The organism is Candidatus Binatia bacterium (assembly GCA_023150935.1).
GTDB lineage: Bacteria > Desulfobacterota > Binatia > HRBIN30 > HRBIN30 > JAKLJW01.
Genome location: JAKLJW010000022.1, coordinates 1 through 88,525, shown reverse-complemented (window position 1 = coordinate 88,525; position 88,525 = coordinate 1). Strand labels below are relative to the sequence as shown.

Annotated in this window: 80 protein-coding genes and 2 tRNA genes; 39 read left to right on the top strand and 43 right to left on the bottom strand. The window is 67.8% G+C overall.

Features of this window, described 5'->3' with window-relative positions:
- The 3 genes from L6Q96_14090 to L6Q96_14080 all read right to left on the bottom strand — a co-directional run.
- Positions 1–183: hypothetical protein (locus L6Q96_14090; protein MCK6555690.1), on the bottom strand; the 183-nt coding region annotated here is incomplete at its 3' end.
- 533 nt (positions 184–716) lie between these two features.
- Positions 717–1,751, bottom strand: a complete 1,035-nt coding sequence (locus tag L6Q96_14085; GenBank protein MCK6555689.1) for a sulfotransferase — start codon at positions 1,749–1,751, stop codon at positions 717–719.
- A gap of 24 nt (positions 1,752–1,775) precedes the next feature.
- On the bottom strand, positions 1,776–2,108 hold the full coding sequence (locus tag L6Q96_14080; GenBank protein MCK6555688.1) for a YajD family HNH nuclease: 333 nt from the start codon (positions 2,106–2,108) through the stop codon (positions 1,776–1,778).
- Positions 2,109–2,383: 275 nt separating this feature from the next.
- Between L6Q96_14080 and L6Q96_14075 the strand changes: the two genes are divergently transcribed.
- From L6Q96_14075 to L6Q96_14060, 4 genes are all read left to right on the top strand, one after another.
- Positions 2,384–3,175, top strand: coding sequence for a class I SAM-dependent methyltransferase (locus L6Q96_14075; GenBank protein ID MCK6555687.1), 792 nt, complete (start codon positions 2,384–2,386; stop codon positions 3,173–3,175).
- A 191-nt stretch (positions 3,176–3,366) separates the two neighbouring features.
- On the top strand, positions 3,367–3,630 hold the full coding sequence (locus L6Q96_14070) for a hypothetical protein (protein ID MCK6555686.1): 264 nt from the start codon (positions 3,367–3,369) through the stop codon (positions 3,628–3,630).
- Positions 3,627–4,061 carry a PIN domain-containing protein gene (locus tag L6Q96_14065; GenBank protein ID MCK6555685.1) on the top strand — a complete coding sequence of 145 codons (435 nt, stop codon included), beginning with the start codon at positions 3,627–3,629 and terminating at the stop codon, positions 4,059–4,061. The genes L6Q96_14070 and L6Q96_14065 overlap by 4 nt, the downstream gene beginning before the upstream one ends.
- Before the next feature lie 187 nt (positions 4,062–4,248).
- Positions 4,249–6,096: a glycosyl hydrolase family 8 gene (locus L6Q96_14060; protein ID MCK6555684.1), complete on the top strand. Its 1,848-nt coding sequence runs from the start codon at positions 4,249–4,251 to the stop codon at positions 6,094–6,096.
- A gap of 74 nt (positions 6,097–6,170) precedes the next feature.
- Here L6Q96_14060 and L6Q96_14055 read toward each other — a convergent pair whose 3' ends face one another.
- Both L6Q96_14055 and L6Q96_14050 read right to left on the bottom strand, forming a co-directional pair.
- Positions 6,171–8,492, bottom strand: coding sequence for a penicillin acylase family protein (locus tag L6Q96_14055; GenBank protein ID MCK6555683.1), 2,322 nt, complete (start codon positions 8,490–8,492; stop codon positions 6,171–6,173).
- Positions 8,493–8,495: 3 nt separating this feature from the next.
- The gene (locus tag L6Q96_14050; protein ID MCK6555682.1) at positions 8,496–10,472 is read right to left on the bottom strand and encodes a S9 family peptidase; all 1,977 of its coding nucleotides are present in this window, start codon (positions 10,470–10,472) and stop codon (positions 8,496–8,498) included.
- Between the two features lie 145 nt (positions 10,473–10,617).
- On the opposite strand from L6Q96_14050, the gene L6Q96_14045 reads away from it, so the two are divergent.
- Complete coding sequence (locus L6Q96_14045; GenBank protein MCK6555681.1) at positions 10,618–11,874, top strand: L,D-transpeptidase family protein; 1,257 nt, start codon at positions 10,618–10,620, stop codon at positions 11,872–11,874.
- Here L6Q96_14045 and L6Q96_14040 read toward each other — a convergent pair.
- Complete coding sequence (locus L6Q96_14040) at positions 11,871–12,710, bottom strand: hypothetical protein (GenBank protein ID MCK6555680.1); 840 nt, start codon at positions 12,708–12,710, stop codon at positions 11,871–11,873. The two genes, L6Q96_14045 and L6Q96_14040, sit on opposite strands and share 4 nt — an antisense overlap.
- A 200-nt stretch (positions 12,711–12,910) precedes the next feature.
- On the opposite strand from L6Q96_14040, the gene L6Q96_14035 reads away from it, so the two are divergent.
- From L6Q96_14035 to L6Q96_13990, 10 genes are all read left to right on the top strand, one after another.
- On the top strand, positions 12,911–13,945 hold the full coding sequence (locus L6Q96_14035; GenBank protein MCK6555679.1) for a rod shape-determining protein: 1,035 nt from the start codon (positions 12,911–12,913) through the stop codon (positions 13,943–13,945).
- 75 nt (positions 13,946–14,020) lie between these two features.
- Entirely contained in the window at positions 14,021–14,860 is an 840-nt protein-coding gene (gene mreC, locus L6Q96_14030) for a rod shape-determining protein MreC (protein ID MCK6555678.1), read from the top strand.
- Between the two features lie 89 nt (positions 14,861–14,949).
- Positions 14,950–15,447: a rod shape-determining protein MreD gene (mreD, locus tag L6Q96_14025; GenBank protein ID MCK6555677.1), complete on the top strand. Its 498-nt coding sequence runs from the start codon at positions 14,950–14,952 to the stop codon at positions 15,445–15,447.
- 1 nt (position 15,448) lies between these two features.
- A complete protein-coding gene (mrdA, locus tag L6Q96_14020) occupies positions 15,449–17,311 on the top strand; it encodes a penicillin-binding protein 2 (protein ID MCK6555676.1) in 1,863 nt (620 codons plus the stop codon).
- On the top strand, positions 17,274–18,377 hold the full coding sequence (gene rodA / locus L6Q96_14015; GenBank protein MCK6555675.1) for a rod shape-determining protein RodA: 1,104 nt from the start codon (positions 17,274–17,276) through the stop codon (positions 18,375–18,377). The genes mrdA and rodA overlap by 38 nt, the downstream gene beginning before the upstream one ends.
- Before the next feature lie 391 nt (positions 18,378–18,768).
- A complete protein-coding gene (locus L6Q96_14010) occupies positions 18,769–19,770 on the top strand; it encodes an LOG family protein (protein MCK6555674.1) in 1,002 nt (333 codons plus the stop codon).
- Between the two features lie 50 nt (positions 19,771–19,820).
- Positions 19,821–20,639, top strand: a complete 819-nt coding sequence (locus L6Q96_14005) for a hypothetical protein (protein MCK6555673.1) — start codon at positions 19,821–19,823, stop codon at positions 20,637–20,639.
- Positions 20,640–20,718: 79 nt separating this feature from the next.
- Complete coding sequence (hflK, locus tag L6Q96_14000; GenBank protein ID MCK6555672.1) at positions 20,719–21,807, top strand: FtsH protease activity modulator HflK; 1,089 nt, start codon at positions 20,719–20,721, stop codon at positions 21,805–21,807.
- 5 nt (positions 21,808–21,812) lie between these two features.
- The gene (gene hflC / locus L6Q96_13995; GenBank protein MCK6555671.1) at positions 21,813–22,715 is read left to right on the top strand and encodes a protease modulator HflC; all 903 of its coding nucleotides are present in this window, start codon (positions 21,813–21,815) and stop codon (positions 22,713–22,715) included.
- Positions 22,712–23,137 carry a J domain-containing protein gene (locus tag L6Q96_13990; GenBank protein MCK6555670.1) on the top strand — a complete coding sequence of 142 codons (426 nt, stop codon included), beginning with the start codon at positions 22,712–22,714 and terminating at the stop codon, positions 23,135–23,137. The genes hflC and L6Q96_13990 overlap by 4 nt, the downstream gene beginning before the upstream one ends.
- Positions 23,138–23,310: 173 nt before the next feature.
- On the opposite strand, the gene L6Q96_13985 is transcribed toward L6Q96_13990, so the two are convergent.
- The gene (locus tag L6Q96_13985) at positions 23,311–23,997 is read right to left on the bottom strand and encodes a VOC family protein (protein ID MCK6555669.1); all 687 of its coding nucleotides are present in this window, start codon (positions 23,995–23,997) and stop codon (positions 23,311–23,313) included.
- 355 nt (positions 23,998–24,352) lie between these two features.
- On the opposite strand from L6Q96_13985, the gene L6Q96_13980 reads away from it, so the two are divergent.
- The 5 genes from L6Q96_13980 (at position 24,353) to L6Q96_13960 (ending at position 29,730) form a co-directional block, all read left to right on the top strand.
- Positions 24,353–24,676, top strand: coding sequence for a type II toxin-antitoxin system PrlF family antitoxin (locus L6Q96_13980; protein MCK6555668.1), 324 nt, complete (start codon positions 24,353–24,355; stop codon positions 24,674–24,676).
- 3 nt (positions 24,677–24,679) lie between these two features.
- The gene (locus tag L6Q96_13975; protein ID MCK6555667.1) at positions 24,680–25,195 is read left to right on the top strand and encodes a type II toxin-antitoxin system YhaV family toxin; all 516 of its coding nucleotides are present in this window, start codon (positions 24,680–24,682) and stop codon (positions 25,193–25,195) included.
- A gap of 392 nt (positions 25,196–25,587) precedes the next feature.
- Positions 25,588–27,030, top strand: coding sequence for an amidase (locus tag L6Q96_13970; GenBank protein MCK6555666.1), 1,443 nt, complete (start codon positions 25,588–25,590; stop codon positions 27,028–27,030).
- Positions 26,997–27,956, top strand: a complete 960-nt coding sequence (locus tag L6Q96_13965) for a DMT family transporter (GenBank protein ID MCK6555665.1) — start codon at positions 26,997–26,999, stop codon at positions 27,954–27,956. The genes L6Q96_13970 and L6Q96_13965 overlap by 34 nt, the downstream gene beginning before the upstream one ends.
- Before the next feature lie 103 nt (positions 27,957–28,059).
- Complete coding sequence (locus L6Q96_13960) at positions 28,060–29,730, top strand: formate--tetrahydrofolate ligase (GenBank protein MCK6555664.1); 1,671 nt, start codon at positions 28,060–28,062, stop codon at positions 29,728–29,730.
- A 94-nt stretch (positions 29,731–29,824) separates the two neighbouring features.
- Here the strand turns inward: L6Q96_13960 and L6Q96_13955 are convergent, their stop codons facing one another.
- From L6Q96_13955 to L6Q96_13915, 9 genes are all read right to left on the bottom strand, one after another.
- Positions 29,825–31,894, bottom strand: a complete 2,070-nt coding sequence (locus L6Q96_13955; protein ID MCK6555663.1) for a hypothetical protein — start codon at positions 31,892–31,894, stop codon at positions 29,825–29,827.
- A gap of 132 nt (positions 31,895–32,026) precedes the next feature.
- Positions 32,027–34,621: a hypothetical protein gene (locus L6Q96_13950; GenBank protein ID MCK6555662.1), complete on the bottom strand. Its 2,595-nt coding sequence runs from the start codon at positions 34,619–34,621 to the stop codon at positions 32,027–32,029.
- Positions 34,622–34,924: 303 nt separating this feature from the next.
- Positions 34,925–37,027 carry a TonB-dependent receptor gene (locus L6Q96_13945; GenBank protein ID MCK6555661.1) on the bottom strand — a complete coding sequence of 701 codons (2,103 nt, stop codon included), beginning with the start codon at positions 37,025–37,027 and terminating at the stop codon, positions 34,925–34,927.
- A gap of 82 nt (positions 37,028–37,109) precedes the next feature.
- The gene (locus L6Q96_13940; protein MCK6555660.1) at positions 37,110–39,083 is read right to left on the bottom strand and encodes a pyrroloquinoline quinone-dependent dehydrogenase; all 1,974 of its coding nucleotides are present in this window, start codon (positions 39,081–39,083) and stop codon (positions 37,110–37,112) included.
- A complete protein-coding gene (locus L6Q96_13935; GenBank protein MCK6555659.1) occupies positions 39,080–39,826 on the bottom strand; it encodes a TetR/AcrR family transcriptional regulator in 747 nt (248 codons plus the stop codon). The genes L6Q96_13940 and L6Q96_13935 overlap by 4 nt, the downstream gene beginning before the upstream one ends.
- Before the next feature lie 27 nt (positions 39,827–39,853).
- Positions 39,854–40,414: a hypothetical protein gene (locus L6Q96_13930; protein MCK6555658.1), complete on the bottom strand. Its 561-nt coding sequence runs from the start codon at positions 40,412–40,414 to the stop codon at positions 39,854–39,856.
- A gap of 46 nt (positions 40,415–40,460) precedes the next feature.
- Positions 40,461–42,041, bottom strand: coding sequence for a glycerol-3-phosphate dehydrogenase/oxidase (locus L6Q96_13925; GenBank protein MCK6555657.1), 1,581 nt, complete (start codon positions 42,039–42,041; stop codon positions 40,461–40,463).
- A gap of 8 nt (positions 42,042–42,049) precedes the next feature.
- Complete coding sequence (locus L6Q96_13920) at positions 42,050–42,472, bottom strand: hypothetical protein (protein MCK6555656.1); 423 nt, start codon at positions 42,470–42,472, stop codon at positions 42,050–42,052.
- Positions 42,473–42,777: 305 nt separating this feature from the next.
- Positions 42,778–43,212: a hypothetical protein gene (locus L6Q96_13915; GenBank protein MCK6555655.1), complete on the bottom strand. Its 435-nt coding sequence runs from the start codon at positions 43,210–43,212 to the stop codon at positions 42,778–42,780.
- A 72-nt stretch (positions 43,213–43,284) separates the two neighbouring features.
- Here L6Q96_13915 and L6Q96_13910 point away from each other — a divergent pair, with 72 nt between their 5' ends.
- Together L6Q96_13910 and L6Q96_13905 are read left to right on the top strand one after the other, a co-directional pair.
- Complete coding sequence (locus L6Q96_13910) at positions 43,285–43,704, top strand: hypothetical protein (GenBank protein MCK6555654.1); 420 nt, start codon at positions 43,285–43,287, stop codon at positions 43,702–43,704.
- 11 nt (positions 43,705–43,715) lie between these two features.
- Positions 43,716–44,438 carry an HAD family hydrolase gene (locus L6Q96_13905; GenBank protein MCK6555653.1) on the top strand — a complete coding sequence of 241 codons (723 nt, stop codon included), beginning with the start codon at positions 43,716–43,718 and terminating at the stop codon, positions 44,436–44,438.
- Here L6Q96_13905 and L6Q96_13900 read toward each other — a convergent pair.
- The gene (locus L6Q96_13900) at positions 44,435–44,857 is read right to left on the bottom strand and encodes a protease inhibitor I42 family protein (protein ID MCK6555652.1); all 423 of its coding nucleotides are present in this window, start codon (positions 44,855–44,857) and stop codon (positions 44,435–44,437) included. The two genes, L6Q96_13905 and L6Q96_13900, sit on opposite strands and share 4 nt — an antisense overlap.
- Positions 44,858–45,044: 187 nt before the next feature.
- On the opposite strand from L6Q96_13900, the gene L6Q96_13895 reads away from it, so the two are divergent.
- Entirely contained in the window at positions 45,045–46,022 is a 978-nt protein-coding gene (locus L6Q96_13895) for a pyridoxal-phosphate dependent enzyme (GenBank protein MCK6555651.1), read from the top strand.
- A gap of 381 nt (positions 46,023–46,403) precedes the next feature.
- Positions 46,404–46,733 (top strand): hypothetical protein, encoded by a 330-nt coding sequence (locus L6Q96_13890; protein MCK6555650.1) that lies wholly within the window; start codon positions 46,404–46,406, stop codon positions 46,731–46,733.
- A 114-nt stretch (positions 46,734–46,847) separates the two neighbouring features.
- Here the strand turns inward: L6Q96_13890 and L6Q96_13885 are convergent, their stop codons facing one another.
- The 4 genes from L6Q96_13885 to L6Q96_13870 form a co-directional block, all read right to left on the bottom strand.
- Positions 46,848–47,192: a hypothetical protein gene (locus L6Q96_13885; GenBank protein ID MCK6555649.1), complete on the bottom strand. Its 345-nt coding sequence runs from the start codon at positions 47,190–47,192 to the stop codon at positions 46,848–46,850.
- Positions 47,189–47,488 (bottom strand): type II toxin-antitoxin system RelE/ParE family toxin, encoded by a 300-nt coding sequence (locus L6Q96_13880; protein ID MCK6555648.1) that lies wholly within the window; start codon positions 47,486–47,488, stop codon positions 47,189–47,191. The genes L6Q96_13885 and L6Q96_13880 overlap by 4 nt, the downstream gene beginning before the upstream one ends.
- A gap of 294 nt (positions 47,489–47,782) precedes the next feature.
- On the bottom strand, positions 47,783–48,493 hold the full coding sequence (locus L6Q96_13875) for an MT-A70 family methyltransferase (GenBank protein MCK6555647.1): 711 nt from the start codon (positions 48,491–48,493) through the stop codon (positions 47,783–47,785).
- Between the two features lie 45 nt (positions 48,494–48,538).
- Entirely contained in the window at positions 48,539–48,649 is a 111-nt protein-coding gene (locus tag L6Q96_13870) for a GIY-YIG nuclease family protein (protein ID MCK6555646.1), read from the bottom strand.
- Between the two features lie 540 nt (positions 48,650–49,189).
- Here L6Q96_13870 and L6Q96_13865 point away from each other — a divergent pair.
- Positions 49,190–49,384 carry a hypothetical protein gene (locus L6Q96_13865; GenBank protein MCK6555645.1) on the top strand — a complete coding sequence of 65 codons (195 nt, stop codon included), beginning with the start codon at positions 49,190–49,192 and terminating at the stop codon, positions 49,382–49,384.
- Positions 49,385–49,602: 218 nt separating this feature from the next.
- On the opposite strand, the gene L6Q96_13860 is transcribed toward L6Q96_13865, so the two are convergent.
- From L6Q96_13860 to nth, 8 genes are all read right to left on the bottom strand, one after another.
- Complete coding sequence (locus tag L6Q96_13860; GenBank protein ID MCK6555644.1) at positions 49,603–50,973, bottom strand: outer membrane lipoprotein-sorting protein; 1,371 nt, start codon at positions 50,971–50,973, stop codon at positions 49,603–49,605.
- Entirely contained in the window at positions 50,970–53,363 is a 2,394-nt protein-coding gene (locus L6Q96_13855) for an MMPL family transporter (protein ID MCK6555643.1), read from the bottom strand. The genes L6Q96_13860 and L6Q96_13855 overlap by 4 nt, the downstream gene beginning before the upstream one ends.
- The gene (locus L6Q96_13850; GenBank protein MCK6555642.1) at positions 53,341–54,405 is read right to left on the bottom strand and encodes a YCF48-related protein; all 1,065 of its coding nucleotides are present in this window, start codon (positions 54,403–54,405) and stop codon (positions 53,341–53,343) included. Before L6Q96_13850 ends, L6Q96_13855 begins: the two co-directional genes overlap by 23 nt.
- A 53-nt stretch (positions 54,406–54,458) precedes the next feature.
- The gene (locus L6Q96_13845) at positions 54,459–55,253 is read right to left on the bottom strand and encodes a hypothetical protein (GenBank protein MCK6555641.1); all 795 of its coding nucleotides are present in this window, start codon (positions 55,251–55,253) and stop codon (positions 54,459–54,461) included.
- Between the two features lie 16 nt (positions 55,254–55,269).
- A tRNA-Leu gene (locus L6Q96_13840) sits at positions 55,270–55,353 on the bottom strand.
- 36 nt (positions 55,354–55,389) lie between these two features.
- Positions 55,390–56,037 carry a HEAT repeat domain-containing protein gene (locus L6Q96_13835; GenBank protein MCK6555640.1) on the bottom strand — a complete coding sequence of 216 codons (648 nt, stop codon included), beginning with the start codon at positions 56,035–56,037 and terminating at the stop codon, positions 55,390–55,392.
- A gap of 82 nt (positions 56,038–56,119) precedes the next feature.
- Positions 56,120–56,620 (bottom strand): hypothetical protein, encoded by a 501-nt coding sequence (locus tag L6Q96_13830; protein ID MCK6555639.1) that lies wholly within the window; start codon positions 56,618–56,620, stop codon positions 56,120–56,122.
- Positions 56,621–56,861: 241 nt separating this feature from the next.
- Positions 56,862–57,593, bottom strand: a complete 732-nt coding sequence (gene nth / locus L6Q96_13825; GenBank protein ID MCK6555638.1) for an endonuclease III — start codon at positions 57,591–57,593, stop codon at positions 56,862–56,864.
- Positions 57,594–57,808: 215 nt separating this feature from the next.
- On the opposite strand from nth, the gene L6Q96_13820 reads away from it, so the two are divergent.
- The 3 genes from L6Q96_13820 to L6Q96_13810 all read left to right on the top strand — a co-directional run bounded on the left by L6Q96_13820 (position 57,809) and on the right by L6Q96_13810 (position 59,657).
- Positions 57,809–58,219, top strand: coding sequence for a hypothetical protein (locus L6Q96_13820; protein MCK6555637.1), 411 nt, complete (start codon positions 57,809–57,811; stop codon positions 58,217–58,219).
- A gap of 407 nt (positions 58,220–58,626) precedes the next feature.
- Positions 58,627–58,887: a hypothetical protein gene (locus L6Q96_13815; GenBank protein MCK6555636.1), complete on the top strand. Its 261-nt coding sequence runs from the start codon at positions 58,627–58,629 to the stop codon at positions 58,885–58,887.
- Positions 58,888–58,970: 83 nt separating this feature from the next.
- Entirely contained in the window at positions 58,971–59,657 is a 687-nt protein-coding gene (locus tag L6Q96_13810) for a uracil-DNA glycosylase (protein MCK6555635.1), read from the top strand.
- Between the two features lie 30 nt (positions 59,658–59,687).
- Here the strand turns inward: L6Q96_13810 and L6Q96_13805 are convergent, their stop codons facing one another.
- Together L6Q96_13805 and L6Q96_13800 are read right to left on the bottom strand one after the other, a co-directional pair.
- Positions 59,688–60,467, bottom strand: a complete 780-nt coding sequence (locus tag L6Q96_13805) for a glutathione S-transferase family protein (protein ID MCK6555634.1) — start codon at positions 60,465–60,467, stop codon at positions 59,688–59,690.
- Between the two features lie 48 nt (positions 60,468–60,515).
- Complete coding sequence (locus L6Q96_13800; GenBank protein ID MCK6555633.1) at positions 60,516–62,723, bottom strand: dockerin type I domain-containing protein; 2,208 nt, start codon at positions 62,721–62,723, stop codon at positions 60,516–60,518.
- Positions 62,724–62,984: 261 nt separating this feature from the next.
- On the opposite strand from L6Q96_13800, the gene L6Q96_13795 reads away from it, so the two are divergent.
- Positions 62,985–64,352, top strand: coding sequence for an APC family permease (locus L6Q96_13795; GenBank protein MCK6555632.1), 1,368 nt, complete (start codon positions 62,985–62,987; stop codon positions 64,350–64,352).
- A gap of 73 nt (positions 64,353–64,425) precedes the next feature.
- Here the strand turns inward: L6Q96_13795 and L6Q96_13790 are convergent, their stop codons facing one another.
- Complete coding sequence (locus L6Q96_13790; protein MCK6555631.1) at positions 64,426–68,799, bottom strand: putative glycoside hydrolase; 4,374 nt, start codon at positions 68,797–68,799, stop codon at positions 64,426–64,428.
- Positions 68,800–69,008: 209 nt separating this feature from the next.
- Here L6Q96_13790 and L6Q96_13785 point away from each other — a divergent pair, with 209 nt between their 5' ends.
- Positions 69,009–69,761: a hypothetical protein gene (locus L6Q96_13785; GenBank protein MCK6555630.1), complete on the top strand. Its 753-nt coding sequence runs from the start codon at positions 69,009–69,011 to the stop codon at positions 69,759–69,761.
- A 54-nt stretch (positions 69,762–69,815) separates the two neighbouring features.
- Positions 69,816–70,220 (top strand): hypothetical protein, encoded by a 405-nt coding sequence (locus L6Q96_13780; GenBank protein ID MCK6555629.1) that lies wholly within the window; start codon positions 69,816–69,818, stop codon positions 70,218–70,220.
- A 91-nt stretch (positions 70,221–70,311) separates the two neighbouring features.
- Here L6Q96_13780 and L6Q96_13775 read toward each other — a convergent pair whose 3' ends face one another.
- Positions 70,312–70,740, bottom strand: coding sequence for a DUF86 domain-containing protein (locus L6Q96_13775; protein ID MCK6555628.1), 429 nt, complete (start codon positions 70,738–70,740; stop codon positions 70,312–70,314).
- The gene (locus tag L6Q96_13770; protein ID MCK6555627.1) at positions 70,737–71,171 is read right to left on the bottom strand and encodes a nucleotidyltransferase domain-containing protein; all 435 of its coding nucleotides are present in this window, start codon (positions 71,169–71,171) and stop codon (positions 70,737–70,739) included. The genes L6Q96_13775 and L6Q96_13770 overlap by 4 nt, the downstream gene beginning before the upstream one ends.
- 363 nt (positions 71,172–71,534) lie before the next feature.
- Here L6Q96_13770 and L6Q96_13765 point away from each other — a divergent pair, with 363 nt between their 5' ends.
- Complete coding sequence (locus tag L6Q96_13765) at positions 71,535–72,794, top strand: FAD-dependent oxidoreductase (GenBank protein ID MCK6555626.1); 1,260 nt, start codon at positions 71,535–71,537, stop codon at positions 72,792–72,794.
- 50 nt (positions 72,795–72,844) lie between these two features.
- On the opposite strand, the gene L6Q96_13760 is transcribed toward L6Q96_13765, so the two are convergent.
- Complete coding sequence (locus L6Q96_13760) at positions 72,845–73,426, bottom strand: TIGR00730 family Rossman fold protein (GenBank protein MCK6555625.1); 582 nt, start codon at positions 73,424–73,426, stop codon at positions 72,845–72,847.
- Between the two features lie 177 nt (positions 73,427–73,603).
- Here L6Q96_13760 and L6Q96_13755 point away from each other — a divergent pair, with 177 nt between their 5' ends.
- Positions 73,604–75,322: a dynamin family protein gene (locus tag L6Q96_13755; protein MCK6555624.1), complete on the top strand. Its 1,719-nt coding sequence runs from the start codon at positions 73,604–73,606 to the stop codon at positions 75,320–75,322.
- 115 nt (positions 75,323–75,437) lie between these two features.
- Here L6Q96_13755 and L6Q96_13750 read toward each other — a convergent pair whose 3' ends face one another.
- Positions 75,438–75,590: a hypothetical protein gene (locus L6Q96_13750; GenBank protein ID MCK6555623.1), complete on the bottom strand. Its 153-nt coding sequence runs from the start codon at positions 75,588–75,590 to the stop codon at positions 75,438–75,440.
- A gap of 427 nt (positions 75,591–76,017) precedes the next feature.
- Complete coding sequence (locus L6Q96_13745) at positions 76,018–77,163, bottom strand: aminotransferase class V-fold PLP-dependent enzyme (protein ID MCK6555622.1); 1,146 nt, start codon at positions 77,161–77,163, stop codon at positions 76,018–76,020.
- Between the two features lie 139 nt (positions 77,164–77,302).
- Between L6Q96_13745 and L6Q96_13740 the strand changes: the two genes are divergently transcribed.
- Complete coding sequence (locus tag L6Q96_13740; protein ID MCK6555621.1) at positions 77,303–78,178, top strand: RluA family pseudouridine synthase; 876 nt, start codon at positions 77,303–77,305, stop codon at positions 78,176–78,178.
- An 88-nt stretch (positions 78,179–78,266) separates the two neighbouring features.
- On the opposite strand, the gene L6Q96_13735 is transcribed toward L6Q96_13740, so the two are convergent.
- Together L6Q96_13735 and L6Q96_13730 are read right to left on the bottom strand one after the other, a co-directional pair.
- Positions 78,267–78,611, bottom strand: coding sequence for a hypothetical protein (locus tag L6Q96_13735; protein ID MCK6555620.1), 345 nt, complete (start codon positions 78,609–78,611; stop codon positions 78,267–78,269).
- A gap of 12 nt (positions 78,612–78,623) precedes the next feature.
- Entirely contained in the window at positions 78,624–78,794 is a 171-nt protein-coding gene (locus L6Q96_13730) for a hypothetical protein (GenBank protein ID MCK6555619.1), read from the bottom strand.
- Between the two features lie 303 nt (positions 78,795–79,097).
- Here L6Q96_13730 and L6Q96_13725 point away from each other — a divergent pair.
- A tRNA-Phe gene (locus L6Q96_13725) sits at positions 79,098–79,170 on the top strand.
- A 543-nt stretch (positions 79,171–79,713) separates the two neighbouring features.
- Here L6Q96_13725 and L6Q96_13720 read toward each other — a convergent pair.
- The 3 genes from L6Q96_13720 to L6Q96_13710 are packed head-to-tail and all read right to left on the bottom strand — an operon-like array spanning position 79,714 to position 84,532.
- Positions 79,714–82,770, bottom strand: a complete 3,057-nt coding sequence (locus tag L6Q96_13720; protein MCK6555618.1) for an efflux RND transporter permease subunit — start codon at positions 82,768–82,770, stop codon at positions 79,714–79,716.
- Positions 82,767–83,849: an efflux RND transporter periplasmic adaptor subunit gene (locus tag L6Q96_13715; protein MCK6555617.1), complete on the bottom strand. Its 1,083-nt coding sequence runs from the start codon at positions 83,847–83,849 to the stop codon at positions 82,767–82,769. Before L6Q96_13715 ends, L6Q96_13720 begins: the two co-directional genes overlap by 4 nt.
- Positions 83,846–84,532, bottom strand: coding sequence for a TetR/AcrR family transcriptional regulator (locus L6Q96_13710; protein MCK6555616.1), 687 nt, complete (start codon positions 84,530–84,532; stop codon positions 83,846–83,848). The genes L6Q96_13715 and L6Q96_13710 overlap by 4 nt, the downstream gene beginning before the upstream one ends.
- Before the next feature lie 394 nt (positions 84,533–84,926).
- On the opposite strand from L6Q96_13710, the gene L6Q96_13705 reads away from it, so the two are divergent.
- From L6Q96_13705 to L6Q96_13690, 4 genes are all read left to right on the top strand, one after another.
- The gene (locus L6Q96_13705) at positions 84,927–86,456 is read left to right on the top strand and encodes an alanine racemase (protein ID MCK6555615.1); all 1,530 of its coding nucleotides are present in this window, start codon (positions 84,927–84,929) and stop codon (positions 86,454–86,456) included.
- 23 nt (positions 86,457–86,479) lie between these two features.
- Positions 86,480–86,866, top strand: a complete 387-nt coding sequence (locus L6Q96_13700) for a hypothetical protein (GenBank protein ID MCK6555614.1) — start codon at positions 86,480–86,482, stop codon at positions 86,864–86,866.
- A 26-nt stretch (positions 86,867–86,892) separates the two neighbouring features.
- Positions 86,893–87,186 (top strand): type II toxin-antitoxin system Phd/YefM family antitoxin, encoded by a 294-nt coding sequence (locus L6Q96_13695; GenBank protein MCK6555613.1) that lies wholly within the window; start codon positions 86,893–86,895, stop codon positions 87,184–87,186.
- A 282-nt stretch (positions 87,187–87,468) separates the two neighbouring features.
- A complete protein-coding gene (locus L6Q96_13690; GenBank protein MCK6555612.1) occupies positions 87,469–88,029 on the top strand; it encodes a hypothetical protein in 561 nt (186 codons plus the stop codon).
- 79 nt (positions 88,030–88,108) lie between these two features.
- Here L6Q96_13690 and L6Q96_13685 read toward each other — a convergent pair whose 3' ends face one another.
- A complete protein-coding gene (locus tag L6Q96_13685; GenBank protein MCK6555611.1) occupies positions 88,109–88,321 on the bottom strand; it encodes a hypothetical protein in 213 nt (70 codons plus the stop codon).
- Positions 88,322–88,525: the final 204 nt, after the last annotated feature.

The window sequence follows — 88,525 nt, the reverse complement described above, 5'->3', positions numbered from 1 at the left end:
CACCCGCTGCACCACGGCAACAGCACCCCGCCGCGGAGTCAGGTCCCTCTCCCGCAGGGAGAGGTCAGGTGAGGGGGTGCGACCGAACCGCGCAGCGCCGGCCAGGACAATGACCCGATCGCGCCACGAACTGCCCGAGATCGTCGGCGCCGACACACATACCGGCCAACGGCTTCGTTTCATCCCCTCACCTGACCTCTCCCGTTGGGAGGAACCTGACCCCGCCGCGGGCTGCTGTCGTGACGCTCTTGCCTCATTCGATCTTATCCCCTCACCTGTCCTCTCCCGCTGGGAGAGGAACCTGACTCCGCCGCGGGGTGCTGTTGCCGTGCTGCGACGGCGCCGTGGCCCAGTAACGTGCTCGGAGATCGCGTTCCACCCGATTGCGCGAAGAAGATCGGATGGGGATGGCGAGCCGCGCTTACCGCACCCGGCGATGAATCGCCGCGCTCAACCGAGCCGCCCCGTAAACGGGGCGGTCGCCCGCGGACCAGCGCCCGGTTCACCGGGCGCCTCGACCGAGCCCGGGCATTCATGCCCGGAGCTTCGCGGAACACGGTGGAACGCGCTCGGAGATCGCGTTCCACGTGATTGCGCGAAGAAATCGGAGGGGAGGGTGAGGCTCCTGCCGAGCCGTCGTCAAACCGTCGCGGCTCGGCGGAGCCTCGCCCTCCCGAAGGATGGGTGGTCAGGCCATGGATTGCGGGCGGCGGCCCTCACCCGCGCAGCAACACGTCGCAGAACGTGCGCAGCGAACGGAGCCCTCGGCTCGCCCACGCGTGCCGCCGAACCACCCCGCGCAGGACGCGCAACACCTTGCGCTCGAGCCGGAAGCGGTCGAGCTTCGGGGCCGCCGGCGCCGCGGTCGGGCCGGACTGCCGCGCACGCGCCACGGCGTCGAACAGGGTGGCGCGCGGGAAGCCCCACGTCTCCAGATCGCCGTCCTCGAGCCCGTCGATCATGGCGCGCACCAGCGCGAGTCTGGCCGGGTCGCCGGCCAGTTCGCTCGCCCAGCGATCCACCGAGTCGGTCACCGGCCGGGTCTGACGATTCACGGTCACCGGATCGCCGAGCCCGCCGGCTTCGAATCGCTGTTCGCCGTAATCGATCATTTTCGGCTCGAACTCGACGCCGAGGAATTCGCACACCCGTCGCAGCTCCGCTTCGGGCTGCTGCACGAGCCTCTCGTACCCCACCTGCACCAGAGGCACCGTCCGCGCGCGCAGGAAGCGGGCCATCGCCGGCACGTAACGATCGAGGATGGGGTTGAACCGGCGCGCCGCGTCGTAGTCGCCGTCGAAGAACGAGTTGGCGTAAGAGCCGAACACGGCAGCCGGATGGCGGGTTAGAACGACGTAGCGGGCAGTCGGATAGACCTTGCCAATGAAGGGGAGAACGAGCGCGTTGGCGGGCGTCTTGTCGACGAAGAACCGCTTGCCGCCACCGCGCGCCGCCAGCATCCGCCCGTAAAGCGTGTCCATGTAAGCGCGACAGGCATCGAGGTAATCCGACTCGCCGCCGGGCAGATCGGCGACGAATTCGCGTACCGACTGCGCCGCCTGCAGGTGATCGTACGGGGCCGCGTCGACCGTGTCGTAGTAACCGAGGTGCGCCAGCGGCGTCAGCAGGTGCGGCTCGGCCCGGCTGTAGATCTGCGAATGCGCCGCCAGCATACGCATGAGCAAAGTCGTTCCCGACCGCGGCGGCCCGATGACCAGGATCAACCGGGTGCCGGAGAATTCAACCGCCATGGTCTCGTCCACTGCTCCCCGACCCTATCGCGGCTTCCCCGACAGGTAATCCGCCAGTACCTCGCGGCTGTGCTCGTCCTCATGGCAATAGGCACAGAGATTTTCCCAGTTGCTGCCGTCGGGCGGGTTGTTGTCGTGGTTGCCGTCGCGGTGGTGAACGGTCAGCAGGTGCAGGTTGGAAGCGTCAAACTCACGCGCGCACTTGGCGCAAATCCATCCATGGATGGCCAGCGACCGCTCGCGGTACCCATGCTGGCGAGCGCGCAGCGACGCCCGCGCTTCGGCGAGCACGGCATCCGCGGCTCCGGGCTGCGCGGGAGGCTGCCAGCCGCGACGGGGTTTGAAGCTGCGAGCCATGGCCACGAAGTATAGTGAGCCAGCGCACGCACCGAAAGCGGCCGTTTGCGACGTTTGCGAGACACCCTCCCGGATCCCGCTACAGCGACGCGGGGGTACACCGGACAACCGATCGATACCGATACCGACCCCGACCCCGGGGGGATACGGTGGCTGTCCCGCGTGTTCCCGCCTCGCACGTAGACAAGAGGTCGATCGTATCGCTACATTCGCTCGCCGTGTGTCCCTTTTGCTCGCAACCGCTACGCCCCCTGCAAGCTCTGGATCGAGCCACGGTGGCGTATTGCGACGCCTGCGAGGTCGGCCGCCTCGATCCGCCTCCCGGCGCCGCGGCGAACAGCCAGCAGCGGGGGTCGCAAGCCGGCGCTGAAGACCCTGACGAGGCCGAGCAACTCGCCCGCACGTTCCGGCGCAAGTTAGGACGGTTGCTGCGCTACGGGTCGATACGTGACCTGCTCCAGATCGGCAGTGGAGCCGGCGCGTTCCTGCGCGAAGCCGGGCTCATGGGGATACCCCGTGTGGTCGGCGTCGAAACCGATTCCGACGCCGCCGACGCCGCGCGGAGTGCGGGTCTGGAGGTACACCCGGGACCGATCGTTGCGTTACCGCCGACACAGCAGTTCGACGCTATCGTGCTGCTGGACGCTCTCGAACAAGTCCGCGAACCGATCCCTTTCCTGAGCAGTCTACGACCGCACCTCCGCAGCGGCGGCCACCTGTTCGTCATGACGCCGAACATCCGCTCGCTGGTGGCGCGCATGTACGGGGCAAGGTGGCGTCCGTTCGCGCAATCCGACCGCGTCTATCACTACGGTCCCCGCGGCATCCGGTTGCTGCTCGAACGCACCGGCTTCGACCCGGTCTGGGTCCGCGGCACCGGTCAGTACGTCACGCTGGGTTCGCTGTTCCGCCGATTGGCACCGCTGGCGCCACGGCTCGCCCCCATCGCCGGCAGCGCAGCCCGCCTGCTGCACCTCGACGGCCGCGTCGTCTACGCGCCGAACGGAGCGATGGATGTAGTAGCGCGGGCAAGGAGGAGCCCGGGGCTCGAGGGGCAGGCCGTCTGAACGCTCGCCGTCATGGTTCGGCGGGAGGCCTTCGACTTCGTCGTCCGGACCGCAGGACCGGGCGGCCACCTCGTCGGCAGCCGCTTCACCGTTGCCGACCTCGCCCCGCAAGCGGAACTGCATAGGACTTCCGTACCTCGCTCGTTCTTCTCGACCTTGACGGCTCTCGCCCACGTGGGTATTACCCCGGCATGATCGCCACCAACAGCGACGAACGGCGCCGCGTGACGTTTCCCGCCGACCTGCCGCCCCGCTCCCCGATCGTGATCGACACTCTGGTGCCGGGGCGCGAGTGGATCGTTCGCGTGCCCACGGCGCCACGCCGCGCGGTGTACTCGCGCGGGCGGGTCGTCCGGGACAAGAACGGCATTCAGGTTTGGTCAGGCGACGTAGGCGAGGAACCGGCGGACGCCGTCGCCCGCCACCGGGCCGAAGACGACCGCGCCCGTGAATGAAGACCTACCTGGACTCGACGGTTCTGGTTTCGCTTCTCCACGCGCAATCCCGCTTCAAGGCAGCGGCAGACGCTGCCGTCACCGACGCGAATGGCCGCGCCTTCACCTCCACACATGCGCTGGTCGAAACCTACCGGGCGCTCACTACCCTCAGGTTACCGATTCCGCCCCGCGCCGCCCGCCAGCTCGTGGCCGGGTTGGAGCAGGCGATCCGTATCGTGGCGATTCCGCGAACCGTGTACACCGCCGCATTGACAGAGGTTTCACGGCAAGGCCTGGCCGGTCCGATTGTCTATGATGCCGTCCATTGCCTGGCTGCCCGCGCGGGCAAGGCTCGACGGATCGTCACGCGCAACGCGAGCCATTTCCGGCTGTTCTCTCGATCGATCGAAGTGGTCGAACTGACAGAACTTGAGAACGGCACGGCGTAGCGCTCGTCCCGCTCACTCTTCCCGCAACGCCACCGCCGGATCGAGGCGAGAAGCGCGCAGGGCCGGGGCAATGCCGGCGAGCAGGCCGACGGCAGCACCGATTCTTCTTGCCTGTCGGAGCGCCCTCGGGGCATAGGTGTTTCATCGCCTCTCGGAACGAAGTCGGGCCATCCCGGGGGAACGAACGATGACGACGACGGGAAAACGGATGCGCGCATGGTGGGCCGGAGTCGCTGCCGGAATCCTGCTCGCCGCGGCGCTCGCCGCGCCGGCGGCGGGAGTCAATCACCCGTTCGGCTCACGCCCTTTTTCCTACGCCCCGGGCACGATCGTCCCCAATCACCTTGCGCCGGCCGCGCTCGATCAAGCGGTGCGGGATTTCTACGATGCATGGAAGGCGCGCTACCTGCTGCAAACCTGCGGTGCCGGCCGTTACGTCGTCGTCGCCAGCGTCAAGGGCGGCAACCTGACCGTGTCGGAAGCGCACGGCTACGGCATGGTGCTCGCCGCCCTCATGGCCGGGCACGATCCCGATGCGCGCGCCATCTTCGACGGCATGCTCGCCTATTTCCACGAGCATCCGTCGGTGCTCACCCCCGGCCTCATGTCCTGGTACCAGCGCCGGACTTGCACCGACGCCGAAGACGGAGACAGCGCCTCCGACGGCGATCTCGATATCGCCTTCGCGCTGCTCCTTGCCGAGAAGCAGTGGGGCAACTGCGGCACGTTCGACTACGGCGCCGAGGCACAACAGATCCTCGCCGCCATCCGGACCGGCGAACTGGACTCGAGCGGCCGATACGTGCGACTCGGCGATTGGACCGTCCCGTCCGAGCCGGACTATTACTACGCGACGCGCTCGTCCGACTTCATGCCCGATCACCTGCGGGTCTTCGCCGCGGCCACCGGCGATAGCATCTGGACCGACGTCCTCGATCATACCTACACCGTCTTCGACGCCGTGCAGACGACCCACAGTCCGACCACCGGCCTGCTCCCCGATTTCATCGCCGACCCCCTCGGTACGCCTGACCCGGTCGGGCCGCACTACCTCGAAGGCCCCAACGACGGCGCCTACGACTACAACGCCTGCCGGGACCCGTGGCGCCTCGGCACCGACTACGTGGTCGCCGGCGACGCGCGCGCCAAGACCGCCGTGCAGCGCATCACGAACTGGTTCCGCTCCGCCACCGGCAACGACCCCAACGGCATCCAGGCCGGGTACCAGCTCAACGGCACCCTGAGCGCGGGGGCGAACTACCGCTCGATGGCCTTCGTCGCTCCGCTCGGCGTCGCGGCTATGGCCGACGCCGGCAACCAGGCCTGGCTGAACGATATCTGGGATCTGGTGGATGGGACGTCGATCGACGACGAAGCCTACTACGAAAACACACTGAAGCTGCTGGCGATGATCGTTATGTCGGGGAATTGGTGGACCCCGCCGAGCGTCTCGGGCGGCTGCGTGCCGGCACCGAGCACGCCGATCTGCACCGGCGGCGGCTATCTCTCCGGGCTCGACATCAAGATCGGCGCGGTCACCGCAGGTCCGGCGCGCCAGAGTCTGCGGCTCAAGGGCGGTGTCTTCTTCCCGCTCGGTATTCCGGCGACCACACCGTACACGAACGGCGCCCAGCTTCTCATCGAGGATCTCGGCAACGGCAACAGCGCCGTGTTCGACATCAGCCGCTTCACCACGCCGATTCCGCCAGCGTCCGCCGGACCGTGCGGGTCCGGCGACGGCTGGAAGGTCGCGACCACCCGCACCACTTATCGCAACCGCTCGACGGCGCTCGACCCGCCTGTTTGCACGGCCGGCTCGTCGGGAGGGTTGAGCGAGCTCCGCTACCGGCCGTACGACACGACCGAGCTGGAAGTGCAGGCCAAAGCGCGCCGGGCCACGATCGCCGCGCCGCTCGGCCCCCTGCGCGCATCGCTGGTTCTCGGCAACACGCAGGCAGCGGGCGACAACGGGGTGTGCGCCATCAGTACCGTGGTGCCGTGTACGCCGTCGGGCAACAGCGTGCGCTGCCGGTAGGAGAGATCCGCTCGCAAGCGGGGCGGACCGTCGTACGGTGCAGGCGCGGCGCGCGTCTTAACCGAAGGCGGCGCCTACGGCGTCGGCTCCAGGCGCAGGGTCGCCTCGGTTTTGCGCGCAAGTTCCTCCCAGTCGATCTCGAACGGCAGCAACGCTCCCTCGACCCACGCCGCCTGCTGATCGGTGTAGTGCGGACTTCCCGGATGTCCGGAGGCGCCGTGCGGCACCACCCATCCGCCGCCGGCACGATCGGCCAGGTCGAAAACGTATCGCGCGGTCGACGCCAACACGACATGATCGAATAAGCCGATCGGCCCGATCGCCGCCCGCACGCAATCGAGATCGCCCGACAACTCCGGCAGCGACACCGCGACGGCAGCGTCGAGATCGCCCGAGACGCCGGCCAGCGGATGTTGCGGCAGCGCCCGGTGCCGCGCGCCCCACTTCGCCCCGGCGGTCGCCTCCGGCACGGCGGCCTCCAGTGCCGCCGCCAGCAAAGCGCCCCAATCGACGCCGGGCCCGAAGATCGTCGCCGCCGGCGGCACCATCAACGATCCCAGACACATCGCAATGCGCATCTCCAGCGGCACCACGGGCAACGGTTCGTCGGCGAACCCGGATGCCCGCAACGGCGCCAGACGTGGCTGATTGGCAATGGCGCGGACAAGCTGCTGCCGCACCTCGGCATACATCGCCGCCTCGGCGCTGTCTGCCGCCATGGTGCCGTCCCAGCGGAGCAGCCGCATTCGTACCGCCTGCGCCGCCTCCGACAGGCGCGCCGGGTCGAGACCCGCAACGCGGTCCCGCAACGCCTGCGCACTCAGGCTCACCTCGTCACGATGAATCGCCGCAAAGTCGTTGCACCCGGCCGCCCGGAGCGGTGCCAGGCACGCCGCAATGCGCCGGGCGCGATGGTCGTTGAAATAATCGACCCCGAGCGCGTATCGATAGCCTTCCGGCACGACCCGGTTGTTCGCCGTAACGATCTGTCCGCTTTCGGGGTTGCGGCTGCGCGGCAGGTCGGCGTCGGGTACCATCCCCACCCACTCGTGACCGCCATCCCAACCCGGCACCGGAATCCACGCGTTCACAACCGGACGCACCGGGATCCGTCCCGCGGTTCGGTACAGAATCGTCCCGGCCGTATCGCCTAGGACGAAGTTGTTGGCCGGCTCGACCCAATCGGCCAACGCCGTGTCGACCGCGTCCGCCGTGCGGGCCCGCAACTGCGGCAACACCAGGCGCAACGACCCGCCGGCTTCGAGCAGGCCCGCCGACCTTAGCGCCAGCGCCCTGCCCGAACGCGGATCGCCGATGACAACCGGTCCGTGCGGTGTCACCACGGTCTCGACGACGTGTGCGGCCCCATCGCGAACCGCGATCGTCTCCGGCACCACCTTCGCATCCGCCCAGCCCGACACCGTCTCGACCTGCAGCCCGCCGCCGCCGTCCCGGAAGCGCTCGATGAACAGGTCCTGATAGTCCGCCTGAGCGTTGGTGACGCACCACGCGACGTGTTCGCTCTGCCCGAAGTGAACCATGCCCGGCACGCCCGGGAACGCCAGGCCGACGGCATCGAACGACGGACACGCCAGATGCACCTGCGCGTACACGTTGGGCAGTTCCAGCACCCGATGCGGATCGCCACCGAGGAGCGGCTTGCCGCCGGCGGTGCGCGTCCCCGCCAGCACCCAGGCATTGCTCCCCGCGAGACCCATCGCGCCGCGCAGGCCATCGAGCGCCGCCACCTCCGCCTCCCACGCCGCCAGCGGCAAGGCGCGCACGGTGTCCGTGGTTCCCGGCGGGACGATAACGTCGGTGCGCTCGCCCTTCCCTCCTTCGTGACGAAACCAGTTCAGTGCCTCCGGACCGAGGGCGACCACCGCACGGGCCCGGAAGAGCTTCATCGCCAGGGAGCCGAAAAGCACATGACGAGCCACGAAGACCGCCACGGCGTCGCACGCCTCCCACGGCTCCGGTTCGTGCTCCAGCGCCTGCAACTCGACCGGCCGCGCCGCGGTGCTCCCAAGAAACGCGTTGACCCCGGCGGCATAAGCGGCGAGGACGTCGCGGGTAGCTGCGTCGAGGGCCGCGTATCCCGCCCGCACGGCGTCCCCGAGGCGGGCGCGACGCGCAAAGACGTCGCTCGCCAACTTCGTCGTCCCCACCACGGAAGCCAGCCGCCCGTACGCCCGCAACCGGTCGTACTCCATCTGGAACAATCGATCCTGCGCGGCTGCGAACCCCTGCCCGAAAAAGACATCCGCCTCCGACGCCGCTCTAACGTGGGGAATCCCCCAGCGGTCCCGGTGTATGGCGACTGTGGCGCCCGGGCCACGCACCACCGCCGTACCGCCGACCGGCGGGAGCGCCGCCCCGACATCGATAGAACCCATCACTTACTCCCCGCTGCGGCCCCGGCCGGCGGCCGCAGGCTCCAGATTGTCGATCGGCACCGGCGGCACCCCACCGGCCGGCACGAACCCCATCACCCGTCCGTAGAAGTACAACTCGGCTTCGAGGGCCCGGGCGACGTTCTCGGTGCGCCTGAACCCGTGACCTTCGCCCGCAAAACAAAGATAAGCCACGGGCAACCCCCGCGACCGCAGCGCCTCCGCCAGCCGCTCCGACTGAACCCGCGGCACGACAACATCGTCACTGCCCTGAAAGAGGATCACCGGCCGCGCCAGCCGTTCCACCGCGTGGATCGGCGACCGGGCACGGTAGACGTCGCGCCGCTCGGGGTAAGGTCCGACCAGGCGATCGAGGTAACGCGATTCGAACTTGTGCGTGTCCACCGTCAGCGCCTCCAGGTCGCTGATGCCGTAGTACACCGCGCCGGCCGCGAAGGTATCGTGGAAGGTCAAGGCACACAGCGCGGTGAAGCCGCCGGCACTGCCGCCACGAATCGCCAACCGCCCGCCGTCGACGTCGCCGCGGTCCACGAGGTAGCTCGCCCCGGCCACGCAATCCTCGACGTCGGCCACGCCCCACTGGCCGTCGAGCAAACGCCGGTACGCCCTGCCGTAGCCCGTGCTGCCCCGGTAATTGACGTCGAGCACCGCAAAGCCACGACTGGTCCAGAACTGAATCCGCCAATCGAGCGCCGTCGATGCACTTGCCGTCGGTCCGCCGTGAAGCAGCACCAGCAACGGCGGCCGTTCGCCGGGCAACCCCGCGAAACCTCCGTTCACCGGCGGGTAGAAAAAACCGTGGGCGCGGTGGCCGCCGCCGGTGGGGAAATCGACGACCTCGGGGACGGACAGCGCTTCCGGAGCCGCGCCGGCAACTTGCGAAGATCGCAGCACCGTCACCGCACGGCTACGCAGATCGAGCCGCACGAGCGACAATGCCAGGTTCGGGGAGCCGGCACAGAAGACCGCCGCCTCCGGTCCAACGCACAGGCCCGAGATTTCCGTGTACGGCGTGGGCACCGACTCGATGGTTCCCGTTCGCAGATCGATGCGCCCGAGACGCCAACTACCCCCGCTCGCGTATGCGCAGAGCAGCGCAACCGCGGATTCGAAGCCGAAGGTCGTCGCCGCGAACACCCACGGCGGCACGGCAAATTCGGCGTTCATCGGACATAACGGTTCCGCCGTGCCGTCACGGTCGCGGTAGAGATTCCACCAACCGGAGCGGTCGGACGAATAATAGAGATCCCCGTCGGGCGACCAGGTCGGCTGGATCACGGACTCGTCCGCGGCCCCGGCGACCCGGCGCGCCGCCACGATTCCCCCACCCGCATCGAAGCGCCCGACGTGAAGTTCCGTCCCGTCCCACGGCATATTCGGGTGATTCCACTGCAGCCAGGCCAGGGAGCGACCGTCGGGACCGGGACGAGGCGCGGCGTAAAAGTCGCTGCCCGCGGCGAGCACACGGGGTTGACCGGGCGCCTCGAGGTCGATGGCCACCAGGGTCAGAACCGGTTCGCCGCCGGCGGTGCCGTCCTCACGCACCGCCAGCACGCGCCGGCGGTGCGCGTCGGCGGTCAGGTCGGCGTAGGACCACCGGCCGGCGGGAGTGAGCGGCACGGGCAGACCGCCGGGGTCGACCCGGTATACGCGCTGGTCGGACTCGTTCACGAAGATCACCGTGCCTCCGGTCACGGCATACGCACCGCCGCCGTACTCGTTGACACGGCTGCGCGCACTGAAGCCGGGCGGAAGCACGTCCTCGGATACCCCGGCCGTCCATCTAACTACGACCTGTCGACCGCCGTCGCGCGGACGGCCTTCGATCCAGTACAACGCGCCGCCGTCGAAGTGCGCCTGTCCCAGGGGCGAACGCAGATCGACTCCGCCACGCGCCGCCACGGCGGCGGCAGAGATCGCCGACGGCCACGACCCGCAGGGGGCACAGCGGCGGTCAGCCACGGCCGCCGGCTCCGTCGCGGATTACCCGGGGCCGCCTTCGTTGCGAATTCATGTTCGTCATGTACATTCCTACTTAATGGAAGAACAGTTCACACGTCGCCGGGCGAACGGGCCCGCGGTCCGCCGCTCGAGCGCCGCGTCGAGGTTGTTCGGTCTCGCAGCCCTGGTGTGCCTGATGGCGGTGGCGGCAACGTATCCCCCCGCGCTGAGCCAGGCGGCGGCTCGCGAATGGACCGAAGACGTCTTCGAAAACAAGAACTCGGGCCGACCGTACGTCGCGTTGGCCAGCCCCGATCCGGTTCAGGCGCACACGGTTATCGGTTCGACGCGCTACTACCAGGTTCAGAAGAAGGACACGTTCTTCGATATCGCCCGTTACTACAGCCTCGGTTACAACGAACTGCTCGAAGCCAACCCCGGCGTCGATCCCTGGGTGCCGCCGGCCGGACAGCCGATCATGCTGCCGACGGAATGGGTGCTGCCGAACGCGGCGCTCAGCGGTATCGTCGTGAACGTCCCCGAGATGCGGCTGTACTACTTCCACCCCGGGCGGAGCACGAACCTCGTCAGCACTTACCCGGTCGGTCTCGGCCGCGACGATTGGCGAACGCCGAGCGGTGCGTTCAAGATTTCGGGCAAGACCAAGAATCCCACCTGGGTTCTGCCCGAATCCATCAAGCGCGAGCACATCAAGGACGGCAAACCGGCGCCGGATTTCATCGCCGGCGGGGATCCCGAGAATCCCCTCGGCAAGTACCGTTTCGAGCTGTCGATGCCCATGTACAGGATTCACGGCACCAATATACCGTGGGGCGTCGGCATGCAGGTCAGTCACGGCTGCGTCCGCCTGTACCCGGAGGAAATCGAGCATCTGTTTCCCCTGGTGCCGGTCGGCACTCCCGGCCAGTTCGTCTACCAGCCGATCAAGGTGGGTGCCCGCGAGGGCCGCATCTACATTGAAGTCCACCAGGACATCTACGACAAGATCCCGGACATGCAGACCGAGGCCCTCCGGCTCCTGCGGCAGCAGGGATGGGCCGAATACGTCGATATGGACCTGGTGGGGCAGACGGTGGAGGAACAGAACGGGGTCGCGGTCGATGTGACCCGTGAGGGCGTGCGCTACCGCCCCGTCGATCCGGCAGCACCGCCGCCCGCTGCCCCGAGCAACGTGAAAGCGCCGCCGGCGCCGGCGTCCAGTACGGCAACCGGCACGGCCAAGACCAAGTCCGCCAAGTCCGCCAAGTCGGCAAAGTCAGCAAAGTCGGCCAGGTCGACCACTTCGACCAAGGCCGCGACGTCCACGAAGTCCACCAGGGCCACCAAGAAACCGCCGGCCGTCAAGGCCAAGTCCACAACCGGCAAGGCGGCGACGCGGACCGCTTCGGCCGGGTCGCGTTAACCCCAGGGGGTGCCGACGCAGAAGCAGACGGAAGTTGCCGTCGGGTCGGCGCGTCGCATCCTCTCGCAGGGCGGCTGGAAGCGAAAGATCTGGCCCTGCACGTCGCTGACCACGAGGAGGCGGCGCGGACTCGTGGCGGAACGCGAGTAACCGTAGTACCCCCAGACACTGCACGGCAGGACGCTCGACAGGCGCAGGCGCAGGGCGGCGTTCTCCTCGGCGAGCACGCGTGCTTCGTCCTGAATCTGCGCCAGGCGGCGCTCGACCTCCGCAACGTCGGCGGCGGTATTCTCCTGCGAGGCGAAGCTCGTCTCGAGCTGTTTGGCGAGCCGGGCGCTCTCGTCGCGCAAGGCCGAGTTCTCCTCGGTAAGAAATCGGGCCCTTTGCTGCGCACGGTCGCGCGCGGCCCGGGCCGTGCCCAAAGCACGTGCCAAATCGGCCCCGTTTCGAGGTGGCTCTTCCGTCATCGGCGTCGGTTCGGCCACTACCTTCGCGGCATGGATCTGAAACCGGCGGGTGGCGGCAATCCAGCCGCCGAGCCCCGCCGCTTCGAGCTCGAGTACGTACCCACCTTCGCGCTGGAACTGATCCGCACCGATCTCGAAGGGCGACGACCGCACCCCGAGTTCGCGTGGCGCTTCGCCGGCCGCCGCCAGCCGTACCCGCATGTCCGGCGGCCCTTCCCAACGCACGACGACCGGGGGTTCGAGGATGCCCTGATCGGGCGGAGACAGGACGGTCGGGCGAACGTACTCGAGGAGGCTGATACGGAACACCGTATCGGCGGCCAGCACGGCCGCGGCGCACAGCAAAGCAGTCCCGAGGGCACGAATCATGGCGTCGGCCGCGCGCCGCGTATCGGAACTCCTTCGGTGAACGCAGTCGCGGTGGGGCGCATTATAAGCAAAAACCCAACCCGCGGGATATCCCGACGGCACGGGTTTTCGGAACGAGGGTCAGCGCCGCGCCAGCGGCGCCGACGGAGCGCGAATCATTGTTGCCCTGCCCGTCCGATTCTTGTACATCCCCCCGCACAATGATTCTCGATTTTCTCCTCGGTATGTTTTCGAACGACCTGGCCATCGACCTCGGGACGGCCAACACCCTGATCTACGTCAAAGGCGAAGGGATAGTCTGCAACGAGCCTTCCGTGGTTGCGGTTCAGAAGGACGGGCGCGGAGCGCGCCGCGTGCTGGCGGTGGGGGCCGACGCGAAGAAGATGCTCGGCCGCACCCCGGGCTCGATCGTGGCCATTCGCCCGCTGAAAGACGGCGTGATCGCCGACTTCGAGATTACCGAGGCGATGTTGCGCTACTTCATTCAGAAGATTCACAACCGCAAGGCGCTGGTGCGTCCCCGCATCATTATCGGCGTGCCGTTCGGCATCACCGAGGTGGAGAAGCGGGCGGTGCGCGAATCGGCCGAGTCCGCCGGCGCCCGCGAGGTCTACCTGATCGAGGAACCGATGGCCGCGGCGATCGGCGCCGGCCTGCCGGTGACGGAACCGACAGGCAGCATGATCATCGATATCGGCGGCGGGACGACCGAGGTGGCGGTGATCTCGCTCAAGGGCATCGTGTTCTCCAAGTCGGCGCGCGTCGGCGGCGACAAGATGGACGAAGCGATCGTCCAGTACATTAAACGCAAGTACAACTTGCTGGTCGGCGAGCGTACCGCCGAACTCATCAAGATCACCATCGGATCGGCGTATCCCGGAAACGAGATCCAGACGATGGAGATTCGGGGGCGCGATCTCGTAGCGGGGGTACCGAAGACCGTCGAGGTGTCCGACGAGGAAATTCGCGACTCCCTGCTCGAACCGATCAACCAGATCGTCGACGCGGTGCGTATTGCCCTCGAGCGAACGCCGCCGGAGTTGGCGTCGGATATCGTCGAGCGGGGCATCGTGCTCGCCGGCGGCGGCGCTCTGCTCCGCAATCTGGACGTGCTCCTGCGCGAGGAAACCGGCCTGCCCATTACCCTGGCGGACGACCCGCTCACGGCGGTCGCCATGGGGGCCGGCAAGGTACTCGACGAGCTTTCGCTCCTCAGAGACGTGACGTTGCAGTAACGCACCAGCCGGCGGAGATCTCCTCATTCCTCCACCGGCTGGTCCTGGCCCGAAACCACCGGCTAACCGCTGGCGATGTTGGAGTTCCTTCACGACCACCGCATCGTTGTGACCGTAGCGGCGCTCTCGCTGCTGTCGCTGCTGCTCCTGTCGTCGACGGCGCAGCGGCCCGGTCGTCCGGACCCGCTCGCACGGGTCGTGCTCGAGGTCATGCGGCCGCTGCAGGCAGCGGTAACCGCCGGAATCGACGTCGCCGGCGACGGCTGGACGACTTACGTGGGTCTGGTCGGCGTGCGCCGCGAGAACGAGCGGCTGGCCAGACGGGTTCTCGAACTCGAGCAGCAACTGGTGCGGCTCAACGAGGTGGAGCAGGCCGAGAAACGTCTTGCCGGCCTGCTCGGCTTTCGGAGCAGTCTCGACCTGCCGCTGCTGGCGGCCCTCGTGGTCGGCCGCGACCCGCTCCCGGTGTTCGGCACGCTGACCGTCAACCGCGGCGAGGCCGACGGCATCCGCCGCAACATGGCGGTGCTGTCCGCCCAGGGCGTCGTCGGCCGGACCATCGATACCAGCCCGAATGCCGCCCGCGTACTGCTCATCACCGATCACAACAGCGGCGTGGATGCGGTCGTGCAACGCACCCGCGCCCGCGGCATCGTCGAAGGCGCCCTCGACGGCCGGTGCGTGATGAAGTACCTCAAGCGGGAGGAAGATGTCGAAGTGGGCGACGCGATCGTCACCTCGGGGTTGGACGGCATCTTTCCCAAGGGCGTTTCGATCGGCACGGTAACGCACGTCACGCGCGGCACGCGGGGCCTGTTGCAGGTCGCCGAAGTTCAGCCCAGTGCTCCGCTCGACCGCGTCGAAGAAGTGGTCATCGTGCCGGCACCCGCAACCGGGAAGGACAAACCGTCGTGATCCGCCGCCACCCGTCCGGGCCGTTCCCGGTCCGCGCTCCGCGCACCGCGTCCGGCAAAATGGCACGGCGCCCGGGAGGGACACCGTAGGTGCGCACCGCGGTGGTGTTCGCCCTTTTCGCTTTGATGGCTTTGCTGCTGCAAACGACGTTGCTGCCGCGGGTGGCCATTGGCCGTGCGACCCCCGACCTGTTGCTGATTCTCACCGTCTACCTCGGTTTGCATTACCACTCGGCACGCGCCGCGGCGGGGGCGTTTCTGCTCGGTTATCTTCAGGACGTCTCCTCGGCCAGCGCCGCCGGACTCAACGCCTTTTCCGCCTGTCTCGTGTACGCGATGGTCTATCTCACCTCGCGTCAGTTGTGGGTCGACAATGCCATCTCGAAAATCGTCGTCGTCTTCCTCGCGTCGATCGTGAAGACCCTGGCCATCCTCGTTCTGGCGCTGTTGTTCGTGTCCCCGGAAGGACTGGGACGGCCGCCGGTGATCACCGTGTTTGTCCAGGGATGCCTGGCCGCCCTGCTGAGCCCGCTGGTCTTTGCGCTGCTCGCCCAGTCGCTCAGCCCGCCGGCAGCGGACGAGGAGTAGCATGGTACCGCTGGCGCAACGCGAGGTGCCCGCCGCGCTCCGGCGCCGCGTATTCGTCGCCCTCGTCGCGGCGCTGCTCGGCTTCGGCGTTCTGCTCGCGCAACTGTGGAACCTGCAGGTCTTGCAGGGGGACGAACTGCGCGCCTCCTCGGACGGCAACCGCATTCGTCTGCGCCGCCTCCAGGCGACCCGGGGCACCGTGCTCGACCGGCACGGCAAGGTGCTGGTCGACAGCCGGCCGTCATTCGATGCGGTCCTCGTAGCCGAGGATACGCGCGACCTCGAGCTGACGCTGGAGACGCTGGGACAGTTGCTCGGCCAGAGCACCGCGGAGATGCGCAACCTGCTCAGCCACACCGGCGCGCGTCCCCCGTTCGACGAGGTGATCGTGAAACGCGACCTGAACTGGGACGAGGTCGTGGCCATCGAGACCCACCAGCTCGATCTGCCCGGCGTGAGCCTGCAGATCACGCCTCGCCGGCAATATCCGCTCGGCACCGAGCTGGCCCACGTGCTCGGCTACGTCGGCGAGGTCAGCCCGGAAGACATCGCCGCCGACCCGCGCTACCACCTGGGCGATCTCGTCGGCAAGGCGGGCATCGAGAAGCATTGGGAGCGCTACCTTCGCGGCGTAAACGGCGGCCAACAGATCGAGGTCGACGCGGTCGGGCGCAAGCTAAAGGTCCTCCGTGAAGTCGAAGAAGAGCCCGGGAACGCAATTACCCTGACCATCGATCTCGATCTGCAGCAGGCGGCCAGTGCGGCCCTGGGCGACCGCGCCGGGAGCATTGTCGCGCTCGACCCCACCAATGGCGAGATTCTGGCGATGGTAACCTCGCCGTCGTTCGACCCGAACGCCTTCGCCCGCGGTATTCGCCGCAACGAATGGCGCGCCCTCGTCGGCGACCAGAATCGGCCGCTGAGCAACCGCTCCATCCAGGGGCAGTACCCCCCGGGCTCGACGTTCAAGTTCGTCGTGGCGACCGCGGCCCTCGAGGAAGGCGTCATCAATCCGTTCACCCGCATCCGCTGCGGGGGCGGACTGCAGTTCGGCAACCATTACTTCCGCTGTTGGAAGAAGCGCGGCCACGGCAGCGTGAACGTCCACGAAGCGCTGGTCCACTCCTGCGACGTGTTCTTCTATCAGGTCGCGCAACGCCTGGGGGTGGACGTCATCGCCCGATACGCGCGGGTATTCGGCCTCGGAGCGCCCACCGGCATCGGGCTCGATCACGAACAGGCGGGCACGATTCCCGATACGGCCTGGAAGCGGAAGCGCCTCAAACAACCCTGGTACGCCGGCGAGACGCTCTCGGTAGCGATCGGTCAGGGTTACGTCACCACCACGCCCCTGCAAATGGCGACCGCCATCGCCACCGCCGCCACCGGCAAGCAGTACCGGCCGCACCTCGTCGCTCGGATCGAGACGCCCGACGGCGAGACGGTACATACCGAGACGCCCGAGTTGGTCGGCCAATTGCAAGTCAGGGAGACGACGCTCCGGCAGGTGCGCGACGCACTGCGCGACGTCGTCGGAAAAGGAACCGGCAAGAAGGCCCGTCTCGACGGTATCGAGGTCGCCGGCAAGACCGGGACCTCTCAGGTCGTCGCCCTCGGCCGCCAGCGCCCCAAGGCCAGCCAACTCCCGCGCCAGCACCGCGACCATGCGTGGTTCGTCGCCTACGCACCGGCGGACGAACCGACCATCGCCGTCGCCGCCCTGGTGGAACATGCCGACGGCGGCGGCGGGGCTGTCGCGGCCCCGATCGTGCGCGAGGTCATGGCGAAGTTCTTCGAACTGCAAACGACTCGGCAAGGCCACACCTATGCTCAGAATCGATCGACGTCTCATCGCGCATTTTGACTGGCCGCTGCTGCTCTGCGTTCTCGTGCTGCTGGGGGCCGGCCTGACCACCGTCCTCAGTGCCACCCACGGCCCGAGCCATTCGGCGTCCCCCCTGGCCGTGCGGCAACTGATCTTCGCGCTGGGGGGACTCGCCGCCATGGTGGCGGCACTATGCTTCGACTACCGATGGCTCGAACGCTACGGCTACGTCCCTTATGCGGCGGCACTGCTGCTCCTCGTGCTCACGGCCGCGATCGGCACCTCCGGCGGCGGGGCGCGCCGCTGGATCCCGATCGGACCGTTCATGTTGCAGCCGTCCGAATTCGCGAAACTGGCACTGATCGTCGCGTTGGCCCGCTATCTCCATCGCCAGACGGGCGAAGGGCCGCTGTCGCTGCGGGCGGTCGGGGTCCCGCTGCTGCTGTTCGCGCCGGTTGCCCTGCTCATCCTCAAGCAACCCGACCTCGGAACCGCCGTTGCTATCGGTTTGACCGTCGGCGTCATCCTCCTGATCGGCGGTATGCAACTGCGGCTGGTAGTGCTCGTGGCCGCCATCGTCGGGCCGGCGTTACCGTTCGTCTGGACCCATCTGAAGCCCTATCAGCAACGGCGCGTCCTGACTTTCATCGACCCGCAGGCCGACCCCCTCGGCGCCGGCTATCACATCATCCAGTCGAAGATCGCCATCGGCTCCGGCCTGCTCCACGGCAAAGGCTTCATGCAGGGCACGCAGAACCAGCTCAATTTTCTGCCGGAACAGCACACCGACTTCATCTTTGCCGTGTTCGCGGAGGAGTGGGGATTTCTCGGCTCGGCGGCCCTGTTGGGAGCCTACGTCGTCTTGCTGCTGCGCTGTATTGTGGTGGCCAGCCGAGCCCGAGATGCCTTCGGGACGCTGCTGGCGTTCGGGTTGAGCGCCGGCATCTTCTGTCAGGTGTTCATCAACATGGCGATGGCCATGGGCGTCCTGCCCGTGGTCGGCGTTACCCTGCCGTTCTTCAGTTACGGCGGCTCCTCCCTGCTCGCCACCATGATTGCCATCGGCCTGCTCATGAACATCAGCATGCGGAGGTTTACGTTCTGATTCGCGATTTACGCGGATGCGCGCACGGCGCGAAGGAATCTTCAGGCCATGGAACGGCTGTGCCCGGCCGTTCGTCCCGAGTAGCAGCCGTCTCGATGACCCGATCGCCCTGAGTAGCCGATGTCTTCTCAATCGGCGTATCGAAGGGCTCAGGCGGCGTATCGAGGGATAGGTTCGGCACGGGCGCGCCCCTCGATACGGAGCCCAGGGGAAGGGCTCCTACTCGGGGCGAACGGGCTGGTTGTTCGCTTTGGGTTGCGGGCGGAGCCCAGGGGAAGGGCTCCTACTCGGGGCGAACGGGCTGGTTGTTCGCTTTGGGTTGCGGGCGAAGCCCGCGCTCTGCCTCTAACGGTCGCTGGCCCGTCCCGGCCGCGTGTCTTATGCTCGGGGCATGACGGCAAGGACCGAGCACACCAACGAGCAACGGCGCTACCTCAATGACATAGCCGAGACCGCCAACCGGCTGGCCGAGGATCACACCAGCGTCGGCGACTTGAAGATCGTCGCCGGTGCCCTGCGCGAAATGGCCACCGCTTTCGGCGTCTTCGCGCCCTATCGGCAGGTTCGCAAAGTCAGCACGTTCGGCTCGGCCCGTACGAAGCCCGGCGACCGGATCTTCGATCTCGCCGAACGGTTTGCACGCCAGATAGCCGACGCCGGCTTCATGGTGATCACGGGGGCCGGGCCGGGCATCATGGAAGCCTGTCAGCGCGGTGCGGGCCGTGAACGGAGCTTCGGGGTCAACATCCGTCTGCCCTTCGAACAGACAGCCAACGCCGTTATCGAAGGCGACACGAAGCTGCTCACCTTTCGCTACTTCTTCACGCGCAAACTCTTCTTCCTGAAGGAAGCGCACGCCGTGGTTCTGTTTCCAGGAGGTTTCGGCACCCACGACGAGGGCTTCGAAACCCTCACCCTGCTGCAGACCGGGAAAACGCGGCCCATGCCCCTGGTGCTGTTGGACGAACCCCAGGGGACGTACTGGAAGACGTGGCAACGCTACGTCGAGGATCACATCCTGCGCCGCGGCATGATCGGCCGCGACGACCTCGCGCTGTACAAGGTAACCGACGACGTCGCGACCGCGGTCGGCGAGATCACCGCCTTCTACCGTGTCTACCACTCCTCCCGCTTTGTCCGCGACCACTTTGTCCTGCGCCTGACAAGACAGCTTCCCGCCGAGTTCGTGCAACAGCTTACCGACGAATTTCGCGACATCGTCACCGACGGTATCATCGAACAACGCGCAGCCTTCTCCGCCGAGGGCAACGAGCCGGAAATCTTCCACCTGCCGCGCCTGGTCTTCCGCTTCGACCGTGTACACTACGGCCGCCTGCGGCAGTTGATCGATCGTCTGAACCTGACGGAGTGTCGATTGCCCGGCCCGTCTTGACACGCCCCCCCCTGCCCTCGAAGCTGGTGCGGTCGCCGAAAGGAGGCTTCATGCAGCGTTCGCAGCCCCCGGCATCGGAGTGGAGCCACACCGGCCTGCTCTTCTGCGTCCTTGTCGCGCTCGTCGTGTCGCCAACGACAAGCTCGGCCAGGTCGACTGGCATCGGGACCGCCGAGCTCATCGATCCTGCCACCACGGGCTGCAATTTCTGCCATGGTGGCGGCAGTCAACCGCGAGTTACCCTCGAAGGGCCCACGCCGGTCATGCCGGGGACAACCAATACCTACGTGTTCCGCGTGTTCTCCACCGGAAACCAGGGTGCCGCCGGGTTCAACGTCTCCGCACCCGCCGGTACGCTCGCTACCGGCGGTCCGGACAGCACGCTGACGAGGGCTCTGCCGGGCACCGGCGACCGGACCGAGATAACTCACGCCGCTCCCAAAGGCGCCGAAGGAGACGCGGCCCGCTTCAGCTTTCAGTGGACCGCCCCGGCAGAGGCGGGCACCGTTACGCTGCGGCTGTGGGGCAACGCCGTAAATGGCAACGGCCAACCCACCGGCGACCGGGCCTCGACGCTGCTCGTCCCGATCGCCGTGCTGGCTGCGGAGCCTCTCACTCCGACCCCGACGCCGACCGAAACGGCCGCCCCAACGGCCACCGCAACGCCCGGCGAGGCGCCTCCTTGTCCGGGCAACTGCAACGGCGACGACGCCGTAACCGTCGACGAGATCCTCACCGGCGTCGGTATCGCCCAGGGGTTTCAGGCGCTCGATGTCTGTCCGGCCTTCGACGCCAACGGCGATTCCCAGGTGACGATCGACGACATCCTTGCCGCAGTTGGCGCAGCTCTCACCGGGTGCCCGGGTTGAGCGGCGAACCGGGGTTGAATGGTGTCGGTACGATTAGGTGCTACGCTCCATCCGAGACGGCGATTAGAGGGAGGTCGTCATGCCCGAGCGTTTTCCTGACTGGGATCGCCGCAGTGGCGCCCAGGATCCGTTCAATGAGCTTTACGACCTGTGGCAGCGCCTGCGCGCGCGCTGGGGCCAGTCGTCCGGCCCGTCACGGATCGGTCCCTGGCCCATTCTCCTCCTCCTGCTCCTCCTATGGGCGGCCAGCGGCGTTTTCATCGTCGCGCCGGACGAGCGCGGCATCGTTCTGCGCTTCGGTCAGTTCGTGCGCGAGGTCGAGCCGGGACCCAACTACCATCTACCGTGGCCGATCGAGCAGGTGGTCAAGCCCTCGGTAACCCAGATCCGCAAGGACGAGTTCGGCTTTCGCACCGTCTCGGCGGGCCCGCCGACCCGCTATCAGGACGTCGATGTGGAGGCCCTCATGCTCACCGGCGACGAGAATATCGTCAAACTCCAGTTCATCGTGCAGTACCGAATCAAACCCGAACCGGGCGGACCCCGCGCCTTCTTGTTCAACCTGCGCAACGGACAGAAGAGCTTACGCGACGCCGCCGAGGCAGCGATGCGCGAGGTCATCGGCCGCACCCAGATCGACGATGCCCTGACCGAGGGCCGGCAACAGGTCGAAGAGAATGCCCAGGTCGTTCTGCAACAGATCCTCGACCGCTACGACTCGGGCATCGAGGTCGTCGCCGTCAAGCTGCAGGACGTCGACCCGCCGGACCAGGTATCGGACGCCTTCAAGGACGTCATCAGTGCGCAGCAGGATCGGGAACGCATGATCAACGAGGCCCTCGGGTACGCCAACGACGTCGTCCCCAAGGCCCGCGGTCAGGCGGCACAGCTTCTCAACGAAGCCGAAGGTTACCGCGAGGCCAAGGTGCGCGACGCCACCGGGCAGGCCGAGCGCTTCGTGGCATTGCAGAAGGCGTATGCAGAGGCCGCCGGCGTCACCCGGAAGCGCCTGTATCTCGAAACCATGGAAACGATCCTGCCACAAACCAATATCGTCCTCGTCGATGAAGAGGTGGGCCAACGGGTGGTGCCCTACCTGCCGCTCGGGGCAACCACACTGCGAGCGCCAGGATCCGGTTCGACGGATACCGGCCTGACCGGGAGGTAACAGCCATGGATCGTCGCTGGATCGTCGCCCTCGGCGCCATCGCCGCCGTAGTCCTCGTCTGGAACCTCGCCACCTTCACCGTGCCGCAGTGGATGCAGGCGGTGGTCGTCCAACTCGGCGACCCGGTGCGCACCGTGCGCGAGCCGGGCCTCTACTTCAAGATCCCGTTCATCCAGAACGTCATCTACTTCGATCGCCGCCTGCTGGAATACGACGCCTCGCCCAAGGAGCTGCTGACGCGCGATAAGCAGCAACTCGTTGTCGACAACTACACCCGCTGGCGCATCGTCGACCCGCTGCAGTTCTTCCGGACCGTGCGCAGCGAGGTCGGGGCGCAGTCCAGGCTCGACGACATCGTCTACTCCAACCTCCGGGAAACCCTCGGCAAGACCACGCTGCGCGATGTGGTCAGCGATCGCCGCTCGGAACTGCTCGCCGAAGTGACCGGGCAGAGCGCTCGCGCCGCCCGCGAGTTCGGGATCGAAATCGTCGACGTCCGCATCAAGCGCGCCGACCTGCCCGAAAAGAACGAGTTGAACGTCTTCAACCGCATGCGTACCGAACGCGAACGACTCGCAAAGAAGTTCCGCGCCGAGGGCGACGAGGAGGCCCGCAAGATTCGCTCGCAAGCCGACAAGGAAGTGCAAATCCTCCTCGCCGATGCGCGGCAGCAGTCCGAAATCCAACGCGGCGAGGGCGATGCCAGGGCGGTGAAGATCTTCGCCGACGCCTACGGTCGCGACCCCGAGTTCTACAATCTCGTCCGCACCCTGGAAGCGTACCGCAACACCATCGGCCCGGGCACGACGGTCGTCCTGTCGCCGAACAGCGAATTTTTCCGCCTCCTGCAGGGCCCGGCGACGCTGCCGCCAGCCGCGGCGGAGACTGGAGGTGCGGCGCCGCGATGAACCTGCCGCGCTTGCTGGCGCTTGCCTTCCTGCTCCTCGTTTACCTGCGTTCGCCGATCGATCTCCTGCCCGAAGGGGCGCTGGGTGCAATCGGCCTGCTCGACGACCTGCTGCTGATCGCGATCGCCGTGTATTGGGTCAGAGGACAGCTCCGTCGTGCCGCCGCCACGCACCGCCAACGCACCGCCGCACCGCCGCCACCGCATCCGCCGCGGCACGAGAGCCCGGCGCCGTGGGATCCGTACGCCGTCCTCGGTGTCGCCCGCAATGCCAGTAGCGAGGAGATCGCCCACGCCTACCGCGAGCGCACGAAGGAGTATCACCCGGACCGCGTCGCCCATCTCGGCAGAGACCTGCAGCGGCTGGCTCACGAGCGGACGTTGGAGATCCAGCAAGCATACGGCGAGTTGCGGCGACGTTGAGGAGGGCGTTGCACCTTCGCGTGCACACGGTGGAGCGGGCGCTCCGCGCACGCTTTCTTCTTGTTGTCACACGGTGGAGCGGGCGCTCCGCGCACGCTTTCTTCTTGTTGTCACGGACGTCGCGTGCGCCTCGCCCTCCCGACTTGCCGCCGAAGCCACCGCCGCACGGCTGCTCACCGGCCTTCAGCCCCTTCAAACTGCTGTATCAGCAGCGTCGGCACTCCCGCCGTATGCGAACGCACGGTAGCCACACGCGTTCCCGGCTTGTTCCCGGCCCGGATGCCGCTCACCTCGACGCCGGCCGCCGCGAGCCGCGCGCGGCACCCGTCGATATCGACGACGCGATAGGCAAGGCCGAAGAAACGATCCGGCCCCGGGTCGCCGGGCGGCGGCGCCAGCGGACTGACGAATTCCAGCGTGACTCCCGCGCTGCGAAAGAAGAGCATCCCGACGCCGCGCGCCGGGAAGTCGCGTTCGAGGGCGAGCCGCAGGCCGAGCCGGTCGCGCCACAGGGCTCTCGCGCGCTCGCGATCGTTGGTGTTGATGACCACGTGGTCTATGCCGACGATACCGCCGTCCGCCGGCGCCGGCTCCGGGCGTGGGCCGGTCCGCACGTCGAGACCATGAAATGCCGCGGGTTGCGCAGGCCACGCCGGGGACCGACTCGCCGCCTCCGGGACGAAGCGCATCGCGTGCACGCCCTCCGGCAGCGCCGTTTCGAGTTCGACGGCGCCGCGGGCGAACGCGAAGCGCACCGCCTCACCCGCGGGCAGCGGGACCGCGCAACCGAAGAGCACGGCATAATCGCAGCTCGCCGCCGCGAGGTCTTTCACGCCAATCTGAACGCTATCGAGTTGCATGCCACTCCTTAACCCCGATCGGGGAACGATGGCCACCGATGAACCCGGCGCGGGCTCGCGCACAAGCCCGGAAGGCAAGTACTCGGTGAACCCGTCGTCGTGGGCGATGCATAGAGATATCCACTCAGCCCCAAAGAGGACGTGACGGAAGCCGAAGGTCGCGGCAGCGAATCCAGGGCAGGATCGGGAAACTGGAGTTGTTGACGAGCAAGCGCAGCCGCGCCGGGCGGCAAGCGGGCGGCTTTCCCAGTCACGGTTCGAGGAGATCGCTTCCAGTTGAAGCCGCAACCCGGGAACCCCAATTCGGGTTGACCGGGTAAGGAATGTTCCTTACTCTGGGTCGCTGGAGGTTCCGATGGCCATCATCGAAGAGCGGAGCACGATCACAGCCAAGGGTCAGACGACGGTGCCCAAGGTTGTTCGCCAGGTCCTCGGCATCAAGGAGGGCGACGAGATCGCCTTCCGCGTGGAGGGCCAGCGCGTGACGGTGGTTCCCCTCGGGGCGGCTCGCGAGGACCCTGTCCTCGGGAAGTTTCTCGCGTTCCTCGCCCGGAACATCGAGAAGCACCCTGAGACTCTCAAGCCCCTGTCGAAGGATTTCGCGGTACGCATGGCAGCCCTGGTGAAGGGCGAGAAGGTCGACCTTGACGCCCCCATCGACGGCGACGTGGATCTCTGAACGATGCAGGTCAACGGCTGGGAGCTCTTCGCTCACCCACTCCTTCTCGACCAACTCGAAAAGCTGATCGCGACGGTCGAGAAGGCGAAGGCCAAGGCGAAGAACCCGGACGACCACAAGAGCACCGCCAACTTCAAGCTGCTCGCGGCGCTGTACGAGCTGATGTTCGTTACGGTTCCAGCGGACCCTGCGCGGCCCGAGCATCGCCAGGGCAACGCGCTGGGCGACGACTACAAGCACTGGTTTCGAGCGAAGTTCGGTGGCCAGAGGTTTCGGCTCTTCTTTCGGTACCACTCCAGGGCCAAGGTCATCGTCTACGCTTGGGTCAACGACGAAGACTCGAAGCGGACCTACGGGTCCAAGACGGACGCGTACGCGGTCTTCCGGAAGATGCTTGAGAAGGGGAACCCTCCCGACGATTGGCAGGCGCTCTCGAAGGCGGCGAAGGAGCCGGCGGCTGTCGCGAGACTGAAGAAAGCGAGACGGCCACAAGCCAAGGAAGATCCGCAGCCCAAATGAGCGGCGCTCCGTTCCCCGGTCTCGATCCTTGTTTGGAGGCGATCTTCGGAAACAACGGCGGTGCGATCGCCTCCGGCGCGGCGGGACCCTCGTCATTCCCGCGGAAAGCGAGAATCCAGGCGGGCTTTGGCTTTCTGTACCCCCGCTCCCGGCTTTCGCCGGGACAAGCTTCGCGGGGGTGACGGCTTACGGGCATGCGGACATCTATTGTTGCCGGATTCGAGTGGCGCCGCCCCGCTGGACATACCCTCGCGCGTCGCGCTACGTAGTCGACCGCACGGCGGTCACGACCCGCTTCCATCTCGTGAGGCTCGGCGCCGTAGACTCGCGAACCGAAACCCAAAGCGGACCGGCGGGCGACCGCCCGGCCACCGCGTCACAGGAGGATCGACATGGCGTTCAAGGAGTATGCACGGTTCGACGGCCTCGGACTCGCCGAGCTGGTCGCGAAGCGCGACGTCACACCGACGGAACTGGTGGACGAGGCGATTGCGCGCATCGAGAAACACAATCCGTCGATCAACGCGGTGATTTACAAGATCTACGACCAGGCCCGGCAGACGGCGGGGCGACTGGCCGGCGGCGGCGCCGCCCCGGGCGCATTCCATGGCGTGCCCTTTCTGTTGAAGGACATCCTCGGCGACTACGAGGGCGTGCCGACGACTTCGGCCTGTAAGTTCATGACCGGCACTCCGGCGCACCGCGACCACACGCTGGTCGCCCGCTACAAAGCCGCCGGACTCGTCGTTCTCGGCAAGACCAACGCGCCCGAGTGCGGCATCCTGCCGACCACCGAGCCGGTGCTCTATGGCCCGGCGCGCAACCCATGGAACTTGGCGCACTCGACCGGGGGATCGAGCGGCGGGTCGGCGGCCGCCGTCGCGGCCGGTATCGTGCCGCTGGCCCATGCCAACGACGGGGGCGGCTCGATACGCATCCCGGCGGCCTGCTGCGGGCTGGTCGGCCTGAAGCCGACCCGCGGTCGCAACCCCCTCGGACCCGACATCGGCGACATGGCGAGCGGGCTGATTGCCGAGCACGTCGTCAGCCGCACCGTGCGCGACACGGCCGCGGCACTCGACTGCACCCAGGGCCCGGAGATCGGCGACCCGTACTGCGCACCGCCGGTAACGCGGCCGTTCCTCGAAGAGGCGCGCACGCCGCCGGGCAAGCTGCGCATCGCCTTCTCGACGAAATCGATGAACGGTCTGCCGCTCCACCCCGACTGCGTCGCCGCGGTCGAGTCGACGGCCAAGCTGCTCGCCGACCTCGGCCATATCGTCGAAGAGGCCGCTCCGGACATCGATTTCAACCTGCTCAGCAGCGCGTTCGTGGCCGTTTTCACGTCCGCACATGCGGCCAACATCGACGGCTACGCGCTGCTCAACGGCAAGACTCCCGTCGAAAGCGACTTCGAGGGCCTCACCTGGGGTATCTACCAGCAGGGCAAGCAGCTCCCCGCGACGCAGTACCACATCTCGGTGGCGATGCTGCAGATGGCAACCCGGCAGATCGCCCGCTGGCACCAGAATTACGACTGCTGGCTGACCACCACTCTGGGCTCGCCGCCGATCGAGAACGGCACTATAGACCTGCAACAACGCGACCCGCTACTCGGCCTCGGCCAGGTGCTCGATTACGTGCCGTTCACCCCGATCCAGAACGCCACCGGTCAGCCGGCGATTTCGTTGCCGCTGCACTGGAGCGCGGATGGCCTGCCGGTGGGGCTTATGTTCGCGGGCCGATTTGGCGAGGAGGGCCTGCTCCTGCGCCTGGCCGGCCAGCTCGAACAAGCCCGCCCATGGAAGGATCGGCACCCGCCGCTGTGGGATTGAGCGCCGCCGGCCGGCCGGTACGGGCGCTGGCCGTCACCGCCGTGGCGGGGTCGGCGCTGGTATGGGGCTGCAGCTCGGTGATCATCAAGCTGATTTCCACGACCGGGCTCGTGGCTTCGTTCTATCGGCTGTGGATCCCGCTGCCGCTCCTGTGGTTCCTGCCCCTGGCGATGCCGCGCCTGCGCGCGCGTCTGACCCGCGCGTGGCTGGTCGCCGCGGTGGCCGGTGGGGCGCTGTTCGCGCTGCACCAGATCCTGTTTTTTACGAGCCTCAAGCTGACGAGCGTCACCAACGTTTCGATCATCGGCGCGCTGCAACCGGCGTTGGTGCTGATCGTAGCCGGCCCGTGGTTCGGGGAGCGGGTCACGGCGCGGGCGCTGTTCTGGTCGTTCGTCGCGGTGGCCGGCACGGTTGTCGTCGTCGTCGGGTCGGCGGGCACGCCGGGATGGAGTTTGCGCGGCGACGTCCTTGCCGTTGCCAATCTGTTTGCCTTCACCGCCTATTTCCTGGTCTCGAAGCATGTGCGCGCCGGCGTCGACACTGCCGAATACCTGATCGGCATGTCGACTGTCGCCGCTCTTCTGATGACGGTTGTCGCCGTCGCCGCCGGAGAGCATCTCGATTCCCCGCGCGGGAACGACTGGGCGCTCCTGATCTTTCTCGCTCTGGTCCCGGGAACTCTCGGCCACTTTCTTGTGAACTGGGCGCACCCGCACGTCGCCGCCCTGGTCGTCTCGGTCATGCTGCTCGCGGTACCGGTCTTCGCCGCCGTCGGCGCCGCCACGTTCCTCGACGAGCCGCTCAACCTCACGCAGATCGCCGGCGGCACGATCGTGCTCGTCGCCATCGGCACGATCGTCTACGAGCGGCCGGCAGCCGACGCGGAGGAACTGGCGGCCAGCGCCGCCGAGACCGACACGGTGTAGCGCCGCGGAGGCGGCATCCTCGGCCTGGCTCCGCTCGCCACGGCGCCTGCCTTGAAATCCGCGGGGGAATCCCGCATCTCCGGTGCGAGGTGTCCTTCGTATGATGCCCAGCAACGCCGAGATCGCGGCCTCCGTGCCGCTTCGCCCGATCCGGGAAGTTGCCGCCGAGCTCGGACTGACGGCGACGCACCTGTTTCCCGTCGGCCACGACGTCGCCAAGGTGGAGCTGAACGTCCTCGACGAACCGCCCCGGCATCGGGGCGAGTCGCGGCTGATCCTGGTTTCGGCGATTACGCCCACCCCGGCGGGCGAGGGCAAGACGACGACGAGTATCGGTCTCGGCGATGCGATCCGGAGGCTTGGCCATTCCGTCTGCATCGCGTTGCGCGAGCCGTCGATGGGGCCGTGCATGGGCATCAAGGGAGGGGCGACCGGCGGCGGCCACAGTCAGGTGATGCCGGCCGACCGCATCAACCTCCATTTCACCGGCGACTTCCACGCCATCACCGCGGCCAACAACCTGCTGGCCGCGCTGCTCGACAATCACATCTATTTCGGCAACCGCCTGGGCATCGATCCGCGACGCATCGTCTGGCGCCGGGCGATGGACATGAACGACCGGGCGCTGCGCAATATCATCGTCGGCCTCGGCGGCCATCAGCAAGGCGTGCCACGCGAGACCGGTTTCGACATCACCGCGGCGTCCGAGGTCATGGCCATGCTCTGCCTGGCGAATTCGATCGACGACCTGCGCGCCCGCCTCGACCGTACCCTGGTTGCTTTCACTTACGGAGGCGAACCCGTTACCGCCGGCAGGCTCGCGGCCTCCGGCGCAATGCTCGCCCTGCTGCGCGATGCCCTGAAGCCGAACCTGGTCCAGACCCTCGAGGGCACGCCGGTGCTCATCCACGGCGGACCGTTTGCGAACATCGCCCATGGCTGCAACAGCGTGCTGGCGACGCGCATGGCGCTGCACCTGACCGACTGGGCCGTCACCGAGGCGGGGTTTGCCTTCGACCTCGGAGCGGAGAAGTTCTTCGACATCAAGTGCGTGAGCGCCGGGCTGGACACCGCCGCCGTGGTCCTGGTCGCCACCCTCCGTGCGCTCAAGATGCACGGCGGTGTCCGGCTGGCCGACGTGGCCCATAGCGATCCGGGTGCGGTGGCCCGCGGCCTACCCAACCTGGACAAGCACATCGACAGCATTCGCCAGTTCGGCGAACCGCCCGTCGTTGCACTCAATCGCTTCGACGGCGACCGGGACGAAGAAATCGAAGTCGTGCGGCGCCGCTGCGCCTATCTCGGCGTGCCGTTCGCGGTCGCCGACCACTTCGCCCGCGGCGGCGAGGGGGCGGTCGAACTGGCGCGCACGGTCATGGCGCACGCCGAGAAGCGCAGCAAGCCGTTTCGCGCGTTGTACGACTGGACCGCGCCAATTCCCGACAAGATTCTTGCCGTGGCGCAGAAGATGTACGGCGCACGCAGTGTCGTGTTTACGAAGACGGCGGAGCGCGATCTCGAAGACGTGCGCCGTCTCGGGTACGAGAATCTGCCGGTGTGTATCGCCAAGACGCAGAATTCGCTGTCGGACGACCCGAAGCTCACCGGCCGCCCGACCGACTTCGACGTCACCGTGCGTGGCATTCAGATCAACGCCGGCGCGGGGTTTCTGGTCGTGCTGACCGGGGACATCTTACGCATGCCCGGCCTGCCGAAAGTGCCGCTGGCCGGGTCCCTCGATCTGCAGGGCGACAAGATCGTCGGTCTGGCGTGAACGACAGGCGTCCGGAACCACTGAATACCTGCCGACGGGGATAAGGCCGCTTCCGCGCTCGGCGGGTGCCGGCCCGCGAACACCGAAGGAGGCGCTACGCGACCCCGGGCCGTTCGCACCCCGTCAAGCCGGCGGCTACCGCGGCGAGGATCTCGTCGACGGTTATTTCGCGATCGCCGTTGAGGTCTCCCTGCAGGCACTGCGAGACGGAACCGGAGCCCGTGGTGATGTTGACCATGATCAGCAGCTCGTCGACGGTAACCTCGACGTCGCCGTTACAGTCGCCGTCGCAGGGCAGGACCTGACCGAAGACGAACACGCCGCCCCCGGCAGTGCCGGCGTACAGGGTTCTGGGCCGCAACGGATTGACGGCCAGCGCTTCGACGTTGCCGTTGATCAAGCCGTCGTTGATAGCCTCCCAGTCCTTGCCACCGTCCTCGCTCGCAAACACGCCGTCGCCCGGGGTACCGGCGTACAGTGTCGTCGGGTGCGCCGGGTTGACGGTCAGCGCCGCAACGGAACGACCCTCCAGCAGTTCCGCACTCCAGGTCGCACCGTCGTCCTCGCTCATGAACAGCCCCGCCGAGGTTCCCGCGTAGACAACTCCCCGCCCTTGCGAATGCGTGGCGATGGCCTGCACGTCGATCCGTTGCGTCGCCGTCTGCGGTATCGGCAAGACCTCCCACATCGAGCCGCCGTCGAGACTGCGGAAGGCGCTGCCGTAAAAGCTCTTCTGGGTACCGATGAACAGTACGGGGGTAGTGGCCGGACCGATCGCTATTGCGTTGACGAACGTCCCTTCGGTCATCGAGCTGTTCGTGCGGCTCCAGCGGTTGCCGCCATCGGTGCTCTTCACCAAACCCTGATCCGCTGTGCCGGCGTAAATGAGGTTGCGGGTCGTGACACTCGCGGTCAGCGCAGTAATGAAGCGAGTGGGCCCGGCTCTCGACCACCGCACGCCTTCATCGGTGCTCCGATACACACCAAGGCCGGTACCGGCATAGACGGTTCTGGGTTCGGCGGGATCCACTGCCAGAGCGGTAACGAAGCCCGGCAGCTCGGCCTGCAATGCACGCCAACTACCGCCGCCGTCGACGCTCTTGAAGACGTCGTTGCCGCCGGCATACAGGATCGACGGCGTGCGCGGATTGACGGCTACGGCGCTTATGATGCTATCGGCCAGGCCACGGTTCGATCTCCGCCATGTCGCTCCCCCGTCGCGGCTTCTGAGCACCCCGTCGCCGCCGGCAAACAACGTGGCGGGGGCCAGGGGGTGGATGGCAAGCGCGGTGCCGGAACCGAGCGGGCCGCTGCGCCTCCACGAGTTTCCGCCGTCGGTGCTCTTGAAGATACCGTCGGACCAGGCGTACAGCGTCGCCGGTGTAAGCGGATCTTGCGCGAGCGCCTTGGCGTCGGTCGAGGTCAGCCCGTTGTTCGCAGGGAAGAACGTCAAGCCGGCGTTCGTGCTTCGAAATACTCCGCGCTCCGAGCAGGCGTACAGCGTCGACGGACTCAGCGGATCGATCAGCAGACTACGGAACTCGTTCGCCGTGATGCCGTCGAATCCGGGATGATTCCAACTCGTACCGCCGTCCGTACTCCTGAACACGCGGCCCCGGTCGAGGCCGGCGTAAACGGTGGACGGCGTCCGAGGATCCACGGCAACTGCGGTCACGGCCCGATTCGCCACGAGGCCGGCGACCTTCGCCCATGAACCGCCGCCATCGCTGCTCTTGTAGAGCGCACCTTCGTCGCTGCCGGCATACAGGATTGCCGGCACGGCAGGATCGATCGCCAGTGCGTGCACATTGAGATCCCCCAGGCGCGTTGGCGCCCAGGTACGACCGCCGTCGACACTCTTGAAGACCCCGGCTGAAGTCCCGGCGTAGACCAGTGCCGGCGCGATCGGATCGACCACCAGCGCACGCACTTCCGCCAGGACGCCCGTGAACGGCAGGCTGGATAGCATCCAGGTTTCGCCGCCGTCCGTGCTGCGAAAGATGCTGCCGCGGGCACTCCCCGCGTAAACCCTTAGCGGATCGGTGGGATCGGCGACCAGGGCCAGAATCGCACCGCTGGTCGGTCCGTAGCTGCGCCAGACGTACGGCTCGTTCCCCGCCTTTGCGCCATGCCCGATGGCGACCAGGCTCAACCCGACGATCAACGCACCGACCCGGGGCGAACGGCATCTTCCGCCGGGATGAGGATCCTTCCCGTTCGTTCTCGCGAGCGCCGCGTTCTCGGGTGCGTATCGAGGCACTGCCGAATTCAAGTGCGCGCCCCCGGGGGCCAAAGCTCACGGGGTTGGGGTTTCAGTAGGCGTCTCCGTCGGGGTTTCCGTCGGGATCTCAGTCGGGGTTTCGGTTGGGACCTCCGTGGGGGTTTCCGTGGCGGCTTCAGTGGGTGTCTCGGTCGGAGTTCCCGTGGGAACCTCGGTCGGCGTCTCCGTGGACGTCTCCGTGGGTGTCTCCGTCGGCGTTTCCGTCGGCGTTTCGGTCGGAGTGTCGGATGCAGCCGCGGTTGGCGTCTCGGTCGGCGTGTCCGTCGGCGCTTCGGTAGGTGTCTCCGTCGGCGTCTCCGTGGAGGCCCCCGTGGGCGTCTCCGTCGGCGTTTCGGTCGGAGTGTCGGATGCAGCCGCGGTCGGCGTCTCGGTCGGCGTGTCCGTCGGCACTTCGGTGGGTGTCTCGGTCGGAGTCTCCGTCGGGGTGTCGGTCGGGCTGGTGGGTGTCTCGGTCGGAGTCTCCGTCGGGGTTTCCGTCGGGTTGGTGGGTGTCTCGGTCGGGGTCTCCGTCGGGGTGTCAGTCGGGTTGGTGGGTGTCTCGGTCGGAGTCTCCGTCGGGGTGTCCGTCGGGTTGGTGGGTGTCTCGGTCGGAGTCTCCGTCGGGGTGTCGGTCGGCCCGGTCGGAGTCTCGGTGGGAGTCTCGGTCGGCGTGTCTGGCGGACCGGTCGGGGTCTCCGTTGGGGTTTCCGCAGGAGTGTCCGTGGCGCCAACGCCGGGGGTGGGCGTTACCGTCGGGGTGTCGGTCGGCGCCGGCGTGGATGTCGGCGGAGCCGGCGTAGCCGTCGGTGTGGCCGTCGGTACGCACGGCTGGATCTCGCAGCTATTGCTGCAGCAATCCGTACCGATACGATTTCCGTCGTCGCACGCCTCGCCGCCGTCGATCAATCCATTACCACAGAGGATGGTGACCGAGCCGGGGTTGAGCGGCACCGCCTGAACAAACGCGGCGATCTCGGTCCCCGTGCCGAGGACTGCCATGGCAGCGCCCTCGGGGGCACGCACCGCCGTATCAAAAAAGCGATTGCTGGCGACGTCGTTGTCTTCGGCGCCGGGAAAGTTGCCGAGGGGCGGGTTGTCGACATCGCCAAGGCCGCGAGTCACCCCACCGAACGGATCGCGCACCGCGGTGAGGTTCATCGTGAAGCCGGTGAGGTCGCCACTTTCGAAGCGGCCGATCGGCAGGGCAGCACCGGTCGCACGGTTGCGCAGTACGATGTCGTCGATCAGGACCGCGGTCGCGCCACGCGAGTCGCCAACGTCTTCGACGGAAAAGGCGACCTGAACCGGGGTTCCCGTTCCCGCCAGCGCACGCACGTCGAGGCTGGCGAGTTGAAACACGGCGGTCGAATAGGCAGCACCGGTCAGCGGCGTCAGCGCCGGCGTCAACTCGGCGTTGGTGTCGACGATGCGGATGATCTGTTGGGTGGATGGACTGATCAGGTAGGCCGTGAACGTGTCATTATGTGAAGGGTTCGGGGCCAGCTCGTTAGTGAGGAAGAGGTACTGGAACCGCAACTCGTCTATTCCCGCCGGCACGACAAATGAGTCGCTAACCAGCTCGGCAGTGTCTTGCGGACCCGCGGGGGGCATGCCCAGCGCCACCATCTCCGGCGCATCGAGGTCGATCAGACTTGCCGGGGTTCCGGACAACGGCTCGCGGAATGCCAGCTTGACGTCGGAACGGAAGTCCCCAGGCGCCGACGCTTCGATCACACTACCGGAGAGATCGAGGGTTCCCGCCGCTCGCAAATCGATCTCACCGCGCTGGTAGGTTCTGACCTGCGCGCCGGCAAGATTGATCCCCTGGTCGACCTGACGCAACCCGCTGACGCGCACGCTACGGTCCGCGCTCACCAGCGCGCCCGTGAAGTCACCACTGCCGCCGGTCATTTCGATACCGATTTCGCCCCGCGGACCACGCGCCTGCAAGGTACTGGCGTTAGCCCCGATGCCGAGGGCGGTATGCACGTCGATCAACCGGTTAGCGAGCACGACGCTACCGCTGACGTCGATTGCGCCCTGAGCCGCTTCCATCCTCACCGCACGACCGCTCTCATAGTTGCCGGTGGCGGCGACGATATTGCCGCCGGTCGAGATCACCTTGAGCTCGGTGCCGGCCAGCAGGGCCATACCGCTGAGATCGATATCGCCCGCAGCCTGCACCGTAATGCGCGCCACCAGACGGTGCCCGCGGCTCTCACCCTGTATAGCGGTCGTTCCATCGGCGACCACGTCGTCGGCCGAGTCGATGACGAGCTTGCCCTTAACCGTGATGTTGGCGCCGCGCAGATCGATAGAGCCGGTATCCGAAGTAAGGACCACTCCGTTCGCCCGGATTCTGCCGGCAATGGTTAGTTGCCGCGCCGTCAACGCAATCACGCGACAGTCGAGTTCCGCACCCGCCGGACAAACGATCGGGAAGTCGGTTTCCACCAGCAAACGTCCCGTGCACGTCAGCGGATCATCCGCACCGGCACACGCACCGTCGGCGTCACGATCGACGCAGCACGTCTGGGCCTGCGCCGGAGCCGGAAGGCAGACCGCCGCCGCCACGGCGAGAACGAATGCGGGCAGTATTAGACTGGCGAATCCCAACCGTCTGCATGACATCTACGAGTACTCCCTTGTGCTCCCCGTCGGAGAATAGCCGACCTCGCCCAGAAGCTGCTCCCGCCCCGAGCACCTCGCATCGACGACGACGCCAACCGTTCCCGGGTCGTTCGACCCTACCAACGGCTTTTGGCGTAATGCAAGAAAATTTGCCGACTCTCACCGATTTGTCCCGTCTTGCCGAGAAGTCCAGAACCGCCGTCTATCCCGCCGGTTCGCTCGCCCCCCGGGCCGCGGATCACGATGCCCCAACCCACCTTCGGAACCGGCAACCGGTGACCCGGGGCTGGGAACTCCGTTCCGTCACAACGTCGCGCTGACGCCGAGCCCGCCGTAGACGTTGAATCCGGCGGCCGGCTCGAAGTAGCGGTTCCCGGTCGCATTGACGCGCACCGTGCCGTCGTAGTTCTGGTCGAGCAGGTTATCGAAGCCGACGAACGGACCGCAGCGCCAGCGCCCGATCTGGATGTCGTACCCGCCACGAAGCGTCATCCGAACGTAGCCCGGGGCGCGCGCCGTATTGGCGTCGTTCACCGGGTACCCCTCGACGACCAACGCCTCCAGGCCCGCGTACGCGCCGCTCGGGTGCCGGTAGAAGAGTTCCTGGTACACGACCGCGTCGGGAATGCCCGGCTCCGAGTTGCCGTCGAAAGTTCCCTGCGGGGTCGCATACCGCTCGTACTCGGCCTGCATCAGCGTCACCGCCCCGCTCCACCGCAGACCGGACAGCAGGTACGTCTGCCAGTCGAGCTCCAGGCCGTAACGCCGCGAGCGGCCGGCGTTGCGGAAGAAGTCGCGTTCGGGTTGCGACGGCACCTCGTAGGGCACCAGCTCGTCGTCGATAGTGGTCCAGAATCCGACCGCGTTACCAACCAGCCACAGCGTCTCGTACCGCAGCCCCACCTCGTAGTTAAGGGCGGTCTGCGGCTCGACGTCGGGATTGAATCCGGCTCCGGCAGGGTTGGCGAGTTCGGTAGTCGTCGGCACCTGAAAGGCGGTACCGACATTGAGAAACGCGGCCAACCACGGCCACGGCGAGTAGCGCACTCCGCCCCCGGGGCTCCAGTGTTCGAACGTGCGGGAGCCGGAATCGCCGCTTCCGGATGGCACGGCAACGTCGACGGCGAAGCGCAGGTTGTCGTAACGCAGCCCGGCCATCACCTCGAAGTCGTCCAACGGCATGACGATCGCCTGCAGGTACGGACCGACGCCGGTGACGCTCTCGCGCTGCTGCAAGCCGAGTTGACCGCGCGTGCCGAAGTCGTTGCCGAACCGCCGCCGGTTGTCGTCCTGATACTGCACGTCGACCCCGACAGAGAACCGATGTTCGCGGCCCCCGGCTCGCACCGGCACCAGGTAGCGGAGGCCGCCACCGGGACTGAACCTGTAGAACGTCACGATGCCGCCCTGCACGGGCGGGGTCGTCGGGGGCACAGGGAGGCGGTTTTCGAAATCGCGATAGAGCCCGTACGCGTACCCGGATAGCCGGCCGAGCGGCAGGCGCCGCTCGACGACGGCGCCGAGACGTCCCTGCAACACCGCCTCGCCGGCGTCGAGCGCGACATTGAGCGCCCGTGCCCGGCGCGGATCGGCATCCGCCTCCGCCCGCGTCAGTGCGCCCGGATCGTCGGCAACCGGCGCGTCGACGCCGTTGACCAGCACGGTCAACTTCGTGTCCGCATCGACGTCCCAGCGCAACTTGGCGTTCACGATGCCGCTCCGGGTCGCGCTGTGCTGCCGATAACCGTCGGACCGCAAGAAGGATCCCTGCACAAAGAGCCGCACGGGACCCGCGGGCCCACCACCTTCGAGGACGTACTTACCGAGGCCGTAAGAGCCCCCGACCAGCCGCAGCTCGGCACCCGGGGTCGACGGTCCGTCTTCGGTAAAGAACTGGATCACGCCACCGGAGGCGTTACCGTACAGCGCCGAGGCGGGGCCGCGCACCACTTCGATGCGGGCCATCGCCGCCGGGTCGACATCGTCGAACTGCGTCTGCCCGTCCGGCAGCGTGAGCGGCAGGCCGTCGACCAGCACTTTGATTTCGCGCGTGCCGAAACCGGCGCGCGTGCCGAAACCGCGAATCTGCACGCGCACGTCCTGAGCGAAGTTGCCACTATTCTGCACGAAGACACCCGGGACTCGATCGAGGGATTCGTCGATATTCACGGTCGGCCTGGCATCCCGGATATCGGCCGCCTCGACCACGCTGATCGCCGCCGGCACGTCGGCGAGCAACTCCGGCAGGCGGGTTGCCGTGACCGTAACCGAATCGAGCAGCAACGGAGTGCGCGGTTCGCCGCCGCGTTCGGCATCCTGCGCGAAGGCCGGCACTGCCAGCGCCAGGAACAGGGCGCAGCGCGCAACGACGGCGCACAGCGCCGGGACACAATCCGGTGAGATCAAGGGATCGGTCCGTGCCCGAGTTTCGGGTTTAGCGCTCCGTGGTTCGCGCCCCGGACTCCGTGCTCGGTGCCGCCGTTACGCCCTACGGCAACGCGAAGGCAACGATGCTGTCGCCGAGCGTCGTCCCGAGACGGCCGTGTCCGCCGGCGGCAATCACGACGTACTGCTTGCCGTCCGGCCGGAGCTGATAGGTCATCGGTGTCGCCTGTCCGCCGGCAGGGAGGCGGCCTTTCCACAGCTCCTTGCCGGTATCGATGTCGAAGGCACGCAAGTAGTTGTCCATGGCACCGCCGATGAACACCAGACCGGCGGCGGTAATCATCGGCCCGCCCATGCTCGGTGTCCCCAGCTCCCACGGAATCGGGACCGGCGCGATGTCGCGCACGGTGCCGAGGGGGACCTCCCAGCGCACCTCGCCGCTGCCGAGGTCGACGGCGGCCAGGGTGCCCCAGGGTGGCGGGTTGCAAGGCAGGCCGAGGGGCGACAACAGGGCATCGAAGTCGCGCCGCATCGCGTAGGGCGTACCCTCCTGCGGCGAGACCTCGCGTCCGGGGTTGGCAGCTTTCTCGGCCGGATAGTCCGCCCGCGGTATCAGGCGCACGACGGTCGGAAAGCGCGAGGTGTTGACAATGACGAAACCGCGCTGCGGCTCGAAGGCCACGCTGCCCCAATTGGTCCCACCGGCGTTGCCGGGATAGATGATCGTCGGTTCGAGCCCGGGCGGCGTGAAGATCTCGCGGCCGCGCATGGCCGCAATGCGTTTGCGGCAGGCGGCGCGGTCCAGCGGAGTGAGGCCCCAGGCATCTTCCGGCCGCAGCGCATGGGGCACCAGCGGGCGGGGTAGGACCGGGAAGGGCTGGGTCGGATATGCCTGCTCGCCCGGCACGTCGCTCGGCGGCACCGGCCGTTCCTCGACCGGAAACAGGGGCGCACCGGTCTCTCGGTCGAGCACGAAGAGGTGCCCGACCTTGGTCGCCTGGGCGACGGCGGGCACCTCCCGGCCGTCGCGGCGAACCGTCACCAGTGTCGGTTGCGCCGGTACGTCGTAGTCCCAGAGGTCGTGGTGGACGGTCTGAAAACCCCAGACCAGCTCGCCGGTCGACGCCCGCAGGGCCACGACCGAGTCCGCCCAGCGGTTCGCCCCGCGGCGCTCGCCGCCGTAGAAGTCGGGACTGGCACTGCCGACGGGAACGAAAACCAGGTTTCGGTCGGGGTCGGCCGAGAGGATCGACCAGGCGTTGGCCGCCCCGGTACGATCGGCGCTGTCGCCCTCCCAGGTCGCCCGCGCCGGGTCGTCGCGACGCCGCGGGATCGGATCCCAGCGCCAGCGCTCCCGTCCCGTTCGGACGTCAATGGCGCGCACGGTGCCGCGGGCCTCTTCGACCCGCTGGTTGTCGCCGATCGCCGAACCGACCACGAGCACATCGCCGACGACGGCCGGAGGAGAGGTCACACCGAAGATGCGCGCCTCCACCGGACCGACGCCCTGCGTCAGGTCGACCTGCCCACCGGCGCCGAAATCGGCGCACGGCGCTCCCGTCGCGGCGTCAAGGGCATAGAGCCGCCCGGTCACCGCGGCGTAAAAGATACGTCGCGCACAGAGCCCGGCAAACGCCGGATCCGATTCGCGCCACGTCGAGACGCCGCGGCAGGCAAGCTCGGCCCGCGCCGCCGCCGGATCGATGCGGGCATCGAAACGCCAGCGTTCGACGCCGGTTTCCGGATCGAGCGCGATCACCTTGCCGAAGACGGAACAGATGTACATGGTGCCGTCGACCAGGATCGGGGTGACCTGAAGCGCGTAGTTCTTCCAGGCCGGCAGCCGGGCCACGTCGAACTCGCCCGTGCGATATGTCCACGCGACCTCGAGACGGCCGACGTTATCCTTGTCGATCTGGGTCGGCGGCGCGTAGCGCGTTCCCCCCGGGTCACGCCCGTAAGCCGGCCACTCGGCCGGCGACCCGGCCGGCGCCGCCAGAGCGGTGCGCCCTGCCGCCAGCGCAACGGCGAGCAGAAGCAGGACACGAACCGGCGTCGGCAGCATTGCGCAAGTCATCGGGTCGGCCTCCTCTTGCGGGTTAGGCGTTCGCTCGTCGCGGCAGAGCGCGGTGGCGATTTCGCGAGCGCGCTTACGAGGGTGTGGACCACCGTCTCTTCGGCGAGGCGGTCGTCGAGACCGGCGGAGTGCGGATCGGCGTAGCGGTGCATCGCGAACCACGCGACGCTTTCGTTGACGAGTCGCGCCATGCCGGCAACGTCCGGCACGGCGCGAAACCGCCCCGCCTCGATCCGCGTGCGCAGGTACGCTTCGAGCGCCGCAAACAAACTCGCGCGGGCGTCGCCGTAGAGAATGCCGGCCAGCTCGGGCCAATCGAGCGCCGAGCGCTCGAGCAGTCGAATGCCGACCCGGTAGCGCGCCACCATGTCGTACAACTCGCGCACGATGCCGGCGAGTTCCGCCGTCGCGTCGCGCGGGACCGGCCCTCGCAATGCCGCCTCGAGTCGCGGCAGGCGCATCGCCGTCGCCAGCCGATCGCGCAGCAGACCCAGAGTCGCCGCCGCCGGCTGAGTGCGAATGGGCAACTCGGGAGCGACCAGCTCGTCCGTCCAGCCGCGCTCCACCAGAAAGTGGAACAGCGCCTCCTTGCTTTCGACGTACAGGTAGAGAGTCCCCGGCGCCACGCCCATCGCCGCCGCCACGTCGGCCATCTGCGTGCGCCGATAGCCGCGCACGGTAAACACCCGCGCCGCACTCTCGACGAGTTCGGCCAAACGGCTGTCCGGTCGGCGGCGCACCATGCCGCCTTTTAGAACTGAATGATTCGTTCAGTCAAGCAAATTTGTGCCGCCCTCGCTCGCGGGCCGCGGGGTTACGCCCATCGCGGCCAGGGCGTCGCCGTGGAAGCGCCGCGCGGTGGCGTTGCCCGGATCGAGTTCCAGAGCGCGACGCAGCAGCCGTTCCGCCGCGCGCGGGTCGCCGCCGAGCAGGCGCGGCAGGTTCAGTACGAACGCTCCCTTGGCGGTCAGCGCGTCGGCGTAGTCGGGGGCGAGTTCGAGCGTGCGGTCGATCTCGCGGTGCAACCGGAACACCGCCATCAGCGCCTCGGGACGCAAGCCGCGGACGTGGGTGAGCTTGGCGAGATTGCAGAATAACGCGAAGTGGGCCTTGGCGTCGCGGTCGTCGGCTGCGATCGCCTCCTCCGCCAGACGCACGCCGCGTTCCAACCGCTCGCGGTACTCCGCCGCCGGCCGCTCCGGGGTGTCCTCGCACAAATCGAGCGCCGCGTTCGCAGCCGGCGATCCGGCCGGCTCGAGTGCCGGCGGCGCAGGGGTCGCGGCACCCGCGAGCGTTACGAGCAGGACGGCACTGGCAAGCGCGTTCGGCATGTCGGGTCGGGGTGCGGAGGCGTGGCAACGTCGCGCGAGCGGGTGCTCAGGCACGCGGCTGTATCGGGAGGTAGCCTTCCGCCAGACGGGTGTAGGCGGCGACCTGTTCGCTTTCCCATTCGGCACCGCGGCCGAGTTGGGCGGCCATCAGGCGGGCAACCGTGGGCGCGGCCTCCATCGCGGCGCGCGCATCGAGCAGGAGCGCGCGGGTGCGCCGCGCCAGCACATCCTCGACGGTCCGTGCCATCTCGCGATGCACGGCCCACGCCACCTGTCCGGCAACATACGGCAGCCGCGGGTGCAGCGGCGCGCGGCGCGCCGGGTCGGCGTCCAGGAACGCGGCAAGGGCCGCGGCGTCCGTACCGTAACCGCTGAGATGCGCCGCGGGCGGGAAGGCCGCGTCCTCGCGCCGCATCCAACCGTGCAGGCGCAGCGTCTCGGTGATGCAGGGTCGCTCGGGCAGGCCGCCCACCGAGGCCGCGTCGTTGACCGTGTCCTCCGCCATCTTGCGGTATGTCGTCCACTTGCCGCCGACGATGGTCACCAGTCCGGAGTTCGATACCAGCACGGCGTGCTCTCGCGAGATCGACTTCGTCGGCGCGTTGGCGCCGTCGGCCTGGACCAGCGGACGCTGCCCCGCAAATACGCTCAACACATCGGCCGCGGTCGGGTCGCGAGCCAGATAGCGCGCGGCGTTGCGCAGGATGAACGCGATCTCCTCCGGCAGGGCGCGCGGCTCGATCTCGGGGCGCGGCACCGGCGTATCCGTCGTGCCCACCAGAACTCGATCGTGCCAGGGAATCACGAACAGCACCCGGCCGTCGTCGGTACGCGGTACCATGATCGCCGTGTCGCTGGGTTGAAAGCTGCGATCGAGAACGAGATGCACCCCCTGGCTGGGCGTCAGAATGGGGTCGAGAGTGGGATCGTCCATCAGACGCACGCCGTCGGCGAAGATGCCCGTGGCGTTGACCACCACGCGCGCCGGCACCCGGTAGTCGCGACCCGTCTCTTCGTCGACCGCGACGACGCCCGCCACCGCCCCCTCCGTCTTAAGGAGACCGGCCACCCGCACGTAGTTGAGCGCCGTGGCGCCATGGTCGGTCGCGGTCTGCGCCAGCGCCAGCGCGAGACGGGCGTCGTCGAACTGCGCGTCGTAGTACACGGCCCCGCCGATCAGATTCTCGCGCTCGACATTGGGGATGCGGCGCAACGTCTCGCGCCTGTCCAATAACCGCGACGGCGCCAGGTTCAGCTTGCCGGCGAGCCGATCGTAGAGCTTCAACCCGATGCCGTAGAAAGGCCCCTCCCACCAGCGATAGCGCGGCACCACGAAGGCCAGATCGAAAACCAGATGGGGAGCGTTGCGGCAGAGCAGACCGCGTTCGCGCAGCGCTTCGAGAACCAGCGCGACGTTGCCCTGTTTAAGGTAGCGCACGCCACCGTGCACGAGCTTGGTGCTGCGACTCGAGGTGGCCTTGGCGAAGTCGTACTGCTCGAGCAACAGCGTACGATAGCCCCGCGTCTGCGCATCCACCGCGATCCCGAGGCCGCTCGCGCCGCCGCCGACGACGACGACATCCCACGTGCGGCCGTCGAGGTTGCCGAGCATATCCTCGCGGCGCATGGCTTCGATCAGCGAACGAAGCTCTGCCGGCGGGTAAAGGTGGCGCGGCACACCGCCAGCAGACAGAGGGTCACGACCGCGTTGATCAAGAGCGCCCCGAGCGGAGCTTCCGCAAACTGGTTACCGTAACGTGCCGTCCACACCCACATCGACAGGGCAAGGTAAACGCAGTACCCGATCGTCACCCACACCATGATCGGCCGGCGCGTAAAGCAGCCCCAGCTCAACCACGCGAAAAAGAGAATGTGCACGACGGTGGCCGCCTGCGCCGCGGGCCCGAAGAACATCGTCCCGAACAGTAACTGCTCCGCGCTGGCCCGCGGCGTGATCAGCAGGTCGATGAGGTTCATCAGCAGGAGCGCCAGCGCCACCGCGCCGAGGACACGCGGATACCACGCCCCCTCCGCCCGATTGTCGGTCGTCGTCGTCATGTCAACCTCCCGCGCCCGTCACTTCAAGCGGCGCCGTCAGTTCTGGTAAACGATGCCGCGAAAAAAGGAAAGCGCGCGCGCCCGGCGGAAAGACCGGTGAGCCGAGAAAGTCGCCAGGTCGGAGAGTTCAGAGGCCGCGGAATCGACGAGTTCGGAGGTCGAACGATCGTCGCGTTACGGGCCCGAGCCCGCCGGCGCCGCGGCGCGAAATTGACTCCCCGACAAGCCTCCGATAGCTTCCCGCCGGTGTTGCCCATGGTCACGATCGCGCCGGCGGCGGCATCGCGCCAGGCCGGACGGCCCGGTCAGAAGGCAAACGGACCGAAGGGGTCGGTCAGCGGATCCATCTCGTTTTCCGGCGATAGATCGTCCGCCATCATGCCGGTGTACTCCTCGCTCCGGATCGTGTCCCCGGAAATGGCGTCGTCCGCAAACAGGTTCTTCAGGTCGCGCCGCGCCTGCGCGTCGCCGACATACATGCACTTGCACAGGTACGGGTCGGCGAACCAGTACTGCTCGACGCCGTCCTTCACGACCTTACGGAGTTCGAGCGGCGGCAACTGCGCCAGGTGCGCAACTTTCTCCGGAGTGTCTGCCGCCAGGGGACGAAAGCCCGCGGCGGCCAGCAGCGAGTCCATGCGTTCGGCGCGCTGCGCCGGCGTCAAGCGCGACGGGGCGCATCCGATCGCGAGGCCAACGAGGGCAATCGCCGTCAGAACGGCGGTCATTCGTGCGTGCATGGGCGGCCGTATCTATCGCACCGGGCGGGTTGTCAAGCCGGCCCGCGCGCCGGGCAGGGAGGAAAACCGACGATGAAAGTGCCCCGCGCCGCAGGCGCCCTGGCGGCCGGAGGACTGCTCCTCGGAGCGTGCTCGCTGCTCGGACCGAGCCCCCAGCAGCAGGCCCAGGCCATCGAGCCACTGCTGGCCGCCGCCGGCTTCGATATGGCGGTGGCCGACACCCCGGAGAAACTCGAGCATCTGCAACAGCTTCCGGCCATGCGCCTCGTTCCCCATCGCAGGAACGGCAAGCTGTACTACGGCTTCGCCGATCCGGAGGTCTGCAAGTGCCTCTACGTCGGCAACGCCGAGGACTATGCGCGCTATCAGAAGCTCAAGGGGCAACAAGAGCTGGCCGATACGGAACGGCGCGCCCATCTGCTCGATGCCGACGCCGAGACCGACTACGACCTGCCTTACGCGTACTGGGGTCCGTTCGGTCCTTTCGAGTGAGCGGGGCGGTCATGCCGATGGAGCCGGCTGGCGCGGTGCGCACCTCCCTCGTCTTTCTCCTCGACGTCGACAACACGCTGCTCGACAACGACCGGGTCATCGGCGACCTGCGCCGGCACCTCGAACGCACCGTCGGGGCGGAGTTCCAGGCCGAGTACTGGACCTATTTCGAAGAGCTGCGCGCGAGTCTCGGCTATACCGATTATCTGGGCGCGCTCCAGCGCTTTCGCCTCGCCCACCCACACGACCCGCACCTGCTCGCCGTGTCGTCGTTTCTGATCGACTACCCGTTCGCGGTGCGCCTGTTGCCGGAATCCCTCGACGTGGTGGAGTGGTGCAAGCGGCAGGCACCAACGGTGATCCTGACCGACGGAGACGTCGTATTCCAGCCCCACAAGATCGAGCGATCGGGCCTGTACGACGTCGTCGACGGCCACGTGCTGCTTTACGTGCACAAGGAAAACGAACTGGCGGACGTCGAGCGGCGCTATCCCGCCGACCACTACGTGCTGGTAGACGACAAGCTGCGCATCCTCACTGCCGTCAAGGCGGCGTGGGGCAAGCGAGTGACCACCGTCTTCCCGCGCCAGGGTTCGTATGCCCACGACGTCGCCGCCCTGCGCGATCTGCCCCCGGCCGATATCGCCATCGAACGCATCGGCGAGCTGATGCGCTTCGACCTGAACGCACTGGTACGCGCGAGCAAGGACAGGGCCAAGCCGGTCAGCGGTTAGCGGGACTCGACGGTCACGGTGACTTCGTCACGGCGGGCCGGCGCGACGCCCGTTTCCCAGGGACGGGCGTATTCGAGGATCAGCGTCGCCGTACCGGGACCGACCGCTTTGAAGGTCCATAGCTGCACACCCGGAGCCCCGAGGCGGGACTCGGGACCGGGCTGGTACTCGTCGCGCACCAGCTCAATTACCCGGGCATCGAGCGGCGCGGCAAGGCGCCACTTGTATCCGGTGCTGGGACTCGAATCGCGCGAGACGACAAACTCGCGTCCTGCCGGCACCGTAACCTTCGCCGTCCCGCCAGCCGCGATCTCCCCGGTCCCACCGGCCGCACAGCCGGCCGCCACCGCGGCGACCAGGAACCACCGCGGCCATCCCCTCTCCCTGCGCAACGGCAATCGCTTCCATCCACACGCCATCGAATCGCCTCCCATCGGGACTCTACACCACGAGAAGCCCGATCATAGCGCACTCGTTTCGACCGCGGGGGCCGGCGCGTCAACCCCGGGGGCCGCGCTCCTGGCGCCGGGCCGACCGCGCGACGAGCGCGGTCGGGAACGGCTGAGACAGTAGCGTCGCGGCCACGGCGGATGCTATCGACACCGGGTGTCGACGTATGCCGTCTCGATCGAGGACGTGCGCGCCGCGGCGCTGCGCATCGCCCCGTTTGCGCATCGCACGCCGGTCGCCACCTGCGCCACGCTCGATCGCCTCGCGGGCCGCCGTCTTTTCTTCAAGTGCGAGCACCTGCAGAAAACCGGGGCCTTCAAGTTCCGCGGCGCGTGCAACGCGCTGCAACAGCTTTCCGACGCCGACGCCGCACGCGGGGTGGTCACGCACAGCTCGGGAAATCACGCCCAGGCTCTGGCGCTTGCCGCTCGCTTGCGCGGCATCCCCGCACACATCGTCATGCCGAGCAACGCCGCCGCCGTGAAGCGGCGCGCGGTCGAGGAGTACGGCGGGAGGGTAGTCGTCTGCGAGCCGACGCTGTCCGCGCGCGAAGCCACCGCCGCCGCCGTGCTCGCCGAGACCGGGGGCACGTTCATCGCCCCCTACGACGATGCCCGGGTTATCGCCGGGCAGGGCACCACGGCCGTCGAACTGATCGAACAGGTCGACGACCTCGATGCCATCGTCGCCCCGATCGGCGGCGGGGGGCTGGTCTCGGGTATCTGCATCGCGGCCGGCGACCATCCGCGCATTCGGGTGTTTGCGGCGGAACCTGCGGGCGCCGACGACGCCGCACGTTCGATGGCCGTCGGACGCCGCCTACCACAAGTCGCGCCACACACTGTTGCCGACGGCCTGTTGACCGGCCTCGGCGAGTTGACCTGGCCGATCGTTCGCGACCGTGTCGAGGCGGTCGTCACGGTCTCGGAAGCGGCGATCCTGACCGCCCTGCGCCTGTGTTGGGAACGCGCCAAGCTGCTGATCGAACCCAGCGCCGCCGTCGCGTTTGCGGCGGTGTGCACACCGGCGTTCCGAGCGCTCCCCGGCCTGACCAGAGTGGGAGTGGTGCTCAGCGGGGGGAATGTAGCGGTGGGCCTGGGGGCGTCCTGGGGTCCTGGGGTCTTGGGGTCTTGAGGTCTGGGGGTCTTGGGGTCTTGGGGTCTTGGGGGGGGCACGGGCTTCGAGACGGCCTCGGCTGCGCCGAGCCCTCCTCGGCCCAAACGGTGTCGGGACCGTCTCCCCCATAAGATGACCAGGCGAAGACCAACTTCCCCCCCAAAGCCTCGATACCCCCAGGACCTCAAGACCCCAGGACCTCAAGACCCCAGGACCCCAGGCCCTCCCCAAACCACCGTCATGCCACGTAACGCTCCGTCATCGAACTACCGGTACGCACACCATATGATGGGGATTACCTGCCAGTTTGCAGGCGCGTTGCCGTTGGTTTTGCCTCGTCACCCGCAGGGCATTGCTCTTGCTGGGGCAAACCCCACGTCTTCCGACATGAGGTGACCAATGGCAGGCATGGTCCACGGAGTCGCGCACGTATCGTATCCCGGCGGGGGCGCCTTCCTCCCCGCCCGAAGTGCGGAGGATTGGCAGGACCTGATCTCGCACGTGATGGACCGTGTACGCACGGCCGGTCGAGTTCAGGTGCTGACGGCGGGGCATAGGTGGATACTGCGGCGCACGGTTGAGCAGGCAAGTATCCGGTGCACCAGTTGCGGGACGACGAGCGATTCCGGCTGTTTCGACGGCGGGCTCGCCTTCTGCGTATCCTGCGCACTGGCCGCACCGGACGACAACCGGCAGCATCTCGAAATAACCGGCTGGGACGAGACCTGAGGCGACGTCGCCGGGGGCGCGCTCGTTACCGCGCGCCCCCGGGTGGAGCGTCTTGTTCCGCAATTCCCGGGCAGCGAGTTCCCCTCGGGGTCGGTATCGGAATCGATCCGTTGCTCAGCCGCTGCGGCCAGAACGCGACGCCGCGGTCTTCCCGGAACGGCTCCGCGGCCGCGGGCGGGTGGAGCGCTTTGTTCGGCCGCGCTTTGACGGTAGCCCGAGGCGTTCTCGTACCTCGTCGGTCGAGATACCTCCTTCCGTCTCCAGGCGTTTCCGTGATCGTTCCAGGATGGCTTGGAACTTCGGATTGATGCTGAGCAGCATGCTCTCAGCGTCCTGCTCGTCGGCCGGTACGATGGTGGCGACGACATGCCCGTGATCGGTGAGGAGCAGCGGTTCATCCGCGCCGCGTCCCAAGTAGGGGGCTAAGGCTGAGACGTCGGACAACTCGATGGCTTTCATAAGTCGATCTTCTCCCTGCCGATCCACAACTCATTATGGTGCTTGATGCCGACCGCTGCAATCTTGACAAGGGATTCCGGCCCTTCCTCGATAGCGTAAAAGACCCGGATATCACCCAATCGAAGTTCCCACGGAGCGATCGGATTAGGGCGAAGAAGCTTGCGCCTCCGGGTCGGCAGCGCCGGTTCGTGCGTGAGGTGCTCTTCTACTTGGTCGACCACGAGTACCTGCGTGGCTTTCGGGAGCACCGCAAGGTGCTCAACTGCTTCTGGCGAGTAGATGATCGTGAAGGCCATGCACCGGGTCGCCGACGCGGTGCCTCGTAGCACGGTCTGGGTCACCTGCCGAACGCTCCCGTTCACCAGCCGGCACCGGACCGGAACGCGGCCAGCCTGGCCGCGTGGCGCCGGTCTGGTGGAGCGTCTTGTTCGGCATTTCCCTGGCGGCGAGTTCCCCTCGGGGTCGGTATCGGAATCGGTATCGGAATCGATCCGTTGCCCGGCGTACCCAGAGTCGCTCGTGGCCGAAGCTCGGGTCGTCCTCGATTCCGATCCCGATCCCGATTCCGACCCCGATTGGTTCACGCCGAACTACAGGTCGACCCCCGAAGGGAACTGCAACAAGCACTTGCGGGACACCTGACGAAACCTCAGTCGGGGGGTAACCGGTGCCGGGCCGACGCTTGGAACTGACGCGCCGGTACGGCGACGCGGAATGGGCAGGTGCCGATGGGGTGCTTGTTCGAGTTCGTCGCCCCACTGCTCCCAGCCGTCGCGGCAGTGACGAGCGAACAGTTCGAGGAAAGGACCGGGGGAGCAGTCTTCGATGATATCGTATAGTTGGTCCGGTTTGCACGAGTGCTCACGCTTACGGGAAGCAAACAGGTTCACTTGACGGCGCCCCGGCGCTTTCGTGCGGAGATTGCCGCGCACGCCGAAGAGCACCAGTTCGGTTACGTTCCGGAAGTAGAACCCGACGCCGCGACCGTCAGGGCCTCCATCGTAGCGCACCTTGTACCAAACCAGATTGCCCTTGTACGTGAACCCCCACGCACTCATCGTATCCAGCCCCCATTGAAGGAGTGCGTTGGGTGTCCAGAGGTACAGGTGGGAGCGAGGTGCGGCGAGTTCCGACACAGGTAGCGCCTTGATGTCCTGGATACTCATCGTCTCGTAGCGGCGCAGTCGGCGGTGTTCGGGGGCCATCTTCCCAGTGCGGTTTTCAAACCGCCACGGGGGGTCGGCGAGGATAGTGCCGAAGCTGCCCTGCAGGTTAGCGCGGAGATCGTCCGAAACGTTCATCTTACGTACTCGTCGGCAGAAGTATGGCAACGCATCCGCACCCGCTCACCCTGAGCCTGTCGAAGCGTGCTGTTCCATTCGTTGCTCGAGGTTATCGGTATGCCCAACCTGGAATGAACCATCGGCACATCGTAGGAGATAAACCCAGAACGACATCTTGCGCTTCTTCTACACCGACGCGGGAGCGATGGCCATGTCGACCGGTTAGCTCACCCTATCGACAGGCTCACCCTTCGACAGGCTTAGGGTGAGCGGGTCGCAACCTGTAGAAAGGGTGAGCTGGTAGCATAAGGGTGAGCGGGTCGCGTCATGTAGAATACGTTGGCGAATTTATGAACCAGAGTGTTTAGCAATCGTTGCGGGCCGGATGTGAGTGCGGCGTGGGGCCGGGGCGTGGCCAATGCGCGTATACCCGCCGCCATCCCGAGGGCACCGTGTTGCACCGGCTGGCGCACGAACACCTGGCGACCTTTTTCGCCGAGGCCCGCCGTCGCGGACCTGATCGTCGCTCATCCGCACGCCGTCAATCGCGACGCGGCGCGTTGGCTCTTCGCTCGGTCGGCAGTGCCCAACCTCGGCCGCGAGTCCCATCTGCGGGCGCAGGTGACCGGGCACTGGTGCGACCCCCAAATCGCGTACTGCGCTTGCCGTCCACGGCATTTGCCGTTAGGCAGGAGGTACCGGCGGAGGGGTCATATGAACGCCCAGTTCTTGATCGATTCGGAAGGGCACAAGACGGCGGTTGTTCTGCCCATTGACGAGTTTCGCGCCCTGGTTGAGCGACTCGAGGAACTGGAGGACCTGCAACTGATCGAGGAGCGGAAGTCGGAGCCCCGGATCGCCATTGCGTCACTCGAGGATCTGCTTGCCCGCGTGGACGCTGCAGATTAGCAGAAGCGTCGTGAAGGATCTGCGCGCCCTCCCCAGGGACCTCCGCGGAAATGCGGCCGTATCGATCCTGGAACTGACCACCGAGCCGCGCCCGCACGGAAGCGAGAAGCTTTCCGGCTACTCCGTCGCCTCACCGCCAAACGCGCGCGGAGCGCGCGTTCCACCGTGAGCGTGGTGGAGCGGGCGCTCCGCGCACGCTCTCCGGGTACGCAGCTTTCCTACTTGCCCAGCCGGTGCAGGGTCTGCGACTCGAAGAGCCCCGGCTCGAAGGTCACCCGCCGGTCGTTCGGCACCTCCGACCCGCGGGGGACCAGGCCGGCGACCGTGGCTCGATTCTGCTTCAGGTTCTCCGCCGCCTGGTAGGAAAAGTTCGAATCCCAAATCCAGTCCTTGACCCCATCCGGCCGTTCGAAGGGTTGCTTCTGATACACCACCACCTGCACGGTGTTCAGGAGTTCGCCCGACCACGAGAACTTGCGGTTCCAGGCGCCCTGATACGTTTCCTTGTCGATGTAAAGCTGCACCCGGCCGTAAAGATAGTAGCGGTCCCGCGGCGTCCCCTCGACGATCCAACACCGCCGGCGCGCCAATCCGGCCGGCAACGGAGCCCACGCCACGCCCCGCCATTGCGAGTCCTGAAATCCGGCCACCGGCATGCGGGGCCAGACCGCGCGCCACCCCCCCGTCGTCAGCCACTTCTGCGATCCCGGCCCGCCCCCGTTGAAGCTCCACGGATCGACCAATCGCAACGTGTCCGCCTCCCCGGCCAGCGCCCAGACGAAGTCCTCCGGCTTGCCGTCGAAGAAAGGTCCGTCGTCCTGACTCATGTCCGAACCGAGAAAGCCGTCGGAGCGGTTGGCGGGGCTGACCGCCCGGACCCGGCGCAAGGCGGGCACGTAGACCCAGACGGCGTCTCGCTTGTGGGCGTCTCGGTATCGCCAGGTGAGCGTGGCCGTCCCGTTGAGGTCGGCCGGCGCCAGGGCCATGGTAACGAACTGCTGCGAGAAGTTGTTCGGGTTGGGCACGCGGCGGTCAGCGTCCTGGCCGTCGTAGTATAGGAAGCGGACATCCTGCACCGCTTCGCGGTCGAGCCCGCCGGGGTTGACCCAGCTCAGCGCCGTCACGTTGTTGCTGTTGCCTTCGCTCCAGTAGTGATACTGGTAGTTCCAGAGAATCTTGATGGCGGCGGTCCGATCCTGCGGATCGATCGACGGGAACGGCAGCCCATAGACGAAAGGCGGCTGCTTGCCGCCGGCCTTCTCCACGATCATTCCCGCGGCGTCCACGTCGTAGCGGCCCCGGTTGTCGTCCGTGGCGGCCTTAAACGACGGTTCCCAGCGAAACACGCCGAGCGGCCAGTCGACGATGGGATTGCGGTACCGGCCGCTTTCGTAGTGGCGCAGGATCTCGGGCGGCAGGAGTTCGCCGGCCGCGGCGGCGGTCGTGGGGTCGAGCACGGTGCCCGGGGCAAGGCCGTCGGTGCCAGTCGGCGGCCCGCCGTCCGCGCGCGCGGCGCCGACCCCGGCAACGGCGGCAGCCACCAGCAGCAGCACCAACCTGACGTTCACCGTCGCCCCCCGGACCGTCATCCTTCCGCGCTTACTTCCGCCCCCAGGCGCACGCGCCGCTCGGCCCGCTCCACCGCAAAGCGAGGCCGCAAGAGCGACACCAGGGCGGGAATGAAGACGAGCGCACCGACGGCGTGGAAGATCATCAACATCATCAGCAGAAAGGCCATCTCGGAGGCGAACTTCAACGGATGAAAGAGCCAGAACATCACACTCACCACCAGCGTCGTCCCGGTAAAGATGATCGCCTTGCCGGTGGTGGCAAGCGCGATCCGATTGGCCACCTCGAAATCGCCGGTCTTCTCGTATTCCTCGACTATGCGACTGAGCACGTAATACCCGTAGTCTATACCGATGCCAATGCCGATGGCGGCCACGGGGAGCGAATTGATATTGAAGTCGATCCCCATGAGAAACATCACCGCCTCGGAAAGCGGCTGCGCCACCAGCGAGGGAATCAGCACGATCAACGCGCCGATGACCGACCTGTACGTGAGCCAGCTCAGCAGGAAGACCGAAAGAAAGATCAACGGCACGTTGACCCGATAAGACCAATCGACTTCCTCGTTGGTCGCCGCAAGGATGCCGAGCAACCCGCCGGCGAGTCGGTAGCGCACGTCGTCGTCGGGGCTGACGTGCGACGCGATGTACGCCTGTGCCCGCTCGATGGCGCTGCCGATGACGTTGTTGTCGTAACTGTCGTAAAAGACCGTGATCGTCGCGTTAGTGGCGTCGGGACTGAAAAAACGATCCATCTCGCCGCGGCCCGTTCCGGACGCCAGCAGGAAGAACAACTGGCCGATATGATCCGCATCGGCCGGCAGCATCTCCCATTTCGGATCGCCCTCGCGAAAAGTGCGGAAGATCTTCTTGAGCAACGTATTGGCCGTCAACGAACCGGTCGCCCCCTCGCCTTGCTCCATGTGGCGCTGGAAGCGATCGATCTGTTGCAGCGTGCGCGCATCGCGGATAGCGCCCGGCTTCTTGCCCTCCGCGATGATCACCAGTTGACTGGCGACGCCGACGAACTTCTCGTTCAATCGCCGGAAGGCGACGTTGTAAGGATGGTCCGCGTACAGCAGCGCCGCGCCGGGCTCGGTGTCGCCGGTCTTCAATTGATGTCCGTAGTACAGCCCGAAGACCATCGTGGCCGCAAACAGAGCGACCACGGCCCAGCGCATCGGCCCGGCGCCGAGCGCAACGAGCAGGCGCGTGATTGCCGTGTAAAGCGCATCCGACCAGCGCCCCGGCCGCGGCACGCGCCGGGGCGGCCGAACGTACGACAGGATGATGGGGTGCAGCGTCACCACGCTCAGAAAGATCGAGAGGATCCAGAAGGCGGCCACGAAGGCGAGTTTGCGCATCAACGGGATGGTCGCGACCGCGATGGTCAGTGTCGCCGCCGTGTCGGCGGCGATCGAAACCATCGCCGGGCTGTACAGACTCACGTACGACCGCAAGATCGCCTCGCGCTTGTCCCCGCAAAGGAAGTACTCTTCGTGGTAGCGCTCCATCGACTGCACGGAATGACTCAGCGCGCGCGCCGTAATCAGTACGAAGACGACGATGACGAGAGGATTCAGCGTGAAACCGCACAGACCCGCGAAGCCGAGACCCCACACCGCGCTCATCAGTCCGGAGAACACGGGGATCGCCACGCCCTGCACGGTCCGAAAGTAGAACCAGAGCAACAGCACGATCGCGGCGGCAGTGGCCCCCAACACCCAGCCCATCGTCGGCAAAGTGTCCATGAAGTACGCGTACAGGATCGGGAAGCCGGTAACGTGGATGCGGACCTTGCCGCCGGCTTCTTCGCGCTGCTTGATTTCCCCGATCTTGCGCCACATGGCCGGCAGGTCGAAGTACTCCTCCCAGAAGCCGGCGGTGATCAGCGTCGAGGTGTCGTCCGGGGAGACAAAGAGGCCGCGTACGCCTTCAGTGGTGTAAATCTTCTTGCGCAGGAACTCGAGATCCTCGGCGTCGCGCGGCAGCCGCGGGTAGACCAGCGGCACCACCTTGATGCCCGACCCCGAGGTGAGGGTTGTCTTCAACTTCGGGTGCGTGATCGAGATGACCTGCTCGGGGTTCACCCCCGGCACCTGCTGCAGCAGATCGAGCGTAATGCGGTCGACCGTCTCGACGATAGCCGGGTCGTCGAAGATGGTCCCCTGCCGCGCTTCGACGGCGATGGCCAGCAGGTTCGAAGTGCCGAACATGCCGCGGTACTTGTGGTAGACGCGAATGTACGGGTGGTTGGGCGGCTGGAGATCCAGGAAGTTCGGCACGATCGCCAGCCGGAAGATCGCGTACCAGACGAAGAACGCCGTTCCCGCGGCAATCCCAAGCGCGACCGTCAGGCGGTTGCGCAGGAGGAAGGCGAGGTAGCGCTCAATCCATGCCCTGGGGAGCATGCCCGCTCGCCTCGCGGCCGCCGAGCCGCGCCGCGTCGACGGCCGCCGCGAGGCCGTTGGCCCCGACCAGAACGCCCCGCCCACCATGGCCAAGGCCGAGTCCGCGCAGCCAGCGCAAGCCGACCGCGGGCAAACCGGCGGAACGCCGCCAGCGGGCGCCGCCGTCGGTGCTCACGAAGACGCTGCCGTTATCGCCCACGGCCACACCGTACCCGTCGCCGACCGCGACGTCGTACAGGCTCGGGTTGTCCAGTGTATGTGCGAAACCGACCTGCTCCAGTCCGGCCACCGCGGCATCGCCGTGCTGCACCACCCAGGTCGCCCCGCCATCGTCGGTGCGCTGGATGAGCCCGTCGATGCCAACCACCCAGCCGCGCTGCGGCGTTTCGAACCATACGCCAAAGAGCGTCTTGTCGACGCCGGTCCGGCGTTCACGCCACGTCACCCCGCCATCGTCGGTGGCGAAAACGGCGCCCGCCTCGCCGACGATCCAGCCGTGCGTGCGATCCGGCCAGCTCATGCCGTTGAGAATGACATCGCGGTCGAGAGAACGATCCTGCCAGGTCATACCGCCGTCGTCGGTGGTCAGGACGGCCCCCCAGTCTCCGACCGCCCAGGCCAGCAGCGGCCCGAGCGCGACAACCGCGAAGAGGTGCTTGGTCGTGCCGGAGGTTTGCGTGCGCCAGGTCTTACCGCCGTCCCGAGTGGCGATTGTCACGCCGCCGCGACCGACCGCCCAACCGTGCAACCGATCGGCGCAGGCGACGCCGAACAGCGGTTCGGTCACGCCCGACACCTGCGCCTGCCAGTTAGCTCCCCCATCCCGGGTGTGCAGAACGGTGCCGAAAGCCCCCACCGCCCAGCCCTCCCCGCCGGGTAACATACACGTCCCGTACAGGTGATCGGTTGTGGCCGCGCCAACGGAGACCGGCGCCAGGCCGGCGGCAACCGCCAGCCACACCACCGTCAGTACCAGGCGCGCGGCGGCCTCACTCGTGCCCCGCCGCGTCGATCGCCACTGGATGGGCACTGCCGGGGCCACCGAATACCGGGAACCTGTGGGCTTGAGTTTCGACCGGGCGCGATGAGCCCGCGTCACCCGTCCCCGCTCGGCGGCGCCGTGAGAATTTCCTGGGCTTCGCCGCGCAGGACCTCGACGCTCTCCGCGAACGCGAACTCCTCCTCGCCCGCATCGAGGTCTTCCAGCGCCGCAAGCAGGCCAAGCTCGTCTATCTCGTCGCAGATATCGTGCGAGATCTCGATCAGGTGCAACAGCTTGGCGGGGTCGACGACGTACATGCGTTCGGCGAAGGGGCCGTCGGCAAGCTGACCGAGGTAGGCGAGCGCATCCTGGCCGAGTCGGCCGGTGGTGAAGAAGTATCCGACGGCCCCTTGCGCACAGGCGGCACTGAGGAATTCCTCGAGCGGGGCCCGGCCGCACCGGTCATGCGTCAGGAACGTACGCGCGACCGTGAGCGCCGGCGTCACCCGATCCGACCCGGCGGTGACGGGTGTGGGATCGGTACACGCCAGATCGCCGGGTGCTTCGTCCTTCCGTTCGTAGCGACACCCCTGCATGAGGTACAGCAGGACGCGCGCCAGATCGGCGAAGTCGTTGGCCGAGAACTCCTCGACGGACGGTCTCGCCTGCCGGACCATGGCCGCGATCTCCGGGCTCTCGAACCAGAAATACTCGAACTTGGCTTCGAGGTAGAGGAACAGCGAGCGCATGTACTGGTCGAACGCCGCATCGCCCTCTCCGGCCCGCGTGGCCGCCGGGATCGCCTCGGCGTCCACGTCCGCCAGACCCCGCAGGCCGTCGCACACATCGATCCCCGCGTCGATTCGTTCGAGATATTCACCCATTGTAGTCGGCTCGCGTACGCTCATTGGTTGTTCTTCCGAATGGCCCTGGAGGGACTTGAACCCCCACGCGGTTGCCCGCAACAGATTTTGAGTCTGCCGTGTCTGCCAATTCCACCACAGGGCCTCACAGGTGGCACCCCTCCGGCCTCCCGGCACCGCGTCATTGTTGCTCCGGCGGCGCCTGCGGCAGGAAGGTCTCCAACGGACCTTTGGCTTCCCGCCGCGCCGCATCCTGCTGATGTTGAACCTTCTGCACCGCCTCGTTAGCGAGCCGGCGCAGCGTCGAATCGTTGTCCTGCGCCGCAATCGTCCGCAGGGTGGCCACCGACTCCGGTGCCCCGATATCGCCAAGCGCGTAAATCGCCGTGCCGCGAGTCGCCGCATCGAGATCGCGCTGCAGGAACTCCATGATCGGGCGCGCGGCGCGCACATCGCCGATCTTCCCCAGCGCCGCGAGGATGCGCTGCTTCATCATCGGCTCGGTGGTGCGCAGGAACAGTTGCTGGATGAGCACTTGCGTGGCGTCGGTAGAGCGCAACTCGCCGAGCAAGTCGATCGACTTCGCCTGCACCCGCGTATCGGCATCCCCGAGCGCTCCGATCAGGTGATCGACCGCCTTGGGTTCCTTGCTCGCCCCCAGGGACTTAACCGCCTGCAGCCGCTTGTCCGCATCGTCGCTGCCGAGGCCGCGCACGTACTCGTCGATCGTCGCACCCTTGGTCGCCTTGTCGTAACGCTGGCGGAGTCCCTGACTGCTCACCTGGGCCGCCGCCGCAACCGGCAAGACCAGCAGCAATGCGGCCAGCACCGATCGCTGACCCCGCGGGCCGAGGCTCCAAAGGCCACGCACCGCTCGGTATACGCCACGCCCCATGCTATGCGCCGGGCCCTTACTGGCCCGCCCCCTGAACGCGAATCATGACCCAGTCTGCCATTTCGTGCACGGTGTACTGCGGTAATTCGTCCGCCTGCATGTCGATCGTAACCTTCAGGCAACCTTCCTCGCGCGACACTCTCACCTGCGACACCAGATCGTCTACCTGCGGCAGCGTCCGCTCGGGCAGATCGAAGTTACCCGGCGGTCCCCACGCTTCTATCGTAATCGATGCCGGCCGGCGCGAGTCGCCGTACCGCACCTGACTGGGGGTCTGCGACAGGTGCAACAGCACCGCCCGGTGGGCCCCCGCAGCCTCCACCTGTACGTCCCGCAAAGTGATCGCTTCATCGACACCCACAGCGGCGGGCGTGGGCGACCAGAACACCGTCCCGCAACCCGTCATGATCGCCGTCAGGCCGATCGCGACCAGCCAGCTCCATCGTCCCGGCGCCGACCGGCGCTGCGCCCGCACCATCGTAGGGTTGCAGATAGCCGATCCCTCCCGCACGGGCAAGGTAATTCCACCACTCCTCAGCGCGGGCTTCGCCCGCAACCCAATGTCCGCAACTCCCCGTTCGCCCCGAGTAGGACCCGGTTGTTCAGGGGCCGTATCGAGGGGCGCCCGTCGCGGTCCCCCGCGTCCCTCGATACGCCGCCTGAGAAGACGGCGGCTACTCGGGACGAACGGCGGGGCACAGCCGATCCATGGCCTGAAGATTTCTTCGCGCCGTGCGCGCATCCGCGGAAATCGTAATTCAACGGCTGGCCCGCCCGCGCCCCTGGCGGGCGGGACGCACTGGCCCGCCAAAGGCGGGACGCCGCGGCTCCGGCGGCGGCGTCTTTTCCGGATACGGACAAAGATCGGCGACCACGCACTCGGCGCAGCGCGGCTTGCGCGCCACGCACACCCGCCGTCCGTGGAACTGCAATAGATGGCAGAACCGCGTCCGATCCTTCGCCGGCACTTGCGGCGTCAAGTCCGCCTCGACCTTGTCGGGATCGGTCTGTCGCGTCAAACCCAGCCGCTGCGCGAGCCGCAAGACGTGCGTGTCGACGCCGATCGCCGGTTTGCCGAAGGCGTTGCCGAGGACGATATTGGCCGTCTTGCGGCCGACGCCGGGAAGCGAGGTCAGGTCATCGATCCGGTCGGGCACCCGGCCGCCGAAACGCTCGACGAGGTCCCGACAACAGCCCTGGATCGACCGCGTCTTGGCGCGGAAAAAACCCGTCGGGCGGATGTCGTGCTCCAGCTCCGCGGCCGGCACGCGCACGTAGTCGGCCGCCGTCCGGTACTTCCTAAACAGCACCTGCCCGGTCACCTGATTGACCCGCTCGTCCGTACACTGCGCCGCCAGGATCAAGGCAATCAGCAACTCGAACGGCGATTCGTAATCGAGCGCCAGGCGCGCGTCGGGATAGGCCCGCGCCAGCCGCGTAATCGTTGTCCGCACCGGTGCCGGCGACGGGTGGTCACCACGATTCGACATTGCGCGCCCCTTCGACGTTACGCGTACCATACGACCGGTCGATAGCGAGGCGGCCCGGTCCAGACAACCCGAGCCCCTTTCGGCTTTTCGCCCCCCTCCCCTCCTCGACCCGCCAGCCTTGACACACCGTGATGCCGCGGCCACCATGCGGAAATGCCGTTGTCCATCGCATGCACGCCCCGCCAACGCGGCACGACACAGGCGACCAGGCCGTGATGCACGCCCACCGCCATCGTCTCTGGCGCGCCATCGCCCCCGTGGTCGTCGTCGCCGTCCTCGGCTCGATCGTGATCTGGAACCTCGCCGATCGCGGCCGCGCCCAGGAGATCGAAGAAGCCGACGAGGTCAAGGTTCCCCCGGACGAACTCGAACTGTACATTCGCGTTTACACGGCGTTGCAGGATGACCATGACCTGGCCATCGAGAACGCAATTCAGCCGTACCATATCTCGATCGAGAACTTCCGCGCCCTCGAGCAACGCATCCAGAGCGACCCGAGGCTGGTCGACCGCGTCCGCGAAGCCCTTCTCGATCATGTCAGGTCCCGCGGCATTTACGCCCGTGTCGTCGGCACGCCCACGCCGACACCAACCGGCGAACGCTCCGGCGGAACCAGGTCCCGGTAGCAGTTGCGCCCGCCCCGCCGCACCCGTGTTGGTCGACGTTAGCTGTTGCAAGTGCGGTGGCCGGCGCCGGCTCGACGTCGGCCCGGTCCCCGCCGGCGTCCCCCTCGAGGAACATCTGCGTTTGGTTGTCGACCGCCTCTCCCACCAGCCTTCTTTCGGCTGCTTCGGAGGGCATTTCGAGCTGGCGCCGCCCGTGCCCAAATTTTGGACCATTCACTGGGACACCCTCGGCGAAACGTGACCCGCGAACGGCCCGGGGCGACGGCGAAGTCGCCAACGGAGCCGCGATACGCCCTCGTCGCTGACTTTGCCGCGGCCCTGGCGAACGCCCCCAACGCCCTTGCACTGACAGTGGGGGGCGTGCAGACTTGGCAATGCGGGTCTCGTACCCGACCAAGGAGAGGCAGATGGCCGACGAACACGAAGACAACAGGCCGTTGGATGCGCAGGAAGCGCTGCGTCTTATCGATGATGCGTGCAGCCGGCTGCGCACCGCCATCTGGGCGCTCCACGGAATGCATCAAGACATGAGCGCCCTGTCGGCAGAGGACCTCGCCGACGTCGAGCAACTCCTGACGGAGATCCTCGAAACCTCCCTCACACCGGGCTTCGAAGCGGTAAGCCAGGTCCTCGGCAGCGCCGCAGGCGGCACCGTGACGACGCACTGACACGCAGGGGCGCGGTCAGGCCGCCGGGTCCTGCCCGCTCGGCCGGCAATCGGATGACCCCGCAACCCGATCCGTCGCGGCCCATGGACAAGCTGGCCGATGTCGTCGCTCGTTGCCGGCGCTGTCCGCGGCTCGTTGCGTACCGAGAACGGATAGCCGGGACGCGGCGCGCGGCCTATCGCGAGTGGACGTACTGGGGCCGCCCGGTGCCCGGCTTCGGCACCCCGGAAGCGCGCCTGCTTGTCATTGGCCTTGCTCCGGCTGCCCACGGCGGCAACCGCACCGGCCGTATCTTCACCGGGGACCGCAGCGGCGACTGGCTCTATCGCGCCCTGCACCGCTTCGGCTTTGCCAACCAACCTCGCTCCGTCGATCGCTCCGACGGCCTGCGACTCATCGACACCTACATCACCGCCGCTGCTCACTGCGCCCCCCCTGCCAACCAGCCTACGCCGGAGGAGTTCGACAACTGCCTGCCGTACCTGGTGCGCGAGATGAGGCTCCTGCGCCGAGTCTGCGTCGTCGTCGCGCTCGGCAAGATCGCCTTCGACCGTTACCTGGTCGCGCGCCGCGCCCTGGGCGCCGCCGTACCCAAACCGCGGCCACACTTCCACCACGGCTGCGTCCACGACCTCGGCGACGTCACGCTTATCGGCTCCTATCATCCGAGCCAGCGCAACACCCAGACGGGATTGCTCACCGAAAAGATGTTCGACGCGGTGTTTCGACAAGCGCGGTCGAGGGGGGCGCGAGGGCCTGGGGGCCCCTAGGGGTGATGGAATTGGGCGTTTGGATGCGGGCTAAAGGGCGGATGGAACGATTGCCCGCCCGGCGCGCAGCTCTTCCAGCCACCACTCGACGAAGCCGTGATGGAACAGCCACTCGATCCGGTCGCCGCGCCAGACGACCTTGTTGCCCTCGTACGGTGAGGCTCCGCTACCGAACTTCTCCTGCGCGGCGCGCTTGACCGCTTCGAGGTCGGCGCGGATTACCGGCAGCGCCCGCAGCCGCCCGATCCACGCCGCAACACCCGGATGGGTCTGCGGATCGATTCCCACCCCGAGCACTTTGAGCGACGACAGATGCGGGAACAGAGCCAGGTCGGCTATCGACAGCGCACCGCAAAGGAACTCCCGCCCCTCCAGTGCCCGCTCGATCCGGCCCAGGATGACGCCGATATCCCGCAGTCCCGCATCGATCAGACCGTCGGGGGGAACGTCGGGCCGCCGGTGCGTCGGCCACACCCAGATGGAAATGTCGTGGACGATCGCGTCGAGAACGGTATCGGCCAGCCGCTCCCATGCGCGTGCGGCAGCCCGCTCCGCCGGGGCCGACGGGAACACGGGAGGGTCCGGCCAGCGGTCTTCGAGGTAGGCGACAATGTCGGCGGAGTTCACCACCACGAGATCGCCATCGACGAGAACCGGCACCTCGGCGCGCGCATTGACCGCACGCAAGCGGTCGTGCTCCAACAACGCCAGTGCATCGACCGACTCCGCCCGTAAGCCCTTGCAAGCGAGAACGAGGCGGACCTTGCGCGCAAACGGACTGAAAGGGTTGTCGTAGAGGACGAGGGACATTTGGGGGGGCTCCTTGGGGGTCCGGGGGCTTCGGGGGGTTTACTCGGGTCAGTTTCCGCCCGGGTTCCAGTTGCCGGTCACGTCGCCGATCGGGATGCCGAGAAAATCCTGGCCCGTGGCCGAACCGTTCAACGGCTCGAAACGGATGGCGCCGCTCTGACAGGTGCCACCGGCCGTCGACGGTTGCAGCAGGGTCTGGTTCGGCACCGGCGACGGGACCGGCACGAAGTGCCAGTCGGAGCCGCAGCTCACACCGGCGGGAAACTGCGGTCGCAGCCCGACGACGCGCTGCAGTATCATCGCGGCGTCCAACGCCGACACGCTACCGTTGCCGCTGACGTCGCCGGCCAGCGTTTGGGTCGGGGACAGGACACGGAGTCCGACAACGGCTTGCAGGACCCAGGACGCATCGAGAGCCGACACGCTGTTTCCGAGGCCACCCGCCTTGCGGGGCAACATCTGCCACGTGGCCCCCGTGAGCGGCGAGACGAGGTACTGTCCGCCGGCATCGGTGCCGACGCTGCCCGGCGTCGGCCCCGTAACCACCACCGTCACCGCCGGCACCGGGGTCGCCGCGTTGGCGTACGAGCCGATCCGTCCGCTTACGGCGCCGGCGGCAACGGTAGGCGTCGGCGAGATGGTTCGCGTCGGGGTGATCGTCGGCGTAGCGGTTCGCGTCGGAGTCCACGTCGGCCGAGGCGTGACGGGGAGGAGCACCGTGAAGACGTCACCGACGCCGTTGTTATCGCCGGCAACGAGATCGCTGGCCGTACTGGAGAACCCGAGGACGCGACCGTCGCGGCTGATCTCGCCGGGTTCCAGGGCCGCATTGGCCCCGGCGGTGCCCGCGGCGTTACGGGAGACGTGCGCCGTCCCCGGATAGACGCGATCGCGCACGAAGATGTCGGAGAAGGCGCCGTTGCCGTCGACGAACGGCGACACGAGATCGCTCGCCGCGCTGAGGAAGACGACGAGGCCGCCGTCGGCGCCGATGAGGGGACGGTTGGAGGCGCCGTTGGCGCTGCCGCCACCGGTTCGCTTGACGCTGATCAACTGTGTGGTGGAAGCGGTAAGGTCGCGGACGAACACATCTCGTCCCGCGCCGTTACCGTCCACGAATCCGGAAATCAGGTCGGTGGCGGCGCTTTCGAAGGCCACGTAACGGCCGTCGGCGCTGGGGACGCCGTTTGCCGACGTCCCGTTGGCGCTACCGCCGCCGCTCGCGGCGACGCTCACGAGTCGGGTGACATTGGCGACGACGTCGCGCACGAAGATGTCGCTGCGCCCATTACTGTCGCCGGCAACGAGGTCGGTGGCGGCGCTGGTGAAGACGACGTAGCGGCCGTCGGGGGTGATCTCGAGGCTCGTACTCGCCGCGTTGGCGCTGGCGGTGCCGGTGGTGTTGGGTGTCACGAGTGCGGTGACGCCGAGGTCCACGTCGCGGATGTAAAGATCCGCGGCGGTGCCGGCGTTGCCGTCGACGAAGCCGGCAACCAGATCGGAGGCGGTGCTGTTGAAGACGACGTAGCGTCCGTTGGCGCTCGACATCGGAAGGGTCGAGGCGGCGTTGGCGCTGGCGGTCCCGGCGGCGTTGACGCTGGCGAGAACGGTGACGCCGAGGTCGCGGTCCCGCATGAAGACGTCGGAAACGCCGTTGCCGTCGTTGGCGACCAGATTTGAGGCCGCACTATCGAAGAAGACACGGCTACCCGCCGCACTGATCTCGAAGATCGTGCCGACACCAAGGTTGGCGCTGGCCGTGCCGGCGGCGTTCACCGTGATCAGCTCGGTCGCGCCGGCGAGCAGGTCGCGGACAAACCCGTCATCGCCGCCGTCGTTGCCGTCGACGAAACCGGGCACGAGATCGCCGGCCGCGCTGACCAGTGCGACATAGCGGCCGTCGCCGCTCAGCCCGTAACACAGCGAATCCAGGTCGCCGCTGCCCCCTCCCGTGTGACGCATACTCACCAGGGTTGTCGTGCCCACCTGCGTGTCGCGCACGAACACGTCCCCAAACCCGTTGTCGTCTCCGGCGACGAGATCGTCGGCAAGGCTGTCGAAACACACGTACCGTCCCGTGTCGCTGACGCCCCAGGGACCCGACGATTCGGCGTTGCCGCTCCCGGTGCCCGCGGCGTTAACCGAAACCAGTGTGGACGCCGCCAATACCGGCGCGGGTACGGTGAGGACAATGGCAACCGCAACAAGTCGGACCCGCACCATGGTACGGTTCGTCCATCCTCGGAATGCGCCCATATCGGCTTCCTTCTCCGCCCGGTTGCGCTTGCGTGAGGTCGCGTGCGTACCACGGCCGCGGCGCATCGACAATCGCCGTTTTGCGAAGGAGGTTGTCGCGCCACCGGCGACGACGTTCCTCGCCTGACGGCCGCCGGCATGCTGCCACCCAACGCTCCGCGCTCGACACGGGAATCCTTCGCGCGGTTGCGTTGTGCAGACAGCCAAAGTATGCGGCGCCCCGGACCCTGACGATTCGCTCCCCTTGTTCCCGTGTCACCCATGCCGCCAGCCGACCGCCATCCGCGCGACCAACTCCGCCGCGAGCTGTCGCTGATCGACGCGACCCTCCTGTGCGTGTCGTCGGTTATCGGGGTCGGGATCTTCCTGACGCCGGGGACGGTGGCCGACGTGTTGCCGCATCCCGGCCTGCTGCTGGCGGCATGGATCGTTGGCGGGCTCCTGTCGTTGGCGGGGGCACTCGCGAACGCCGAACTCGGCGCCGCCTACCCGCACGCCGGCGGCGACTACGTGTACTTGCGCGAGGGATTCCATCCGCTGGCAGGGTTTCTCGTCGGCTGGCTGACGTTCTTCGTCATCTACGCCGGCACTGTGGCGACGCTGGCAACCGGATTTGCGGAAGGGCTGGCGCGCTTCGTCGAACTGGGCGACGCCGGCAAGGCGGCCGCCGCGGTGGGTATCACCGTCCTCACCTCATGGATCAACTACCGCGGCGTGCGCGTCGGTGCGCAGTTCAACAACGTCACCGCCGGGGTGAAGGTCGTCGCGCTGATCGGCCTGGCAGTGGCAGGGCCGCTGCTCGGACGCGGTAGCATTGGGCACTTCGAGCCGCTCTTTGCCGGGGCCGACACCGTACCGCTGAGTGGGTTCGGACTGGCGTTGTCTCCGATTCTGTTCAGCTACCTCGGCTGGAACGCCCCGGTATACGTTGCCAGCGAGATCCGCGACCCGGGACGGAACGTGCCGCGATCCCTTTTTCTGGGACTAGCGGTCTGCACCGCGCTCTACCTGCTCCTGAACGGCGTCTACCTGTACGCGCTGCCCATGGACACTTTGCGCGGCGAGGTGCGAGTCGGCGAGTCGGCAGCGCTGGCGCTGTTTGGCGAGGCCGGCGGTACGATCATGGCGCTCATGGTGCTGGCCTCGGTTGTCGGTTGCCTGAACGCGACGATTCTTGTCGGTCCGCGGATCGCTTACGCCATGGCGCTGGACGGGTATTTCTTCGGCAACACGGACCAGGTGCACGCGCAGAACAAGACTCCGCACGTGGCGATTCTCGCTCAGGCGCTGACGGCCATCGCGCTCGTTCTGTTGCTGCGGCGTTTTCCCAGCGTGCTCGACTACACCACGTTTGCAATCGTGCTGGCGACCATGGCGGACACCGCCGCATTGTATGCGTTGCGCCGGCGCCAACCCGACCGCCCACGGCCGTACCGCGCCCTCGGTTACCCGATCGTCCCGGCCCTGTACCTGCTGGCCAACGCCGCGATTGCCGCGGCCATGCTGATCGGGCGGCCGACGGAGTGTGTCATCGCCCTGCTGGTCACGGCGACGGCGCTGCCCTTCTATCCCATATTCGCGCGCCGGCGCGTGGCGCGCGCGGCCGCCGATGACCCGACGAAGCCGTAAGGGCACGGCGGCGCCCGGACGCTCTTCCAGAATCGTCAAGAGTGCCCGCCGGCGATGCGGAGCGAAGTGCGCCTCAGCCTCCCGCCGGCACGATTACCAGGCGCGTGCCCGCGGCAAGGACCGGCACGTCGGACACGGTCAGCAGACCGTCGCCGTCGGCGACCGCGGTACCTCCGCCCAGTAACGCGTCGTCCGCCAGACGACGGTGCTCCCACGCGTACGAGGCGCCCGCCGCGACCACGAACTGCTGCAGGCGCCGCGGCGTGACGTCCACGGTGGTGTTCGCGCCGTTGGTCGTCCTGAGCACGATCTCGTACCGCGCCGGCATGTCCAGCGGCGGCCCGGCGAAGTCCAACCACGACGACGACCACTCGAGTCGGCAGTTGCGACAACCTGTCGTCACGGCGGGATCGTCGGAATTCGCCGCGCGACTGAATGCCGGAAAGCTCTCGTCGCGGCGAAACGCGAAGTCGGTAAGCTGAAAGACCGTGCTGTCGGCAACGAAGCCCGGCCACGAGTGACCGGAGGCGTCGAACACGCCAACCATGCCGTGCCGGCCGGCTTCCAACGCCGGGTACCACGGCGCTCCCTGCGTTTCCCAGTCGATCACGTCGTCGTTGCGACCGTGATGATCCGCCAGGAACGGCAGAGCCGCGGCCGGGTTCGCGCTCACCCAACTCTGCAGGTCGTACCAGTCCCACACGCTCATTCCGTGCGTCGTCGGCAGCGCCTGGGCCCGCGTTCCCCATAGCGCGGTTATCCCGCCTGTCTCCCACGCCGTGCCGCCGGCTGCCCCTGCCTGCGCGAAGTCGGTCATCGCACTCTCGGCGTAAATCGCCGCGAACCGATCGCCGCGCCGCAGGCCGTAGTTCACTGTCCCGCTGCCGCCCATCGAGCCGCCGAACAGGTACTGGCGGTTCGCGTCGACGTTCCAGTTGCCGGCGACGAAGTCGAGGATCGCGTCGAGCCGCCGGTGCGTATAGTCGACCACCGGGGCATCGGCGAGGCGGCGGTCCACGTGCGCCGCATTGGCACCGAATCCGAACCACCACGTGTTGGTGCGATCGTCGGGAAACACCTGCACGATCGGCCAGCCATAGTCGGTTCCGCCTGTCCCGGGACTGGCCGGCAACCGGTACGTGCCGGTGTAGGCGTGCAACTGCATCATCAGCGGCCAGGCCGGCCCCGCCGCACTGTAACCCGCCGGTACGCCGACGTAGAAATTGTAGGCGTATCCTTCCACCTGGGCGTTCCAGACCGCGTGGTCCATGAACTGGGTGAATACCCAGCCGGTACCGGTGGCATTGGTCCACACGCGCACGGGACGCGGCGTCGCCTCGCCCTCGGGCAGTGCATCGACGCGGTTGGCGCCGAAATCGTCGCGGTTCTCGTTGCCGTCGACGACGCGCGTCACCGCGTAGTAGCCGGGACCGCCGTCGTGCACGGTATGTACGAAGAGGCCCACCCCGACCGGGAGTGGACTGCCGTCGTCGGCGATGACGAACCGCTGCTGGCCGATCGGCGAGCAGCCGGAGCCGTTGCTGCAGCCGGAAGTCTCGTGCACATAGGCCCCGGAGTCCGGCTCGACCTCGGCGAGCAGAGTGGCCTGATCGATCGTGGCGGCATCGATGGGCTGGGTGCTCCGGTAAACGCGGTAGCGTACCTCGGCCCCGCCGGCCGACTGCTCGTTCCAGGTGACGAACGTCTGACCGCTGCGGTGGGTGGCGCCGGCGCCGGTGACCTGCGCCGGCCGATTCGGGTTGGGCCCCTCGTAGGCGATTTCCAGGTACGGACGAGTCGATGCGTCGCCGTTCTCGCGCGACGCCGACTCGAAGAGCGCTCCCGAGGGAGCCGGCAACGCAAGCCCCTGGTTGGCGGCCGGGTTGATGACCCACTGGCGGACCGCGTCGGTAACGTCCCACTCGACCCAGGTCGTGTTCCACTGCGGCAGGTTGCCGACGTACGCTCTTCCGACCTCGGCCCCGACGCTGGTAGCGAGGTTTCCCTGCGCCGACCACGGCACGCCGGGCCGCCGCTGCGCAAAGGTCGCCGCCGATTCCGACCACAGGCCGCGACCGTCCGGATCGACGACCGGATAAGCCGGCAGCCACAGATCGCGCGGCTCACTGTGGGCGAACAGCGCCAGTCGCAGCCGAGCGCTGCGCACGACCGTGGTGGACCCCAGCGCACCGAGGTCGAAGCGGACGAGCCCCCAGTGGCGTCCGCCGGTGGGTTCGCCGACGATGATCGTCGAGCCGTTGTTAGCCGACCATGTCGGCTGCAGCTCGTTGAGCGACATGTCCATCGCCGTTCCGATGTGCGTCGCCGAGGAGTGCGCTCCCCAACGCTCGGTCACCACGGACGCCCCGGGCGTACCGACGAAGGTCGGGGTTGCGGTGGGAGTGTCGGTGCCGGATGCCGTCGGTGTGGCGGTCCGCGTGACGGTAGGCGACGGACTGGCCGTGGCCGTGGCGGTCGGTGTGGCCGCGGGCGGCTGCCAATTGCCCGTACAGTCGCCGTACAGCACCGCGCGGAAGTCCTGCGCCGCGACACTGCCGGCGAGCGGCTCGTAAGCGATCGCGCCGCGCTGACAGGTGGTGGTGGTGTTGACCGGGGATATCGTGCGCTGATTGGGCGCGGGCGCTGGATTGGGAACGAAAGCCCAGTCCGACGCGCATCGTTCGGCCACCGGCAGGCGCGGCAGGAGACCTACCACGTACTGAAGGATCAGCGCAGCATCGTAGGAGCTCAACGCCCCGTTGCCGCTAACGTCGCAGGCAAGGGTCTGCATGGCATCGAAGACCCGCAGCCCGACGGCGGCTTGCAGGACGTACACGGCATCGAGTGCGGATACGGCGTCCACGGCGCCACCGGTCTTTTCAGGCGTTAGCGTCCACGTGTCGCCGGTAACGGCGCTCGCCGTGTAGGCGCCGGCGGCATCGGTCGTGACGGTCGTCGACGTGGGGCCGGTCAGCGCAACGCCGGTATCCGGTACGGGAGCGTCGGTGGCGTGGTAGCGGATCGTCCCGCCGATCGTGGCGGCGGGCAGCGGCGTCGGGGTTCGGGTGGCGGTGGGCGGGACGGTCGGCGTCGCCGTGGCGGTCGGCGCCGGCGTTGCCGACGGCGAGGTGCCCGTCGGATCGCGGACGACGATGACCGCGCCGCGAGCCGGCACGACGACGGTGCTGACCGCCGTGTAGTTCACCATCCAGGAGGAAGGGAGCACGCCGCTCGACGGTACGGTGCCGCCACCCGACGGGTCGGCCCGGTAGAGGGTTTCGCCGAGAGGCACCGATCTGGCCGAGTTGCCGGAATTCACCAGAACGCGGCCGTTGGTGTACTCGCGCACGTGGACGCCGTAGGGGGCATCGTAGAGATCGTCGATGCGGGTCGGCAGGGGCGTGGTCGGGGTGCCGATCGGGATTTCGTACTCCGGCCACCATTCGGGCGTCAGACCGGTATCGAGATTGACATAGGTGCGCGTGCCCTTGACGAGCAGGTAACTGCCGAGGGTGAAGAGCCGATCGTTCACGTTATCGACTTCGTAGGCTTGGCCGAGCACGGCGCGCCCGAGACGAACAAGGCCGAGGACCCGATCGAGCTGCAGCTTCCAGTCGTCGGCACCGAAGGCGGCGAGAGTGTCGTAGCCGAAGCCCTCGATCATGACGCCGTCGGCGAGGGAGTAGTCGACCGTATCGCGACTGGTAACCCATTGTCCCACGTTGGGAATCAGGTAGTAGTTGCCGCCGAGGCGACCCTGCAGGTAGGTCATGAAGCGCTCCATGCGCGCGGTCCACTCCGCCTCGAAGGCCGGATCGTACGCCGGCAGCGGCGGATCGAAGGTGTCGCCGCCGAGGTAGTTGGGCACGCTGAAGGTGTCGGCGAACAGGCCGTCGTCGTCGTTGGCGGCCAGTTGGCCGAGCACGGCGTCCGACCACCACGTGCGCCACGCCGGATCGTCGAGGTCGACCAGGTACCAGCCCCAACCGCACCCGTACACGCGGCTGCCGTCGACGAGGTAGAACCACGAGTCCTGCAGGGTCGCGTCGTCCGGCCATTCCCGCACCCAGGAGGTGTCGATGATGTAGATGTATTCCCCGGTCGGCGAGCAGGCGCCGGCGGTGGCGCGATAGCCGAGGCCGAGCGCGAGCCGATAATGCAGGATGACGAAATCGGGATCGACGGCGCGCAAGGCGTCAGCGTCGGCCCGCGTCATTTTCTGTGTGCCGGCGTAATGCGAAACCGCGAAGGCGATGCGACCCGGAGTGAGGTTAAGGAGCTGGTCGTTGAAGACGTGGATGCCCTCGGTGGTGTCGGGCAGCGGGCGCGGCGCCGCACGCACGGGCGACGCCACGCCCACCACGGCGCCAGCGAGGCAGAGGGCGCTGACGCCGACAACCAGTACGGACCACCCGCATATCAGGTGCCGGGTGCGAATCCGGGGCATCTAATGCTCCTTGCACGGAAGCCTGCAACTGTCACGCCGTAAATTGCCACCCCGGCCCTTCGGCACCCGCGGCCGTTGCCGGCAGCGTTGCCGTGACGCTCGGGCGCGGCACCGTCATTCCCGGCACGGCGGCTCTCGAGAAGGCTCGTCGACCGCCATCTTTTATCCTTTCTACTCCTTCCTTTGGCGCCCGCGGCGGAGCATAAGACATGGCAATGGCGATCGATTACAGCGGTTCGCCGTTCCGCATCCGCGACGACCTCACCATCGCGCACGCCAACCAGTGGCGGCGCCTTGCCGCGCCGGGTACCTGGTGGAACGGTGCGGAGCGGGTGGCCGTCGCGGCGGAGGTGCGCAACGCCGCACGTTGCGATCTGTGCGCCGAACGCAAGCGAGCGCTGTCCCCGTACGCCGTCCCCGGAAGCCACCCCGGCACGGCCCTCCTGTCGCCCGCGGCGGTCGACGTGGTACACCGGGTCACCACCGACCCCGGCCGGCTGACCCGCGACTGGTTCGATCACACCCGGGCGGCGGGGGTGAGCGACGGCGCCTACGTCGAACTGATCGGTGTCATCGTCACCGTTGTGAGCATCGACAGCTTCTGCCGCGGCCTCGGAATCCCGTTGCATCCGCTGCCGGCGCCGATGGCCGGCAAGCCGTCACGCTATCGTCCGGCCGCGGCGCGTCTGGAGGGTGCGTGGGTGCCGATGCTGCCGAACGGACGCAACGGCGGGTCGGAGGCGGACCTGTGGGACGAGATGCCCGGCGGCCGGACCGCCAATGTCATCCGCGCCCTGAGTCTCGTGCCTGACGAAGTCCGCGGACTGAAGGAACTGGGCGCCGCGCACTACCTGTCGCCGCCGGAGATGCTGAACCTGCGCGAAAGCCGCCGCGCGCTCGATCGCCGCCAGATCGAGCTGGTTGCGGGGCGCGTGTCGGCGTCGCGCGGATGCTTCTACTGAACCAGTTCGCACGCGCTGCTGCTCCGTGCGAGCGGTGAGAGCGGCGGGCAGGCGGTGGACGTTGGCGCCATCACCGACGCCAGCCGGGCCGGCGCAAGCGGCATCGCGCATGCCGCGGCCTTGATCGAGTTGGCCGATGCCATGGTAGGAAGCGACGAGGAGTCTCTGGCTGGCGCGCGCCAGCGGGTGCTCACGGAGCTTGGCGCGCCGCCGCTGGTCGATGCCGTAGCGGTGGCCTCGAACTTCGAGCGCATGGTGCGGATCGCCGACGGCACAGGCATCCCGCTCGACGATCCGGTGGCCATCATGACCTCGGACCTCCGCGAGCAACTCGGCATCGACCGCTTCACGGCGGCAGCCAACACCCCGCCCCCGGGGGTAGTCCGTCGCCTGCTGACGCCAATCCTGCGCCCCCTGCTCGCACGCATGTTCCGCGGCATCGGCCGCACCGTCCGCTGACGACACCCGCTGCCCGCGGTTCCGAATGCGAACACGCGCCGCCTCCCGCACGCGGGTGCCGGCGCATTTCCCCAACCGCGGCAGAGGACGATCAGAGCCCCTCGGCCGTCAACCACGCGTCGAGCGCGGCCGCGAACCGACGAAGCTCGTCGAGTTGACCGAGTTTATCGTACACCAGCGCGTAGTCGACCGCGGCGTACTCGTGCACCAGCACGTTGCGGAATCCAGCGACCCTGCACAGTCGCTCGCCCAACGCGGCGTCGAGAACCCCGTGGCGGGTCAGCAACGGAACGATCTCTCCGTACTCGCGCGGGCTTTCCTTGAACCGTCCACTGAGGATGTGTGCGCCGGCATCGAGCAAGGCCTGGACGGTGGTCTGCAGCGCGTAGGCCGTAGCCCATTGTTCCCGGCGATCGGCGAGAAAGCGCTCGCGTGGCAACGTCGAAATCGCCGCCAGCTCGGCGAGGTTTGTGCGCACCATGGCGAGCCGCTCGCGCACCGTATCGGGCCGCAGGGTCATCGGACGGCGTGCAAATCCTCGTGTACGTAGCCGTAGACGATGCGCCGCAGTTCGGCGGTGTCGAGGTAGCGCCGCAGTGCGGCGTCCTCCCACGCGTCGGCCGCGCGCTCGTCGCGGCAAAGAAAGCGCCGGCCCGTCTCCACGATTGCCATCCCGAGGACCGGCGACGCCTGCTCCACGGCGACGACATCGCAGGAGCTCCCGATCGCGCGGCCGAGGTCGACCGCCAGGCGCGCACGTTCGTCGAACGACAGTGCTCCCACGCCCAGGACCGCGATGTCGACGTCGGAAAGCGGCCCGGCGCTGTCGGTCGCGACCGACCCGAAGAGCCACGCGGCGCGTATCGCCGGCCACGCAGCGAGCGCGCGGCGCAGCGCGCCTTCTATTTCATCGATCGCCACGCGGCCCAGCCGCCCTGCAGTGGGTGTCATCGCCCGCATCGTAGCAGCCCGCCCGACCGGTCGGCCAGTGCCGGGAGACCCCCTGATCCGGCGCTAACGGGCGCCCGGCAGGCCGGGGCAAGGGGCAGCCAAAACCGCCCGTGGGTAGCCGTCCTGCAAAGCCTCGGCGGGACCTTCGTCATTCCCGCGCCAGCGGGAACCCAGGTGCGCTGCTTTACGATTTCCGAGTTTGCGCGCACGGCGCAGCCACCAAAGTCGTAAGACAGCCCCGTGCTCGCAACGGCCTGCGGCCGGACTCTTGTCACCTCGGGCCCGCCGCAGTAGCGTGCCCACGGGCGGGCGGGATTCGCGATCGATCGTTGAGGATCGGGGGCTGCAGGCTGGAGAACGGGGATGACGGCGTTCATCGATGAGCCGGCGCGGCGCACGCCGGTCTATGCCACCACGCAGGTACTCGTGGTCGGCGGCGGCGCTGCCGGCGTTGCCGCCGCGGTTGCCGCTGCCCGTAACGGCGCCGACACCATGCTCGTCGAACGCCACGGCGCTCTCGGCGGGCTCGCCACCGGCGGACTCGTTATTCTGCTCCTCACCCTCGACGACGGTGCCGGCCGCCAGGTAATCGGCGGAATCTGCCAGGAAGTCACCGAACGCCTCGCCGCCCGCGGCGCAGCGCATTTTCCACCGCCCGGGGAATGGAACGTCGCGGACCCCGCACTCGTCGAGCGCTACCGGCGCTGGGGACTCGTCTGGGGCTCCGCCCCGCATCGGGTTCGCTACTCCGTTGCCTTCGACCCCGAGGAGTTCCGCTTCGCACTCAACACCATGTGCGAAGAAAGCGGTGTCCGACTGCTGTTGCACGCGTGGGGCTGCGAAGCGATTCGCGACAACCAACGCTTACGCGGCGTCGTCTTCCAGAGCAAAGCCGGCCGCTTCGCCGTGCTTGCCGACGTGGTCATCGACACCACCGGCGACGGCGACGTGTTCGCCTCGGCCGGCGTACCGTTCGCGCTCGAAAAGGTACTGCCGTGGCTCTGGTTCCGCATGGGCGGCATCGCCGACGTCGACGCCGCCATCGACGCCGGCGCCTGGTGCTTCAAGACGGTAAATGCCGGTCAGGCTCTACTGCCGTGGGGCGCCACGGACCGGGTCGTCAGGAAGATCGACGCCACCAACCCGGCCGATCTGACCCTCGCCGAGTTGGAATGCCGCAAGAAAGTAATGGAAGCCGCCGACGAGCTACGGCGCACGGTACCGCAATTCGCCGCGGCCCATATCTGCGAGATTGCCCGCGACCTCGGCATCACCGAAAGCCGCCGCCTCACCGGCCGCTACGTCCTGCAACGCGACGACATCGATCGTACCTTCGACGACGCCATCGCCATCACCGGGAACTGGACCAAGTACGACGCCCGCTACCGGATTCCGTACCGCTGCTTGCTTACCGCCGAATTCGCCAACCTCCTCGTGGCGGGGCGCTGCATCTCGGTGGATCACCGGGTCCACCACGCCACCAAGGAGATCCCGTCGTGCATGGCTACCGGCGAAGCCGCCGGCACCGCGGCCGCCCTTGCCGTCGCCTCCGGCACCACGCCCGGCGACCTCGACGTGGTCGCTCTGCGGGCCCGCCTGCAAGCGCGCGGCGCCATCGTCTGAGACGTATTCCGCGGCAACCTGCGAGCCGAGTCCCCGCGATTCTTCCTGTCCTACGTCGTGTCCCGATCGATCCACTTCTCCAACTTCGGCGCTACAAAACCGGCGAAGCGATCGAGCAAAGCCGTCGGTTCCGACTCCACCAGAATGAGCGCGCGGTGTTCCGGTCGCACGAAGCGCGCCTCCACCGCGTGGTCGAGGAAAGCAACCAGACGATCGTAGTACCCCTTCGTGTTGACCAACCCGCACGGCTTGCCGTGCAAACCCAGTTGCCCCCAGGTCACGATCTCGAATAGCTCCTCGAACGTCCCCAACCCGCCGGGCAACGCCACGAAGCCATCGGCAAGCGCCGCCATCAGCGCCTTGCGTTCGTGCATCGAGCCGACGATGCGCAGGTCGGGCAAACCCGTGTGCGCAACTTCCCTGGCCGCAAGCGCCTCGGGAATCACCCCGATCGCGTGCCCACCCGCCAACAACACCGCGTCGGCGAGCACGCCCATCAGCCCCACTCCGCCGCCACCGTACACGAGCGTCAGCCCACGCGCCGCGAGAAGTTCGCCGGTTCGCCGCGCCGCCTCGCGATAAGCCGGCTCGGCGCCGGGACTCGACCCGCAGAAAACGCACACACTTCGCATGGAACGATGCGTCTAGCACACCGCCGCCGGATCCCGCGAGCGAGTCTCTCTGCCGCGGGGGCGCACTGCCCGCTCCGGGTTCGCCGCGAGAAACGCCCCCGCCGTCCACCCCCCGGTTGCGCCTCGCACGCGCAGTTCCTATAGCTCCGCGGCACTTTCGACGAGAGGTTTCTTTCCATGCCGACATCCGACGCCATCCCCGCCGACAGCGCCCGTGCCTACGGCACATTGACGACCCGCCTCTCGGAAACCCTCGCGCGCACCCGCGACGCCCTCGCGGCCCACACCGCCCTGGTCCCGGGCGGCACCCTCGCCGATCTCGACGCCCTCCTCTCCGACTTCGAACGCCGCCGCCTGCGCATCGCCGTTTACGGCGAGGTCAAAGCCGGCAAGTCCACGCTCGTGAACGCGCTGGCCGGCGCGCGGCTGTCGCCGGTCGCCTTCGACCCGCTCACAGCTATTCCGGTCCGCATCACCTATGGCCCGACCCCGACGTGGCGCGCCGGCGACCGGGCGCTGCCCAGTGTCGACGCACTCGAAGACCTGATGCGCAGCAGCCTGACCGAGCCCACCGCGGAACATCCGCGCGAGGTGATCGTCGAAACCGATCTCGATGTGCTCGGACTGGGCGGTCAGGTGGACCTCATCGACACCCCGGGCGTCGGCGCCGACCGTCACTTCGACGCGGTCACCGCCGAAGCGCTGCAAGGACTCGACGCCGTCATCCTCGTCGTGCGCTACCCTGCCCTGTTCACCCGGTTCACCCGGCACCTGGTCGAGACGCTCGACGCCGACATCGGCAAGCTCTTCGTCGTCTGGAATCTCGACGCCGCCTGCACGGAACTCGACGCCGCCGAACGCGAGCGCCACGCGGCCACGTTGCGCCGGCAAGTGGCGGATGCTCACGAGCTTTGCCTCGTCGACGCTCGGGCGGCATTCGACGCCGCAACGCAGGGCGGCGGCAACCGTGCAGGAGCCGGCGGTATCGACGCCCTCACCGGGACATTGCGCGGCTTCGCAGGCTCCGGGGAACGCGACCTCACCGCGCTGCGCCAGACGGCCAAACGTGTCGGAGGATGGCTCGACGGCACCATCGTCAACCTGAGGGAGCGGCAAGCGTCGCTGGACACCGCTCTCGCCGCCGCCCGCCGGCAACTCGACGACGCCGCCGCGGCGGCCGCCGCCGAAACCGCGGCGGCACGGGACGCCTTTGGTACGTTCTCCGCCGCGGTCGAACAGCACCGCCGGGACATTGAAGCCGCGGCCGGGTCACTCGCCTCCGAGTTGCGGCGCGAACTGCACAAGGAACGACGTCAATGGGTCCGCACCGCGGACGCCGTCACCCTCGACGCCGCCGTCAGCAACGCCGTCCAGCGCTTCGCCGATCGACTGGCCGAGTCCGCCAACCAGAGTTCGCGCGCCATGGCGAGAGCCGCCGCCGACTACGGCGCCACGGCCGAAACCGTCGCGTGGGAGCCTCAGGCGCCGGCCGCCGGGGAGATCGCTCCCGACGACCGCCAGCAGCGCGCCACCACCGGCCGCTTCGCTCGGCTGCGACGGGCGCTGTGGAAGCGCTGGTATCTCGCGGGCCTGACCGCTTTCGAAGCGAACGACCTCCCGGCGTTCGTCGCATCCGCGGAACACTGGGCGGAGAGTGCGGCGGCGGCGACACGGAACGCGGGGAGCGCGGTCCTGGACGGGCAACTGGCCGACGTCGGCCGCCGGGCCGCCGCCGAGGAGGCCCGGATCAAGGAAGCCACGGATTTCGTCGCCCTGGAGGCCGAGCACACCCGACTCGTGGCCGATGTGCCAACCGTCACCGCAGAGCGGGATACGATCCAGAGTCTCGCTCAGGAAGCCCTGCCGTTCTTACGGCAGAACGCAGGGTCGGCCTGACGGCATCAGTTCTGTAACGAGCGATGCGCGGGACCGCGCGCCGCGGCCGGGGAAATCCCGGGCCCGGCAGGAAGGGCCATCTTCGCCGCGCCGCCCCCGAGCGGCAGGCCGGCGGTCAGACGCTGATCCGGCGGCCCGAAAACGTCCCGCACAGAACGACTCGTCCCGAATTAACCAGGTGCATAACCACGGCCACGACTTCTCCGTCGGTAGTACAGTAGTCCTGTACGGCTTGCACCAGCTCCAGCAACGTCGTCTTACGTTTCACGATCCCCTCCTCGATCTCGGCTGTCCATTCCGGAGTCAGCGGTCGGTTCCTCTTTCCCTGACCTGGTAGTGCAGACCGTGTGCCATCTGAGATGCCAGCCGCGGCAAGCCGTCTCGGCGGGAACGGTGGTCCGGTGCCGTCCAAAAGATGCCCAAGTTGCCCGATACGTCATAACGCCGCACGGCAGTGCAGCCTCCCGTCGCCGCCGCGACCGCGGACACCGTCGGGGCCCCGGACGCTGACCGGCGGGCCGGCACGCGCCTGCGGGCCGCCCGGACCTACTCGATCAGTTCAGCGAACGCCGCAACCGTGCGCGACGGACGTACGTCGCTGCCCCGCGGCAGCCCGCGGCCGGCGTGGTCTACCCAGACGGCGGGGACTAACGGGGACTAACGAGACACCCACGGGCAACGCCCCCCTCATGCCCTCACGCCCTCACACCCTCAAGCCCTCCAAGAAACCTCTCCACGTCCCCCTCGTCATTGTAGAAATGCGGGGCGCAGCGAATGCCGCCGCCGCGGACCCGGACGACGACGCCGCGGGCGGTGAGGGCATCGCAGAGCCGCTGCGGATCGTCGCCGAGACGGAAGACGACGATGCCCGAGCGTTCTTCGGCGCCCCACGGGCTGAGGATCTCCGCGCCCCTGGCGCGCAGTCCGGCGGCGAGGCGATCGGTGATCTCCATGATCCGTTCCTCGATGGCGGCGGGGCCCACCTCGAGCAACAGATCGATCGCGGCGCCAAGGGCAGCCGTACCGAGCACGGCCGGACTGCCGGGTTCGAACTTCGCCGCGTCCGGGCGCGGGGTGAAGTGGTAGGGCAGATACGTCTCGGCGTCGGTGACGCTCTTCCAGCCGTGCAGGACCGATTGGACCTTATCCGCGACGCGGCGCGAAACGAACAGATAGCCGCAGCCTTCCGGTGCCAGCAGCCACTTGTGGCCGCCGACCGCAAGGCAGTCGATATGATCGCGTTCGACGTCGAGCCGTACCGCGCCGACGCCCTGAATGGCGTCGACACAGAACAGAATGCCCCGCGATCGGCACCACTCCCCGAGCGGCGTCAGCGCCGTGCGCGCGCCGCTGTTCCAATCGACGAAACTAACGCTCACGACGCGTGTGCGAGCGTCGGCGAGCGCGGCGACGTCATCGACGAGAACGCGTCCCCGGCGCGGCGTGACCAGACGCGTCTCCACGCCCCAGCGGCGCAGGCCGAACCACGGGTAGACGTTCGACGGATACTCGCCATCGACGGCAATCGCGTTGTCGCCGGGGCGCCACTCGATGCCCGCCGCCACCAGCGAGATGCCCTCCGAGGTGTTCTTCACGAAGGCGATCTCGTCCGGCCGGGCGCCGACGAGGCGAGCGAAACCGGCGCGGGCCGCCTGCACGCGCGCGCTCCACGGCTGCTGCATGGTCGCGTCGAGGCGCATCCAGTCCTCGGCAAACGCCGCCACCGCCGCCGCGACGCGGCGCGAGATCGGCGAAACGCCGGCGTGGTTGAAGTGGATTCCCGGGCGTTCCAGGATCGGGAATTCCGCGCGCCATCTGGCCCAGTCGCTCTTTGTCGGCATGGTTTACCTCTGCCGGGGACCGTACGACGGTGCGCGCAGGCAGTCGAGAGGCGGTGCGCAGGGCGCGAGTTGAGCCCCCGTCAGAGTGGTCTATAGTCCGGGCATGCCGACACTGACCGTACCGTGCGACGCGGCAGCGATGCGAATCGATGTTTTCCTGGCGCGCCATCTGCCGGGCGGGTCCCGCCGGACCGCGCAGCGAGCGGTTGCGGACGGCCTCGTGCGCGTTAACGGACGGCGGGTCCGCAAGCGTCATACGGTGGCGGCGGGTGACCTTATAGAACTCGCTGGCGCGCTTTTGGAGCCGCCCGGGTTGCAGCCCAACGCCGCGCTGGCGGTGCCGGTTCTCTACGAAGACGAGGCGGTGCTAGGGCTCGACAAACCGGCGGGTATGCCGTCGCACGCGCTGCGCGCCGAGGAGACGGAGACGGTCGCCAACTTCCTGCTGGCACGTTTTCCCGAGACGGCGGCGGGTGGGCGCGCGTTGGAGCCGGGCATCGTCCACCGGCTCGACACCGAAACCTCAGGCGTGTTGCTGGTGGCGCGGACGGCGCAAGCGTACGTCGATTTGCGCCGGCAATTCGCGACGCATCGGGTTCGCAAGGAGTACGTGGCGGTGGTGGAGGGAACGGTGGTGGCGGCGGGGGCCATCCGCACCCCGCTGGCGCATGCGGCACACAACCGGCGCAAGATGCGCGTCGCGTCGCCCGAGTCGCCCGGGGCGCGTCGCGCCGACACCCGCTATCGACCGCTGTCCCATGGCCGCGGCCGAACCCTGCTTGCGGTGCGAATTCGCACCGGGGTCATGCACCAGATCCGCGTGCACCTGGCGTCAATCGGTCACCCGGTGGTCGGTGACGTGCTTTACGGCGGAGGGCGGGACACCGGGGAGCCGGGCCGGCATCTCCTGCACGCCGTCAGGGTGCGCTTCGACCATCCCACCACCGGCGAGCCGGTGGTGGTGGAAAGCCCCGTCCCGGCGCAACTCGAAGGAGCGATCTGCGCGGCGCAGTGAGCGCGCCGACAACGAGGATACCAGTGAGGCCGGCGAAAACCGGCCAGACGGACGACAACGACCGGGCGACGACCGACGGATGCTGTGCCTACGCCGCCCGCCCCTTGTTCTTGGCTTTTGCGCAGGCGCTGCAGAGGTTGTGAACGTTGTTCGGGTCTTCGACCAGGCCTTCGTCCATGTTGTGGCAGATCTTCTTGCATTCGCCACAGATGAAGTAGATGCCTTCGATGGTCTTGTTGATGCGTTCGCGGTTGAGGATACGGCCCCTGAGTTTATCGATGCGAACGCCGAGCAGGTCGCCGTACTGGCGCTTGATCTTGCGCCGGCCGACCTCGTCGCGTGGCAGGTCGCCGTCTTCCTGATCGGCGCCGGCCTCCTCGTCGAAGACGTGCAGTCCCTTCTTTCCCTTCGTCTTCTTCGGTTTACGCGCCATGGCTCTCTCCCTCTAGCGGGTGCGTTGCGTATAACCGCAGTTCTTGTCGCAGACCCAGAAGTACCCCTTGCGGCCGAAGCCGGTGAACATGGTCACGCGGCTTTCCGCGCCGCAGCTCGGACAGGATCGCTTGTACTGGGCGGCGCCACCCTTTTCGGCCGTCTTGGCTTTCTTCTCAGCCATGATGCAGGAACCTCCTCCGATGTGAACGGGAAAGCGGCGTCAGGAAGTGCGGCCGCACGCGGGTTCGATCGCCGCTGCCGCCGCCCGAGCCGACCTGGGCAAGCGAACGGGGATGCGAAACGCCTTGCACGGGGGCAACTTCGAACACCACGGCTCGCTTAGCCAAGACGTTTCCGACTGTCAACGCGGCGCGGGCGGACCGGGGGCCGGGGGGGGACAACGGTCTTGCCCGGCGATGCGTTTCTCTGGTAGCTTCCGCCGGTCGCGCCGCGAGGCGACCCTCCCGCGGCGGCCTTCCGGGACGGGCAGGTAGCTCAGTCGGTAGAGCAAGGGACTGAAAATCCCTGTGTCGAGTGTTCAATTCACTCCCTGCCCACTTTCCTTTTCAGCTACTTACGGCGACGGCGCTCTCCTCATCGGGGTGGAAGAAAGACGAAGACACCCAGGAAAGAAAGACGAAGACACCCAAGAAAGAAAGAGAAAAAGTCACCCGCCGGCCGCCCGGCGCGCGGCCGTGCGGGCCATGAGCGACTGCACCGGGCGGATCACGTCCAACGCGAACCGGCGCGTTCGCCGCCTCAGCTCATCCTTCGTCATGGCGCGTGGCACCTCCGCCCGCGTAAGCGGCACCCTGTCGACATGGCAGACTCTCCGCAATCCGCAATCGGTGGATTTCCAACCTCCCGGGGGTGCCTCCGGCGGCCCGCCCCCGGCGGCGCACCTCACGATGAGCGGCGGCGGGGTGCGGCCCCTCAGGAGGCCCGCCCTGGGGCGCCGAGAGAAAACCCGTTGCTTCGCCGAAGCCGTCTGCTCACCCCGTCCCTCCGTCACCCGTTGCCGGGGCGGCAAGCGCTTCCGGGCCTCCCGCTCGGCCGGGCACGCGAGGATCGTGCTCAGGCTGAAACGCATCGGCCGCCGGTCACGCCGGCTGGCCCGGCGTCACTTCGTCCGCTGCCATCTCCACCACCGGCTCGAGCAGCTTGTACAGGACTGGCGTCACCAGCCGCGCCAGCACCGTCGAGCTGATCAAGCCGCCCATGATCACGACGGCGAGCGGCGAATAGAGCGGCGACTGCTCCAGCGCCAGCGGCAGCATGCCGCCGAGCGCCGTGAGTGTCGTCAGCAGGATCGGAAAGAAGCGCGCCTGCCCGGCGCGCTCGATGGCCTCGTCGAGGCCGACCCCCTGCGCCCGCAACTGGTCGGTGAAGTCGACGAGCAGGATCGAGTTCTTCACCTCGATGCCGATCAACGCGATGAAGCCGATCGCCGCCGTGAACGAAAGCGAGTAACCGACGAGCAGCAGGGCCACCAGGCCACCCATGACGCCGAGCGGGATGACGCTGGCGACGATCAGCGTGCTCTTGAACGTCCGGAACTCGAGCACGAGGACGGCGAGGATGCCGAACGCCGCGACGAGGAACGCCGTGCCGAGGCCGCCGAAGCTCTCGTCGGCGGCCTCGTACTCGCCCGCCGGCTCCCATCGCGTCGCCGCCGGCCACGGCATGTCCGCCAGCCTCGCCATGACCTGCCGCGTCACCCGGTCCGTATTGTAGCCGAGGCGCACGTCGGCGGAGACCGTAACGCTGCGCAGCTTGTCGTGGTGGTCGATGCGCGGCGGCGCGGAGTCGAGCTCGAGTACGGCGAGCTGCCGCAGCGGCGGCGGGACGCCGTTCGACGTCGCAATCCGCAACCGATCCAACGCCGCCAGCGTCGGCCGTGCCCCCTGCGGCAGGGTGACGCGCACGTCGTACTCTTCGCCCCGGCTGTCGCGCAGAGTTCCCGCCTTGACGCCGGCAATCGCCAGGCGGACGGCGCTCTGCACCTCGCTCTCGGGAATGCCGAAGCGGCCGGCCTGCGCGGCGTCGACGCGCACGGCGAGATCGGTCTTCGCCACGCGCAGGGGGTTGTTCACGTACCGCGTCCCGTCCGTCGCCTCGATCGCCCCCTCCACCCGTTCGGCTAGCTGCCGCAACTGGTCGAGATCCGGGGCGAAGACGCGAATGGCGAGCAACGCATCGACCGGCGGACCGTTCTGGAACTCCTTCACCCAGAGCCGCGCCCGCGGGTACGCCGCCAGCTCCGCGCGGATCTCGTTGAGCAGTGCCGGCGTGCGCTGGGGCGCATACTCGCGCAATAGCACGAACAACTCGCCGACATTGCTCTTTTCCTCGGCCGGCAGCGCGTTGTAGAAGATCTGCGGGTTACCGCGCCCGACGTTGGCGATCACCCGCTTCACTTCCGGGTGACGCGCGAGCACCGCCTCGGCAAATCGCGCCGCCGCGTCAGTCTCGGCGAGCGAGCTCCCCTGCGGCGTTTCGATCGCCACCAGGAACTGCGGCACGTCGGCCTTCGGGAACAGGCTGAAGCCCACCGTCGGCACGATCGCCAGCGCCGCCACACTCACGACCGCGGAGACGGCCACGGTCGTGCGCGGCCAGGCAAGAGCGACGCGCAGCAGGGGCCGGTATACCCGCTCGATGCCGTGGTGCATGGCACGGAAGACGGCGTTGCCCTCCGGACCCTGCTCGCGCAGCACGACACTCGCCAGGAAGGGGATGATGGTCAGCGACACGACCAGCGATGCGCCGATCGTGAAAAGCACGGCCAGCGGCAGGCTGCGCGCAAACTGCCCCGATCCGCCGGGCAGCGCCAGCAGCGGCAGGAAAGCCAGCATGAGCGTGGCGGTGCAGCCGAGCACGGCGACGCCGATCTGGCGCGTCGCCTCGACCGCCGCTCTTGCCCGCGAGTAGCCGAGGCGGAGAAACCGCGTGACGTTCTCGGTGACGACGATGGAGTCGTCCACCAGCAGGCCAAGCGCGATCACGAACCCGACGATGCTGAGCTGGTTGATCGAGAACCCCGTGGCGTGGAGCAGCGCCACCCCGATCGCCAGCGACAGCGGAATGGACACCATGACGATCGACGCAGCGCGGATACCGAGCGGCAGCAAAGTCACCAGTACCAGCGCGATGGCGAGCACGAAGTCCCGCCCCAGCCCGTGCAGCCGGTGCGCCACACTCGTCGACTGGTCGTGGACCAGCTCGATCTGCACGCCGGCCGGCAGGTCGGCACCAAATGCGTCCACCTGACGCAGCACCGCGTCCCGCACCGCGAAGATGTTCTGCAGGTCGCGCTGCTCGACGGTCACGAACACCGCGCGGCGCCCGTCGACACGGCCAATGTAGGACTCTTCGGCGTTCCCCCAGCCGACGCGGGCGACGTCGCCAAGGCGCACCAGACGGGCCCCGTCCGTCGCGATCACCACGTCGGCAACGTCCTCCACCGACGCGAACGCACCGCCCGTGTCGACGTTGAAGCGCCGGCTGCCGATGTCCACGCCGCCGCCGGGAATCGTCGCGGAGTCGCCCCGCAGGGCCTGGAGCACGCGCGTCACGGGGATCGGGCGCGCCGGGTCGATCTCGACGCGGACCTGCGCCTCCGGATACGCCCACGTCCTGACCTTCTTGACGCCGGGTACCGTCTCGAGGCGGTCCTGCAGGCGCTCGGCCTCCCGTTCGAGCTGCCGCCAGGGGGCATCCTCGGACAGCAGCGCAAACTGCAGAATGGCTACGTTGTGCGCCTGGACCTTCTTGACCTCGAGACGAGCGAGGCCTTCGGGGAGTTCCGGCCGTGTCACATTCGTCTCGCGGATCACTTCCTCGTACTTACGTTCCGGATCGGCACCGGCCTCGAAGTCGATAACAATGACGGCAAGGCCGTCCTCGCTGCGGGACTTCACATCGTCGACGTCGTCCAGCTCCAGGTAGCGGTCCTCGAGCGGATCGACGACGAGTTGTTCGACGTCGTAGGCGCTGGCGCCCGGGAAGATGGCGGTGACGACGAACGTCGGGATGGGAAAGCTGGGGTCTTCGGCACGCGGGATGTTCAGCAGCGAATGCAGGCCGATCGTGGCCAGCATCGCGAACAGCACCAGCGTCAGTTGCGGGCGCCGGACCGCGAAGGCGGCAAGGTTCATGGCTTCGCCGCTTCGCCGTTGGGCGGCAGCACGCGCACGGGGGCACCCTCGCGCAGCCAGGCGGCGCCGTCGGTGACGACCCGGTCGATCCCGTCGAGGCCGGCGCGCAACGCGACGCGATCGCCGTCGAGGAAGGCGACCTGCACCGGCACGCGGCGCGCGGTCTTGCCGTCCGCCGCCAGGGCGAGCACGATCCCGCGGTCGCCGTTTCCTTCGAGAAAGGCGTCGACGGGCACGATCGCCACGGGCTCGCGCCGGGTCGGCTCGACGTCGATCGCTACGTACAGGCCGGAATAGAACGTGGCGCCGTCGGGATCGACCGCCACTTCGAGATCGAAAGTTCCGGTGGCCGGCGCGGCCGCCCCGGCGATCTGCGTCACCCGGCCGCCGAAGTGGCGCCCCGGGTAGGCCTGCGAGGTCACCATCGCCGCGTCGCCGAGCTGGACCCGGACGACGTCGCGGTCCGGCAGGCCGACCCGCACCACCCAGCCCTCGGTGGCCGTCTTGAAGCGCAGCACCGGCGTGCCCGGCGACACCAGCTCGGCGGGCTCGGCCAGCCGTTCGAGGACGACACCGTCTGCCGGCGCGTGGATCGAGGCGTACTGCGCGTCGAAACGTGCCACGTCGAGGGCCGCGCGTGCCACGTCGCGCTGCGTGCGAGCGTCGTCGAGGTTGCCGGTAGCGACGATCCCCATATCGTGCAGACGATCGAGGCGGTCGAGGTCGCGTTGCGCCTTCTCGAAGGCGCGATGGGCCTGGGTAACCCGGCCCACGACCTCCTCGGGCCGCAGCGTCGCAAGGAGCGCGCCGGCGGTAACGCGTGCGCCCTCGTCGACCAGCACCTCCTGCACGACCCCGCCAACCTTGAAGGACAGGCGCGACTCTTCCTTGCCGAGCAACAGGCCGGCCGCGCGGATCGGCTCCGCGGCCTCGGTGCGCACCACCGACGCCAGCCGCACGGCGCGCGCTTCCACCTCGTCGCCCGACCGCACCGAGGCGACCGTGCGCGGGCCGCAGCCAGACATGGACAGCGCCACGAGCGCCATCAGCGGCGCCCCCGAACGGATCGAATGCATCATTTTCTGACCCTCTTTACACTGCGCCGGGCCGCCGGCCGCCGCCGGGCAACGGTCGGGCGCGTCAGGCGCGCCTGCTGCCATGCGAAGGCGCTGGCGACCACGGCGCCGACGTCGGCTTGCGGAATCATCGGACACCGGCCGCGGATGACGAGGGCGGCGATGCCGTGCATGCTCGCCCACATGGCGAACGTCGCCGCCTCGAGATCGCCGGCCGGCAACACCCCGTCGGCCATCGCGGCGCGGACGAGGTCGCGAAGGAAATCGTACGTGTCCCAGCCGACGTCCCAGCGTTCCTGCTCGCGGATACGCGCGACGGTGTGCGAGGTGATGAACATCAAGTCGTAGTACTCGGGATGCTCGAAGGCGAAGCGCAGGTACGCCTCGCCCCCGAGCCGCAGGCGCTCGCGTGCCGGCAATGCCGGATCGATGACCTGCAGAGCCTCACGCAGCTTCCCGAACCCTTCGATGTGCAGCGCGTAGAGAATCTCGTCCTTGTCCTCGAAGTACGAGTAGATGGCACCGGGGCTGTAGCCGATGGCGGCGGCGATCCGCCGCATCGACGTCTGCTCGAATCCGTCTTCCAGGAACAGTCGCATCGCCGCGGCACAGATCCGCTCCCGCATCTCGGCCCGCCCCCGATCGAGCCGCTCGGCATGCCCCTTCCTGTGTACCAGCGCCGTCATTGAACGTCGTTCAACCTGCTGAACGACGTTTACCGGAGGACCGACCCGAGTCAATCGGGGGACTCCATTCGGGAACGGTGCGACAATTCGGACGATCCTTCGCCTCGGCCGGGGCGGGGCGCAGATGGCGCGGGGCGACCGAGTCGGCCTGGGGTCGGTATCGGAATCGCTCTCGGCCCGCGGCGCAATTCGATCCCGATGTCGATAGCGGTCCCGATTCCGACCGGGTAACGACCCGCTGCCGAGATCTCGAAGAAGATTTTAGAGAAGGGGTGCCGGACACTGCTCCCGCGTGAGTGGATGTTCCACCGACCCATGAATCGATCACGGTGCGGGGCCCGCCGGGCACGACTCGGTTGGCGCCGGGCGCGGGAAGAGAGTACAGTGCCGCGCCATGCGAGAACGCATTGCCGCGAGCCGGTGCCTGAGCGTTCGCGACGGCCATCTCTGTGTCGACGACCTGCGTGCCGCCGACCTGGTGGAGCGCTTCGGCTCGCCGCTGTTCGTCCTCTCGGAGACCCAACTCCGCGAGAACTATCGGCGCTATCGCGACGCCCTCGCCGCCGGTTGGCCCGATGGCCCGGTCGACGTGCTGCCCGCCTTCAAGGCTAACCTCTCCCTCGCGGCGCGCCGCATCTTGAGCGCCGAGGGCGCCGGGGCCGACGTCTACTCGCCCGGAGAGCTCGCCGGCGTGATGACCACGGGGGTGGATCCGGAGCGCGTCTCCGTTAACGGCGGTGGCAAGTCTCGCGAGCACCTCGCCAACTGCGTCGCCGCGGGCGTCCGCATCACGGTCGAGGACCTGGACGAAATCGACACCATCGAGGAGGTCGCCGCGACACTCGGCCGGCGCGCCCGCATCCGCCTGCGGGTCAAGCCTCCACTCCCGAGCCTCTGGAAGCCGACGGATTTCGCCCGGCTCCTGATTCCGATCGACCTCGGATTCCAGGTCTACAAGTCGGGCATCCCCCGCGAATACCTGGTCGACCTGGGCCGGCGCGCGCTCGCGCTGCCGCACGTCGAGCTCGTCGGCTTGCACCTTCACGCCGGACGGCACGCGGCGAGCCTGTGGTACTGGCGCGGCCTCATGCGGCACTTCGCCGATCTGGTCGCCGACCTCTGCGACGCGTGGGGCGGATGGCGTCCCGCCGAGCTCGATGTCGGCGGCGGCATGGCGGCACCGCGTGACCCGCACTCGCGCATGCTGGAACGGGGGGAGTTCCTGGCCTCGCTCGTGGGGTTCCCGGTGCTGACCGCGCTGCGTGCGCTCGGGGTAACCGCCTACCACGCAGCGCTCGCGCGACTCACGGGAGCGCTTCTCCAGGAGCACCCGCCGCGCCCGCTGGCGCCCAGCATCGAGGACTACGCCGCCACCATCACGGCGGCGCTCCGCGAGCGCCTGCAAGCCCGCGGCGTGTCCCCGCGGGGCGTGCGCCTGCAAGCCGAGCCCGGGCGAGGTCTCTACGGCGATTGCGGCCTCCATCTCACCCGCGTGAAGGTGGTGAAGCGGCAGACCGAGCCCATCCCGCTCGCCTGGGTGCTTACCGATACCACCGAGTTCTTCCTGGCCTGCGGGACGATGGAGGCCAATCGTTACGACGTCGTGGTGGCGGACGCCGTCGACGCCCCGGCGACCATGACCGCCGAGATCGTCGGCCATTCCTGCGGAGCGGATCGTCTCGCACCGAGCGCCCGGGTTCCGGCGCTGCGCCCCGGACAGGTGCTGGCTTTTCTCGACACCGGGGCTTACCAGGAAGCCTCGGCATCGAACTTCAACGCCCTGCCCCGCCCGGCGACGGTCCTCGTCGCTGGCGACCGGGCCGAGATCGTAAAGACCGCCGAGCGCGTCGAGGACGTCTTCGCGCGTGACGTCATCCCGGCGCGGCTCGCCGCTCCCGCGCCACGATCCGTCCGCTCGGCCTGAGCGTTCGCGGGGAGCGCCGGCTCATGGTCTCCTTCGCCACCGTCGTCCTCGTCGCGCAGCTCGTCGCGGCCGCCGGCATCGTGGGCTTCTGGCTGACGCTCGGACGGGCCCGCTTCGACGAGCCCTGGCGCCCGCCCGGGTTTGCCGAGCACGAGCGCGCCTTTCCGCTCCCCGATCTGGTCGCGGCGGCACTCCTCGTGCTCTCCGCCGGCCTCGATCGCGTTCAGCCCGAACGCGGCCGCGATCTCGCGCTCGTGGCGGCGGGAATGCTGCTCTTCCTCGGCCTCATCGACTTCAACTACATGCGCCAGAACGACCTCTTCGCGCGCGCCCACGACGGTCGCATGCACGCCGCGATCGTGATCGCCGTCTTCGCGGTCGCCGGGCTCATGCTGCTGCGGAACCTCTGAGGGCGAAGGGCGCGCCCGGAGCGCCAATGGCGCTGTGCGAGCGGGTCGGCGAAGTCCCCCGCTTCGATGAGTGCCTCCACCGCTCGGACGCGCATACGGGCGCGGCGGATATAGTCGAGGGGCACGACGAGGAGATAGTCATCACCCGTAACGGCCGCGCCGCGGCGGTGTTGGTGAATCCTGCCGACCTCGAGAGCTGGAAGGAGACGGCAACGGTGCGTGCCGATGCGAATCTCGTCGCCGAGATCCGGCGCGGTCTCCGGGCCCTGACGCGCGGTAAAGCAAAGCTCTACACATTGGACGAACTGTTCGCCGACTGAAACCGATGACCGGTCATGCGACGGTTGAAGGTCCCTGACGATGTCGCGGCGTTGATCCACGGCCTCCACCCGGACTTGAAGCGCAGGATTCGCTCCGCTCTCGACGATATTCTTTAGTGCACGCAACGCTAAGAAACTGACCCACCCAACGCTGAACAAGTGACCCACCCCCAGCAGCTTGCTACCCAACCGGGAGGACGAAATTTCGGAGGAGGTAGCGGAGGTGCTGAGAGTGGATCAGGTGTATGTGATCAGGCACAAGGCAAGGTCCAACTGACGTTGGTGCAAGACTGGTTGCGGGAGCGCCGACGACAGCAGTCGGAGACGTACGTGCCGCTGGTGCACCGAGCCGGGGACGAAGTCCAGGTCGACTTCTTCGACGTCACAGTGGAGGTCGACGGTGAGCGCGAGAGCCGCGGCAAGGGGATCCGCTTGCAGGAGCTGGTGCCAATTCCCAGCGGTGAGTCTCTGCGAGCGATCGGCGCGAAGCTCCTGACACGACTGGATCAGGTAAGTCGGCAGCGGTGTGACCAGCAAGGCCGCAGCATTGCCGAGCGCAAGCGCTTCGGTGAGAAGCGAATCCGGTATCGGCACTACCTGCCGGAGCTGGCGCAAAAGCCGCAGGCGGTGCGCCAGGTCGCGGCCGAGCTGCTGAGCGAGCTGGGCGAGCCGTACGGGGCGTTGTGTCGGCTGCTGGTGGATAGCCACGGACCGGAGAGGCCGCTCGGGTGTTCGCGCGCGTGCTCGGCGCCGTCGTCGATCACGGCGAAGACGTGGCGGCGCAGGCAGTCGAAGCGGCACTGGCCTCGAACCGCAGTGATCTCTTGGATCTCGGCCGGCTGATGGTCCAGTCGAAACCACTGCGCACGAGCGTGCCGCAGAGTCTGGCGGGCTACGAGATCGAGGCCGCGTCGGCGAGTGCCTACGACAGCTTGCTCAGCGGAGATGGCGCCGCCGGGACGTTCCCGTCGCGAAACTCGTCCGCAATCACCAGATCCTGCTCCACCCAGTAGACCGCCGCCGGCTGATACCCACGCCCGCCCTTGTAGTGCGCCAACGCCTCCTGCTGGTGGCTCTCTGGAATCGTCGCATCGTGGTCCAGGGTCGCTTTCTGCGACCTCCCCCGGGCCGCCACCGCCCGCGTGAGCCCTTCATTCGCGCGGGCAAGCCCCCGCAGCGCCGCCGCCTCCGCTGGAATGTACGCCAGCGTGCCCGGCGCGCGCCATCACCGTGTCCGCTGCCTCCACCACCTCCACCCCGTTCGGCAACAGCCCTTGCTTCATTCCTCCTCCGCCTCCTCCGCCAACGGTCTGGCATTGAACAACGCCAGGTTCACTTC

Bases quoted from the DNA above. Each gene is read 5' to 3' on its own strand.
- L6Q96_14085 (MCK6555689.1), bottom strand. From the start codon at position 1,751: ATGGCGGTTGAATTCTCCGGCACCCGGTTGATCCTGGTCATCGGGCCG.
- L6Q96_14080 (MCK6555688.1), bottom strand. From the start codon at position 2,108: ATGGCTCGCAGCTTCAAACCCCGTCGCGGCTGGCAGCCTCCCGCGCAG.
- L6Q96_14070 (MCK6555686.1), top strand. From the start codon at position 3,367: ATGATCGCCACCAACAGCGACGAACGGCGCCGCGTGACGTTTCCCGCC.
- L6Q96_14065 (MCK6555685.1), top strand. From the start codon at position 3,627: ATGAAGACCTACCTGGACTCGACGGTTCTGGTTTCGCTTCTCCACGCG.
- L6Q96_14060 (MCK6555684.1), top strand. From the start codon at position 4,249: ATGACGACGACGGGAAAACGGATGCGCGCATGGTGGGCCGGAGTCGCT.
- L6Q96_14055 (MCK6555683.1), bottom strand. From the start codon at position 8,492: ATGGGTTCTATCGATGTCGGGGCGGCGCTCCCGCCGGTCGGCGGTACG.
- L6Q96_14040 (MCK6555680.1), bottom strand. From the start codon at position 12,710: ATGATTCGTGCCCTCGGGACTGCTTTGCTGTGCGCCGCGGCCGTGCTG.
- L6Q96_14035 (MCK6555679.1), top strand. From the start codon at position 12,911: ATGATTCTCGATTTTCTCCTCGGTATGTTTTCGAACGACCTGGCCATC.
- mreC (MCK6555678.1), top strand. From the start codon at position 14,021: ATGTTGGAGTTCCTTCACGACCACCGCATCGTTGTGACCGTAGCGGCG.
- mrdA (MCK6555676.1), top strand. From the start codon at position 15,449: ATGGTACCGCTGGCGCAACGCGAGGTGCCCGCCGCGCTCCGGCGCCGC.
- rodA (MCK6555675.1), top strand. From the start codon at position 17,274: ATGCTCAGAATCGATCGACGTCTCATCGCGCATTTTGACTGGCCGCTG.
- L6Q96_14010 (MCK6555674.1), top strand. From the start codon at position 18,769: ATGACGGCAAGGACCGAGCACACCAACGAGCAACGGCGCTACCTCAAT.
- L6Q96_14005 (MCK6555673.1), top strand. From the start codon at position 19,821: ATGCAGCGTTCGCAGCCCCCGGCATCGGAGTGGAGCCACACCGGCCTG.
- hflK (MCK6555672.1), top strand. From the start codon at position 20,719: ATGCCCGAGCGTTTTCCTGACTGGGATCGCCGCAGTGGCGCCCAGGAT.
- hflC (MCK6555671.1), top strand. From the start codon at position 21,813: ATGGATCGTCGCTGGATCGTCGCCCTCGGCGCCATCGCCGCCGTAGTC.
- L6Q96_13990 (MCK6555670.1), top strand. From the start codon at position 22,712: ATGAACCTGCCGCGCTTGCTGGCGCTTGCCTTCCTGCTCCTCGTTTAC.
- L6Q96_13985 (MCK6555669.1), bottom strand. From the start codon at position 23,997: ATGCAACTCGATAGCGTTCAGATTGGCGTGAAAGACCTCGCGGCGGCG.
- L6Q96_13980 (MCK6555668.1), top strand. From the start codon at position 24,353: ATGGCCATCATCGAAGAGCGGAGCACGATCACAGCCAAGGGTCAGACG.
- L6Q96_13975 (MCK6555667.1), top strand. From the start codon at position 24,680: ATGCAGGTCAACGGCTGGGAGCTCTTCGCTCACCCACTCCTTCTCGAC.
- L6Q96_13970 (MCK6555666.1), top strand. From the start codon at position 25,588: ATGGCGTTCAAGGAGTATGCACGGTTCGACGGCCTCGGACTCGCCGAG.
- L6Q96_13965 (MCK6555665.1), top strand. From the start codon at position 26,997: ATGGAAGGATCGGCACCCGCCGCTGTGGGATTGAGCGCCGCCGGCCGG.
- L6Q96_13960 (MCK6555664.1), top strand. From the start codon at position 28,060: ATGCCCAGCAACGCCGAGATCGCGGCCTCCGTGCCGCTTCGCCCGATC.
- L6Q96_13950 (MCK6555662.1), bottom strand. From the start codon at position 34,621: ATGTCATGCAGACGGTTGGGATTCGCCAGTCTAATACTGCCCGCATTC.
- L6Q96_13940 (MCK6555660.1), bottom strand. From the start codon at position 39,083: ATGACTTGCGCAATGCTGCCGACGCCGGTTCGTGTCCTGCTTCTGCTC.
- L6Q96_13935 (MCK6555659.1), bottom strand. From the start codon at position 39,826: ATGGTGCGCCGCCGACCGGACAGCCGTTTGGCCGAACTCGTCGAGAGT.
- L6Q96_13930 (MCK6555658.1), bottom strand. From the start codon at position 40,414: ATGCCGAACGCGCTTGCCAGTGCCGTCCTGCTCGTAACGCTCGCGGGT.
- L6Q96_13925 (MCK6555657.1), bottom strand. From the start codon at position 42,041: ATGCGCCGCGAGGATATGCTCGGCAACCTCGACGGCCGCACGTGGGAT.
- L6Q96_13920 (MCK6555656.1), bottom strand. From the start codon at position 42,472: ATGACGACGACGACCGACAATCGGGCGGAGGGGGCGTGGTATCCGCGT.
- L6Q96_13915 (MCK6555655.1), bottom strand. From the start codon at position 43,212: ATGCACGCACGAATGACCGCCGTTCTGACGGCGATTGCCCTCGTTGGC.
- L6Q96_13910 (MCK6555654.1), top strand. From the start codon at position 43,285: ATGAAAGTGCCCCGCGCCGCAGGCGCCCTGGCGGCCGGAGGACTGCTC.
- L6Q96_13905 (MCK6555653.1), top strand. From the start codon at position 43,716: ATGCCGATGGAGCCGGCTGGCGCGGTGCGCACCTCCCTCGTCTTTCTC.
- L6Q96_13900 (MCK6555652.1), bottom strand. From the start codon at position 44,857: ATGGCGTGTGGATGGAAGCGATTGCCGTTGCGCAGGGAGAGGGGATGG.
- L6Q96_13890 (MCK6555650.1), top strand. From the start codon at position 46,404: ATGGCAGGCATGGTCCACGGAGTCGCGCACGTATCGTATCCCGGCGGG.
- L6Q96_13885 (MCK6555649.1), bottom strand. From the start codon at position 47,192: ATGAAAGCCATCGAGTTGTCCGACGTCTCAGCCTTAGCCCCCTACTTG.
- L6Q96_13880 (MCK6555648.1), bottom strand. From the start codon at position 47,488: ATGGCCTTCACGATCATCTACTCGCCAGAAGCAGTTGAGCACCTTGCG.
- L6Q96_13875 (MCK6555647.1), bottom strand. From the start codon at position 48,493: ATGAACGTTTCGGACGATCTCCGCGCTAACCTGCAGGGCAGCTTCGGC.
- L6Q96_13870 (MCK6555646.1), bottom strand. From the start codon at position 48,649: ATGTCGTTCTGGGTTTATCTCCTACGATGTGCCGATGGTTCATTCCAG.
- L6Q96_13865 (MCK6555645.1), top strand. From the start codon at position 49,190: ATGAACGCCCAGTTCTTGATCGATTCGGAAGGGCACAAGACGGCGGTT.
- L6Q96_13860 (MCK6555644.1), bottom strand. From the start codon at position 50,973: ATGACGGTCCGGGGGGCGACGGTGAACGTCAGGTTGGTGCTGCTGCTG.
- L6Q96_13855 (MCK6555643.1), bottom strand. From the start codon at position 53,363: ATGCTCCCCAGGGCATGGATTGAGCGCTACCTCGCCTTCCTCCTGCGC.
- L6Q96_13845 (MCK6555641.1), bottom strand. From the start codon at position 55,253: ATGAGCGTACGCGAGCCGACTACAATGGGTGAATATCTCGAACGAATC.
- nth (MCK6555638.1), bottom strand. From the start codon at position 57,593: ATGTCGAATCGTGGTGACCACCCGTCGCCGGCACCGGTGCGGACAACG.
- L6Q96_13820 (MCK6555637.1), top strand. From the start codon at position 57,809: ATGCACGCCCACCGCCATCGTCTCTGGCGCGCCATCGCCCCCGTGGTC.
- L6Q96_13815 (MCK6555636.1), top strand. From the start codon at position 58,627: ATGGCCGACGAACACGAAGACAACAGGCCGTTGGATGCGCAGGAAGCG.
- L6Q96_13810 (MCK6555635.1), top strand. From the start codon at position 58,971: ATGGACAAGCTGGCCGATGTCGTCGCTCGTTGCCGGCGCTGTCCGCGG.
- L6Q96_13805 (MCK6555634.1), bottom strand. From the start codon at position 60,467: ATGTCCCTCGTCCTCTACGACAACCCTTTCAGTCCGTTTGCGCGCAAG.
- L6Q96_13800 (MCK6555633.1), bottom strand. From the start codon at position 62,723: ATGGGCGCATTCCGAGGATGGACGAACCGTACCATGGTGCGGGTCCGA.
- L6Q96_13795 (MCK6555632.1), top strand. From the start codon at position 62,985: ATGCCGCCAGCCGACCGCCATCCGCGCGACCAACTCCGCCGCGAGCTG.
- L6Q96_13790 (MCK6555631.1), bottom strand. From the start codon at position 68,799: ATGCCCCGGATTCGCACCCGGCACCTGATATGCGGGTGGTCCGTACTG.
- L6Q96_13785 (MCK6555630.1), top strand. From the start codon at position 69,009: ATGGCAATGGCGATCGATTACAGCGGTTCGCCGTTCCGCATCCGCGAC.
- L6Q96_13775 (MCK6555628.1), bottom strand. From the start codon at position 70,740: ATGACCCTGCGGCCCGATACGGTGCGCGAGCGGCTCGCCATGGTGCGC.
- L6Q96_13770 (MCK6555627.1), bottom strand. From the start codon at position 71,171: ATGACACCCACTGCAGGGCGGCTGGGCCGCGTGGCGATCGATGAAATA.
- L6Q96_13765 (MCK6555626.1), top strand. From the start codon at position 71,535: ATGACGGCGTTCATCGATGAGCCGGCGCGGCGCACGCCGGTCTATGCC.
- L6Q96_13760 (MCK6555625.1), bottom strand. From the start codon at position 73,426: ATGCGAAGTGTGTGCGTTTTCTGCGGGTCGAGTCCCGGCGCCGAGCCG.
- L6Q96_13755 (MCK6555624.1), top strand. From the start codon at position 73,604: ATGCCGACATCCGACGCCATCCCCGCCGACAGCGCCCGTGCCTACGGC.
- L6Q96_13745 (MCK6555622.1), bottom strand. From the start codon at position 77,163: ATGCCGACAAAGAGCGACTGGGCCAGATGGCGCGCGGAATTCCCGATC.
- L6Q96_13740 (MCK6555621.1), top strand. From the start codon at position 77,303: ATGCGAATCGATGTTTTCCTGGCGCGCCATCTGCCGGGCGGGTCCCGC.
- L6Q96_13735 (MCK6555620.1), bottom strand. From the start codon at position 78,611: ATGGCGCGTAAACCGAAGAAGACGAAGGGAAAGAAGGGACTGCACGTC.
- L6Q96_13730 (MCK6555619.1), bottom strand. From the start codon at position 78,794: ATGGCTGAGAAGAAAGCCAAGACGGCCGAAAAGGGTGGCGCCGCCCAG.
- L6Q96_13720 (MCK6555618.1), bottom strand. From the start codon at position 82,770: ATGAACCTTGCCGCCTTCGCGGTCCGGCGCCCGCAACTGACGCTGGTG.
- L6Q96_13715 (MCK6555617.1), bottom strand. From the start codon at position 83,849: ATGATGCATTCGATCCGTTCGGGGGCGCCGCTGATGGCGCTCGTGGCG.
- L6Q96_13710 (MCK6555616.1), bottom strand. From the start codon at position 84,532: ATGACGGCGCTGGTACACAGGAAGGGGCATGCCGAGCGGCTCGATCGG.
- L6Q96_13705 (MCK6555615.1), top strand. From the start codon at position 84,927: ATGCGAGAACGCATTGCCGCGAGCCGGTGCCTGAGCGTTCGCGACGGC.
- L6Q96_13700 (MCK6555614.1), top strand. From the start codon at position 86,480: ATGGTCTCCTTCGCCACCGTCGTCCTCGTCGCGCAGCTCGTCGCGGCC.
- L6Q96_13695 (MCK6555613.1), top strand. From the start codon at position 86,893: ATGGCGCTGTGCGAGCGGGTCGGCGAAGTCCCCCGCTTCGATGAGTGC.